The following is a 113,658-nucleotide window of genomic DNA, read 5'->3' as shown; positions in this document are numbered from 1 at the left end:
ACGCGGGAGGCCTCAACGAGCGCCGGCGCCCGCGCCCTGTCTTGAAGCCTCATACGCGCCACCAGAAGACGTACTTGCCGATCGTCTTCAGGACGACGTCGATGAGGAAGCCGCACAGCCCGATGACGAGCATGCCGAACATGATGAGCTGGCTGTTGAAGAGGTTCCGTCCCATCATGATGATGGTGCCGAGGCCGTCGCGCAGCCCGATCATTTCGGCCACGAGCACGGCCATCCACGCCGCGATGAAGTTGATCCGCAGAAGGCCGAACACGCCGGGCAACACCGCTGGAAACACGACGAACACCCAGCGCTTCCAGGTCGGCGCCCCGAGGTTCTCCGCAATGATGTGATACTCCGGCGGCAGCCGCTCGATCTCGGCCAGGGTGGCGATCGTCAGGATGAAGTAGACACCCATGAACACGATGAACATCGCGGTGAAATTGTTGATGCCGAAGACCACGATGGCGATCGGAATCCAGGCGATCGGCGCGATCGGCGCCATGAGCCGGAGAATAGGCGAGACCAGCATCGTGACCGTGCGGGACATCCCCATGCAGACGCCGGTGATGACGGCCGCGATGAAGGAGATCGCCATTCCGCACATGACGCGGAACAGGCTCGACACGACGGCTTGCCAGACTGGCACCGCCTGAGAGCCGAGCCCGATCTTGAACGAGCTTTCCGCCAATGCGGTCAGGAACACCGACGGCGGCGGGGCGACCGCGGCGATCGCGGTGCCCTGCTGGCGGCCGATGTATTCCCAGAACGCCAGGACCGTGCCCACGGACAGCGTTCCGAGGGCGACGGCCCGGAAGCCGTCGCCGCCCCGCTGCGCCGCCGACAGGATACGCGGCGGCCGCTCGCTCACTTAGAGCCCTCGAGCTTCTTGGCGCCCTCGAGCTTCTTGATCATGTCCATCCGGTAGATGTCGGTGGCTTTGATATTGCCCTTCATGTAGCCGAGGGCGGTCAGATCATCGACCACCGACTGGATGGACTGGATGTCGACGGTGAAGGAGATCGGCTCCGGCGCGTTCTGGAAGGCCGACAGCAGGACGTCCGGGCTGACGCGATAGTACTGGGCGTCCTTCTTCGTGACGAGCGACACCGCCTTCTTCGGATCGCTGTTGATGATGGCGGCACCGCACATGGCGCCCTTGAGATAGGCTTCCACGATCTGCGGCCTGTCCGTCAGCGTCTTCTCGAGGACGCTCAGCACTGTGTTGGGCGTGTGGGGCGTCCACACCGCGGCGTTGTCCGTGATCAGCGTCGCGCCCTTGTTGACGATGAAGTCGGTGGTGTAGGGCTTGATGTGGCTGAGGACGTCGGCCTGGCCGCTGCGGAAGGCGTCGACCATGGCGAGCAGGTCGTCGAAATTGACGATCTCGACCTTGTCCGGCGCGATCCCCTGCTCCTTGAAGATGCGTGTCAGGATCAGCTCGAGCGTGTCGCCCTGGAGCGAGGCGAAACGCAGCTTCTTCTGCGGATGGCCCTCGATATAGGCCTTCAGATCGGCGATCGACTTGATGCCGAGCGAGCCGTCGGCGATGACCTGCATGATGCCCCAGCCACCGGCACCTGCGATGGTGCGGATCGGCACACCGGCGTTGGCCGCGAAGAACGGCAGCGTGAACGGGTTGATGCTGAAGTCGATCTCGCCGCCGGCCAGTGCCGCGTTGTTGTCGCCCGGATTGGCGAAGAACACCGTCTCGACGTCGAGGCCCTCCTTCTCGAAGCATCCGGCTTCCTTGCCCACGAAGAGCGGCGCCATATCGAGAGCCACGAGATGGCCGACCTTGATCTTGGTCAGTCCGGCGGCGCCGGCCGGCGCCGTGGCGAGCACGAGCGTCGTGGCGGCGATGAGAGCGTCCCGCGTGAGCTTCCTGAGCGTCGACATGTATGGCTTTTCCCCTGTCTCTGCAGCGCGCAGCGGGCATGGCAGAGATGAATATCCAGGAGAATGAAGCCGATCGATGTAAGTCGTACCAGTCCATATTTCAGACGGAACTTGCATTCCGTGCGGGCAGTCGATTCGTAATGTCGAGATTAGAAACGCTAATTTGCAATCTGAAGGCTCTGCTGGCGACGTGCTACTCTCGGCGAGTGCCTGGGATCCAGGATGCATCGGCCGTCACTGCGCTCGTGATCTGATGCAAATCTGCACGTGGCCGTGCAGAAATAGGTCTTTCCTCCCCGCCCGCCGGGACACGATAGTCGTATATTCTGCGCGCGAACTGCTGGGGGCTCCAATTGCCGCGTCACCGAGATCTTGACGGTCTTGTCTCGGCGGAGCCGCTGCGGCGGTTGATCCTCCCCCGCTGCGCGGAGGAGGATCAACCGCTTGTTCCCGCCGCTCCGCATTGTCATGGCCCGCCCATCAGATCCCTGCCGGGCTCGACAGGGAGGCGCCTCACTCGGCGGCCTCGCTCGGGCGTTCGCCGTAGATGCGGGTCGGCGCAGGGAAGCCGCAGGAGGTGCCGTCGGTGACCTTGACCTGGCCCTCCCACGGCAGCCGGTACTTGCCGGCTACCATGTCATGCATGAAGGTGTAGGGGCAGTCCCGCGCGCCGCCCTTCACGGCCACGTAGGCGCGATGGCCGAGCTGATAGATGTTGTTCTCGACGCCCCAGTTGATCCGCGCCTCGCGGACGAGGTCGGGCCGCACTTCGGCTGTGATGATCTCATCTGGCCGGCCGGTCTCACCGTGGGCGATGACGGTGCCGTCGAAGTTCACGATCATGCCCTCGCCCATGGAATCGAAGGTGCCGTCCGAGCCGCACATGCAGACGTTCGCCGTGACCATCAGGTTCTGGAACGCGTTCGCCTGGTTGGTGAAGCGCCAGCTCTGGCGGATCGGCGCCGTGTAGCCGGCGGTGCGGATCATGATCTCGGCGCCCTTGTAGGCACATTCGCGCGCCATCTCCGGGAACATGCCGTCGTGGCAGACGATGAGCGCGATCTTGGCGCCGCGCGGCCCGTCGATCACCGGAATCCCGAGATCGCCTGGCTCCCAGGGCTCGACCGGAACCCAAGGGTGGAGCTTGCGGTAGTTGAGCCGGATCTCGCCCCGGTCGTCGATGATCAGGCCGGTATTGTAGGGCATGCCGCCTGGATTGAGCTCCATGATCGAGAAGCAGCCCCAGATCCGGTTGTCGATGCAGGCCTGACGGAAGGCGGCGACCTCCGGCCCATCGATCCGGCACATGATCTCCGGATTGGTGTCCATGGACAGGCCGTGCAGGGCGTACTCGGGAAACACCACGAGATCCATAGTGCCGAGATTGCGCCGGGCTTTGCCGACCATCTCGACGATCCGCTTCGTCTGGGCCGCGAGATGGTCACGCGTCACCACTTTGGGAAGCTGGAGCTGAACGAGGCCGATGACCACGCCGTGCTCCGATTTGTTCAAGCCTCCAAGCCCGTTCATGGCGCCCTTCCGATCAGAGTTTGTTCCGCTGCAAGATGGATCAATCTGGTCGATACCTATAGTCTAAATTCTGCTCGGAGCTATGCCCGCAAAAGAAGCTCACGGAACTGATTGCGACATTAGGATATCTAATAAGTCATTTCGTTCCCAGACGTCCACCATTGCTCGGCGCGACGTGAGGCGATTGGCACAGTTGTTGCGGCAGCTGGACACGAGCCCATCCCTTTACGGACCCAGCGATATGGCCGATCCAGACCACCCTTATAAGCTCAGCCGGCGCTGCGCCTGCGGTTGCGGCTCGCTCGACGAGCATCGCGAAGCGCCCGGACACGCGGCGGGCCGCAACGCCGGCGAGGGGGTCGAAAGGCGCATCGATCGGATGGTCGAGACCGCCATGCTCGCCGCAATCGCGCCGGAGCCCATGTTCCGCCGCGCCTTCCTGAAGGCTGTCGGGGCCTCGACGGCGCTTGCCGCGCTCGCAGAGCTCCTGCCGCTTTCGGCCGCCAAGGCGATGGCGCAGGAGGCCGGCAAGCCCGAGAAGGCCAAGCTCAATGTCGGCTACGTGCCGATCACGTGCACGGTTCCGCTGCTGCTCGCCCAGGCGATGGGCGAGTACGGCAGGGAGGGGCTCGAGGTGAGCCTCGCGCGCACGCCCGGCTGGGCGATCGTGCGCGACAAGCTGCTCTCGGCCGAGTTCGATGCCAGCCATCTGGTGCTAGCGATGCCGATGACCATGTCGATGGGCATCGGCGGCCCGGCCCTCAATACGTACGTGTCCACCGTGCAGAACGTGAACGGCAACGCCATCACGCTCAGCGTCAGGCACAAGGACCGGCGCGACCCCAAGGACTGGAAGGGGTTCAAGTTCGGCGTTCCGCACCAGCATTCGATGCACGCCATGCTGCTGCGCTATTATCTCGCCGAGCACGGCCTCGATCCCGACCGTGACGTCGAGCTCAGGGTGTTCCCGCCGCCGGACTCGGTGGCCAACATGGCCGCAGGCAATCTCGACGGCATGCTGTTCGCCGAGCCCTGGGGCCAGCGCGCGGTGTTCGAAGGGGTCGGTTTCCTGCACATGCTGACGCGCGACATCTTCCCCAACCATCCCTGCTGCGTGGTCTCGGTTACCGACAAGCTCATCCGGGACAACCCGAACAGCTACGGGGCGCTGTTCCGCGCCGTCGCCCGCGCGACCGAGTTCGCGGACAAGCAGGACAACCGCAAGCAGGTGGCCGAGCTGCTTGCGCCGGCGGCCTATCTGAACCAGCCCAAGACGGTGCTGGAGCAGGTGCTCGTGGGACGCTACGCGGACGGCCTCGGCAGCGTGGTCAGCGAACCCGACCGAATCGGATTCAAGGCGCTTCCGCACCAGTCGACGGCGATCTGGCTGCTGACGCAGCTGCGGCGCTGGGACATGGTGCCGGCCGACACCGACTACCAGGCGATGGCCAGGCAGGTGTTTCTCTCGACCGACGCCGCCAAGCGCATGCGGGACATCGGCTTCGAGGCGCTGGCGGAGGACACCTTCAAGCCGGTCGTCATGGGCAGGACGTTCGATCCGTCGGCGCCCCAGGCCTACGTCGACAGTTTCACCATCAAGCGCACCTGACGGAGGCACCCCGTGACACGCGGCTACCATGACATCGGCGGGAACGCCGCCGGCGCCATCCCGATCGTCGAGCTGCCCTGGCTGCAATGGGAGAAGCAGGTGGAGGCGATACGCAACCTGTTGGGCGACGGCACGCGGCGCATGATGTCACTCGACGAGCTGCGCCGGGGCTTCGAATCCTTCGGCGAGGACAAGTACAAGAAGCTGTCCTTCTATCGCCGGCGCCTCGAGGCGATGATCGACGTGCTGATCGAGAAGGAGGCCTTTACGCGCGCGGAGCTCGATGCGGCGATCGCCGATGCCCGCGCGCGCTGGGAGCCATCGGTTCCCTGCCAGCCGTGACACCACGTTTCGACGCCGGGGACAGGGTGCTGGTTCTCGATCTCGGCAAGCCCGGGCATGTCCGCACCCCGTTCTACGTACGGCAACGCAGCGGGGTGGTCCTGCATCGCTGCGGCGCCTTCCTGAATCCCGAGGACCTCTCGATCGGCGACGTCGGAGGTCCGGTCGTCCCGCTCTACCGGGTCGGCTTCGCGATGACGGACCTGTGGGAGGACTATCAGGGCTCGCCGGCCGACATGCTCTGCATCGAGCTCTACGACCACTGGCTTGTTCCGGCGGACGCCGCCGCCGGTGCGGGCTGACAGCAGCGCCGGCCGCGGGCCGGCGCGGCGCTTCCGGAGCATGTCCCCGACCGGCTCGCCGGTCCGAGCGGCGGCGAATGCTTCGGGCCTCGATCCCGCCAGCGTCTGCCTCAGCCGGTTGGCACTGGGCGGGGGCGTTGGCGTCGAACCCTCAACCGACACCGTTGGGAGGCTGACATGAGCAACCAAGAGCACACGCACGACCACGCGCATCCCCATGGCCACGCGCATGACGCTCACGAGCCCCTCGTCGTCGAGGACGAGGCGGGCAACATCGAGGGACAGATCCTGGTCGATGCACTGCAGGCGCTGCTCGTCGAGCGGGGCCTGATCTTCCCGGGTGAAGTGCGCCGCGAGATCGAGCGCATCGAATCGCCGGGGGTCCACCTCGGCGCCAAGATCGTGGCACGTGCCTGGGTCGACGACGGCTTTCGCAGACGACTGCTTGCCGACGGCAAATCGGCCGTCGCCGAGCTCGGCATCGGCGTCGGCGAGGCGCAGCTGATCGTGGTCGAGAACGACGCCGACACCCACAATCTCGTCTGCTGCACGCTTTGCTCGTGCTATCCGCGTTCGATCCTCGGGCAGCCGCCAGCCTGGTATATCAGCAAGGCCTACCGCGCGCGCGCCGTCCGCGAGCCGCGGGGGGTGCTCAAGGAGTTCGGCCTGGCTCTGCCGGACGGCGTTCGCGTGCTGGTTCACGACAGCAACGCCGACATGCGTTACCTCGTGCTGCCGCAGCGGCCTGAGGGAAGTGAGGCGCTCGGCGAAGATCAACTGGTCGGGTTGGTCACCCGCGACTGCATGATCGGCGTGTCGGTGGTCGGCCCGCTGGCGTAGCTGCCCTCGCCGTTCCTCAGATGCAGCGGCGTGTAGCGCATCAGCTCGTCGGCCATGCGAATGTTGTCCGCGACCTCGATGAAGGCCTGCACCGCGGGGGGCTGCGGCTCCCGCTCGAGCACCATCATGCCGATCGAATTGGTGATCTCGGGCTCGACGAGGGGGACGGCGCGGGTCTGGCTCCAGTCTCCGACCATCAGGAAGAACGTGTTCGGCACCACGGCGAACCAGTGACCGGGCCGCACATGAGAGCAGAGGGCGAGCGCACAGTTCGTCTCGAGCACCGTGCGCGGCGAAACCCCGACGCCGGCGAAGACACGGTCCAGTATGCGGCGGTTCTGCATGTCGGGTGTGAGCATGCACAGCGGCAGCCGGCCGGCCTCCGTCCAGGTGACGGACGGCCTTCTGGCAATGGCGTGCTCTGCCGGCGCGATCAGGAAGTAGCTTTCGTCGTAGAGGAAATAGGGCCGCAGGCCCGTCGACGCGCCATGGTCGAGGTAGTTGATGCCGACGTCGATGTCGAAGTTCTCAAGTCCTCGCTTGAGGTTCGTAAAGTTGAGCGAGGTCACGGAGACGCTGACGTCGGGATGGAGCTTGTTGAACGCCGTCGTTATGATCGAGATGCCGGGCATCGCGACCGGGATCACGCCGATGCGCACGTGGCCGCTGAGCTCGTCGCCCGCCGACGCGATGTCCTGGACCAGATGCTCGTGATGATCCAGCGTCCGGCGCGCGAAGTCGAGCACCATCGCGCCCTGGGGGGTGAAGCCTCCGAAGCCCTGATTGCGGCGGTCGATGATGGGGACATTGAAGTCGGCCTCGAGCTGCCGCAGGGCCTGCGACAGCGCCGACTGCGTGATGCCGCATTCGGCGGCTGCCCGGCCGAAATGGCTGTGGCGCGCAAGAGCGACGAGATAGCGGAGCTGCTTCAAGTTGAGAGCCATGCTTTGGGACGTCCTCGATGCGGCCGCGGGCGGCCTGAGCGGCTTGTCGCAAGTTGAGAGCGCCCCATGGTTGGATGACGTCGTCCGACTGCACGGACATGCTCTCATGTTCTAGCCTGGAGCGCTTCTCCTTGTGTGGGTGAAGGTCACCCGGCCGGGTAGCGCTCTGACGAGCGATTAAACTTATCACAGGAGCTTAGCGTGAGAAGCCATGGTTCCCTGCGGGCGGCGATCCTGTCGATCGCGATCCTGGCGGGCCTGATCTGTCTCTGGCACGTTGCCACGATACCCGCTCGCGTAACGGCCGGCGACATCGACCCCGAATATGCCGCTCTGGTCTCGGGCGGGGCCACGGAGGGCAAGGGAACCGCGTTCCCGACCCCTGCCGCCGCCGCCTCGACGCTTTGGGGACATCTCAAGGATCCTTTCTACGTCCGCGGTGCCAACGATCAGGGCATTGGAATCCAGATCGCCCATTCGCTCGTGCGGGTGCTGACGGGCTACCTGCTCGCGGTCGGGGTTGCCATCCCGCTCGGCTTTCTGATCGGCATGTCGCCGCTGCTCCACCGCGCGCTCGACCCCTTCATCCAGATCCTCAAGCCGATCTCGCCGTTGGCCTGGATGCCGCTCGCGCTCTACACGATCAAGGATTCGAGCGTCTCGGCCATCTTCGTGATCTTCATCTGCTCGCTCTGGCCGATGCTGATCAATACGGCCTTCGGGGTCGCCAGCGTCCGGAAGGAATGGCTGAACGTCGCCGCGACGCTCGAGGTCGGCGTGCTCCGCAAGGCATTCTTCGTGATCCTGCCGGCGGCCGCTCCCACCATCATGACGGGCATGCGGATCTCCATCGGCATCGCCTGGCTCGTGATCGTTGCGGCCGAGATGCTCGTGGGCGGCACGGGCATCGGCTATTTCGTCTGGAACGAGTGGAACAACCTCTCGATCGCCAACATCATCACCGCCATCCTGCTGATCGGCTTCGTCGGGATGGCGCTCGACGTCGCCCTCGCGCGAGCGGCCCGCGTCGTCGCGTACCGGGAGTAGGTGTCATGAACGGGAAGCCGCTCATTTCGATCGAGGCTCTGGCGCGCCGCTATCCCACGCGCGGCGGCGGCGAGACGACGATTTTCGAAGACCTCTGGCTGCCCATCCGCAAAGGCGAGTTCGTCTGCCTGATCGGCCATTCCGGCTGCGGCAAGACCACCATCCTCAACGTCTTGGCAGGCCTGGAGCAGCCATCGGACGGCGTCGTGATCGTGGATGGACGCGAGATCTCAGGACCGAGCCTCGACCGCGCAGTGATCTTCCAGGGTCATTCGCTGCTGCCCTGGATGACCGTGATGGGCAACATCGCCTTCGCGGTGTCGTCGCGCCATCCGGACTGGCCGAAGGACAAGGTCAGGGCGCACTGCCAGAGATATATCGACACCGTGCATCTCACCGGCTCCGAGCAGAAGCGGCCGGCCGAGCTCTCCGGTGGCATGAAGCAGCGCGTCGGCATCGCGCGCGCGCTCGCGATCGAGCCGAAGATGCTCCTGATGGACGAGCCGTTCTCGGCGCTCGACGCGCTGACGCGCGGCGCCCTGCAGGACGAGGTGCGCCGGATCTGCACGGAGACCGCGCAGACCGTCTTCATGATCACCCACGACATCGACGAGGCGATGCTGCTCGCCGACCGGGTCGTGCTCATGACCAACGGCCCCGAGGCCAAGATCGCCGAGATCGTCGAGAACACGCTGCCGAAGGATCGCAAGCGTGCCGACGTCCATCGCCATGAGGCTTACTATGCGCTCCGCAATCATCTTCTCGAGTTCCTGGTGACGCGCTCGAAGAGCTTCGCGTCCGAGGCCGGCGTGACGCGCTACGATCCGCGCCGCCCGCCGGTCGTTCGACCGGGCGTGGCACCCGGGCGCGGCGTCTCCTTTGCACCGGCGTCTATCCGAGATGCGACGTAGGCAGACGGCGGCGAGGGGGCGAGCGCCGGCTTGCGGAACACGTGCAGGTAGCCGCCGCTCACCACCGCCTCGCTGCACTCCGTCGCCAGCCCGGCCGCGGCGCCCCAGCGCGCCAGTGTCGCCGGGTCGTCGCAGCGCATGCGCGGCGTCACCGGCCCGAACACCCAGCCGCACCGCTTCGACCAGTCCTCGGCCATCGTCAGGATCGCCACGGTGCCGCCGGCCTTGGCGACGCGCGCCATCTCGGCGACGGCCGCCGCCGGCTCGGGAAAGAAGAAGAAGGCGTTCAGGCAGAATACCTTGTCGAAGCCGCCGTCCGGCAGCGGTAGCGCCGCAGCGTCGCCGAGCGTCAGCGTCAGCCGTCCGGCGCGAACGGCGTCGGCATTGACGGCCGCGGCCGTTCGCAGCATGTCGGGGCTGTGATCGATGCCGGCGCCGCGGCCGCCGGCGGCCAGCGCCCGCCTCAGGAACACGCCGCCGCCGCAGCCGACGTCGAGCACGGCGTCCTCGCGGCGGGGCGGCAGGAGCGTCAGCGCTGCATCGAATCCCGGCTTGTGCCCCACCGGGTAGCGGTAGAGCAGCCGCCCGATCCAGCCCGACGGCTTGCGGGCGATGCTGTCGGTCAGCCGCTCGCGCCAGGGGCGTTGCGGGGGCGCCGTCATGTCTTCGCCTTGAGCATGGTCTTGTCCAAAAACCGGTGTCCACTTTTGGGGATCATGCCCCGTCCCCCAGCGTCGCGGCGGGGACCGCGCGGCGCGCCCACACGACGATGAGCCCGACCGCCGCCACGGCCGCCACGGCGCCCAGAAACGCCACCGCATAGCCGAACAGCCCGGCGAGCCAGACGGCGACGCCGGCGATGGTCATCTCGCCGAGCACGCTGGCGCTCTGGAGCGCGGTCACGTCCGTTCCCGCCTGGCCGCCCGCACCGCCGAAGCGCATGGCCAGCGTCGAGGCCGCGACCGAGACCATGCCCGCCCCGGCGCCCAGCAGCACGGTCGCCGGCACGACGACCGGCCACGAGCCGGCGAGCGATCCCGAGGCGATGCCGTACCAGGCAACGAGCGAGACGGCGGCGACGGCGAGGCCGGCGAGCATCGTCCGCCAGAGCCCGGCCCGGCGCATGAGCATGGCGGCGAGCGGCGCGCCCAGCACGATCAGGGCAACGCCGGTGAGCGCGGCGATCCAGCCGATCTCGCCCGTGCCCCAGCCCCGGTCGACGAGCAGCAGTTTCGACAGGCCGATGCCGCCCGCGTTGGCGGTGCCGTAGACCAGCGCCAGCACCACGAGCGGCCAGACGCCGCGGCGGCGGAGCACGGCTGTCAGCCGCGCCGGGCCGGCGATGGGCCGCGCGCGGGCCGCCGGCTCGGTCCACGCCAGCACCGGCAGGAGCGCCAGAACGAGCACCCCGGCCAGCGCCAGCAGGGCGATGCGCTCGCCCCAGAGGTCGACGAGGATGAGCGTGCCGGCGCCCCCGATCATCACGCCGGCCATCATGCCGGCGACCTGGAGCGCGTTGGCGACGCCGAGGGCGGCCCCCCGAAGCTGCTCGGCGGCGAGGCCGTCGGTCGCGGTGTCCTGCGTCGCCGCCGCCAGCGAGCCGACCAGCAGTACGGCGATGAGGGCGAGGGCGCCGCTCGCCTGCGGCGGCACGAAGGCGAGCACGACGAAGCTCAGGGCGAGCACCGCCTGCATCGGCACGATCCAGCTGCGCCGCCGTCCCAGCCGTTCCGACCAGTGGTTGTCCACGACCGGCGCCCAGAGCAGCTTCAGGATCCAGGGCAGGCCGGCCAGCGGCGTCAATGCGATCACCTCGAGGCCGACGCCGACCTGGCGCAGCAGCACGGGCAGCGCCTCGAAAGCGAAGCCGATGGGAATGCCCTGCGACAGGTAGAGGCCGCCGATGCGCGCCAGCGTGCCACGGCTGCCGCGGGTGCTGTCGTCGGCGAGCGCGCCGAGGCCGTCGGCGGGGCGGGAGGTCGCGTCCATGGCGCTCACCACCGGGCCGCGACGGTCACGCCGACGGTGCGGCCCTGCGCGGCCACGCCCATGTCGGTGCCGGCATAGTTGAAGTATTGCCGCAGATAAGTCTCGTCGAGCAGGTTCTTGGCCCAGATCGTGGCGTGCCAGGTTTTTCCCTGGACGCCCAGCCGGGCGTCGACGAGATGCGTGTCGCCCTGCCGGTAGCTGTTGGCCGGCGTGAAGGAATAGCCGGTGCGGAAGGCGTAGTCGGCGGCCGCGACGAGATCCAGGTCCGCCGTCAGCGGGCTGCGCCACCGGAGGCCGCTGGTGATGCTGTGGTTGGGCGCATAGGGCAGCGGATTGCCCGAGTAGTCTTTACCCATCACGGTATCAACGAAGGAATCATATCTGGCGTCGAGGTATCCGTAGCCCGCGGTCAAGGTGAGATGCTCGGTGACGCGGGCGCCGGCTTCCAGCTCGAAGCCCTTGGAGGTGGCGGCGGAGGCGTTGCGGATCACCCGGGTGAACGGCGTCGTGTAGATGGCCGTCTGCTGGTCGCTCCAGTCCACGTAGAACACCGATGCGTTCAGCGTGAGCCGGCCGCCGAGCCAGGTGGTCTTGGCGCCGCCTTCGTAGGAGGTGGTGAGCTCCGGGCGATAGCGGTTGGCCGTGCCGTCCGCCTCGATGTAGGGGCTGATGCCGCCCGACTTGAAGCCCCGGCTCACCTTGGCGAAGACCTGGCTGCCCTCGGCGATGTGGTAGACGGCGGTGAACTCGGGCGAGAGGTTGTTGAAGGAGGCGGTTCCCGCCGCCCGTCCGGGCATGCCGAACATGTATGTGCCGCTCGGGCTCGAGATCTCCGAGACGGTATCCTTGGTCTCGTAAGTATAGCGCAGGCCGCCGATCAGCTCGATGCCGGTAGCGAAGCGGTAGGCGACCTCGCCGAAGGCCGAGTAGGTATCCGTCGACTGGTCGAAGGTATTGCGGCTCCACAGGGCGCGGGGAACCAGGGCGCTGTCGAAGAACTGCGCGGCCTCGAAGCGCTCGTGCATGTAGTACAGGCCGCCGGTCCAGCGGAACGGGCCGCCCGTGGTGGAGGTGAAGCGCAGGTCCTGGCTGAACTGGCGCTGGTTTTCGGTCTGCGCCTGGCCGATGGAGGGCGTGGGGGTGAAATCGCCGTCGAGCACCGCATCCATGGTGTGGCCGCGGAACGCCGTGATCGAGGTCACCCTGAACTGGTCGAAGCTGTGGTCGAGGCGCGCCGAGACGCCGCCGATGTCGAGCCTGTTGGCGGGCGCAAGGTCGTGGGTGGCCTTGTAGCCGAAGGCCAGCGGCAGCGGGGCATACCACAGGCCGCCGTCGTCGCGGTTGCGCGAATAGTCGAACGAAAGCTTCAGGTCGGTGGCGTCGCCGAGCCGTCCGGCGGTGACGAAACGGGTGGCGAGCGCGCCGACGTCGCTCACGTCCCGGCCGGTCGGCAGGTTGGCGATGTACCCGTCCTGCCCCGTCCAGGCCGCGAAGCCGCGGCTGCTGAAGCCGCTGCTGCCCAGCGGCGCATCGAACGCCGCCTGCAGCCGCCCGCCAGGACCCGTGCCGAACGTCCCCTCGGCCTCCAGGCCGGGCTCGGTGCCGGGGCCGCGCATGATCAGGTTGACGGCGCCGCCGATGGTGTTCTTGCCGTAGAGCGTCGCCTGCGAGCCGCGCACGATCTCGACCCGGCTGGTATCGGTGAGGAAGGTCGGATAGCCGAACGGCCGGGCGATGTAGACGTCGTCGAGGAAGACGCCGACCGCCGGCTGCCGGTCGACGCCGCCGTCGATGCCGAGCGAGCCGACGCCGCGGATCGTGAACGGGCCGCCTTGCGAGCTGAACACCGTATTGACGCCGCGGAACGCGGCGTCCTCGAGCGTATCGACCTTGCCCTTGCCGATGTCGTCGCCCGGGACGACGGTGACGGCGACCGGCGCGTCCTGCACCGCTTCCTCGCGCCGGCGCGCCGTCACCGTGATCGGGTCGAGGGCGATCACGGCATTGTCCGCCGGCTGCGCGGCCGCCTGGGCGCGGGCCTCGTCCGGCAAGGCCGCCGCCGCCACCGCGAGCCCGGACATGAGAATGGTCGACGACAGTCTTGAACGCATCGAAATAGCCCCTCACCGTGCCTCGGCACTTAGGGCGGCCTGCGCGCGCCCTTCAACGCCGCAGGTGTTCGGGATCGCGACTCGCTTGTTCGGGATCGCGCGACGGGGGCAATGGCGGGCTATTCGCAAGACGTCCGACGTGCCGGTGAAGTCGATCGTTGCCGAACATGTGCGACGCGACCGGCGATCGACGGTTGGAATCGATCTGGCGCGCAAGCAAGGACACGACCTGGCGGCTTCGATACTGCGGAGCAGTCTGTGCATTCGCCGCGCAACTGCTAGGCATTCGCTCACTGCGCCGGGCGAGCCGGGGTTCCTCTCTCTCTCTCTCCCACGAAGTGCTATCGAATGCACACATCTCGTAGCGGCCGATTTTGCTGTCGTTGAGGCGGCGGGAGCCGACCCCCACCAGTCCCTCCGCTGCGCTCGGTGAGCCTCCCCGGAAGGGGGGAGGCCGTTCGGATAGCCGGCTCGCCAACTCTCCCAAGGTCGCAATCAAGCGCTCCTCCCTCCCCCACGAAGTGGCGGGGAGGGGCAGGGGTGGGGGGCGGTCCAGCTTCTCCAAGATCTAAAATCAAGGGCTGACAAGTAGGATCGAGCCCTCTTACGTATTCGCAAACGAAGCGCTCCAGATTCAAAATGAATGCGCTACGGCAGGCGGGGCCGGGATGGGCGCAGCGCGGTGGGCGGGACGCCGAAGCGGCGGCGGAACTCCGTCGCGAAATGGCGCTGCTGGTAGCCCAGCGCCCGGGCGACGAAGCCGATGGAATGCTCGCCTGCCTCCAGCATGCGCTTGGCCTCCTCCAGCCGCCGGTTCTTCACGTAGGAATAGACGGGCTGGCCGAAGAGGTCGCGGAAGCCGTCGCCGAGCTTGCGCGCGTTCAGGCCGACGCGGCGGGCGAGCTCGGTCACGGTGGGCGGCGTCGCCACCTCCGCATGCAGGATCGAGCGCGCCTCGTAGACGCGCTCGATGTCGCGAATGGACCAGCCATTGGGTCGCGGGGCCATGGCGCGCAGCGGGCAGGAATCCTGCACCTCCTGCAGCGCGTGGGCCACGCATTCCAGCGCCTTCGCCGTCAGGAAGCAGCGGCGCGCGGCGCCCGTGAGCGAGCAGGCGTGCATCTGCCACGCCAGCGCCTTCATGACGCTGGGGCAGGGCCCGAAGTTGGACGCGCTGAGCCGTTCCAGCAGCGCATACCCCTCGTCGCCCAGCACGTCGTTGAAGCTCTCGGACGGGATGCGGATGAAGACGGCCGACAGGCTGCCGTCGTTGAGGGCGGTATGGCGCGTCGCAAGGGATGCGTGGGAATGGAAGACGGCCGTGCTGCCGCCGGTCCATTGGTTGCGGCCGAAGGCCTCCTGCTCGACGGCGACCTCTCCCTCCAGGATGGCGCCGAGCCAGTAGCCCGCGCCCACCGTGCTGTCCCACGTGTGCCCGCGCGCCACCGGGGCGCTGTCGAGAAACACCTCGATGCCGGAGGAGGACACGATCTCCATTGCCATACCCCACGGCCGCCGCAGCGCGGCCAAGTTTAGAACCGTTCGATTTCATCAATTATATCAGCATCTTACGTGAGTACGCAACGCGCCGCGATGGCGACCTCGACGATAGCGTCGGCTCACCGGCCGTTTCGGAGCTGGCTCGGCGTCGTTCCCGTATGCCGGGCGGCGGCGGCGGGCCGCCAATCTCGATCACTTTGCAAAAGGTGGCAACGTTCTGGAGATTGGGACAACTCATCGATCCAGCCGATATTTGAAATGCTCAGCGTCAGGGGAGTTATCGCGGGGAAGAGGCGATAGTCTAACGCTCTCCAGATGGGCCCCCGTGGCTGAGGATGGTCCCATCACGGTGATGCCGGCACCAGATCCGCGAGTACAAATGTGCTGAACCTATCGGATGCGACGGAGCCCTCTCCTGTGCGACTCCAAAATTCGGATCGCATATAATCAGAACGCTTAACTACAGCTAGAATACAACGACGACGATTTGCTGATCGACAATGCCTCGTCGAAGATTGCAAGCATGATTTGCCGAGTTGCAACGTTGCGGCCTGTCGCGTTGCAAACGTCGCCGACCGATTGCCGGGTAATAGAGAAGCACTGGCTGACAGAGTTCAGGGGCGCCCGCTCGCGCCTTCTTTCGTGGCAACGGGCCGGGGCAGCGGGGCCGTAGCGTAGGGTTCTTGTCGAGGTTGAAAGAATGACAATTGAAACAGAATACAAAGTTGCCTGGGAACAGGACGGTGCCGTATTCAAGATAAATCGACCACAAAAATTGAACGCCCTCACGAAGCCAGTTCTCGATGGCTTGGCGGCTTGCCTCGATCGCTTGGAAGATGTCTCCGGCCGGTACTTGATCATCCTAGGCGAAGGTGAGCGTGCTTTTTCCGCAGGGACCGATCTTGGCGAAATAGATTACAAGACGGCTGGGGCTGCGGAGGAGCGCGCCGATTTTGCGCGTCGTCTATTCTATAAGCTTTCTCAAGCCCGGGTCATCAGTGTGGCGGCTCTCAACGGCGCGGCTTACGGCGGTGGTCTTGAGCTCGCCCTGGCGTGCACCTTCCGAATTTCGTCGCCGGACGTCCGGCTCTCTCTCCCCGAGATCAAATTGGGAGCGATGCCGAGCTATGGGGGTACACAGTTCCTGCCCGCGTTGATCGGCGCTGCTCGTGCGCTCGATCTGATGATAACGGGGCGATCTGTCGACGCGCACGAAGCGCTCGGCATGGGCCTGGTTACGAGGATTGCCAGCACCGATGAGCCGCTGCTCGTTCAAGTAAGGTCGTTCCTGGCCGGTGTTCTGTCGTCCAGCCCGGTCGCGGTTCAAGGCATTCGCGCCGCGGTTGCGAGCGCAGGGCACGCTGTGAGTGAGGCTGGGCTCGACGCCGAGGGCCGGGCAGTCGGTCATGTCTCGGCGAGTCGTGAGGCGCGAGAGGGCATTTCGGCATTTCTGGAGAATCGATCCCGCGCGCGTGGCTCCGACTGACAAGGATCACACGCGGCCCGTCGGGCGGGGTCGGCGGGATCACCGACGAGCAATTATTGCCGCGGTCGCCTGGGAACGGCCAGGGCGGACAAAAAAACCAGTGGGAGGGAATGACATGAGACGGTTCGGGGCAATGATGGCAGGCGGCGTGGCGCTGGTGCTCACCGCCGTGAGTGGCGGCTTGGCCTACGCGCAGAGCGCCGCGTCGGGGCCGGTCAAGATCGGCGTCATCAACGACAAAGCCTCGATCTTCGCTGACTTCGGCGGCCAGGGGTCGGTCGTCGCCGCTCAGATGGCGATCGACGATATCGGCGGCTCGCTCCTCGGCCGCCCGATCGAGCTCGTGTCGGCCGACCATCAGAACAAGCCCGACATCGGCCTGGGCATCGCGCGGCGGTGGTTCGACGTGGACGGCGTGGACGCGATCTTCGACGTATTGCACTCGGGCCTGGCTCTGCCCATGCAGATCCTCGCGGAGGAGAAAAACAAGCTGGTCTTCTTCTCGGGCGTCAACAACATCGACATGACCGGAAAACGCTGCTCCGAGCACGGCTTCGTCTGGGGCTACGACAGTTATTCGCTGGCCAATGTCAACGTCACCGGCATCATGCGCAAGCCGGGGACCGAGAGCTGGTATTTCATCACCACCGACTACGCGTCGGGCCACAACCTCGAGCAGGATGCGATGAAGGTCGTCGCCAAGAATGGCGGCAAGGTCGTCGGCAAGATCCGTTATCCGCTCGGCACCAGCGACTTTTCCTCGATCCTGCTGCAGGCGCAGGCGTCCGGCGCGCAGGTGATCGCGCTGGCGGCCGGCGGCGCCGACATGCAGAACATCCTGAAGCAGGCCCGCGAGTTCGGCCTCACGCAGCGGCTGGCGCCGTTGTTCCTCACCACCATCGACATCAAGGGTCTCGGCCTCGATCTGGTGCAGGGAGCCTCCGCCGTGTTCGGCTATTATTGGGATCAGTCGGACGGGACGCGCGCCTTCGCCAAGCGCTTCGAGGCCATCCACAAGCGCAAGCCGACCGACGTCCAGGCCACCGTCTATTCCAGCGTGCTGCACTACCTCAAGGCGGTGCAGAAGGCCGTCAGCAAGGACACCAAAGCCGTCACCGCGGCGCTGAAGGCGCTGCCGGTCAACGACTTCATGACCAAGGACGCCGCCATTCGCGACGACGGCCGGCTGCTCCGCGACATGTATTTCGCCGAGGTGAAGGCCCCGGACCAATCCAGGTACGATTCCGACTATTTCACGATCGTTGCCACCATCCCGGGCAAGGACGGGTTCCGGCCGGCCGCCGAGAGCGAGTGCCCGCGGCTCGCCAAGCGCTGATCCCGTTCGCCTTACCAGCAATCAGGGGCCGACCGCGGCATTCGTCTTATGCGACGACAAATCCCGGTTGCGAGCAGAGGCAGCCCTCAAGAAATTCTTTGAGCGCACGAACCCGAGGTAACCTGAACCTATGGCGCGGCCATACAAGATAGATCTTCCTGGGCTCCATGGATATGTCCTGGGAAATCCGCACAAGCCGCCCCTCGTTCAGGTCGCCGACGATCGTGAACTCCGGCAGGCTGGCGATGCCCAAGCCTGACAGGGCGACCTGGCGGACGGACTCGACGTCGCTGAGGGTCATGCAGGGCTTGATATGAAGGTTCTGCGTAACGCCCCTGTATGCGATCTGCCAGACTGTTTGGGGTGCATAGGTTCTCAGGGCGAGGCACGGGGCAGTCAGCAAATCCGCTGGTTCATTCACGGGGTGCCGGTCAAGGTATTTCGGTGCGGCGCAGACGACGACGTTCATCTCCCCGACCAGCTTCGCATCCAGTCCGGACTCATGAGGCTCGGCAAGCCGAACGGACAGATCGTAGCCCTCGGCCAACAAGTCGGCGTACCGATCAGATAAATCCACGTCGAGGCGAATGAGCGGATGCTGTTCGACAAAGCGCCACAGACCCGGCAGAACCACGACGCGCCCGAGCGCAGAGGGCATCGTCAGCTTCACGTTACCGCTCACGGCGGTCTCCAGGCCATTCAGCTCGGCTTCAGCTTCCATGAGACCGCTGACAAGGACGCGTGCGGCAGCCCTGTAGTGGATCCCGGCCTCAGTCAAAACGACACGCCGCGTCGTACGTTCGAGCAGTCGATGACCAAGCTGACGTTCCAACTCGGAGACGCGCCGGCTGGCTGTCGACTGGGTGACGCCAAGCTCACGCGCGGCAGCCGCAAACCCGCCCACCTCGATCACCTTGAGGAAGGTCGCGACATTCTGAAGATTTGGCTCACTCATCGATCAAACCGATATGTGAAATGCCTGCGCCAGGGGGAGTTCTCGCGCGAGGAGAGGCATAGGTTGCGTCCTCCAGAGTTGGTCCCGCAGGGAGCCTACACGACGATCTCGGGGACGGCATCGGACCGCTTGAACCTCCTGAGGGGTAGCTTCCATCGATGCGCCAGGTGAGAGACGAGCTTGGCCGCCGTTCAACGCGAACGTCGGCCGGCCGTCAAGGAAGATGCGCCCCCTCCGCTCGAGGGGGCGGAAAACGATTATCGATCTAGCCGAACAGCGGACTCAACCGCGCGGGAATAGGGGAGGATGACATGAAGAGTAGCTATCTGCTCGCGGTATTCGCTTGCGCCGTCGCCTGGCCGGGGGCCGCCACGCGCGCCGCGGATGCGACTCCTGGTGTAACGCCTTCCGAGATCAAGGTTGGACAGACAATGCCATACTCCGGCCCCGCCTCGGCCTACGGCGTCGTGGGTCGTGCGGAGCTCGCCTACATTCAGATGATCAATGACGCGGGCGGCGTGAATGGGCGAAAGATCAATCTCATTTCGCTGGACGACGCGTATAGCCCGCCAAAAACTGTCGAACAGACCCGCAAGCTGGTGGAGAATGACGGCGTCGCGCTGATATCGGGAAGCCTCGGCACGCCCACTCAGCTTGCGGTTCGAAAGTATCTCAACACCAAGGGTGTCCCGCAGGTCCTTCTCTCTGCCGGCGCGACGGTCTTTGCAGACCCTGCCAACTATCCGATGACGATGGGCTGGCAGGCGAGCTATCGAGAGGAGGCGATCGCGTATGCGAAACGAATCCTGGAGAAGCAGCCGGGCCAGACGATCGCGCTGATGTACGCAAAGGACGATTCGGGCAAGGACTTTGCCGATGGGTTCAAGGCGGGGTTGGGAGACAAGCTCTCTCTGCTCGTTGCGGAGGCGACATACGAAACTGCCGATCCCACGATCGATTCCCAGGTCCTTCGGTTGAAGGCGAGCGGAGCTACTGCTTTTTTCTTTCACGCTACGCCAAAATTCGGCGCACAGATCATCAAGGCCTCCTACGACTTCAACTGGCGGCCGCAGACCTACGTAGCGAATACCGCGAACAGCATCGCCGGCGTGATCGAACCGGCTGGCTATGAGAAGGCGCAAGGGATGATTTCGGCGGCCTTTCTGAAGGACCCGAACGATCCGCAGTGGGCCGACGACAAGGAGATGATCGCGTGGCGCGAGTGGATGGCCAAGTACTATCCCGGTGGTGACACCAAAGACATCCTCAACGTCTATGGATATTCCCAAGCGGCAACGCTCGTCAAAATACTGGGGCAGTGTGGAGACGATTTGTCCCGGAAGAACATCATGTCAAAGGTCGCCAACATGAATTTCCGCGTATCCATGCTTCTGCCGGGCGTCGACCTGCGCACCTCGCCTGACGACTATCGTGCGATGAAGACTGTCAGGCTGATCGAATTCAAGGGCACCCGTTGGCATTTGTTGCCGCAATAACGGGCCGGGGTCAGAATATAGAGAGAATATTGTGAGGCCAATCACAGCCGTTCGCCCGGCCGGATGGCCTGATCAGCCGGCAACAGGGCGCGGCCAATGGGGAGATAGCGGAGCATGAGTTCTCAGATGAAGGCTTACCAACTGCAGGACGCGTCCGGCATTGACGGCATGGACCTCGTGGATCTGCCCGTGCCGCAGGCGGGGCCCGATCATGTCCTGGTGCGGATCAAGGCCGTCAGCCTCAACTACCGCGACCTCGTTACGGTGCGGGGCGGCTACGGGTCGCGCCAGAAGTTCCCGTTGATTCCGATGTCCGACGCCTGCGGCGTCATCGAGGCCGTGGGCGCCAATGTGCGTCGGTTCGAGGTCGGCGATCGCGTGATCGGAAGCTTCTTCGAAACTTGGCATGGCGGTGAGGCGGAGGAGAGCAAGCTGCGCGGCGCGCTCGGCGGTACGCTCGATGGCGTACTGTGCGAGTACCGGGTGTTTCCCGAGCATGCCGTCGTCAAGGCTCCTGAGCATCTCTCGGATGCCGCCGCGGCCAGCCTGCCGTGCGCCGCGCTGACGGCGTGGAGCGCCGTGGTGAAGTGCGGGCAGGTGAAGCCCGGCGACGTTGTGCTCACGCAGGGCACGGGCGGCGTGTCCCTGTTCGCGCTGCAATTTGCCAAGCTCGCAGGCGCACGGGTGATCTCGACCTCGTCGTCCGACGCCAAAATCGAGAAGCTCAAGGCGCTCGGGGCGGACGACACGATCAACTACAAGACGACGCCTGAATGGGGGAAGCTGGCGCGCGGCCTGAGCGGCCGGGGCGTCGACATCGTCGTCGAGGTTGGCGGCGTGGGCACGCTGAACGAGTCGATTCGGGCGACCCGCATCGGCGGCATGATCGGCTTCATCGGCGTTCTCGCCGGCCAGCCGACGAGCGAGCCGCGCATCTCGCTCATGGTCATGCAGCAGCAACGCCTCCAGGGCGTCACGGTCGGCTCGACCGACGACCTGAAGGCCATGGTGAGCGCCATCGCGCTGCACAAGCTGGAGCCGGTGATCGACCGGGTGTTCCCCTTCGCGCAGGCTAAGGACGCCCTCGCCTACATGTCGACGGGCGCCCACTTCGGCAAGGTTGCGATCTCGATCCCGTAGCGGCGGGCAGCCGCGGCTCGCTGCGCTCCGTCGCCAGTCTTCTGCGAGCATGCAACGCGCCGCGGGGGCAGCGTCGGCCGTCGCGCCGGCTCACTGGTCGCTGCGGAACCGGCTCGGCGTCGTCCCCGTATGCCGGCGGAAGATCCGATTGAGGTGACTCTGGTCGAAGAAGCCGCAGTCGGCTGCCACGGCCTTGATCGGCAGCTTCCCGGCGCGCAGCAGCTTCTTCGCCTTGGCGATCCGCTTGGCGACGACATAGGCATGCGGGGCCGTGCCGAACGCAAACTTGAACTTGCGTGCAAAGTGGTACGGGCTGAGGCCGGCAAGCGCCGCCAGGTCGTCGAGGGAAATGCTTCCCGACAGATTCTCTTCGATGAAGTCGTCGACGCGGCTGCGGAGATGAGCCTCGAGCGGACCGCTCTCGATCGGGCGAAAGCTGATGTTCGCGTAATGGCGCAGGACGTGGATCCCGATCTGAGTGCGGATCGCATCGACATATAGTCGTTCGCCGCAGCCGCCGCCGTCGAGCTCATTCTCGAGCATTCGCAGATAGATCGGCATCATCTGATCTTCGGACCGGACGCTGTCGTCGATATCGAGCTTCGCGAGGTCGCGCTCGAAGACGAGGCCTGCGGTGCTCGCGATCGTCTCATGCTGCAGATAGATGTGCTTGACATCGATCGGCCGATTCCAATGCCACACCGACCGCTCCGCTCGCGTCAGCAGGGAGATCACGCCGGGCTCGACGATACCGCTGTGCCATCGGCCGCCGCTGCGGCGACGCATCGTCGACTTGCTGCCGCCTTGGTAGATGACGAGCATGTAATCCCGCATCGCCGGGATGTTCACTTCCTGCTCGCCGTAGCGATATCCCTTCAGGGTAATGCCGCGCCAGCCAAGATGCGAGCTGTCGGTCGTCTTCCTGCCAGGAATCCAGTTCGGGATCAAGTCCGGCGGCACGAGAGCTGTCATCGTTTCCTCCCTGCGGCTTACCCTTGAATGGGGCTTTTGCGATGTAATTCTGGCTGTTTCTGCCAGCCTGCGGCCTGCTGATGCAGCGTAGGTCAGACCAGCACCGGCTGCAACGCCGGCGCAGGAATGTCCAAGACGTCGCGCAAGCCGATCCAATACCGGCCCCGATGGGTTCGATAGTGTTCACCTGCTGCACAGCTTTCAGGGCGGGCGGCCAAAGGTGGCGTCCACCGAGTGACGACCACGGCGCGCGGGAGGACAGTAATCGTGACCATCAGCAGCCAAGCGAAGGTGTTGCGCGATCTCTACCAGGATTGGACGAACCGGATGGTGGCCGATCCCAATCTGTCGATCGCCAACCTGCGCAGCATGTTCGACGAGTGGGGACAGGCCGCGCTCGAGCCCGAGAACGTGACCTATCGGAGCGACCGGCTCGGCGGCGTCGAAACGCTCTGGGCATTGCCGTTGGGCGCCGACACCTCCCGCGTGATCGTCTACACGCACGGCGGCGGATTCGCCGTGGGCTCGGCCGACAGCCATCGCAAGATGGCGGGGCATCTGGCGCGGGCGCTCGGCGTGACGGCGGCCATCCTGCACTACCGCCGTTCTCCCGAGAACCCTTTCCCCGCCCAGATCGAGGACGCGGTCGCCGCCTACGAGGCTCTGCTCGCCAAGGGCCATCAGCCGGGCAAGATCACGACCGCGGGCGACAGCGCCGGCGGCAACCTCGCCGTCGCAAGCGTGCTGAAGATGCGCGATCTGAAGCTGCCTCTGCCGGGCAGCGTCATCGCCTATTCGCCCTGGCTCGACATGGCGCTCCGCGGCGCCACGCTGGACACGAACGCCGCCACCGACGCGCTGGTCGGCCGGCCCATCCTCGAAGGGATGGTGGGCATGTACCTCGACGGCGGGACGAGCGCGCTCGACCCTCTGGCCAACCCGCTCGAGAACGACTTCAAGGGCTTCCCGCCCCTTTACATCAATGCAGGCGGCGCGGAGACGCTGCTGAGCGACTCCGAACGCCTGTATGCGAAGGCCAAGGAGCAGGGCGTGCAAGTCACCCTGTCCGTCGTGCCGGGCATGCAGCACGTCTTCCCCGCGCTGGCAGGCCGCGCTCCCGAAGCCGACGGGGAGCTCGCGCGGATCGCAGCCTGGCACAAGGCGCTCTGACGCTGGAGCGTGCGATCGCCGGCCGGGCCGGCCAGGACCCGCCTCGCCGCCGTCCCCGATACATGACCGAGCCCAAACAGCCATTTCGCAGGGCGCAGAGACCTGACCGGGAGGACCACACGTGATCATGCATTCGCCTATCACCAGGACAAAGGGCGCCGACGTCGACGCGGTGGTCGTGGGGGCGGGTTTCGGCGGCCTCTATGCGGTGCACAAGCTGCGCAACGGCCTCGGCCTCAATGTGCAGGCCTATGACAGCGCCGACGATGTCGGCGGGACCTGGTACTGGAACCGCTATCCGGGCGCTTTGTCCGACACGGAAAGCTTCTGCTATCGCTTCTCCTTCGACAAGGAACTGCTCCGCGAAGGACGCTGGACGTCGCGCTACCTGACGCAGCCGGAAATCCTCGACTACCTCGGCCGCTTTGCTGACCGCTATGACCTGCGCCGCAGCTACCGGTTCGGCACCAAAGTCGTGGCCGCCCGGTTCGACGAGGAGACCGGCCTCTGGCACGTCACGATCGATACGGGCCGAGTCGTCACGGCGAAATACCTGGTCACCGCTCTCGGATTGCTGTCGGCAACGAACAAGCCGGCGTTCGAAGGCATCGACGGCTTCGCGGGAGAAACCTATCATACCGGCGCATGGCCCGTGGGAGTCGACCTTGCCGGCAAGCGTGTCGGCGTGATCGGAACCGGCTCGACGGGCGTGCAGGTCATTATCGCGCTGGCCCCCGTCGCGCGCCACCTCACGGTGTTCCAGCGCTCCGCGCAATACGTCGTTCCCATCGGCAACCGGCCCGAATCCGAGGCGAGGATCGACACGTACAAGGCCAACTACGATGCCATCTGGAAGCAGGTGAAGGAGTCCGCGGTCGCCTTCGGCTTCGCCGAAAGCACCGTGCCCGCCATGTCGGTCTCCGAGCAGGAACGCGAGCGCGTGTTCGGGCAGGCCTGGAACCACGGCGGCGGCTTCTACTTCATGTTCGGGACATTCTCCGACATCGCCACCAGCATGGAAGCCAATACGGCTGCGGCCGATTTCATCCGGAACAAGATCGCGCGGATCGTCAAGGATCCAGAAGTTGCGCGCAAGCTGATGCCGACCGATCTCTATGCCAAGCGCCCGCTTTGCGGCACCGATTACTACGACGTCTTCAATCGCACCAACGTGACGCTGGCGGATGTCAAGTCCGATCCGATCGCCGCGTTCACGCCGCGCGGCATCCGGCTGGAGAGCGGCGCCGAGCACGAACTGGACGTGGTGGTCTTCGCGACCGGCTTCGACGCCGTCGACGGCAACTACACCAGGATCGATATCCGCGGCCGTGGCGGCGTCACCATGCGTGAGAAGTGGATGGACGGCCCACTGGGCTACCTCGGCATGATGGAGGCGGATTTCCCCAACCTGTTCATGATCCTCGGCCCGAACGGCCCGTTCACCAACCTGCCGCCCAGCATCGAGACGCAGGTCGAATGGATCGCCGACGCGATCGACCATGTGGAGCGCGAGGGAGCGATGACCATGGAGCCCACTCAGGCGGCGGAGGACGAGTGGATCGCCACCTGCCGCACGATTGCGGAGATGACGCTCTTCCCCAAGGCGCAGTCCTGGATCTTCGGCGCCAATATACCCGGCAAGAAGAATGCCGTGATGTTCTACATGGCGGGCCTCGGCCAGTACACCAAAGCCTTGAATGAGGTGCGGGATTGCGGCTACGGGACCATGATCCTCGATCGCCAGCCGGCCGCGGCGGTCTGATCATCGGCAACGAGCCGGTGGTAGGCGCCGCAAGCGGGGGAGATGGGTTGCCGCACCGGGAGCGGGAGACAACGGGGATGCGAGACCGGTGCCCGCCGCATCCTTCGCGCCACCCGCGGGGCGCGGCTTCCGGGGCTTACGCCGCCGTGCGCAGCAGGTCGGTGACGACGCGCTCCAGGTCGCGCAGCGAGGCGCAGGTGATGGCACGGTTGCAGTAGGGGGCGTAGCGCGGCATCTCGCTGTCGCCGGAGCCCCAGCGGGCGCGGTGCTCCGGGTTGAGGAACAGCACGCGCTTGGCCCGGTCCTGGATCTGCTTGAGGATGTCGGCGCGCGGGTCGCCGTAGTTGGAGCGGGCGTCGCCCAGGATGATCACCGTGGTGCGGCGGTCGACGTCGGCCATGGCCAGGCGCTCGAAATCCTGGAGCGCGTGGCCGTAGTCGGTCGAGCCGCCGTAGCGCTGCATGGTGCGGCCCATGGCGACCTCCACGGGCACGGTCTCGAACAGCTCCGTCACCTCGCCCAGGTTGCTGGAGAAGGCGAAGGAGCGCACGTCCGGCAGCACCTCGTGCAGGCTGTGCAGGAACATCAGCAGGAAGCGCGACACCTGGGCGACCGAGCCCGAGACGTCGCAGATCAGCATCACCCGCGGCCGGTCGATCTTGGTCTTCTTCCAGATCGTGTAGAACGGCACGCCCTCGAACTCGATGTTGGCGCGGATGGTGCGGCGGGCATCGAGCTGGCCGCGGCGCGCCTTGACCCGCCGCCGCGAGTGCAGCGAGACGAGGCGCTTGGCCATCTTGCGCACCAGCCCCTGCATGACCTTCATGTCGGAGCGGTCGAGCTGGCCGATGCGCTGGCGGGCGAGCACGTCCTCGCGCAGCCGCCGGCCTTCGTTGCCGGCAAATAATTCCATCTGCTGCTCGACGTAGTCGCGCACCTGCTCGTGCAGCTTGGCCCGGAGGCCGCGCAGCCGGCGGGCCCGGGCGGCGACGGCGGGCTGGGCCGCGCCCTCGCCCTGCTCGACCAGGCGGCCGAGCTCCTCGCTGCCCATCAGCTGCAGGATGCGCCACTGGTACATGCCGCGCTGGGTGAAGAAGCGGATGTCCGACAGTCCCGCCTGCTGGGCCGCCTCGGCCAGCCTGAGCGCGAGCTGGGCGGCGTCGCCGCGCTCCAGCAGCTCGGCCAGCTGCTCGCCCGGCGTCGGCGGCTCGCTCGCCGCGGAGGCCTGGCCCTCGCCGCCGGCCTTGTCGCCGCCCTGGCTGTCGGACTGGCCGGTGGCCTTGCCCTCGCCCTGGCCCGAGCCGCCGGAGGAGGCCATGCCGGAGACGCCCGCCTCCTCGCCGTCATCGTCGGTCTGGCCCTCGGCCGCCTCCTGGCGCTCGGCGTCGTCGGCCGCTTCGCTCGCCGGAGGCGGCGGCTGGTCGAACGGCGCGAAGGCGAAGAACTGGTCGAAGGTCTCCCAGAAGGCGAGCTTGTCCTCGCTCGACTTGGCCAGCGCCTGCGACAGCCCGTTGGCGAGCAGCGCCCGGTCGTCGTAGCCGATCAGCCCGAGCACCGCCTCCGCGTCGATCACCTCGGACGGCGAGATGCGCACGTCCGCTTCGCGCAGCGCCTTGATGAAATCGCCGAGCACCTGGGTCATGACGGGCTCCGGCTCTCTGACCGCACCATAGCTCCATCGTCATGGCCGGGCTTGACCCGGCCATCCATCATCGCATTCACGTCAGCCCGACAGGGCTGACCGAGCGGCGCGTTACCCAGTGGATGGATGGCCGGGTCAAGCCCGGCCATGACGCGGGGGGACATGAGGCTCGCCTCCCTGCTCACCGCGTCGCCGACGTCGCCTTGGCCAAGAGGTCGGTGAGGCCTTCGTTCACGCGCTGCACGTCGTCCTGGAACTTGAGCAGCACGTTGAGCGTGGTCTCCACCAGCGTGCGGTCGAGCTCGCGGGCGTGCAGCAGCACCAGCGTGCGGGCCCAGTCGATGGTCTCGCTGATCGCCGGCACCTTCTTCAGGTCGAGGGTGCGCAGGCTCTGCACGAAGGTGACGAGCTGGATCTGCAGCCGCTCCTCCGCCTCCGGCACGCGTGAGCGGATGATCGCCCGCTCCAGCGCCTGGTCGGGGAAGGGGATGTGCAGGTGCAGGCAGCGGCGCTTCAGGGCGTCGCTCAGGTCACGCGTGTTGTTGGAGGTGAGGAACACGATGGGCTTGACCAGGGCCTTCACCGTGCCGAGCTCGGGGATCGAGATCTGGTAGTCCGAGAGCAGCTCGAGCAGGAAGGCCTCGAACTCGTCGTCGGACTTGTCGATCTCGTCGATGAGCAGCACCGCGCCGCCCGGCTGCCACAGCGCCTTGAGCAGCGGCCGCGGCTCCAGGAATTCTTCGCTGAAGAAGGTGTCGTCGAACTCGTGCAGGCGCGCCAGCGAGGCCTTGAGGCCCTCGGCGCCGTCCAGCACGTCGGCGAGCTTGTCCTTCAGCACCTGGGTGTAGAGCAGCTGCTTGGAGTACTTCCACTCGTAGAGCGCCTTGGCCTCGTCCAGGCCCTCGTAGCATTGCAGGCGGATCAGCGGCTTGCCGGTCATCGCCGCCGTCGCCTTGGCCAGCTCGGTCTTGCCGACGCCGGGCGGGCCTTCCACCAGCATCGGCTTCTCGAGGCTCTGGGAGACGAACAGCGCCGTGGCGATGGCCTCGGAGGAGATGTAGCCCTGCGCCCGGAGCTGATCGTGGATGACGGCGACCTCCTCGGCCGGCCGCCGCGGTGCGGGCTTGTCGGCGGCCGGGGCGGCCGCTGCCACGCGAAGGGTTTCAAGCGTCATATCGGGTGTCTGTGCCTCGTATGCGGGCGATCCGGCAAGTCGGATCTTCATGCGGATCGACGCTAGAGCATCATCATCCAATTGCGGAGACATGCTCCAACTCGTTCAATCTGGAGCGCTCTAGGCGTGGCGCCGCTCGACGAGCGCCGTCGCCAGCCTCTCCTGATAGGCGAGGCGGGCGCGGCGCGCTACGTTTTCCATAGCCTCGACCTCGGCCAGCAGCTTGGCGGCGGTGGCTGCGTCGGCGCCGCCGCCGGGTAGCGCCTTGATGCGGGCCACCACGTCGGCGGCGAGCACGCGCACGCCGACCAGGGCGGCGGTGTCGTGGCCGGTGCCCGTGTCCAGGGCGGCGGCCGCCGCCTCGGCGCCGCGGTCGAGCAGGGAGGACAGGCCGGCAAGCGCGCCGAGCTCGCCGAAAGCCTCGGCCGGCACAGCCGGCGCCACCTCCTCCAGCACATAGCGCAGCGCCGCCGCCTGCACGCTCGCCGCGATCGAATCCTCCAGGGTGCGGAACGGCAGCGCCAGCTTGGCATAGGCGTCGCCGCCGGTGTCGAGCAGGGCCGTGTCGGGCACGACGCAGCCTTCCAGCGCCACCGGGCAGTGGGCGCCATGCTTGCCCGCGTCGGCGCCGGCCTTGATCACCAGGCCCGGCGTGTCGCGCGGCACCAGGAAGGCGCCGTAGCGCTTGCGGCCGTTCTCCTCGGCGACGATGGCGACGACGACGATCAGCTGGGCCACCGGCGCATTGGTGACCCAGGCTTTCTCGCCGGTCAGGCGCCAGCCGCCGTCCACGCGCTCGGCCCGCGTGGTGAGCAGCTTGGGATGGGCGCCGGCGCCGGCTTCCGAGATGGCGATCGAGGTGGGCAGGTCGCCGGCGGCGAGGCGCGGCAGCCACGCCGCCTGCTGCGCCGCGGTGCCGTTCTCGGCGATGAAGAAGCGGCCGACCAACTGGCGCACCGCGAACGCCATGGCGACGCCGGGGCGGCCGCTCGCGGCCATCAGTTCGCGGGCCGTCGCCGCGATGGCCCGGTAGCCGCCGTCGCTGCCGTAGGGCGCCGGCAGGCCGACGCGGAACAGGCCGCGTGCCTTGGCGTCAGCCAGCCACTCGGCGGTCGAGCGGAGCGCGGGCGGCGCTGCTGTCGGTGCCTGCATGACATTTCCTCGTGTGGGCGTCGTTTCAGATGAGGGACGGCCGGGTCAGATATCTAGTCCGGAGCGATACATGACAGGTCATGATCTCTGGTCATGACCTGTCATGATGTCGGGTCATGATCTCAAGTCTTGGAGCGGCTTCGGCCGGCCGGCAAGCGCCGAACCCGCCGGACGCCCGCAAACGGCCTACGCCGCCCGCTTGCCGACGAGCCGTGCCGGCACCGGGATCGCCAGGTCGAGCAATTGCTGGGCCTTGCCCTTGGCCAGGGGGTCGAGCCGGAGGCTGGCGAACTGGCCGCCGCCGAGCGCATCGAGGCAGTGGAAGTTGAGCGCGTGCAGGCCCGGCAGCTCGTAGCGCTTCACCGCCGGGTGGCGGCCGCCCTCGAACTCGTGGGCGTAGAAGTCGAGCAGCTTCGCCTCGGTGAGCGCGGCGCGGATATAGGGCAGGACCGCCGGCTCGCGGGCAATGACGCCGACGTTGAAGGCGTCGCCCTTGTCGCCGGAGCGGGCCCAGGCCACCTCGACGAGCGGCACCTCGATCAGCTCGCCGTCCGCCGCACCGTCCGCCGATCCCACCGTGTCGACGACGGGCCGCACCAGGCGTGCCGGATCGAAGGGCAGCGACGAGGGTCCCTCGCGAACCTCGATGGTGGCGTCGCCGATCGATACCGTGGGCGTCACCTCGGCGCGATCGATCAGGAACGAGAACACCCGCGCCACCGGCGAGACGGCCGGGCGGCCGCCGAACCAGCCGGTGGTGCCGACCGACATGGAGGTGGTCGGCGAGTCGAACTCGCGCAGGAACAGGTCCATGGCCTTGCGGTCGTCGTGCTCGACGCCGACCCGCGTCACCACCTCGCGCGTGTCGCGGGTGCGGGCGTGGGCGCCGTAGCTCGATTCGGCCCCCAGCACCTCGATGCGGGTGGCGCGGAACGGCCCGAGGTTGCGGGCCCGCAGCATCTCGTCGACGCGGGTCAGCACCGCCTGCGCCTGCCGCTCGGCCTTGCGCACCGCATCGCGCCCGACCACCGGCATGGCGGCGATGCAGCGCCAGCCATCGGTGTGGGTCACCGACACCTTGTAGCGGCCGGACGGCGGATAGCCGCGGGTGCCGTCCACACGGACGCGGTCCTTGCCGAGCGCGGTGACGGTAACGCCGGTGAAGTCGCAGACCACGTCCGGCAGGGCATACGCCTGGGGGTCGCCGATCTCGTAGAGGATCTGCTCGGCCACCACGGCCGGCGTCACCAGCCCGCCGGTGCCGGCCGGCTTGGTGACGACGAAGCTGCCGTCGGCGGCGCACTCGATGATGGGATAGCCGATGTGGGCCCAGTCCGGCACGTCCTCCCAGTCGGTGAACAGGCCGCCGGTGGCCTGGGCGCCGCACTCGATGACGTGGCCGGCGAGCGAGCCGGCGGCCAGCCGGTCGACGTCGTCGCGGCTCCAGCCGAACTCGTGGATCAGCGGGCCGAGGGTCAGCGCCGAATCCACCACGCGGCCGGTGATGACCACGTCGGCGCCTTCGGCCAATGCCCGGGCGATGGGAAAGCCGCCGAGGTAGGCGTTGGCGCTCAGCACCGTCTTGGGCGCGGGGAAGGCGGTGCCGGTGAACATCTCGGCTTCGGAGCGGGCGGCGAAGTCGGGCACGCGGGCGAGGAGGTCGTCGCCCTCGACGATGGCGATCTTGAAGGACAGGCCGGCTTCGGCTGCGAGCGCCTCCATGCGCGCCCGGCAGGCGCGCGCGTTGACGCCGCCGGCGTTGGTGACGATCTTGACGCCCTTGGCCTTGATCGCCGCCAGATTGTCCTTCCACACCCAGTCGGTGAAATCGTGGGCGTAGCCGAGGTCCGGCCGCTTGGCGCGGACGCGGCCCAGGATCGACATGGTGGCTTCGGCGAGATAGTCGAGGATCAGGTAGTCGAGGTTGCCGCCGGCGATGAGCTGCGGCGCGGCGACCGAGGAATCGCCGAGGAAGCCACCCGCTCCGCCGATCCTGACCGTTCCGTCCTGACGCATGTGCTCCGCCCTTTGACCAATCGCTTGATTGGCCGGGACGTTACAGCCGTTGCGCCGGGCGGGCAACGCGCCAATCGCGCATGGGCGGTGTGCGACCGCGTCGCGTTGCGGCGGGCGCCAAGCGGCTGCGGCTTAGGCAGGCGTTCTGAAAGGGTAGAGCGGCCGAACCGCCCCTTAACTCTTGAAGCAGGAGCGCCGCCCCCTCCACCGCCTTCGGCGTTCCCCCTCCCCCGCTGCGCGGGTGAGGAACAGGTCGCGCCGCATGATCCTCACCCGCGAAGCGGGGGAGGGGGACCATGCGCAGCATGGTGGAGGGGGCGCAGCATGGGGGCTGCCGTCTACTCCGCCGCCAGCCGCGCGCCGATAATGGGCGTCTCGCTCAGGGCGTCCGACGCCAGCCAGTAGTCCAGGAAGGCGGACAGCCACAGGGCGACGGCGCCGTCGTACATGAAGCGGCCCTGGTGGTGCAGCGCCGCGGCCTGGGCGCCGGGCAGGTCCATGCGGGCGGCGCCCCGCGTCGTCCAGCGGTAGACCATGGCGTGGGTCACCTCCGGGTGGAACTGGAAGCCGAAGGCGTTGGGGCCTGAGCGGATGGCCTGCACCGGAAAATCGTCGCCCTCCGCCAGGGCGACGGCGCCGCACGGCGTGTCGAAGCCCTCGCGGTGCCAGTGGTAGACATGCGATGGCCACGGCGCGCCCGATTCGCCGGCGAAGGCATGGCCCGCGGCCGTCGGCCGGATCGGGTAGTAGCCCACCTCGGCGCGCCCGTCCGGGTGCGTGCCGACGCGGCCGCCCAGGTGACGCACCAGCATCTGCGCCCCCAGGCACAGGCCGAGGAAAGGCTTGCGCTCGGCGAGCGCCACGCCGATCCAGCCGGTCTCGCGCCGCAGCCAGTCGTCGTTGTCGTTGGCGCTCATCGGGCCGCCGAAGATCACGACGCCGCCATGCAATGCCAGCGTTTCCGGCAGCTTGTCGCCGTAGCGCGGGCGGCGGATGTCGAGCGGGTGGCCGCGGTCGACGAGCATGCGGCCGACGCGGCCGGGGGTGGAGGCTTCCTGGTGAAGGACGATCAGGATCGGACGCTTGTCGCCGCTCGGCGGCTGTCTCATGTCACGCTACCTGCGGTTCCGCCCGGATCCGGGGCGAGCCAATCTCCATGGACGAATCGACACGGGCCGACTCGGCTGAGCCGAGCATGTTCCATGCCACAGCCCATGCTTCGTGGAAGATTATGCTCTAAATGAGGGCAGCAGGAGAATGGCGACCGCCGCCGACCGGCCATGCCGGCAGCGGAGTCAAAGAGCTGCAGCCGGTCCCGATCGGGCAGCGCCGCGCCCTGGCTGGCCCCGCGGTCACTCACCATGACTGGGCTTGGCCCGCCACGATCCATCTCCCTCGCTGTCAAGCCCGGGCTTGACGCGGAGGAGACGCGTGGGATCCGCGGCGCTGAAGCGTGCGGCTGCACCGTTGGCGGCCAAGAGAACCCGTCGAGATCACCGGGCAGCGCTCCAGTTTCAAAAGATTCTGAGCATTTCTTCGCCATTGGATGGGTCCATCCAATGGCGAAATGCTCTAGGCGGCCGCGGGCCGCAGCAGGCTGCCCAGGCGGCGCAGGGCGCTGCGGTCGCCGGCCAGCGGCCGCTCCACCAGGTGGTAGACGACGAAGCCGGTGAGGACCGCGGCCGCGACGGCGAGCGGCAGCAGGCCGAGGCGGATGGCGTCGCCCCATTGCAGGCGGTTGGCGACGGCGATGACGATGCCGACCAGGTAGTAGTGCGCCAGGTAGATCGAATAGCTGGCGTCGCCGCCGCGCCGCATGGCGTCGCTGCCGATCGCCACGCCCGCCCGCTCCAGGCCCACCGCCCCGGCCACGATCAGTCCGGAGGCCAGGCCGAAGCTCAGGAAGGTGTCGGTGGTGGGCGACGTCGGGCCGCTGCCGATGGGGACGACCGCGGTGCCGAGGACGAGCCAGGCGAGGCCGGCGGCCAGGCAGGCCCACCAGCGTCCCGGATGCGACGGCTGCCGCGCCGACGGCATCCAGGTGGCGATCAGCATGCCCAGGGCAAAGTCGAGCATGATCGGCCTGGTGTAGAAGAACACCACGGCGCCGGCGTCGGCGATGCGCGTGAGGCCCGTGCCGGCGACAGCGAGGACGACGAGCGCGGCGACCAGGACCGGCACGCTGGCGCGCTTGGGCAGCGCCAGCGACGCCGCGTAGGCGGCGTAGAAGAACATCTCGAAGTTCAGCGTCCAGCCGAGGTAATAGACCGGATACAGGCGGTCGGGCGTCTTCTCGAACGGGATGAACGCCAGCGACTTGAGGAGCTGGCCGACATCCACCGCCGTGCTCTTCAGCAGGCTGGGCCAGGCCAGGGCGACGGCGAAGGTGAGCAGCGTGAAGACGTAGTAGAGCGGCACGATCCGCCGGATCCGTCGCTTCAGGAAGTCGAGCGGCCGGATGTCCTTGCCCTGCGTGGTGCGGACCATGATGAAGCCGCTGATCACGAAGAACAGATCCACGCCGCTGTGGCCCAGCTGCCGCGTCCATGCCGGCAGCGTGTCGCCGCCGACCAGTTCCTGCGCGTGCACCCACACCACCAGGGTCGCCGCGACGAAGCGCAGCACTTGAACGTTGACGAGCATGCCGATCCCGGGCCGATGGCTGATGGACGCGCCCCCGCCCGGGCGCCCGGCGGGGCCGCCGGACAGCAAGCGTCGCATCCCAGCTTGGACGCTAGCATCGCCGCGCCCCCCGCAGGCCGCGCGCAATCGAGCTAGGTGGTGTCGTGGCACCGCCCAAGATCGGCGGAGGGGCACCGCTTTTGGCGGAGGGGGGCCCCGAAAGGGCGTAGCCGGCCATGCTGCCGCGGCCGCCGCATGGGAGCCGGGCGATCAGGGCGCTGCATGTTCGGCGCGCCCATGGTATCTGCGGCCGCGGAGCGCTTCCCGTGCGAGGGGGCTGCCTCGACGGCAAAGAGGCGCTTCCGACCCGGGACATGGGAGCATGTCCCGATCAGCCGATCCCATCTGGCGGGGCAGGCTCCAGAGGTGGCAGATGTCCGATTTCATACTGACGCGTTTCGGCTTCAGCGACGTCAGCAACTGGACGCTGCTGCTCGTCGGCATGGCCGGCGCCGGCGTGGCGCTGATCGTCCTGTTCGGGCTCGCGCGCTACGTCAGCCGGCGCTACGGCGACGCCGCGGACGAATAGCCGGCGGGCGCGGCGCGGCGGGCCCGTCAGATTACCGTCGCCTGCCGCTCGATCGGCTGAAAGCTCTTGCCGAGGCTCTCGACCGCGAATTCCACGTCCTCGGCCGGGCCGAGATCGAGGATGACCACGTGGTCGGCGCCGCGATCGATGAGCGATTCCAGGGCCGAGGCCATCTCGGCGCGGCGGCCGCCGTCGAGGCGGCAGTGGAAGATCGAGAGCTGCAGCCAGCGGCCATAGCCCTTCATCACCTTGAACACGCGCCGCCAGCGCTTCGGATCGGAGATGTCGTAGGCGACGACGTAGGCATGCTCGGCGTTGGAGCGGCGCGCCATGGCTTCCCTCAGCGCGGCATGTAGTGCGGGTAGCGCGGGATCTCGCCCGCGACGAAGCGGGCGAACAGGCGGGCCTGCACCTGGATCAGCCGGCGCATGGAGATCTGGTAGCCGAACACCGGATGCGTGGTCTCCTGGTCGAGCCGGCGCTCGTAGGCGGAGACCAGGACGCGCCGGGCCTTCGGCTTCAGGTTGCAGCCGCCGGCGGCGAAGATGAAATCGTCGGGGCCGAGCTCGCCGTTGTTGAGGGCCATCAGCATGGCGGAATCGGCCAGCAGCGGCCGGAACGGCTCGATGAGGTCGAGCGCCAGCGCCGGGCGTCCCGGGCGCTCGGTGTGGTAGACACCCTTCCACGGGTCGAGGCCCACGATGGCGGCGGCCGAGGCGAAGGTGCGGGTGAGCAGCGCATAGGCGAGCGACAGGCAGGCATTCACCGGGTCCGCCGGTGGCCGGCGGTTGCGCCGCTCGAAGGCGAAGGCGGGAAACGCCGCGACCGCCTCGGTGAACAGGTGCGGCAGCGCTCGAAAATAGATCGCCGCCGCCTCGCCCTCGAGGCCGAGCAGGGTGGCCGTGGTCTCGGCGTCGGGCGTGCGATCGGCCAGGAGGGCGAGGCGCGCCAGCGCCGGGCCGCGCTCGGCCTCGTCGCCGCGCCAGTTGCGGCGCAGCAGGGTGCGCGAATTGCGGATCTTGGCCGCCACCAGCTCGCGGGCGAAGGCGAGCCGGCGGCCGTCGTCGCCGGCGAAGGCATATTGCGCCGTGCGCACGGCAGCACTTCTGGGCCCTTGGCCGCCGGTCGAGCCGAGGAACCAGAAGCCGGAGGACATCCAGGCCACCGATACGTCCCGGCGCAGCAGCTCGTGGATGGCCGGCGTGGTGAGCGAGACCGGCCCGGCGATCACCACCTCGGACACCTCGTCGAAGGGGACGGCGCGATCCGCTTCGCCCTCCACCTGGACGACGAGGGTGAAGTCCTTCTTGGTGATGCGGGCGCCGGGCACCTGCACGTAGAGCGGCAGGGCCGGCGAGGCGGCCGGCGGCGGCGTGCGCGGGATGGCGCCGCGGCGGAACCAGTTGACCTCGTCGGGCAGGCAGATCGGCAGCAGCGAGCAGCGCACGCACTTGGGCGAATGATCGAGCGGCGGCGGCAGGCGGCCGCTGGCCACCGTGAGGCGCAGCTCGGAGGCGGCGCGCAAGGTGGTGGCGATCAGCTCCTCGGTGAGCTCCACGCGCACGCGCTCGCGGCTGTCGGCGAACCACAGCGCGCCCTCCTCGCAGGCGTAGCCGGCCTCGCGCAGCAGCAGCGCCTGCACGCACACCTGCACGCGCTCGGGCAGGTAGGCGCCCTCGGCCACGTGCGGGCGCTTGCCGGTCTTGATGTCGACGGGCACGACGCGGCCGTCCTCGGCCTCGATGACATCGAGCTCGGCGGTGAGGCCGAGCCGTTCGGAGGCGAGCAGCAGCCGGCGCGTCTTGAGGGCCTTGTCGGCGAGGGCCGCGGGCGCGGGCAGGGCGGGCGCCGGGCCGCGCTCCGTCGCCGCGTGGGCGCGCCGGCCGGCGGCGGTGTCGGCGTTGCCGGCCCATTCGCCGCGGCTCCACTCCAGCACCGCCAGGCGTGGGCAGTACACCCATTCGTTGACCATGCGCGCCGGCGCCAGGATCTCGTCCTCGCCGGCCGGCGGCGCGAACAGGCCGAGCTCGCCCTGGCGCGGGCCGGCGCGCTCGGCGCGGCCGGTGTCGGCCGTATCGGAGGCCGTCATGGCCTAGCCCCGGCGCGACGAGGCGTGAGTGGTGGTCCGGCAGTCCCGGCCCGGCGGCTGGCGACCTTGCGCGCGTCGGCCATGCTGTCCCCCTTCGCCCCAGCGTGAGCTGAACATGGCGCATGAGGGTATGCTACCGCAAGTGGTAATATTGTGGTCGGCTAACCGATGCGCGAGGGGGCGGCCAGCGCCACGAGGCCGGCGCCATCGCCGGGGGGCCGACACACCGCGATGAGCGGGATCGTGTGGGCGAGATTGCTTCAATGAGGCTCCGGCGGTTCAGCCGGAGATGAGCGCGCGAACCCGCGAAGCCGTCGGAGCGCCCGATGCCAAGCGGCTTCAATGAGGCTCCAGCCGATCGGCTGGAGATGAGCGAGGACCACCCGCCCGTGGTGCTTTTCGATCCCCCGCTTCAATGAGGCTCCAGCCGATCAGCTGGAGAAGAGCCCCGCCGGCCGCCGCGCCCTCGACCAGGGAGGCGGTGCTTCAATGAGGCTCCAGCCGATCAGCTGGAGAAGAGTCGGCCACGGTGATCCCGCGCCGATCGGCGTGGGGCTGGCTTCAATGAGGCTCCAGCCGATCAGCTGGAGAAGAGCAAGCTCGGCCGCGATCTGCTGACCGTGCCGATTCCCGCTTCAATGAGGCTCCAGCCGATCAGCTGGAGAAGAGGACCGTAGGTGTTCTCCACCTGCTCAACGGTCATGCCGAGGCTTCAATGAGGCTCCAGCCGATCAGCTGGAGAAGAGGGAAACGATCCAGATGGCCCGGTCGAACCAGCGGGCGCTTCAATGAGGCTCCAGCCGATCAGCTGGAGAAGAGCACCAGAGTCCATATGCAGGTAATCGTCGACTGGCTGCTTCAATGAGGCTCCAGCCGATCAGCTGGAGAAGAGAGACCAAGCCGATCGGCGACGAGCCCGGTCGTCCCGGCGCCGCCGCTTCAATGAGGCTCCAGCCGATCAGCTGGAGAAGAGCGGCGCCCATGATAATCCTTCGGGTTCTTCGTGCGCAGCTCGTGCTTCAATGAGGCTCCAGCCGATCAGCTGGAGAAGAGAAGACGGTGAGGGCGGGCATGCTCATCAGGTCAGGCCCCGCTTCAATGAGGCTCCAGCCGATCAGCTGGAGAAGAGCGGGCTCGGACGACCGCGGCGTATTCGAGCGCGATGCTTCAATGAGGCTCCAGCCGATCAGCTGGAGAAGAGACGAAGTGCCCGATGGCATGGGCGGTCAGCCGACGGCGCTTCAATGAGGCTCCAGCCGATCAGCTGGAGAAGAGCGGAGATCAGCGCCGGCGCATCCGTCAGCGCGGCCAGCACGGCGCTTCAATGAGGCTCCAGCCGATCAGCTGGAGAAGAGCAGCCGATCCACGAGTATGGGACCGCCGCGTACTTCAAGCTTCAATGAGGCTCCAGCCGATCAGCTGGAGAAGAGTCGAGCGCTCACGATAGTCGTATGGTCACGGTGTCCGAGGCTTCAATGAGGCTCCAGCCGATCAGCTGGAGAAGAGGTCCGCGTTGAAGTTCCAGTAGCTGCCGTTGTACTCGCTTCAATGAGGCTCCAGCCGATCAGCTGGAGAAGAGACGACGCGGACTTCGATCGTCATTACCTCGACGTGGCCAGCTTCAATGAGGCTCCAGCCGATCAGCTGGAGAAGAGGTGGTGGACCAGCGGGTGAGCCGGCTGGTGACCCTGTGGCTTCAATGAGGCTCCAGCCGATCAGCTGGAGAAGAGAGCCTGCCGAAATTTGTCAACGCCGACAAGCGCTTTCGCGGCCTCTTGCGAGGGGTCCTCTGCACCACCCGCCGGATCGTGGCCGAGCGGCGCATCAGTAGGATTCAGGATATCAAACAGCCAATAAGAATCAACGACTTATCGTTCCGCGAGAGGTGCCGCACGAATCGGTCGCGCCGCACCGCTCGCGCGTCATCCGGCGGATGCCGGCTACGTTGGCCTGATGGCAGCCCGCAAGGGCCGGCTTGCCGCGCGCCAGGGACTAGTGTGGTGGATCTGAAGTTCCTGCTCCCCACATGGCATCCACGTTCAGGACCTTCAGATCCATTAAACCACACTAGAATCATAGAGTTGCTAGTGTGGCTTAGGAATCCGAAATTCGCTCCGAACGATGCCCCGAGGTGGTGCGAATTTCGGATTCGCCACACTAGAGCGCTTTGCGATTGGGTGGAATCACCCAATCGCAGAAAAGCGCTCCAGATTCAGAAAGTTATGAGCATTTCTCTGCAATTGGATGATCTCATCCAATTGCGAAATGCTCTAGCGCACTAGCGCACGTCCGCGGCGAGCTGCTCGAGCACGGCGTGCGCGGCCGTGATGCGCGCCGGGATGGGGATATTCTTGTTGGCCAGCATGACGATGCCGATCTTCTTCTCGGGCACGAACGCAACGTAGGCGCCGAAGCCCTTCGTCGAGCCGGTCTTGTTGAACAACGTCGGCCCCGCGGGCGCCTGCGGCGGCGCCAGCCGCGTGGCGGCGTTGGGCTCTCTGATCATCGAGGTGGAGTTGCCGGCGAGCAGCCGCTCCAGCGTGACGGGATAGGGGTATTGCTCCCAGCCCAGGCCCTGCACCATCCCGTCGATCCGGAAGTATCCGACGTGGGTGGCTTCGACCGCTGTCCGCATCGGTGCCTCCAGCGTCTCGGGCCGGATGTTGGCCTCGACGAAGCGGATGAGATCGGCGGCCGAGGTTTTGACGCCGTAGGTTTCCGCGGCGAAGACGCCCGGCGGCACCCGTACCGGCTTGCCCGCGCCGTCGTAGCCCCAGGCATAGCGGCTCATCTCCGCGGCGGGCACCCGGATGTAGCTGCGGCTCAGGCCGAGCTTGGGGAACAGCTCGCCCTCGACCAGGTCGGCGAAGGTGCCGTTCATCGCCAGCGCGGTGACGTGGCCGAACAGGCCGAGGCTGGGGTTGGAGTAGCGCCGCTGCGCGCCCGGTGCGGCGGCGGGCTTCCACTGCTGCAGATAGGCGATCATCTTGGCGTTGCTGGTGACGGCGCCGGGAAACTGCAGCGGCAGCCCGCCGGCCGTATAGGTGCCGAGATTGAGCAGGCTCGCCGCATCGATGGCGCTCCCGCGCAGCTGCGGCATGTATCGGCCGGGGTGATCATCCAGCGAAAGCTTGCCGCGGACTTGCGCATAGCTGGCCAGGGTCGCGGTGAACGCCTTGCTGACGGAGCCGATCTCGAACAGCGTCTCGTTCGTCACCGGCGTGTTGCTCTCGGTCGCGGCGACGCCGTAGTTGAAGACCTGGCGCCGGCCGTCGACCGTCACGGCCACGGCCATCCCGGGCACGCCGTAGGTCGCCATGAGCGGGCGGACCGCACGCTCCACGGCGCCGGCGATCCGGTCCGAGCTGTCGGCGGCGCGGACCGCGGCCGGCAGCAGGCCGCACGGGATGACGGCCAGGGCGAGCAGCCCGGCCGCGCGTGTGATGAGGGTCAATGGATGTCCTCTGTGGTTGGGAAGGGGAGGTGACGTTAAGCGAAGTATTCGAGAGGGCGCGACCGATGCGGTTGCTGAGGCGTTTCGATGAGATTCGGGCTGATTAGCCGGAGATGACTTCTCAAGGCTGCGCTCGCCTTCCTCATGTGGGGCGGACTTCAATGAGGCTCCGGCTGATCAGCCGAAGATGACCGTGAACTCAGGCATCGGCGCCTCCCACCTGCGCGTAGCTTCAATGAGGCTCCGGCTGATCAGCCGAAGATGACCTGCACGAGATCCTGCTCATCGCCGTGCGCGACGAGGCTTCAATGAGGCTCCGGCTGATCAGCCGAAGATGAGCCCTGACCCGTCGAACCGAGCTGAGACAATCTTGCGGGCTTCAATGAGGCTCCGGCTGATCAGCCGAAGATGACGCCCCTGGCGATTCGACAGATCCGACAGGCGGTTGCCAGGCGCATCGCGAGCGGTCCTCGGCAGTGCCGGCCCGATGGCCTTTGCAGAGCTCATCTCCGGTCTTCACGATATCAAACAGCATATAAAAATCAATGCGTTGGCGCGCTGCGAGCGCTCCCGGGCGAATCGCGCGCACCGCAGCGCTCGCGGCCGCCCGGCGCAGTTTATGCGCTTCCCGCTGCTTTGCCAGAGGTCGTAGCGCATCACGGCCCATCGCCGCCTTGCCGGCGGACGCGCTGCTGTCGAGCGGGTAGGTGCCCTCGGTTCACGCCAGCGGGTGCAGGCGCGTGTCCAGCGCAAAGGCCTCCTGCAATTCGAGCGCATAGGCGCCGGCCGCCCGGCTGGCGAGGAAGATCAGGTTCCAGCTATGGGACGAGACGGCGCTCGGTATGACCACGAAGCGATGGCGGCGCAGGAGATCGTCGCCGAATGCCTGCTGACCGGCGCTCGGAATGCCCGGCCGCAGCCAGTTGGGGTTGGGAACGTCGGCCGGCGTGACGACGCGGACATCGGAGACGTCGGTCACCATTGCGGCCGTCATCACGTGCGAAATCGTATCGAGCGCCTTGAAGCCCTTGTGGACGGCCACCTCGATGATCGCGGTCGAGGGGTCGAGCGAGCAATAGACGGCGCGTACGCCTCTGCCGTTCCATCGCCCGCCGACCCGATAAGCCCCTTCCCCGCTGTCCCAGGTGGGCGCGAAGGCTGCCTGATCGAGACGCCAGGCGAGGAGCTCGCCGCCGCCGAGCGCCGCCGGCAGCGGCGTCATGCATAGACGCCGTATTCGAGCCGTTCGAGGTAGTCTTCAACCAGCTCGACCCCGGCGGGCGTCGACAGAAGATCGATCGGCCTGCGCTGGTCGAGCCCGATCGCCGGGCGCTCCAGCCACTGCTCGGCCTCCTCCTGAGAGCCGAGCACATCGGTCGCCCTGGCAAGAATCTCGGCGAACTTCCAGGCCCGCCCGCTCTGCTCCCGGCTGAGGGGCGCCGACGGGGCGTCCTTGCGGCGCTGATACGTCCGTAGGCTCATGCCGACGGCCTTCTCGAGCGAGTCGGTCTTGCTCAGGACGAGCAACCGGCCGACCAGATGGTCCAGCGCCGACGCCGGCAGCCCCCGCTGCAGCAGCTCGTGGGCGTCGAGCGCGCTGGTGACGCGATGCGACAGCACGCGCACCCCACCGAGCAGCTCGGTGACCTTCAGCAGGTCGCGCGGGCCTGCATCCGGGACGGCTTTTTGAACTGCGGCCGCCATGGGAGCCTCCATACGTCACCTGTCGCTTCTGCATATGACAGGTGACGCGAGGCCTTTCAAGGCAGGCTGCCGCTTCAATGAGGCTCCGGCTGAACGGCCGGAGATGAGGCGCTCGGTCACGAACTGGTCGGGCCGGTAGACCTGGCTTCAATGAGGCTCCGGCCGTTCAGCCGGAGATGAGATAGCTCGTGCAACACGGGCAAACTGGACGGCATGCTGCTTCAATGAAGCTCCGGCCGTTCAGCCGGAGATGAGCTCAATTTCCCCTGAAGCATTGGAGCATGCAGCGATGAGGCTTCAATGAGGCTCCGGCCGTTCGGCCGGAGATGAGGCAGACGGAGGAGCAGCGCCGGGCCGCCCTGGTGGCGCTTCAATGAGGCTCCCGCCGTTCAGCCGGAGATGAGGACAGAAACCGCCGCGGCTGCGACCGGCCAAACGACGCTTCAATGAGGCTCCGGCCGTTCAGCCGGAGATGAGCTCCAGAAGGCCGAGACGGACCTTGAGAATTTCGGCCCGCTTCAATGAGGCTCCGGCCGTTCAGCCGGAGATGAGTGCCGCCGACCTGGATCTTGAACGCGCCGATGATGGCGCTTCAATGAGGCTCCGGCCGTTCAGCCGGAGATGAGCTCGCTCGCGTAGAGGCCTCTACCGGCCCGCTGGAGCTTCAATGAGGCTCCGGCCGTTCAGCCGGAGATGAGGATGTGGCGGTAGGCGAGCTTCGACGTCTCCGACGCGCTTCAATGAGGCTCCGGCCGTTCAGCCGGAGATGAGGCAGCAGGCCTATGACAGCGCTGCATCGAAGCAGGCGCTTCAATGAGGCTCCGGCCGTTCAGCCGGAGATGAGGGTTCGACGGGCTCGGCCGGCATCACGCTGTTGGGGCTTCAATGAGGCTCCGGCCGTTCAGCCGGAGATGAGTGGACGAGAAGGTCTTGCGGCAGCACGTCAAGGCGGGGCTTCAATGAGGCTCCGGCCGTTCAGCCGGAGATGAGAGCACCATGGCCGGGATCTCGATCCCGTTCTCATGGTCGCTTCAATGAGGCTCCGGCCGTTCAGCCGGAGATGAGTCGTGGGGCCGGGAGGCGCCGTCTACTTCCTCGAGGTGGCTTCAATGAGGCTCCGGCCGTTCAGCCGGAGATGAGCTGGTGCGGAGGAACCTGGGTGCAGCATTGAGGGCCGCTTCAATGAGGCTCCGGCCGTTCAGCCGGAGATGAGACCGTCCTTCGCCTCGCCGTACTTCACGCGGACCTACAAGCTTCAATGAGGCTCCGGCCGTTCAGCCGGAGATGAGCCATCATGTAGGTGGCGAGGGCAGGGCACCATTCGTCGCTTCAATGAGGCTCCGGCCGTTCAGCCGGAGATGAGGGGCTCCTGCAATTCGCAAAACCCTGCAAGCGCTTGCGCGCTGCTTTGCGAGGGGTCCCCAGCGGAGCTCGTGCGATGCCTCCCGCACTGGCAACCGGCACCATTCACGATATCAAACAGCAAAGAAAAATCAACGTTTTAGCGGCCTGCGAGCGGTGCCGCACGAATCGCTCGCGCCACAGCGCTCGCAGCCGGCCGGCGCAGTCTATCCGGTTCGCCTCGGTTCGCCAGGGGATGACGCCTTGCCGCCGCATCGGCGGTGTTGCCGCTGTCCAAGGCAGGCAGCTCGGCATCGGATGCGGATCAGGCCTCCACCGGCCGCCCGCGCGTGAAGTTCATGAACTTGCCGACCGAGATGCGCCTGGCGACGAGCACGTGGTCGACGCCGAGATGGGCGAGGCCGCCGGGCTCGCGCAGGTCGGGGTGGGCCAGCAGGGCGCGGATGGCTGCGAGGCTCGCGGGCTCGCGCCAGATCGGCCAGGCGAGCGAAAAGCCGCCGCGTCCGGATTGGCCGCCGATAACCGCCGGCCGCACTCGCCCGGCCCGCGTCTGCGGCGCCAGCGTGAGGGCGGCGAGCCCCACCGCCGCCAGCCGGTTGGCGCCGTGCTGGGTGCCGCTCTTGTAGGCGGCGTCGGTCGGATCGCCGGCCATCAGGGCGTAGCGCACGTCCTCGTCGGGATCGAAGCGGAACGAGAAGGTGGGGTCCACGCGGCGCCAGGGCGCGAACAGGGCCTCGGCCAAGCAGTCCGCCGCCGAGAGGGTGACTGCCTGCTTGCCGCGGCCGCGTTGTGGTGGCGCTGCGAGCGACGGCACGGCCGCGAGCCGGTCGAGGAAGTGCTGGTGCCCTTGGCCGAAGAGCAGGCACAGCGGCGTGGGGTCGATGGCCTCCGTCTTCTCGTCCTTGATGGCCGCATCGCTCATCAGCGCGCTCAGCAGATCGGCCCGGCCGCGCGTGCCGGCCTTGGCCGTCTCGGCGGCCTCGGCCAACATCCGCGCGGCGTCCTGGCGGTTGAAGTCGAGGTCGAGCCTGCCGTCGAAGGCGTGGTCTCGTGCCAGGATCTCAAGGCCGGCGGCCGCCGCTTCGGCGGTCTCAGCCGCCGTCAGGGCTCGCTTCAGCACCAGCACCGGCCGCAGCGGCGGCCTGTCGATGTCCCAGCAGGCGCGCGGGCGCAGCTTCTCGTCATCCGGCCGTGCGGCGTCCTCTGCTTCGAGCGCCCGTAGCAGGCCGAGGAGGGCGAGGAACGCCAGGAGGTTGTCGGGCTCGAGCCCGTCCAGGCGCCGGCGCGCCGCGGCGTCGTCAGGCGGCTTGGTCATCGGCCGTGCTCTCCTGTCGTGACGCCTGCTCCGCGGCAACTTGCGAAGCACGATGATCGGCGAGGCGCAGGATGGCCTCGAAATGCGCCAGCTCCCACACGCCGTAGCGGGCCTTGAGCCGTTCGAAGAGGCTGGTCCAGTCGAGCCCGCCGTAGTCGAAGGCCAACGATTGCGGCCCCGGCCCCGGCGGGAGATCGACGAGCTCCGTGCCGGTTCCGTCCAGCAGCGGCAGGCCGAGGCGCGGCATGGCGTCGTCAGGATCGCCGTGCGGAAAGAGGGGCCGTCCGTAGCCGTGATGGCTGCCGATCAGCCAGAGCACCAGCTCGGAATCCTCTGCCTCGCGGAAGCGCGTGTGGAGTGGTGCCAGCCGCACCGAGAGCGCTTCGTGGCGCCAGCGCGGCGGCAGGCCGACCCGCGCGCCATGGCCCCGCGGCGCCCGCCGCGCCGACTTGGCGAGCAGGGCGCTCGAATCCCTCGTGAACGATCCGCGGCGCCCGAGGGGATCGCCAAAGGCGAGCAGGGCCTGGAAGCGCGGGTCCGCCTTGCCGAGGTCGTGCAGGCCGGCGGCGAGCTTGATGTCGGCAATGCGCGCGGCGGAGAGGCCGGCCAGACGCGCGAACGTCTCGGCCTTTGCTTCCACCTGAGCGTTGTGCGTGCCGAGCGGCAGCGCATAGCCGGGCATGGAGCCGGCTACGTCATCGTCGGTCGTGCCGGGCTCGCCCGTCTCAGGCGGCGCGGCGGCACCTTTCGGCGACGTGCCCAACGGCGCGACGATCACGACGCCGCGCGGGCGGCCTGCGGTGTCGACCCCGTAGATGTCCGTGTAGATCTGGATGCGGTTCCTGCGCGTGCGTGGGGCGCCATCCAGCTTGAGCAGCGCATCGGCGAGGTGCGGCGGCAGGTCGATGCTCGCGAGCGCGTCGCGGATGTCGGCCCAGCGCTGCGAGCCGGCTGCCGCCAGGGCGTTGGCCAGGGCTTCCCGCCGCGCCTCCTCGTCGGCGGGGTCGGCGGGCGCCACCTCGCCAGCGTCCGGCGCCTCGTCCCCATCGGCGGGGCCGAGCAGCCCGGGCGCGATCCGCACCGCATAGCGGCGCGCCTCGAACGGCCGTGCCGCCTGCAGCGCCACGTCGACGACGGGGGCGCTCCTTCGCGGGTTCCAACCGTGCTTGTCGGCGCCGCCGTAGCTCGCCGGCACGACGAGCGTGTCGCCGGGTCGGATCGCTTTCGGATTGTCGGGTCCTGTTGCGTCGGGAAAGACCCAGTCCGAGCGCTCGTCGTCGTCTCCAGTCCAGCGAAAGACCGGCCGAGCCGACTGTTGGCGCGCATCCCGGTCATCCTCGTCCGGCGCCAGCTCGGCGATATCGGCGAGCCGCGCGAAGGCGCTGCCGCGCCGCTCCAGCCAGTTGCGCACGGCCCACAGCGGCAGCTCGATCGTCTCGGCGGCGCGCGGCGGCACCAGCTGCAGCAGCCGCCGGATCTCCTCCGGTTCGACGGCGCTCGGCCAGAAGATGTCGCCGCGCCAGACGACGGTGACCGAGGCCGGCTGGCGCCCCGCCCCGTGGAGGAAGAGCCCGACCTCCGGGCCCTGTGCAGGCACTGGCGAGGTCCAGCTCAGCTCGTCGAGGTGGGCGGGCATCAGCTTCGGGGCATTGGGCTTGGCCGAGAAAGCCTCGGGCGGGACCCGATCAGACGCCGTCAACGCTGCGAAGGCGGCCAAGCCGAAGTCGAGCATGAGCGCGGCACCCCTGGCTGCGGGCGGGGCGGCATGCGCGGTCAGATAGGCCCAGGCCGCCTGGATCGCCTTGCCGTAGACGGGATCCTCCCGCCGCGGCGCGAGATCGGCCTTGGCGGCCACCACCGCCGCATCGGTCGGCGTGCCGCGCCCGGCGCGGCCGAGCCGGCCGAAGCGCTGGCGCAGGGCGTCGATCGGCGCCACCTCGGTGACCAGCCCGTCCAAGTCGATGTCGACGCCCGCCTCCAGGCACTGGGTGGCGACGACGATGAGCGGCTTGGCGAGCGCGCGCGAGCCGCCGGTGCGGATCGGCGCCAGCTCGCGCTCCGCGGTCTCGTCGCGGTCCACCGGCCGGGCCGGCCCGATCAGCAGCGTGCAGCTCGCCTCCGGCAGCTCCCGCCCGAGCCGCTCGAACACCTGCCGGGCGCGGGCGACCCGGTTGACCACGACGCCGATGGCCGGTGCGTCGAGGCCGCGCTGGCGCAGCGTATCGAGCGTCCGGCGCACTTCACCGACGATGGCCGCGATGCGCGGCCCCAGGTCGGCTTCGTCGGCATCCTCGGTCGCAGCTGCCTCCTCCTCGCCTGCCGTGTCGCTACCGGTCTTCACCTTCGAGGGCCCGACGAGGCGGGCCGGCTTCGATGCGCTCCAGCGGCGCGCCAGCTCCTTGTCGGCATAGTCGGCCGCGACGAGGCCAAACGGGTCGGCAGCACCTTCGCCGGGCGTGGCCGAATCTTCGCCGGGCGTGGCCGAGAGCCGCACGAAGCGCCAGGGGCTCACGGCCTCCGGACTTTGGCGCCACGCCTCGCTCCGGTAGCGTTCGACGGCCATGAGCGTCTGCCGGAACGGCTCGGCTAGATGCGCCTCGTCCAGCAGGATCAGGCAGTCGGCGCCGATGAGCCCGGCCTGGATCGGCTTGGCCCGGTCCGGGAGGCCGTAGCCGCGGAACAGCAGCCGCGAGCCGACCTGGTCGACGGTGGAGCAGAGCACGGTGGGCTGGGCCGGTGTGCGCGCCCAGTCGTCCTCGCGCGGCAGGCCGCCGCGCAGGCGGCGGGCCAGGAGCGGCAGGCTGCCGCCGGCGAGATGGCGCAGCCGAGCGGCCACGCGGGCGGTGATGGGGCCCGCTTGGTCGGAAGCCAGCGCCTCGGCCAGCCGTTTGGCGCGGCCGTGGGCGTCGTCCACCACCAGACGCCGGTCGACCACGAAGGCGATGCGCACGGGTGCCCGGCGCGCCGGCCCGCCGGCAGCCTCCAGCGCCAGGTGGAAGACGGCGATGTCGATCGCCGCGGTCTTGCCCGAGCCGGTGGGCAGGTCCAGCAGGTCCGGCCAGGTGCCGTCATCCCGCGCCAGCCGCTCGAGCAGCCGTGTCTGCCACGGAAATGGGCTTACGTCGTCGCCGTGCACCTCCCTGAAGAAGGCGGCGAAGTCGTCCAGCGCCAGGGCCGGCAGTCGGGCTTCATGCGCCGTCATGAGCCGTCCCCGCCGTCAATCGCCCGGCAGAGGCCGAGGCCGACGAAACGGCCGGCGCCGAGGATCACCGGCCCGCGCACGGGCTCGGCGAACCGGATGACGGCGTGGATGAGCGGCCGGCTCGCCAGCGACGGCGGCAAGCGCCAGCGCATCCAGCCGGGTGCGTTGCCCGAGGGAGTGGCAGACGGGGCGCCCGCGATCGCCGAATGCTTGTCAGGGACGACGGCCGGGCAGGGGGGCCCGTCCGCGGCAGCGATCGTTTCCGGTTCCGGCAGGCCGATGCGGCCGCAGGCGGCGACGATCTGGGCGATCATCTCGTCTATCCGCGCCCCGCCCGTCTGTCTCACGTGGCGGTCGAGCACGATCGGCGTCACCGTCGCAAAGGTGCGAGCGGCAGCCGTATAGGGCGACGGATCGAGCGAGCGCCGCTCGGCCGCGAAGGTCGGCGTGAGCGCGATGCGGAAGCGCGGGCCGGGCGCTCCCGCCTTCGGCGCGAGCCTCAGGACCCTGCGCTCGTCCGTCTCGTCGAAGGGAGCGACCTGCCGCATGGCGTTCAGGAAATCCGGATCGTCGAGGAGCCCGCTGCCGCGTGGCGGTACCAGGCCGAAGCCGAGGACGCGGCCGTCGGCGTGGGGGAAGCCGGCGAAGGCGAGCGGCACGACGGCGAGATGCGGCTCGCGCGTCGGGCTGCCGTCCGGCGCGTGGCCGCTGACCACGGCCGGAATGCGCTCGCCGTGCAGGCCGGCGCGGCCATAGCCGTCGAGCAGCGTGTCCCGGATCGTCTTGGCCACGATGGCGGCGGCGCGGATGTCGGGCATGGTGTCGTGGCGACCGTCGCCGTCGTGCTCCAGCAGCAGCCAGCGCGTCTCGAACACGCTCTGGGGCGTGTCGTCGGCGGAATGAGCCATCGGCCTTAGGAGACTCCCGGGGGCAGGGCGGTGGCCGGCGTCGAAGGCGGCACGGAGCTCAGCGAAGCGACCAGGATAGATGCCCCGCCTAGCGTTCCGCGGTTGTATAGCTGCGGTGATCTCGTCACTACGACTGAAGCAACAGCGCGTCAGGCTCGCCGAATGTCCGATGTAGGCTGTGTCGCGCGCCAACCAATTCAATGCTTCGAGCGCTCCCTCCTCGGGTTCTACATCAATCCAGAGCAGTTTCATGACTCGATCATGAGGCCGCGTGGCCGGAAAGTTTCTATCTTTGAGGCCGGATCGCTTCCTTTGATCGGGCATAACGCTCCATGCCTGCAGCCAAGGCTTTTGCTCCTGCTTAGGAGGCCGGATCCCCTTTGATAGGAAATCTCGATGCCATTTCAGTTTGCCCAGATCGCCCTTTGGTGTTTCGTGGTCATTTGGCGGCACAAAGACTTGTGGTGCAGTACGAGGCTTGGCGTCGGATGCAAATATGCGTGGCGGCCGCAAAGTCTCAAGCCACTCAAGCGCCTTCGCTTCCCGGTCATTCTGTCCCCGCGCAGCCCAAGCGGCGACAAGTGCGGAAAAAATGCGATCTGGCTGTGGCGGCCAGTCGGCGACCGGGTCGTCGGGCCCGATCGCCGCGAAGTAAAGGCCGGAAAGATACTCAATTTCCAGAGCTAGAGTCATTGCCGTCCGCCCCTTCCTCTTCGCCACCCGCGCCAGCAAGGGCAAGCTCCTGACTCCTACGGACGATCTCAACGAGTTTGTCCTGGGGCGTGAGGCGAAGCGGGTCAGCAGATAAGGCGAAGCCCGCGGCTCGCGCGGATTCGAACGCCTGCCCGTAAAGAGCACGGGCATCCCTGCGTTCAAGCGGTATCATTTTCGTTGTGCCATCCATGTGCACGAGCTCCAATGGAGCTCTTCCTTCACAGACGAGATCGCAGCGCGAGCGTAGCGCATAGCCCCGCGCATCCTGCTCGGCGAGGGCGACAAGCCCGAGGGCGGCCAGCATGCTCCGGCCAGCGATATCCTTCTCCGCCGAACCGAACCGCAGCCGGCGCAGAGCCGCGAAGCTCAGCACGAAGCTGTGCTCAGCGTGATCGCAGGTAACGCCAAGGGGGGTTACGGAGGGAGTGATATTGCCGTGGTTAATGAGCGATGCTCGCCCTGCTTTGCCACTTCTACCACTATAGAGCACGGGCTCCTTGTTTGCGCCTTTGGTCGCGGCCAAGCCCTCCTTCGGCGTCCAATCGTTGGGATTGTCTTTTGCTTGATAAATCCTGACCTTGTTTAGAACACCCAAGGGATCGATCCGACTTCCGGTGCGCCGGCCGGATGTCTGGATGTCGGTTTCGCCGGTGCGTTGGCTTATTAGCGTATCTTCCACGGGGACATTGACTGCCACGATCTCGGATATGAGGCAGCGGGCGAACTTGGCGCCGAGGCCGCCGCCCTCGCCGGTCGAATGCCATGCGCCGAACAACAGGGCCGTTGGCGAGATCTCTAAAACAGCTGCTGCGTCTTCCGCCTTGGACTTCGCTAGACGTCGCCCGACGTCACTCGCCATAAATGGCTGGCCGTCAAGAAGGCTATCACGCAGGATGGCGTCATACACGCGATGCGGGGCCTCCAGCGAGGTGATTCTAGTGACTCCGTCGAGGCGCGCCTTGCTGAAATCCACGACCACATGCGGGATGGAAACGCCGTCGCTGATCGCGGCAAGCAGGGCTTCCTCGAGCCGGTTAGCCTGCGATTGCACGCTATCAAGCAGTACGCACCAAGCATCTTGGCCGTTCAGCCGACGGCGCTCGTAGACGTGGCGAGGAGGAGCATTGCGATTGGCTCGCTTCGCTTCGTCTGAGGCGGGATAAGTGGGCGGGAAAATTTTCCCTCCCTGGCCGTCCAAAGGTTGGAGCGCCTGCCTCCGTCTCAATGCGGCGTCTTCGCTCACCATTTGATTGAGTGTGTGAATATCCATCGCGCCCCCCATAATTGCAAAAAGCTACGCCGATGCGTGCCTTAGAGTCAATGGAGAGCAAACCCCCTTTCATTCCCCTCTCTCTAAGAAAGCGAATTGCGCCGCCGCGCTGCGACGCATATAGTTCTACTCGCCGGGTCGGAGGCCGAACGCCATCGGGGGCGCACTTAGATATTCCGTCAATGCCAAGTGACGGGGATCCGAAGCACGTGTGCTTCGGCCTCATTGAAGTGAGAGCGGGGATTTCAATCTCGCTTTAGCTGTATCCTTTGGGCCTCCGATCCAGCTACTCAAACATTATCGAGTAGGTGTCTACAGAATTGTCAACAATCCGCTTGCAAGTTTGACTGGAGCTATTGTCTTTATTTCGTCCGGCGAGGCCCGGAGTTGATCCTGCTGTTGTGCGCAGCGGCAGCCGGGCTCAGCCGGCGGACATCGACAAAGCCAAGCGCATATCCAAGGAGATCGAGGTGGAAACGACTCGTTTCGATATCCAGGACCATCTCAAAACGCTGGACGATCAGGCTCTATACCTTGTAGCAGTCCTCGATGACGGTGATCCGACGCTCCTCGCGGCGGCGCTGGGCGACATCGCCAAGGCACGCGGCGTGACGGCCTTTGCGAAGGAGACCGGGTTGAGCCGGGAGACCATCTACAAGGCTTTCCGCCCGGGCGGGAACCCGACGCTCGAGACGTTGAGCAAGGCCCTCAAGGCCCTTGGCTTGCGGCTGACTGCTGTTGCGGCGTAGCGTCGACGACGCTGGCTTCTTGGCCAGGGCGCGCGGCCGGCGGCAAAAGGTGGCCACCCCATCACCGGGATAGCGCTACGCCGTGCCGTCTGTGGATGAGCCAATCGGATTTGGCACCGCTCACCCCGGCCGCTTCACCATGAACACCCGCCGGGATGACCGGCGCAGCCCCGCTCACTCCAGCCTCCTGCGGAACAGCCAGGCCGCGGCGCTCAGCGCGGTCGCGGCGATGAGCGCCAGAGGCACGGTGTTGCGAAAGACCTCGGCCGCCGGCAGGTCCTTCAGGAACACGCCCTTCACGATGGTCAGGAAATAGCGCAGCGGGTTCACCGCGGTCAGCGGCTGCAGCCAGTCGGGCATGTTCTCGATCGGCGTGGCGAAGCCGGAGAGCAGCATGGCCGGCACCAGGAACAGGAAGGCGCCGAGGATGGCCTGCTGCTGCGTCGCCGCCAGGGCCGAGATGAACAGGCCGATGCCGACCACGGCGAGCAGGTAGACCACGGCGCTGCCGTAGAGCAGGGCGAGCGAGCCGCGCAGCGGCACGCCGAACACGAACACCGCCGCCACGATGTAGACGGTGATGTGGAAGGCGCCGATCAGCATGGGCGGGATCACCTTGCCGATGAGGATCTCGTGGGTCCGGAGCGGCGACACCATCAGCTGGTCGAAGGTGCCGAGCTCGCGCTCGCGGGCGATGGACAGCGCGGTGACGACGAGGCCGATCAGCAGCGCGATGGCCGCCACCAGGTTCGGCACCATGAACCACTGGAACTCCAGGTTGGGGTTGAACCAGTTGCGCGCCACCACGGCGATCGGGGCGGCGCGCGCCGGCGCGCCCGCGGCGATGTCGACGGCGAGGCCGGCGACGATCTGGTTCAGGTAGCCGGCAACGATCTGCGAGGCGTTGGAGCGGCGGCCGTCGAGGATGATCTGCAAATCGGCGGGCCGGCCCGCGGCGATGTCGCGCGAGAAGGTGGGGCCGATGTGGACCGCCGCGATCGCCCGCTGCCGGTCGATCGCCTCGCGCAGCTCGGCCGGGCTCGCGGCGCGGATGATGCGGCGGACGGTGGGCGTGCCGCCGATGCGCTGCACCAGCTCCTGGCCCCAGGCGCCGGCGTCGCGGTTGAGCACGAGCACGTCGACGTTCTTCACCTCCAGCGTCGCGGCGTAGGAGAAGACGAGGAGCTGGACGATGGGCGGGCCGACCAGGATCAGGCGGCTCCTGGGGTCGCGCAGCACCGCCAGCAGCTCCTTGACGATGAGGGCGGCGAGCCGGGTCCACATGTCAGCCGATCCGCTTGCGCGTGCTGCGCGCGGCGAGCACGAACATCACCGCGCCCATGGCCAGCATCACGGCGATGGCGGTGAGGAACATCGGCCAGATGTCGCCGGCCAGGAACACGCTCTGCAGGCTGGGGATGAGGTAGCGGGCGGGCACGATCCAGGTCACCAGCTGGATCGCCCGCGGCATGGAGTCGATCTCGAACAGGAAGCCGGAGAGCAGGAAGGCCGGCAGGAAGGCCGAGAGCAGGGCGAGCTGCGAGGCGAGGAACTGGTTCTTGGTCGCCGCCGAGATCAACAGGCCCTGGCCCAGCGCCGGCATCAGGAAGCTCGCCGCGAGCGCGTAGAGCGCGACGACGGAGCCGCGGAACGGCACGCCGAAGACGAAGACGGCGACGCCCACGCAGAGCGTCATGGAGGCGAGGCCCAGGGCGAAGTAGGGCAGGATCTTGCCGGCGAGCAGCTCGGCCGCGGTCACCGGCGTCGCCATCAGCGCCTCCATGGTGCCGCGCTCCCATTCCCGCGCCACGACGAGGGAGGTGAGCAGGGTGCCGACCAGGGTCATGACGATGGCGATGGAGCCGGGCACCAGGAAGTTGCGGCTGGCGAGCTCGGGGTTGAACCAGAAGCGCTGCTCCACCCGGATTGCCGCCGCCTTGGCCATGGTGTCGGCGCCGCGCTGCGCCACCCAGGTCGCCACCACCCCTTGCGCGTAGTTCTGCACGAAGCTCGCCGTGTTGGGCTCGGAGCCGTCGACGATCACCTGGATCTGCGGCGCCGCCCCGCGGCCGGCCTGGTCGCCGGCGAAGGCAGCGGGGATGACGACGATGCCGCGCACGCGGCCGAGCACCAGGTCCTGCTCGAAGGCGCGGCGGTCGCGGCCGAGCACCACGTCGAAGTAGCGCGAGGCCTGGAAGCTGGCGGCGAGATCCTGGGTGACGGGCGTCGCCGCCTCCACCACCAGGCCGACGCGGGTGCGGGTGGCGTCGAGCGAGACGCCGTAGCCGAAGATGAACAGCAGGATCAGCGGCAGCACCACGGCGATGAGGATGCTGCTGGGGTCGCGGACGATCTGGAGGCTCTCCTTGCGCACCAGCGCCGCAAACCGCCGCGCCCGGCCGGAGACCGGCGCTGCGGGCGATGGGCGGTCGGCGGCGCTCATAGGGGGGCGCCTTGCTGGGGGCGTTGAGGCGGTGGCGGCCTTCCCCCGCCAGGCCCTCGGCGGCTGGTTCGGCTGGCGTCGAGGCAACACCCCCGCCAGTCCCTTCCGCTTCGCACGGGACAGCCTCCCCGCAAGGGGGAGGCTGTTTGATTAGCCGGTTCACTAAATCTCCAGCGGCTGCAAGCAAGGACGCCTCCCTCGCCCCGCGGCGAAGCCGTGGCGGGGAGGGGTAGGGGTGGGGGGCGGTCCAGCTGCTTTGACCTATCAGGACAAGGCGTTGCGGCTGCAGCGTCATGGCCGGGCTTGACCCGGCCATCCATCCGCCGAGGAAGCCGACATACGGCCAGCCCTGGCGGGCTGACGTCGCTTGAGTCGATGGATGGCCGGGTCAAGCCCGGCCATGACGCGCCGCGTGTGGGGCGGCGGCGCGCCTCTGACCATGACGGCCGGTGCCATGCGGTGCTCATGCGGCCTCCGCCAGGTCGGACCGGCGCACCAGGGCGATGAAGGCGTCCTCCATGGTCGGGTCGGGGTTGTCGGCGTTGGCCACGCTGGCCTTCAGCTCGTCGGGGGAGCCCAGCGCGATGGAGCGGCCGCGGTAGATCAGCGAGATGCGGTCGCAGTATTCGGCCTCGTCCATGAAGTGGGTGGTGACGAGCACGGTGACGCCCTTCTCCACCAGCCCGTTGATGTGGATCCAGAACTCGCGCCGGGTGATGGGGTCGACGCCCGAGGTGGGCTCGTCAAGGAAGAGGGCCTCGGGCTCGTGCATGACGGCGCAGGCCAGCGCCAGCCGCTGTTTCAGGCCGAGCGGCAGGTCCTTGGCCGAGTGGCCGAGCTGGGCGGCAAAGCCGAAGATGTCGGTCATCAGCGCGACGCGGTCAGCCTTGCGCCGGCCCGCCAGGCCGTAGACGCCGGCGAAGAAGGCGAGGTTCTGGGCCACGCTCAGGTCGCCGTAGAGCGAGAATTTTTGGGCCATGTAGCCCAGCCGGCCGCGCGCCGCCGCCGTGTCGCGGCGCAGGTCGAAGCCCGCCACCCGGCCCTCGCCGCCGCTCGGCTTCAGCAGGCCGCACAGCATCTTGAAGGTGGTGGACTTGCCGGCGCCGTTGGGGCCGAGCAGCCCAAAGATCTGGCCGCGGGGGATGGCGAAGGTGATGTCGGCGGCGGCGGTGAAGTCGCCGAAGCGCTTGGTGAGGCCGCGCGCCTCGATCACCGGATGGTCCGCCTCCGCGGCGAGCGGCGTGGCTGCCTCGGCGAGCCGCGAGCGGCCGCCCGGGCCGCCGCCGAGCAGGTCGACGAAGGCGTCCTCGAAGCGCGGCGGCGCCGGCTCGATACGCGCGCCGGGGCCGGCGACGTCGACGGGCCCGGCGTCCGGCGTGCCGGCGGCCAGCACCAGGCGGATGGCCTCGCCCTGGATGACGCCGTCGACCACGCCCGGCTGCCCCAGCGCCCGCGCCAGCAGCGGCCGGCGGCGCCCGGCGATGCCGGTGAGCCTGACCACGCGGCCGTCGACCCGGCCGGTGAGCTCCGCCGGCGGGCCGGCGAACAAGAGCTTGCCGCGGTCGAGCAGCAGCACCCGGTCGCAGGCCTCGGCCTCGTCGAGATAGGCCGTCGACCAGACGACGCCGACGCCCTCCCGCGTCAGGTCCTGCACCATGGCCCACAGGTCGCGGCGCGAGATCGGGTCGACACCGACGCCGGGCTCGTCGAGCAGCAGCAGGCGCGGCTTGCGCAGCAGGGCGCAGGCCAGGCCGAGCTTCTGCTTCATGCCGCCGGACAGCTGGCCGGCGAGGCGGCCGGTGAAGCGCTTCAGGTCGGTGAAAGCGAGCAGCTCGTCGAAGACGCCGGCGCGCTCGGGGACGGGCAGGCCGCGCAGGTCGGCATAGAGGTCGAGGTTCTCCCGCACGGAGAGGTCCTCGTAGAGGCCGAAGCGCTGCGGCATGTAGCCGATCTCGGCCTGGATGCGGGCGGGCTCGCGCTGCGTATCGAAGCCGAGCACGGCGAGCGCGCCGCCGTCGGGCCGCATCAGCCCGGTCATCAGCCGGATCAGCGTCGTCTTGCCGGCGCCGTCCGGCCCGACCAGGCCGGTGATCTCGCCGCCCCCGATCGCGCCGTTGACCGCGTCGAGCGCGGGCGGTGCGCTGCCGAAGCGCTTGGTGACGTCCGTCATACGGACGAATTCGGGCCCGTCAGCCATCGGGCACCCTCGCGTCGGGGACGCGCACGGTCACCGGCATGCCCTGGCGCAGGGCCTCGTCGGGCTCTTCGATGACGATGCGCAGGCGGTAGACGAGATCGGTGCGCAGCTCCGGCGTCTCCACCGTCTTGGGCGTGAACTCGGCGACGGGCGAAATGAAGCCGATGCGGCCGCGATAGGGCCGGTCCGGCGCGGTATCCGTCACCACCTCCACCTCCAGGCCGGGGTGGATGCGGCCGAGGTCGGGCTCGGCGACGTAGGTCCGCACCCAGACCGGCTCGGTCAGCGAGACGACGTAGACCGTGTCGCTGGGGGCGACGATGGCACCGGGCTCGCGCACCCGCGACAGCACCACGCCGGCGGCGGGCGCGTGCAGCGCCGCATCGGCGAGCGAGGTCCCGGCCGACGCCAGGTTGGCCTGCGCCGCCTGCAGGCTGGCGCGGGCGGCGGCGATGTCCTCGGCGCGGGAGCCCTGCTCCAGCAGGCGCAGCGCCTCGCGGGCCGAGGCCACCCGCGCCGCCGCCATGTCCTTGGTGGCCTGGCTCTGGTCGACGCCGGCCTGGGAGATGGCGCCGCCCGGGCGCAGCCGCAGCGCGCGGTCGAGCGACTGGTCGGCATTCGCCAGGTCCGCAGTGCGCTCGGCCAGTTGCGCCCGGGCCTGGGCGATCTCGGCCGGGCGCGGCCCGGCCACCAGCTTGTCCAGGGTCGCCGCCTGGTTGGCCACCTGCGCCTCGGCGGCGTGCACCGCATCGGCGTAGGGCTGGGCATCGAGCCGGGCCAGCACCTGTCCGCTCGCCACCCGGTCGCCCTCGTCCACCGCCATGGCGGCGATGCGGCCGCTGACGCGGAAGCCCAACTGCACCTGCCGGATGTCGACGTTGCCGTAGAGCGTCAGCCCCCGGCCGGACGGGCGGGCGACGCCGAGGCGCGCGGGCAGGTCGAACCACCACGCCGCGGCGGCGGCGGCCAGCAGGGCGACGAGAACGGCGGCCGCGCGTCTCATGGGTCGCCCTCCGCGCGCGGCACGAGGGCGGCGACGAGGTCTGCGGCCAGGCCCCTCAGCACCTCGATCTCGCGCTGGCCGACGCTCGTCCACGCCAGCTGCCGCAGCGCCGCGGCGTGCGCCATGCGGAACACCATGACGCTGCCGAGCAGCGAGAGCGTCCGCAGGCGCACGGGCTCGGACGCCGGCTCCTCGTCGAGCAGCGTGCCTACCAGCCGTCCGAGGAGGCGCAGCATCGGCTCCATCAGGCCGCCGTAGACGCGCGCGAACGCCTCCGTCGGCGCCATCTGCTCGCGGATGAGGAAGCGGGCCCAGGCTTCCGACTGCGGACTGACGAACAGCGCCGCCATGGTCTGGAGGATGTCGGTCAGCAGGCCCCGCGCCTCGTGCCTGCCGAGGGGCCGCCCGTCGCCGTCGGCCGCAGCGATGCGCTCGCGGGCGCGGCCGCGCGCCTCACCGACGTGGGCGGCGATCTGCGCCGCGATGTGCTCGGCGGCGGCGATGTAGAGGCCTTCCTTGCCGCCGAAATGGTAGGGGATCGCCTGCAGGTTGACCCCGGCAGCATCGGCCAGCGCCCGGGTGGTGGCCCCGTCGAAGCCGACGCGGCCGAACACGTCGGTGGCGGCGAGCAGCAGCTTCTGCCGGGTGGCCTCGCCGCGCTCGGCGGCCTCGGGCGATTCGGGAGGAGGGGACTTGGGCGCCATCACCAACAATAGCGCACCCAACGAAATAATTCAATCGAATGAATTATTGCGAAGCTTGCGTCTGAGCGGGGCGAAGATGGGCGCTCGGCGCGCTTCTCTGCCGGCGTCGAGGCGGTTGAAGCCGACCCCCACCAGTCCCTCCCTTTCGGGACAGCCCCCGCAAGGGGGAGGCCGTTCGGCTGGCCGCCCCACGTCATTCTCGACGCTTGCAAAGTGAGGCTCCTCCCTCTCCCCACGAAGTGGCGGGGAGGGGTAGGGGTGGGGGTCGCACACAGCTTGCGTTGTGGCTTCAAATGCGGGCTCGCGGCCGCAGCCCGCGCCGCTTGCGCCCCGGAGGCCCGAGGTGACACCGTCGGACGACCCGCCTCTACACTGGCGGGCGGCGGCCGTGCACCTCGCTTGCCGCTTCGACGATGGCGCCGAGGCGCAGGATCGTCGCTTCGTCGAGCCAGCGGCCCACCAGCTGTACGCCGATCGGCAGCCCATCGGCGCTGAAGCGGACCGGCACGGCGAGCGCCGGCAGGCCGGTGAGGTTGAACGGCGCCGTCGCCCGCATCACGTGCTGGGCCGGCACCGTGACGCCTGCCACCAGATGCTCGGTGCGGCCTGGCGGCGGGGCCGGGATCGGCACCACCGGGCAGAGCAGCGCGTCGTAGCGCTCGAAGAAGCCGGCGAAGGCGCTCTTCAGCTCCTCCACCCGCGCCTCGGCTGCCACGTAGTCCGCCAGCGGCGGAGGCGGCCGGCGGATCGAGGCCGCCATCACCGGGCCGAGCTCGGCCTCGCGGCCCGCCGCCAGCTCGCGCAGCCACGGCATCAGCCGCCCGGTGTAGAACGGCAGCATCACCTCGTAATAGCTGCGGGCCTCCAGCAGCGGCAGGCGTGTCTCCTCCACCGTGCAGCCGGCCTCGCGCAGCGCCCCGGCGGCGTCGGCCACCGCCGCCGCCACCTCCGGGTCGATGGGCCCGAAGCCCGGCGCGACGATCAGGCCGATGCGCCGTGGCCCCGGCGGCGCCGCAAGGTCGATCGGGCCGGGCGCGGCATGGATGGCGTAGCCGTCCTGCCCGTCGCGCCCGGCGAGGATGGCGAGGGCGAGCGCGATGTCGCGCACGCTGCGGGCCATCGGCCCGACGTGCCAGAGGTGCCCGAACACCTCCGGGAAATGGCCGGTGTAGGGGATACGCCCGTGCGTGGCCTTGAGCGCCGCGATGCCGGTGAAATGGGCCGGGCCGCGCACGGAGATGGCGACGTCGCTGCCGAGCCCGATGGGCGACAGCCCGGCCGCGATGGCGGCGGACTCGCCGCCGCTCGAGCCGCCGGGCGTGCGCTCCAGGTTCCAGGGGTTGAGGGTGCGCCCGGTGAGCGCATTGTCCGTCTCCCACCAGAGCGAGAACTCCGGCAGGTTGGTCTTGGCGAGCGCGATGCCGCCGACCGCCTTGAAGCGGGCGACGCTGGTCGCATCCGCAGCCGGCAGGTGCCCGGCGAACAGGCGCGAGCCGCGCTGGGTCGGCACGTCGGCGGTGTCGAGCGAATCCTTGATGGTGAAGGGCACGCCATGGAGCGGCCCGAGCGTCGCGCCGCTCATCACCGCCGTTTCAGCAGCGGCCGCGGCCGCCAGCGCGGCGTCGGCCATCACGGTGACCATGGCGTTGATCTTCGGGTTGACCGTCTCGATGCGCGCCAGATGCGCCGCCACCACCTCGCGCGGCGACAGCTGCCTGTCCCGGATCAGGGCGGCGAGCTCGCTCGCGTCCGAAAAGCAGATATCGTCCCGGTTCATGTCCGCCTCGCCCTATGCCGTCGACGGCGGATGGTCTTAGGGGCGCGAGCGGCGGCGCACGATTGAGTTTGCGGCGCGCATCCTTGCAGAACCTGCAAGACGGAGCGCTTACGCCGCCGGTCGCGCCGCCTCCGCGAGCAGCCAGGCGCGAAAGGCGCGGGCCGGCCGGCTCGGCCGCCCGAGCCGGCGCGACAGCAGGCGGAAGCTGCGCGACGATCGCACGGATGCCTCGAAGGGGCGCACCAGCCGGCCGCTGGCGAGGTAGGGCTCGACCATGGGATCGAGCGCCATCGCGACGCCCATGCCGTTGGCGGCGGCCTCGTAGAGCAGCAGCCCGTCGATCAGGCGGATCGGCGCCATCGCGGTGAGGTCGAGCCCGTGAGCGCAGGCCCACTCGGGCCAGAACTCCGGCCGGTGGCCGGGGCCGAGCAGGGGCTGGCCGGCGAGGTCCGCCGGCGCGCGCAGGGCAGCGGCCAGCGCCGGGGCGCAGACGGGATAGATGTCCACGGCGAGTAGCGGCTCGGACGGCACGTCGGCAGGGGCCCGCTCGCCGAGCCGGATGGCGAAGTCGAAGTCCTCGGCGTCGAGGTCGACATAGTCCTGCGACGGCTCGAGGTCGACCTCGATCGACGGGTGCGCGGCGCGGAAGCCGATGAGGCGCGGCATCAGCCAGCTCGTCGCCAGCGAGGGAATGAGGCTCACGCGCACGAGCGGGCGCTCGGGCCGAATGCGCAAGGCGTCGGTCGCGGCCCGCAGCCGGTCGACGGCCTCGCCCGCTTCGGCGAGATACGCCGCCCCGCTCGGCGTGAGCGCCACGCCCCGCGGCAGCCGCCGCAGCAGCGGCCGGCCGAGGTCCTGCTCCAGCGCCTGGATGCGCCGGCTCAGCGCCGGCACGGACAGGCCGAGCTCGGCCGCCGCGGCGGTGAGGCTGCCGGCCCGCGCGGCGGCCACGAACGCCTCGATGGAACGGAAGGGCGGCAGGGGTTTCACCGGCGCAGCATAGGCGGCGCCGGCGGCGCGAGTCCACGGCCGGACCGCGCGGGGCGGACCGTGCTACCCGAGCTCAGATTGTCCGGCTCCGCGCCAGCAGCCAGAGCAGATAGACGCCGCCCAGCAGGCCGGTCGTCTGCCCGATCGATACGCCCACATGGAGCGGCGCGTGCTGGCTGACCAGATCGGCGGCGAGGAGCAGGACCGCGCCCATCAGCGCGCCCGATACCAGCGGCACGTCGGGGGACGACGTCAGGCGCCGGGCGAGCTGCGGCCCGGCGAGCGCGACGAAGGCGATCGGGCCGGTGGCGGCCGTGGCGATGGCGGTCAGGCCGACCGCGGCGATCACCATGACCAGCCGCGTGCGCTCCACGGCGACCCCGAGCTGGCGGGCCGCGTCGTCGCCCATCTCAATGAGACCGATGCGCCGGGTGTGATGGACGGCGACCGGCACGATCGCGGCGAAGCCGAGCGCGGTCGGCACCACATGAGACCAGGTCCGCGCATCCAGGGAGCCGGCGAGCCAGAGCTGGGCGGAGACGGCCTGGTCGAGATCGCCCATCACCAGCAGCACGGTGTTGATGCCCGACAGCACGGCGCCGACGCCGATGCCCACCAGCACCAGCCGGGAGCCGCCGGTCGATCCCCCTTTCATCGACAGCAGGAAGACGATCACCGCCGTGGCGATGCCCGAGACCACCGCGGCGAGCGAGGTCTCGAGCGGGCCGGCGTTGAACAGGATGATCTGGACGATCGCTCCCGTGGCCGCGCCGGTCGTGAAGCCGATGATGTCGGGCGAGCCGAGGGCATTGCGCGAGATCGACTGGAACACCGAGCCGGCCATGCCCAGCGACGCGCCGACGAAGATCGCCGTGAGCACGCGTGGCAGCCGGATGCGGAGGATGACGCGGTCCGCCATCGGGTTGTCGCCGATGCCGAGCAGGCTCCCTGCCACCTCCGCCGGCGTGAACGGCAGGGTTCCCGTGCCCAGCAGCAGGATCGCCAGGGCCGCGCCGGCGAGCGCCAGCGCACCGCACACGAGGACGACCCGCGGCCGCCACAGGAGTGAGAAGGGGCCGAGCCGGAGAACGGCCCGCGCGCTGGCGGTCATAGCTTCAGCAACCGGAACCGGCGCACCACGGCGATGAAGAACGGGCCGCCGATCAGTGCGGCGACGATGCCGGCGGCGACCTCCGAGGGCGCGGCGATGACCCGGCCGAGGATGTCGGCGCCGAGCAGCAGGAGCGCGGCCAGCAGCGCCGAGGCGGGCAGGATCCAGCGGTAGTCCGGACCGACCAGCAGCCGGGCGACATGGGGAGCGACCAGGCCGACGAAACCGATCGGGCCCGCCGCCGCGGTGGCCGCGCCCGCCAGCACCATGACCGATAGGCAGGCGAGCAGCCAGGACAGGCGGACGTTGACGCCGAGCGCCTGCCCGAGGTCCGCGCCCAGCGCCATGGCATTGAGGTTGCCGGCGATCGGCAAGGCCATCGCCAGCCCGGCCCCGACGGACACGGCGAGCACGGCGGCGACGTCCATCCCGCGCCCCTCGACGGAGCCCGCCGCCCAGTGGCGGAAGGCGTCGAAGACCGCCGGCGGCGCGTTGAGGACCACGATGCTCGTGATCGACGCGAGCATCACCGATACGCCGGCTCCCGCCAGCACGAGGCGCACGGGATTGACGCCCGTCTCGTGGGCCTGACCGAGGACGAAGACCGCCATGCCCGCGAGCCCCGCGCCCAGGACCGCGAACCAGACGTACTGCGCCATGGAGGCGGTGCCGATGGCGACGATCCCGACGACCACGGCGGCCGCCGCCCCGGCGTTGATGCCGAGCAGGCCCGGCTCGGCGAGCGGGTTGCGCGTCACCGCCTGCATGACGGCGCCCGCGACCCCGAGCGCCAGCCCCGCCAGGACGGCGACGACGGTGCGGGGCACCCGCAACTGGCGGATGATCAGATGGCGGTCGTCGTGGGCGTCGTAGGCGCTGAGGGCATCGATCGTCGTCGCCAGCGGAATGGGCCGGGAGCCGACGGCGAGGCTGACGAGGGCGGCGAGGCCGAGCGCCACGGCGCCGGCGATCAGCCCCCAGACGCGCCGCCGCCGCCGCGACCGCCCGGACGGTTCGGGCACTGCGCCCGGGGCATGCTCGGTCATGGCTTGCGGAAGGCTCTGGCCACGGTCTCGATCAGCTGGCGCCCGGAGTAATAGTCGATGCGGAACGAGGTCGGGCCCAGCGGGTACACCCTCCGGTTCACCACGGCCGGAAGATTGGCCAGGACCGGCTCGGCCAGAAACGCCTGCACGTCGGCGTCCGTGCCGCGCAGCAGGAAGACAGTTTCGCCCGCGATGGCGGCCGAAAGGTTTTCACGCGAGATGAACTCGAAATCCGAGGCGCGCGTCACGTCCGGGCGCAGGGCCGTCGGCAGCCCCGCCACCTTGAAGCCGAGGGCGGTGAGCAGCTGGCCCTGCGGGCTTCCCGGCCGGCCGACCGAATAGGTGCCGCCGATATCGTAGCCGACGATGCTGACCGGGCCGGCGGGTGGCGTGATGGCTGCGGCCGCCTCGGCCGCATAGGCATCGAAGCGCCCGATCGCGGCGGCGGCGCCGTCCTCCAGGCCCGTGGCCTTGCCGAGCACCGTGGCGATGTCCTGCCAGCTCTGGTTGGAATAGTTGACGACGATGGTCGCGATGCCCTGCGCCGTCAGCTCGGCGTAGTGCGGAAGGGCGCTGTCCGCACCGGTGGCGGAGACGACCACGAGGTCCGGACCGACGCCGATCACCGCCTCCAGGTCGAACTTGAGATTGCGGTAGAGAACCTTGACGCCGCGCTGGTCGGCGACGTCAGCCCATTGGGTGAAGAACCCTTTCCGGTCCGTCAGCACGGTGGGGGTGGCCGCAGCGCTCGCCGTGACCGGCGCGCCGATGGCCAGCAGGATGCCGGTGAGGCTGGGGCTGGTCGAGACGACGCGCCGGGGTTTCGATGCCAGCGTCAGCTCGCCGGCCGCATGGCGGATCGTGCGGGGCCAGCCGGCGTCCCCGGCAATGGCGATCCGGGCATCCAGCACGAGTGTCGCAACCGCGGCCGCCAGAGCCAGGGCGCATCCGGCGAGGCGGCGGCGCCGCTCCGAGTTCCGCGGGTGGTCAGACGGGCCCATCGGACTCCTCGAACCGTCCCAGCCCGCCGCCCTGCGCACGCACGTCCTCGTAGCGCCGCAGACGCGCGCGATCGATCTCCGAGCTGCTGACGCCTCGCCGCCAGTAGCCGAAGACACGCACGTCCTCCTTGTCGAGGCCGTGCTCCTCGAAGCAGGCCCGGATGGCGCGGACCTCGCGCCGCTCTCCGGCCGCCCACACGGTCCAGGTGCCGGGGGCGGGGAGCGACTGCGCCGCCGCCAGCAGCCGCCCCGTGGTGCCCGGCGCCTCGTCGGGCCCGCGCAGCCACAGGCGGTGCTCGACGCCGGCAACCCGCGGCAGCTCCGCACATGCGGCGGCGTCGGCGGTTTCGACATGGACGACGCCCGGCGTCCCCGCCTGCCACCGGCGGAGGATGGCGTAGACCGCGGGGATCGCCGTCTCGTCGGCGAACACCGCCACCGGCCGGCCCGCGGCATAGTGGGGCACGAAATGCGCCCGGGGGCCGGTCAGCCACGTGGCGGCCCCGACGCGCGTGCCGCGGAGCCAGCGCATGGCGGGGCTGTCGTCGGGATGCATGACGAAGTCGATGTCGATCAGGCTGCGGCCCTCGTCGAACGACCGCACGGTATAGACCCGCGACACCGGACGCTCGCCCGCGGGGCTCTCGACTTCGAGCCGGACCGCGAGGTTGGGGCGCCGCCACGCGGCCGGGTCGGAGGGCGCGATCCGGCCGGTGACGCGGGTCACCGACGGGAACGGGTGCGCCATCGCCTCCACCACCATTTCGATGCGCTCCATGCCGCGCATGTGGTCGTGCTGACGGAGCAGGTCCCGCGGGTCGTCGACGCTCTCGCTGCCCGTGAGCGGCATGGGTTCGTCTCCTGGAATCGGCCTGCCGTCAGGGGTCGACGGCAGCGGCATGCGCGCCGCGCGGGGCGTCGGCGAGGCGCGGGGATCGCCCGGCGAACCGAAGCGTTTCGTTCCACCTTACGGATTGCATCCCGCAATGCAATATGCATGAGGTGGCGCGCGGGAACTCCGAGGGCCCCCCGCGGCGAGTCCGGCAAGCCGCGCGGCGCCCGGCAGCAATGCGGACGATCCTACACGATCGCGCTGCCGTGGCATGTATTATAAGGCATTAATTGTGGAAATCGACCTTGCATACTGTAGAATTGGAACAGATCAAAAGTAGTCATGTCGATATGTGGATCGATCACAGCGACAATCGGTCTCAATTCGTCCCGTGCGACTCGATCTACGTCTGCTGTTCTGCTATCGCCGCCGTCGGTTGCCGCGAGCCGGCGCCCGGCGGATGGGGGCGGCCCGGCTGGACCGGCTGTCCGTCGCCGGGCATTCCGGATCTCGCCGCATCCGAAGGTCCATCGCATCCACGCGTTCGGTCCGGAGCCGGTCCCGCTGGTCCGGCCGGCGCCGCAGCCGTCGAGACGCGGGAGGGCCGCAGATGACGCATCGCCTGCATGCCGATGCCGTGACGCTCCGCTACGACGAGCGGACGATCTCGGCGAACCTGTCGGTGGCGATCGCCGACGGTTCGTTCACCGTCATCGTCGGCCCCAATGCCTGCGGCAAGTCCACGCTGCTGCGCGCCCTGTCGCGGCTGCTGGCGCCGGCCGCGGGACAGGTCGTCCTCGACGGCCGCAGCATCGGCGAGCGCCCGGCCCGGGAGGTCGCGCGCCGGCTCGGCCTGCTGCCCCAGAGCGCCACCGCGCCCGAGGGCATCACCGTGGCCGATCTGGTCGCCCGGGGCCGCTATCCGCACCAGTCCTTCTTTCGGCAATGGTCTCCGGCGGACGAGACGGCCGTCGCCGCCGCGATGGCCGACACCCGCGTGGCGGAGCTCGCCGACCGGCCGGTGGATGCGCTGTCCGGCGGCCAGCGCCAGCGGGTCTGGATCGCCATGGTGCTGGCGCAGGACACGCCGATCCTGCTGCTCGACGAGCCGACGACCTTCCTCGACATCGCCCACCAGATCGACCTGCTCGAGCTTCTCGCCGATCTCAACCGGCAGGGCCGCACCGTCGTCGCGGTGCTGCACGACCTCAACCATGCGTGCCGCTACGCCTCCCACCTGATCGCCATGCGGGACGGCGCCATCGTCGCCGAGGGCCGGCCGGAGGCGGTCGTCACCACCCATCTGGTCGAGGCGGTCTTCGGCCTGCCGTCCGTCATCATTGCCGACCCTGTCACCGGCGCGCCGCTGATCGTGCCCAGGGGCCGGCAGGCCGTGCCGTCGCCGTTATCGCCTTCGCCCGGCCGGCGGCCGGACGGGTCCGATGCCGTCGCTCGGCCGCACCGCGAGAGGCACGCGACATGACCTCCGGCCGGCAGCTCCACATCGGCTTGTGCCTCACGGAGACATGGCTGCTCGGGCGCGAGCCGGAGCCCGGCGAGGTGCGGGCGCAGACGCAGGATCCGGCGGGCTTCTATGCGGAGCTGGCCAAGGCGGCGGAGGCGGCGAAGCTCGATTTCGTCTTCAAGCCGGACATCCTCGTGATGCGCCGCGGCAGGGGCGCCACGTCCACCGCCTACGTCGGCCTCGACCTGACGGTCATGCTCGCCGCGATCGCGCGCGAGACGGAGCGGATCGGCCTCGTCACCACCGCCTCCACCACCTTCAACCCGCCCTATGTGGTGGCGCGCCAGATCCAGTCCCTGCACTGGGTCAGCCAGGGGCGGGCCGGCTGGAACATCGTCACCTCGATCGAGGGCGCCGAGAACTTTGGCGATGCGCCGATGCCGCCGCCGGATGTCCGCTACCGCAGGGCCGCCGAGTTCACCGACGTCGTGCGCCGGCTCTGGCGCAGCTATCCCCATGCGGCGCTGACCGGCGCGGCGGGCGGCGTCCCGATCGACCACGTCGGCGAGTTCCTCAGCATCCGGGGCCCGCTCAACGTGCCGGAGCACGCGGCCGGGCCGCCGCCGCTGTTCCAGGCGGGCGCCTCCGACATCGGGCGCGAGTTCGCCGCATCGGTGGCGGACGCCACCTTCGCCTCGACGCCGGACATGGCCGCCGGCATCGAGCTGCGCGCCGACCTGAGACGCCGCGCCGAACGGCACGGGCGCCCGGCGGACGCGGTGCGCGTTCTGCCGGGGCTCTATTTCTTCCTGGCGAAGACGCGCGCCGAGGCGTGGGCCATGCACAGGCGGGCCCATGCCCACCTGACGCGGGAGCACCGTTGCGAGGCGGTGAAGGACATCCTCGGGCTGGACATCGGCCATCTGCCGGCCGGCAGCCCGGTAACGCCCGATCTGCTGCCGGTGCGCGACCGGCCGGTCCGCAGCCGCACCCACGCCGACCTGCTGCGCCGCTTCATCGAGAACCACAGTCCGACCGTGGAGGAGCTGCTGGCGCGGCCGGAGGTCGTCGGCTCCGCGCACTGGGTGTCCGTCGGCACCGTCGAGGACGTCCTCGGCGACATCGTCACGTGGTTCGAGGCGGGCGCCATGGACGGCTTCATCGCGCTGCCCGGCGGCTCGTTGGAGTCGCTGCGCCTGTTCCTCGACGAGCTGGTGCCGGCGCTGGCCGACCGGGGCCTGTTCCGCAGGGCCTACGAGGGCTCCACCCTGCGCGCGCACCTGCGTATCCGGTGAGGCGGGATGACGGGCTCGCCCTCAGGTGCCTCCCGATTCCAGGGTGGCCTGCTTCGCCGCCTCGAACAGGGCGGCGCGGTGGCCCTCGGCCTCCGCCGTCTCGATGAAGGAGACGGTGGTCACGACGCAGGCGATCTCGTTCTGGACGTTGAAGACGGGTGCTGCCTTGCCGGTGAGCAGGGAAAACAGATGCTCGTTCAGCTCTGCCCCGGAGGCCTGCCGGACGGCCTCCAGCGTCTCGGCGGCCGGGGCGGCGCCACGGAAGGACGGCGGCTGCAGCTTGCGTGCGGCGGCGATGCTCTCGCGCGGCAGATGGGCCTGGAAGACCAGCCCGCAGGCGGTGTTGTTGAGGGGCAGGACGTCGCCGAGCGCCACCGTGCTGATCGAGAAATCGGTGCTGCGGTACCAGCGGACGATGGTGGGGCCGCGCTCGGTCCAGATCGCGACGCCGCAGCTCGCCGCGATGCGCGAGGCGAGCGACTTCATCAGCCGCGCGGCGACCTCCACGGGATCGATCCGCCGCAGGGCGCGGATGCCGATGCTCAGCGCCGCCGGCCCGAGGTCATAGCGCCCGGTCATGGGGTCCTGCACCACGAGCCGCTCCCGCACCAGGCTCTGCATGTAGCGATGGGCGGTCGACGTGCCGGTGCGGCCGCGCCGGGCGATCTCGCCCAGCACCATCGGGCCTTCCGCCCCGGCCAGAACCTCGAGGAAGCGGGCGGCGATCGAGACCGACTGGATCGTCGCGGAGCGCTTGCTCGTGCCGTCGCCGTCGTCACCAGGCTTGTCTGGCTTCACTGTCGCAGTCCTGGGTCCATCGGCGAGGGAGCTGAAGAGGCGGAAGGGATCACCGTGGCAGCCTTGCCGCGGTTGAGGCGGGAGAGGTGTCGGTACCTGCCGGGCGTGCCGCCGTCGAGGGCCGCCGGCGACGTTACGGCGGTGAGAGGCCGAGATCAATCGAGCTCGAAAGGCCATGGCCGCCGCATGTCCCGCGGGTCGGCCGGGCCGCCTCAACCGGCAGCGAGCTGGGGGCGGCCGCAGATTTCGACCGGTTCCAAGTTGAGGCATGTCATGTTGACATGCAGAATGCGCTATGCATTGTGGGACAACTCATCACCTCGCAAGCCATGGCCAGCCCTAGCCAGCGATCCTTCGTGGACAATGGGGGGCTCATGCCTTTGAAACTTGTCGCGTCGCTGCTGCGCGGTGTCAGCACGCTGTCGATCCTGTCGGTGTTCGCGGCGGCGCCGGCCTTCGGGCAGGACGCACCGGCCCGCCCGGACGAGGGCAGCACCGTTACCCTCGACACGATCTCGGTCACCGGCGAGAAGGTCGAACGCGATCTGATGCACACGGCGTCGTCCGTCTCGGTCATCACGGGCCAGGAGATCACGCGGGAGAAGACCGGCGACTCCACGGTCTCGCAGGTGATCGCCGGCACGCCGAACGTGGTCTTCACGGATACGGTCGGCATGCCCGTCATCCGTGGCCAGGACGCGCAGGGGCCCAATACGGGGGCGACGGCGTTCTTCGCCGGCACGGTGCCGCGCGCCACCATCAACGTCGACGGTCATTACCTGAATTACAACGAGTTCTACTTCGGCGGAACCTCGGCCTGGGACGTCAAGAGCATCGAGGTCTTTCGCGGGCCGCAGACGACCTCGCAGGGCGCCAACGCCATTGCCGGCGCGATCATCGTCAACACCAAGGACCCGACCTTCACGCCTGAGGGCGCCTACCAGACGGAATTCGGCAGCTACAACACGCGGCGCGCCTCGTTCGCGCTCTCGGGCCCGCTCATCCAGGATGAGCTGGCGGCGCGGGTCGCCCTGGACTATTCGGGCCGCGACACCTTCATCGACTACGTCAACCCCAACTTCCAGCACGGGGATACCGACCAGAAGTTCCGCCTGTTCAACGGCCGCGCCAAGCTGCTGTGGCGGCCGGCCGCGCTTCCCGGCTTCGAGGCGAAGCTCACCTATGCGCACAACGGCAGCAACCGCCCGTCCCAGGAGGCGGCGTCCCGGCCGTTCCACCGGCTCAAGCACATCACCACGACGATGCCGACCTGGAACCAGACCACCGATACCGGCATCCTCGATCTCAGCTACGATTTCGGCAACGGCATCAAGGCCTTCAACCAGACGCAGTACTCCGCCTCGAATGTCCAGCGCATCACCGGCCTCGTCAACAACGGCGATGCGGACATCGAGCAGAAGAACATCTCCAACGAATCACGGGTCACCTTCGGCAACCCGAACGACGTCTTGAGCGGCTTTGCCGGCCTCTATTACGCGCATACCAAGACCAACGAGAAGCTGTACCTCAGCGGCCTCTCCGCCTTCGACGACACCAAGCGCAGTCTCGGCGTCTTCGGCGAGGTGAGCTGGAAGCCGACCGAGCGATGGACGCTGACCGGCGGGCTGCGCTACCAGCAGGACCAGATCGAGCGGCTGGGCACGTCGGTCTACACCCGCCAGCCCGTGGATTTCGACAAGACCTTCTCCGAGCCGCTGCCGAAGGTCTCGCTCGCCTATGCGGTGACGCCGGACTGGACCGTGGGTGCCATGGTCAGCCGCGGCTACAACCCGGGCGGCGTCTCGCTCAACATCACCGCCGGCCGCTGGGTCCCGTTCAAGAAGGAGACGCTCTGGGACTACGAGTTGTTCACGCGCCTGAACCTGATCGACAACCGGTTGTCGCTGAACGGCAACGTGTTCGTCATGGATTTCACGGACCCGCAATACTACATACCCGTGGTGCTCTCCACGGGCGTCGTCCAGTCCTATACGATCAATGCCGAAAAGGCCCACTCCTATGGGCTCGAGCTCGGGCTCGACTATCGGATCCTCGACAATCTGGCGCTGAAGGCCGGCCTCGGTGTGCTGCGGACCGAGATCGACAAGATCACCAGCAACGTGAACTATGACGGCAACGAGTTCGCCAAGTCGCCGGGCTACATGTTCAACGTCGGGGCGAGCTGGGACGTCACCGACAGGCTCAACGTGTCCGGCGAGGTTCGTTATCTGGACGGATACTATTCGGACATCGCGAACACCCCATCCTACAAGGTCAAGCCCTGGACGATCGCCGATGCGCGGGTGAACTACAAGATCAATGACGGGGTGCAGCTGTACGGCTACGTCAAGAACATCTTCGACGAGCGGGCGGCGACCTACATGCAGCAGAACCGCGGCATCGGCGGCATCGAGGCGAGCATGACCGAGCCGCGGATGTTCGGCGTCGGCGTGCGCGGCACGTTCTGACGCCGCGGGCCTCGGCCGCCCGCGTGGTCCCGGCAGAAGGGCTTCGACCAGCCCGCCGCTGTCTTTGCCGCCGTCATCGGCTCCAGCCCATCGCTGCTCACAGCGCCTCGCTGCAGGTCCGACGCGTCGAGAAGCAACGAGGATCGACTTTTCGCGGTGCGACGCAAGGCTGATCGCCGGCCTTGGCGTCGTCTCGCCCGCCGACCATCAATGTGGCAAATGCGCAACGCGTGGGAAAGAACCGTGTGAGCCGCGATCGATCTCGAAGCAGCGTAGCGCGCCCCGGACCGCTGAAAATAAGGTGCTGAACCTCTTCCGCACAACGGCTCCAGCTTGGCATCCGCACGATTTAGAAATGATCTAAAATATTGAGATTGAATGCGTTTTGCCCTCGATCTACGACTAGCCCGTGGGTGGAGCAGGGCTGCGTCGCTCGCAGCGATCCGGGAACGATGACTGCCAGGGCCGAAAAAATCGAGCGCCTCTATGCCGTCGAGCGCTCGCGGCTCGAGCGCCAGCTTCGCCGCAACGTGAAGTGCTCGGCGACGGCTTGCGATCTCGTCCAGGACATCTTTCTGCGGCTCTGGGAAAAGGCGATCGATCGTGGGATCGATGATCCGGCCTATCTGACCCGCTCGGCCCGCAACGCGGCGATCGACCACGCGCGGGCGGAACGGCGGCGGAAAGGCTTCTTTGGCAATCTTTTACCCGAGCAATACGCTCCGCCTCCGCCGACGCCGTTCGACATCGTCGCCGCTCGGGACGATATTCGGTCCGTCGACGACATCATCGCGGGCCTGCCTAAGCGGACCCGCCACATCTTCCTCCTCAATCGCATTCACGGTAGAAGCTTCGTCGAGATTGCGGCGGTCCTTGGAATCTCGGAGCGAGCGGTCGCAAAGCATATGGCTCGCGCCATGGCTGCTTGCGAGACTGCCTTGGACGAATCGGTCTAGAAGGCTTCCCCTGTTTGTCATCGGTCCGACAGGAGCGCCGTGCCGCCCCTTGGGTGAGATGAACAGCCGTTTGCGAACCCATGACCGACGCGGATCCCCCTAAACGCTCAGAAGCCGACATTCGCGAGGAAGCGAGGGACTGGTTCGTTCGACGGCTGCAAAAACTCACGCCATCGGAAGCGGCGGAGTTCGAGACGTGGCGCCAGGCCGATCCCGCGCACGATCGCGCTTTCAGCCATGTCGAAGCGGTCTGGGACACGCTCGAGACGCCAGGACGCCGCATCGCCGCACGTGAGGCAGATGAGCTCGCCGTCTATCTCGATGCGATGGACCGGGCCAAGACCCAGCGCCGCACCTCGCGACGGCTTATGGTTGCCGGCGCCATCCTCCTCGTCGTGCTGGGCGGCGCCACATGGTTGCAGCGCCCCAGCCTCCTACAGAATCTGATGGCGGACTACGCGACCGAACGCGGCGAGCGCCGAACGATCACCTTGTCCGACGGCTCGACCGTACTGCTCAACGCCGACAGCGCCCTCGACGAACGCTTCAGCCGGACGGAGCGCCGCGTCACTCTGCTGCGCGGCACGGCGTTCTTCGATGTTGCCCGCGGCGGCAAACCATTCATCGTCAGCGCGGCCAACGGTGAAATCCGCGACATCGGCACACGATTCGATGTCGGTCTCGCCGCCGACGGTGCAGCCGTCGTCCTGGAAAGCGGCAAGGTTGCCGTCACGATCGACGGGGGCACGCAGCCGATCGTATTGGAGCCGGGCGAGCGCGTGCGGTTCGGCCGACGCGGCGCGGGACCGATCGAGAGGGTCGATCTCGACGACGCCTTGGCCTGGCACAGGGGACGCTACAGCTTCTATCGAGCGCGCTTGTCCGACGTCGTGGCGGAGATCGCTCGCTACCGTCGTGGACGTATTGTGATCGCGAGCGCCACGCTCGGCGACCAGCTCGTTACCGGCAGCTTTCTGCTCGCCGACACCGATGCGGCGCTGTCCTCGCTCCAGGCCAGCGTCGGCTTCCGCATGACCTCGTTGACGAGCGCCCTCACGGTCATCGGCCCCTGAAGCGCTCCGGCTTCAAAAAATTATCGGCATTTCTCTGCGGGTAAAAATTCATTTCATTTCCAAGCGCTGCCGTCTGCTCGGAAAAATTCGACGCGGGAGGTTCAGTGAAGCGCCCTTTCAAACGTGAAGGTCATTGAAGGCTCGGGCACCTACAGCAACTGCGCTGCCTGCGCCGGACATGATTGGACGAGCGAGAAGGGCTGGCATCGATGAGCTGGAAGGGGACGCCGCGCGCGACCGGTTATGCATTGGCGGCGACGCTGCTCGCTGCGACGAACGGCATATCGATCGCACCGGCGCAGGCGCAACAAGCGGCGGCACGCCAGTTCACGTTCAACATTTCAGCCAAGCCCGTTCCCCAGGCCGTCAACGACATTGGCCGCGTCACCGGCCTTTCGGTGGTCTTTCCCGAGAGCAGACCGATTTCGGCAAGGGGCAAACCCGTTCGCGGTTCCATGACGGTTTCCCAGGCCCTGTCGGCACTACTGGCCGGAACCGGTCTCAGCTATCGCTTCAGCAATGCCACAACAGTGATGATCATCGATCCGAGCGCGCCGGCAGCTGTGCTGCCCCGCGGTCTAACTGCGCCCGGCGCCATTTCGCTCGATACGATCGAAGTTCGCGGCCGCAGCCCGGCCACCACCGAGGGCTCGAACTCATATGGAAGCGACTACGCGACCATCACCAAGGACGGAGCCTCGATCAAGGAGACGCCGCAGTCCGTTTCTGTCGTGACGCGCAAGCGCATCGAGGATCAAAACCTGACGACGTTGGACAAGGCCGTGGCCAACTCCACGGGAGTCGTCGTGCAGCAGGGCGATTCCGACCGGCCGTACTATTACGCGCGTGGATTTCCGATCAACACCTTCCAGCTCGACGGGGTGCCGACAAGCATCGCCATCAGCGCGGCGGCCCAGGATCTCGCGATGTACGACCGGGTCGAAGTGCTGCGCGGCCCCGCTGGCCTCCTGAACGGCCTCGGCTCCCCCGGCGGCACGTTCAATCTCGTCCGCAAGCTGCCGATGTCCGAGCTCCACGTCGCCAACACGCTCTCGGCCGGCTCCTACGGCTATATCAGGAATGAATTCGACATCACCGGCCCGCTCAACGCATCGAGGACGGTGCGGGGTCGCTTCGTCGGAACGGTGCAATCCCAGGACTTCGTCGAAGACAGCACCTATCGTCGCATTGGCCAGCTCTACGGGGTCGTCGAGGCCGATCTGTCCGACAGCACGACGGCTCGCATGGGCGCTTACTACCAGCGCAGTCCCGCGCGGCAACCCTGGTCCGGCGTGCCCGCCACAACCAACTACCAGTTTGTCGACGCGCCACGATCGGCTTTCTTCGGCGCGCCGTGGAACAGGAATATCTACACTCAGAGCGGCGCTTTCGGGGAAGTGCAGCACAACTTCGACAGTGGCTGGACCACCAAGGCTAGCCTCAACTACGTCCGTTACCAGAGCGACGTCACGTCGACGAACTTCCTGGGCCAGATCAATCCGACCACGCTGACGGGAACGCTTGCCTCCACGCGTTGGAAGCAGGACGACCAGCAGCTCGGTTTCGACTGGTACACGAATGGGCTTGTTTCGCTGTTCGGGCGGGACCACAAGCTGATGTTCGGCATCGACGCGTCGCATGAGGACCTGGGGCAGCAAAATTTCTACGGACCCCTTGCGAACAGGTTCTATCTGCAGACGCGCAACATCTTCGATCTCAACATCCCGAAGCCGGCATTCGATGGCCCGGTGTTCGGCAGGCACACGCTGACCGACCAGATCAGTGCTTACGGAAACGCCCGCATCAGTTTGGCCGACCCCCTGACATTGGTGCTGGGCGGCCGTGTCCTGTGGTGGAACAGCAAGTTCAGGCCCAATCCGGGTGAGAACTTCCTGAACCAGGCGACCACGCGCGACAATCTCGACGCCAAGCCGATCCCATTCGCCGGCGTGGTCTACGATATCAACAGCACCTACGCCCTGTATGCCAGCTATTCCCAGATCTTCCAGCCGCAAGTGCAGCGCGACAAATCGGGAAACCTGCTCAAGCCGGTCGAGGGCGAGCAATACGAAGCGGGCATAAAGAGCTCATACTTCGGCGATCGCCTGATCGCCACGCTGGCGCTCTATAGCCTGACCCAGCAGAACCGCGCCATGCTCGACCCGAGCGATCCGTCGAACACGACCTATTTTGCCCAGGGCAAGGCCCGCGCTCAAGGCGTTGAATTCGAGATCGCCGGCCGCGCCACCGAGCAATGGAACATCTTCGCCGGATATACGTACACGGTCACGAAGAACTACGACAAAAGCACAGCCATCGGCGGAGTGGCGTTTTCGACGATCGCTCCGAAGCACCTCTTCAAGCTCTGGACGACCTATGACCTGTCCGGCGCGCTCGACGGATGGACCGTCGGGGGCGGCGTCTATGCCTCGAGCGAGTTCTACACCCAGGATGCCGGCGGGCGGCTGGTCGCCCCGGCCTATGCCACGGCATCGGCGTCCGTCGCCTACAAGTTCAACGACAGTGTCACGGCGTCGGTCAGCGTGGATAACGTCTTCAACGCGAAATACGTCCGCTCCCTGACGGGGACGACCAACGGGTTCTATGGCGATCCCAGAACCGTTCTCGTGAAGCTTCAAGCGAGATGGTAGCATCCGCCCGGAGCGATAGGGGCGGGCCGTCCATCTCCCGCAGGGCACTGTGCCGGGCCGCTCTCGCGCTCCCCCTCGCTTCGGGAGCGAGCCGTGTTGCCCGCGCAGCGCCGGCGCATCCGCCGCGGGTCGTCGCGCTGGATCTCGCGGCCACGGACATCGCGAGCTTTGCGGGCGCGCGGCTTGTCGCGGCAGCGGCGGCCTCTCGCTATCGCGCCGGTCAGGCGGATATGACGTTGGGTTCCGAGGTCGTCGATGTCGGCACCGTCGCCGAGCCCAACCTCGAACTGTTGCAGGCGCTCGCGCCGGACCTTCTGGTGTCCGCATGGCCGGCGCTGCCGACCCCGGCGCTGCTGAAGATCGCTCCCGTCGCTACATTGGGCCTCTTTACGGATGGGCCGGACCGCTACGCCACCTGCATGCAGTGCGTGCGAGCGGTGGCCCGTCGCGTCGGCACCGAGGACCTGGCGCGCCAGGCGGTCCAGGACGCGGCCGCCGCGCTTGAAGCCGCGGCCCGGCGGCTCGGCGAGCGCCGCGGCCAGGCGATCTGCCTCGTCAATTCGAATATCGATGGGCGTAACCTGCGGGTCTTCGGCCGCAGGAGCCTGCTGGGTGCTGTCCTGCCCAGGCTTGGTGTCGCCAACGCCTGGGCCGGCGGCGAAGGCATCTGGGGCTGGGAACTGATCGGTCCCGAGAGGCTGTCGGCGATCCCCGACGCAGTGATCGTCGACATCACGCAGTACTGGGACGGAGCCGCGCTTGCCCGACGGCGGCTGACCGAAAGCCCGATCTGGACGCGCCTGCCGCAGGTGCGGGGGGGCCGCGTCCTGACGCTGCCGCCGGTCGCCGTCCTTGGCGGGCCGTCGAGCGCGCTACGCTTCGCCGGGCTCCTGGCAGATGCTCTCGCGGAAGCTCCAGGTTGACCGCGGAGCGATCGTGCGCCTCGGTGTCCGTTGAAAGGCGCAGGAGTTCCGCAGGACGGATCGGAGCTTTGACGTTCGTGGCCGCGGCCGGCTGCGCCTTGTGGGGCATCTGGAGCCGGCTGCCGCCCGATCGCTGGATCGATGCGCTCGTCGACCCGCAGGACGCGAGCGAGTTGATCGTTCGCTACTGCTTGCTGCCGCGGACCGCCGTCGCGCTTCTCGCGGGTGCCGCGCTGGGCTTGTCCGGCGCCCTGTTCCAGCAGGCGCTCCGCAACCCGCTGGCCGAGCCTACGACGCTCGGAGCCTCGGCGGGCGCCCAGCTGGCACTCACCGCTGCGACCCTCTTCGCCCCGGCGCTCCTGGTCGTTGCGCAAACGTGGATCGCACTTGGCGGTGCCGCCGCGGCCACGACGATCGTCCTGCTTCTGGCGGCGCAAAATGCATGGCGTCCGCTGTCCTTGGTCGTCGCCGGCCTGGTCGTCAGCATGTTGTGCGGGTCGCTGAGCGGCGCCCTCAGCCTGCTGCACTGGCAATATCTGGGAAACGTCTTCGTCTGGAGCTCCGGCTCGCTCGTCCAGAACAACTGGGACGTCGCGAGGTATCTTCTCCTGAGCCTCCTGCCGCCCGCGGTCGCGGCCGCCGTTCTGGCTCGTCCCTTGTCGGTCATGGCTCTCGACGATGAGACGGCGCGCGGCGTGGGCTTATCGCCCCTCTCGGTTCGCTCGCTTGCGCTCGCCGTCGCAGTATCGCTCGCGGCCTTCGTGGTGAGCGCGGTCGGCGTGATCGGCTTCATTGGACTTGCCGCGCCGACGCTGGCCCGCGTGTCGGGCGCGCGACTTTTCCGGGCGCGGCTCATTTGGTCGTCCGTGTTGGGAGGGTCGATCCTGCTTCTCGCCGACCAAGTGGTGCAAGTGCTGGGCTCATTCTCGGCCGAGCCGCCGGCGGGGATCATGACGGCGTTGCTGGGCGCCCCGCTGCTGCTCTGGGTCCTGCGAACCACCAGGGTCGACGGCGCCGAGGTCCGTCCATCACCTGCTCCGGCGGACAACCATGGGCGGCCGCTTCTGCTCATGGCCTCGGCAGCCGGTGGCTTGTCGGTCGTTCTCGCCTTGGCGCTCACTTTGGGCCAAGGCGCTCACGGATGGTCGTTCAGCGGTTGGACGGACGCGGCCATGCTGGCGTGGCGCTGGCCTCGGATCGTCGCGGCCTCCTGCGCCGGCGCGACGCTTGCGCTCGCCGGCGCCATGATGCAGCGCATGACCCGCAATGCGCTGGCCGCTCCGGACATCCTTGGTGTCTCGCCGGGGGCGTGCCTCGGCGTCATTGCCGTTTTCCTTGCCTACCCCTCCGCTGGCAAAGCGACGCAATTGGCTGCGGCGACGGCAGGAGCGGCCCTGACGCTCGCCGCATTGACCGTTCTCAGCGCCCGCGGTCGATTCTCGCCCGAGCGGATGCTCCTCGTCGGCGTCGCCATCGGAACCATCTTCAGCGCCGTCGTGGCCTTCTTGCTGGTCGATCCCGATCCCCGCATGGGAACGCTGTTGTCCTGGATGGCCGGATCAACTTATCGCGTCGAAGCCGCCGACGCCCTCATGGCATCGGCGGTCGCGTCCGCTGCGCTGCTCGTCGTGCCGCTGACGTCCCGCTGGCTCGCAGTGCTCCCGCTCGGCGACGCCGTAGCGACGGCGGTGGGCGTCAATCCTGGTGCCCCCCGTCGGCTGCTTCTGCTGATGACGGCCGCCCTTACCGCGTCGGCGATCTTGATCGTCGGGCCCTTGAGCTTCGTCGGCCTGATGGCGCCACATATGGCCCGCATGCTCGGGATGCGGCGTCCAATCGACCATCTTGTCGCGTCCGCCATGCTCGGCGCGTTGATCATGGTTGTTGCCGATTGGCTTGGCCGCAACGCCATGTTTCCGTACGAGGTCCCCGCCGGTCTGATCGCGACGCTGGTCGGCGCCCCCTATTTCCTGTTGGAAATGCGCAAGCGTTCCGCGTGAGCGGCAGCGAAGGCTCACCTTGCGCCCGGTCCTCCGCACGAAAGCCTGCGGCGCTCGGCTTCGTGTGACTTCTGCGTGTGATGACCGTGCCGAAGGGATGCCGGCGTTCGTCGGTAAGCGCCCGTCGGCGGTAGGTGTCGCGCAGCCGCTGCCACTCGGCGAGGCCGAGGCCGATCAGAGGCAGCACCTCTTCGAGTTTGCGGCCGGTCGCCAGGAACAGGTTGGCTGCCTCGAAGGCATCGTAGGGGATGACGGGCACGATGCCGTCACCCACCCGAAGATCGGATCGCTCGGTCATCCCAGTTCTCTTGCCGAGCGCCCCGCCTGGATCAATCGAAACCGCGGGCGCCGGACACTGAGGCCGCCCCGATCAACCTGGCTCGCGCCAGCGCTTGGTGAGGTCGAGATGGATGCCGAACAGATCCATCGCCCTCGCCACCGTCTGAGTCACCGCTTCGTCCAGGGTCTGGAGGCCATGGTAGAAGGCGGGAACGGGCGGCATGATGATCGCGCCGTTCTGCGTCGCCTGCGCCATGAGCTGGATATGGCCGGCGTGCAACGGCGTTTCACGAACGAGCAGCACGACGCGTCGCCGCTCCTTGAGGCAGACGTCAGCGGCCCGGACAACCAGCTCGTCATTGTAGCAATGCGCTATGCCGCTCAGCGTCTTGATGGAACAGGGCGCCACCAGCATGCCGGAGGTCAGGAAGGATCCGGACGAGATGGCGGCACCGATGTCCTTGTGGCTGTAGACTTCATCTGCCAGCTGGCGGACGCCGTCCAGATCGTGGCGTGTTTCCTCGGCAATCGTGCGCGCGCCGGAGGGCGTCACGATGAGATGGGTCTCCACGTCGCTCACGTTTCGCAACAATTCGAGCGCGCGGATGCCGTAGATGACGCCAGAGGCCCCGGTGATCGCAATGATGACGCGCCTCATGGCTCCCCGCCCGTTGCCGAATGCGCGATGCGGAGCAAAGCTTGTCTTTCGTCGTCGCGCACTGCACGACCACTGTAGAAGGATAGGATCGCCAGCCCGTTCTGCACGGCCGTCTCGGTAGCCGTGCTGTGGCCGTCGGCGACACCGATGTCGATCGCCGCCGCCTCCAGCGCGTCGAGCTCGATCATCTCGGCATCGAGCTCGAGCTTCTGGATGCCCGCTCGAAGATGCTTCACCCGGTCTGACAGGGCAGGGAGCTCATAGTGCTTGAGCTGTTTTCGCATGGAGCGCAGGGGCCGGACGACTTGCTCGTTCCAGTCCGCTACGTGCGCATGCACGTCCCGGATGTGTGCGTCCTCCAGTCGCCGCCCTCTCTGTGCCGCCGTCCAGATGGCCATCAGCAGCACATCCACATCGACACCGGCGCTCTCCTGCAAGAGCAGGCAGGCGTCTGCGACGCCCGTCCGCCCATACAGGTCGACGGCAAAGCGTGCCAGACCGACACCCTCGGACATGGTCCCCCTCGTGAGCTCCTGCGGCACCGGTTCCGGCCGGTGCTGTGCAAAGATCTGTTCCTTTGAATGATGGATGGTCGGGTCGAGCCCGGCCATGGCGTTGAGTATAAAGGCTTTCCGTCTCCACTCGTCATAGTCGGGCTTGACCCGACTATCCATCGACTTGAAAACTCGGGCGTCGGGCACTTTCATTTCAGATGAGCTGAAACGCCCCACTAGCGCGATCCGATCTCGGGCAGATCGAACTCGCGCCAGCCCGGAACCTCCGAGACCTCGGGAAAGTCGCCTCCGAACGGGCGCGTTGCGTCGATGCCGACGGCCGACGACAGACCCCCGTCGGTGTAGGGGTCGAGCGGGGCCGCCGCCGTGCCGTCCACGACGAACACATCCATTCGCGGCTTCACGCGGAATGACATCGCCCATTCGACCTCGGCCGAATTCCTGATGTCGATATCCGGCTCAACCACGATGACCCATTTCGGATGGAGGTTGCAGGCCATCGTCGCCAGGATCGCCTGCCTCGCCTCGCCTTCGTAACGAGGGGTCATGGCCAGGACGACGTAGACCTGCACCCCGCCGGAGCTGTTGATCGAGATGTCGCTGATCGTCGGGAACTGAGCTTGAAGTTGCTGCAGGACGGAGGTCTCGAATGGAATCTGCTTCAGGACATGGTTCTCGGTGATGGGTTTTCCGGTCAACAGTCCCTGGAAGAGCGCGTCCTTGCGGTGGGTAATGGCCGTGACCGTTGCCGTCGGCTTGGGCGCGGCCGGCGTATAGTATCCGGTATACTCTCCGAGCGGACCTTCCACCGCGAGCTTGTCCGTGTTGACCGTGAATTCGATAACGAACTCCGCCAGGGCGGGAACCTTCAAGTCGCTGCTGACGGCCTTCGCGAGCTCGACGGGTGCGGCGCGAAGACCGCCTGCAACGTACCAGTCGTTGGTCGTATCGCTGGATTGAACCTGGCACGAGAACATCGTCATCGGGTCGACACCGATGACGGCCGCGCCGTGCAGCGTCACCCCCAGCTCCTTGGCTTTCGCGATGTTCTTCCCGAAGCGATGATTGCTGGCCGAGAAAACCCCCATCTGCCTGGGCCCCTGCACCTGAAGGCGATAGTTGCCGATATCCGGCACACCGGTCTCAGGATTTTCTGAGACGATGATGGCGGCGGTGATATAGGGGCCTCCGTCCTTGGGACTGTAGATCGGGACCGGCAGCTTGGTGAGATCGATGTCGTCGCCTTGAAGCATGACGTCCTGACAGGGCGCGCGCCCCTGAAAATCGATCGGCGCGACGGGCGCATGGATGGCGTCGAGGACGCGCTTGTGGATCGTGGCTTCCGTGGCCTCGAAGGCAATCAATGCCCGCTTGCGGCTTCCATAGAGGCCCGCCACGAGCGGGAACGCCGTGCCCGTTTGCCGGAACAGGAGGGCCGGTCCGCCAAGCGAACTCGACTTTGCAAGCGCCTTGGCAATATCGTACTTCAAGGCAATGGGCCGCTCGATCTCGACGAGTTCCCCCGACTCTTTCAGTGCTGCCAAGAAAGCGCGCAGGTCCTGATATGGCATGGCGGATGATTCCCTTCGCGAGTTCAGTGATGCGTCGCTTGATCCCAAGTCCGCGAAGCCATGACATTCGGGCCGCTGTTCGCGTGGGGCTTTCCGTCGGACTTCCTCTGCTGACGGTCTACGCTCTCGGCAGGCTCGACCTTGCGGTTTTTGCAGCCTTCGGCGCGCTCGCGTCGCTCTATGGTCACGGCGAACCATCCGGCCGCCGGATCGAGACCCAGCTGGCCGTGGCCATCGCCTTCACCGTCACGATGGCGGTCGCCACGCTCTTCGCTGCCGCGCATGGACCGACATGGCTGCTGGGCGTGCTGCTCGTTGCGCTCGTGCTCTGCGCCGGCGCATTGGGCGCCGCCATGAGATGGGTGCCGCGGGGTGAGATCTTCTTCGTTCTCATCCTCCTGGTGCTCGCCGATCTTCCCACGACCTGGACGAAGGTCCTGGCTGGGACGGCTGTCGGCTTCGCAGCGGCGATCTTCTCGGTGGCGCTGACCGCTCTCGAGCGAGTCCTCGCGCACGAAACCGACGCGCGGGGTCGTTTGCGCGACCGGATTGCAGCGGGGCTCACCACCATAGACCGCCGGCAGCACGCGGCCTCGATCGCGACCGCTGCCGTCGGGGTTCTTGCCGCCTGGTTGGCGGCGCTGGCGCTCGGGATCGGCCATCCCTTCTGGGCACCCGTGGTGGTCGCGGCGATGATGCCCGCCCTGTTGTCGTCCCGGGTTCATCTCAGGATCGTCGCTCTCATCGCCGGCACTCTCGGCGGCGTTGCGTTGGCCAGCGTCATCTTCGCGTTCGAGCCGGGCGTGCTTGCGCTGATCGTGATGATCGTGGTGTGCCAGGCGATCGCCGAGTTGTTCATTGCCAAGCAATATGGCGTGGCCCTTCTGTTCCTGTCGCCGCTCGCGATCGGGATGAGCAATCTCGGCCGCGGCCTGCCGTGGGGCCCCTTGCTGGCGGAGCGTGCCTTCGAGGCGGTCTTGGGCTCGCTCATCGGCCTGGCGGCGATCGTCGCGGCGCGCGCGCTTGTCGGGATCCGTCTGGAGGAGCAAGGCCAAGCCGCGGCGCGGTGAGACGGATCTCACCGGCCGCGCTTGCGGCGCCCGACCAGCCCCCGCACCGACCAGAGCGTTTCGCCATCGGATGATCTCATCCGATGGCGAAACGCTCATAACTCTTTGAGTCTTGGGCGCTTCTCTTGCGATTGGGTGATTCCACCCAATCGCAGAGCGCTCTCGCACCCCTTGCGTTGACAGGACCAAGCCCAAACTGGCCCTCCTCGACAGCTGGGGGCGTGAGATCCGGAGCCCCTCGCGTTGCTTGACGGATTATCCGGAGGTCTTGATATGCCGCGGATCGGAGTGGAGGAGCGACTGAGGCGCAGCCTCCCAGGTGAAGGGCTTGTCCGACAGCGTGTAGCGGTACCAGGGCGGATCGTTCGTGCGGCCGAGCTCGTGACGAAGATTGCCGAACGCGCGGTAGAGGATCGGGTACGGCTGCCCGTGATAGTGCTTCAGGATCTCGTACCACGCGCGGGGCTCCGCAGCGATGAAGGCCCGCATGTCGCGCGTCAGCTCCTCTTCGCCCATGACCCTGACGTCCGGCGGCGGGTCCCCCAGATCGGTCAACGTGCTGCGCACGAATTCATTGGGATTCCAGCTGGAACCTAACGGTACCGTGCAATCCATCCCGATCTTGGAGGCAATGCCCAATTCGCTGCTCTTGGGGTCCACGGTCATCGTGTTCAGCCCGTCGAGCCGCACCGTGTCCCGATCGGGCATATAGCGATAGGCCATGGCTGCCAGGACGGCCTGGTCGTCCCAGATATCGACGTCGGTGTCGAAGACCATCGCCACCTTGGGAAGGCCCTGCTTCGAGCAGGTGAGCATCACGCCGAGCGCCTGCTTGGCGTCGCCGGCGCCGAGCGGGTGGATCTTGGCATAGGCGATGTTCGACAGGCCGCCGGCGGGGCAGCGGACCTCGTGAACCTCGATGCCCGCGTTCTTGAGGCCGTTGAAGAGATCGGCCTCGATCGCCGGCAGCTGCAGCATGTTGTCCGTATACCAGGGGTGCAGGCCCCCGATCGTGCAATGCTGGTAGATGCCGCCCTTGCGGTACGTCATCGCCTTTACTTTCAGGCGATAGTTATGCTTGATGCCGCCGCCGTACATGCCGGTGAACTCACCGTACGGCCCCTCGTCGAAGACGAGGCCTTCCAGCGCCATCAACTCGCATTCGAGCACGATCTCGGCATTGGCGGGCACGACGACGTCGATGGTCTCGCAGCGGACCATCTTCGCGGGCGCGCCGTAGAATGCGCCCAGCACCTCGAAGTCATCCGTGTCGGCGGTGACGCCGACGAGCGCGGAGATCTTGTCCAGCGTAGGGCCGCCCAGCACGATGGCGACCTCGAGGTTCTGGCCCTTGGCCGCCGCGGCCATCGCGTGGATGCGCTGCCGGTGGGACGTGCAGGTCATGTCGACGGACTTTTCGTCCTTCGAGCGGAACATCGAGCGATAGATGCCCCAGTCGTAGACCCCGGTATCCGGATGCTTGCTGATGAACAGGTTGTCGTTGGTATAGGCGTGCCCGTCGCGGTCGTGATGCAGGAAGAGCGGCAATCGCGTGAGGTCGACATCGTCGCCCTTCAGGATCACCTCCTTGCACGGCGCGGTGGTGACTTGCTCCCACGGGACGCGGCCCTTGGACCGCTCCACCATCTTCAGGCCCGTCTTGGTCTTGTCGCAGCCCATGGCCCAGGCGAACATGTCCTGGTTGGAATAGGCGTTCGCGAGGACCGAGAATTCGCTGTCCTTGATCTTTTCAATGAGGACAGCTTTTGTCGGATTCGCCTCGAGGACCTGCGGGATCTGGTCGACGCGGACCTCGCCGGAAATCCGCACGAGGAACCCCGCCTCGTCCATCGAGGCCACGAAGTCGGCTAGCGATTGCTGCATGGTGCGGCCCTTGCGGAGGAAGCGCCTTCAGGAGTGAAGCGGGCGTTCAGGCGTGAGCGGGAGCGACGGTGCCTTTCTCCGCATAGGCGCGAAGGTGGTGGAGCATGGCGCCCCACAGGCTGTTGCACTTGGCGAAATTGCCCCCGTCATGCGGCCAGCCGGCGTGATCGAACGTGATCTGCACGCGACCGCGCGGCTCCGCTCCCAGGTGGAAGGTCGCCGTCGTGCCGACGGAGTCGCCCGGCCCTTCAGTGCATTTCCAAGCCACGGTGTCCGCGTCGTGCGCGATGATTTCCCAATGGAACGTGGGGCCGCTGCCGTATTGCAGAATCCACGTCGAGCCGACATCCCCTCCGCCGGAGACCTTGGCCATCGTCCATCCTTCCAGCCCATCGGGCGTGGTGAGGGCACGACGAACCTTGGCGTGGTCTGCATCGATATTGACCACGTGACGTAGCGAATGACCTGACATGCAACCCCCCTCGACGAGCAGCCAATCACGCCCCCCTGCAGCTCGACCGCCGCACTATACCTGCGACATAACTAAAGGCCAGTGACAAACCAATCGTTCGCTCGACCTCATCTGGAGCAAGCGCCAGAGCTACATGTTCGACCTTCGTTTAGATCAAGTCGTTACCCAGCCAAGGGAGGCGAGGCTTCGCGACTCGGCCTCTGCCGTCGGCACGGCTGCGCCAAGCTGCGAAATGGGCGGGTGCTCACGCGCTTGTGAAAGGGCCCACAGAGGAGCCGCAAGCCGATACTGCATGGGCCCGCGGCCGGCGGAATTCTCAATCCTTGCAGAACGAGCTATCCGCGCGGCGCCATGACAGCTCGATGCCGAGCGCCCCCTGCCTTCGCTGCGCGACATAGGAGTTGAAGGAGGGGGCGGCTCAGTCGCTGCCCTGCGCCTCGGCCCGGGCTCCTCCGCCCCCGGCCGGGCCAGCCCCGCCGCTCCAGAGGCTGCTATGCGGCCAGACAGGAAGCGGCATCGTCGGCCGTAACCACCTCGGCGAATGTGAGCGTCACGTTGTTGAGCGAATTATTGTGCTCGACGTCGGCGTGAATTGCAGTTGCCTAAGTTACAAAAAAACTTTGTAATTCAGCGTCATCGCAGCCCGGACGAGCGACTCGCAACAAATATTGGTAACGCACCCCGTTATGATGATGGTCTCGATGCCGAGGCCGCACAGGCGTTCATCCTGCGATGAGCCTTCGACAATGGTGCCGGACCGGAACTTGTTGATGCGGGTCGAACTCGTCCCGGTTCGCCGTCAGCACCGGCAGGCCAGCCTTCGCCGCTGCGAGCGACGGTCGACTTGTCTAGTCTCAATAGCGTCTTCACAAAAATCAAACAAATACGAGGTCCGTTGACGCTTCGTCCGGTGTATTCGACGATCGTGTTCATGTATTCGCCGACGGTCACACCGCTTTGCTGTCGCAATCCTGGCTCGAGCGCTCCAAACTGAGTGATGCATCACGCCCGACGCTTTCCTCTCGGCATTTTTGGGCGCTCGATCAAAGACGGCCCCATATGGACGTCCTCTGCCTCCTCGCGCTGTTTCCAACGTCGTTGATCGGGAGGAAATGGTTGTTGAAGGGCGCCAGCTAGCTTGTCGGTTGTCGTTTGCTGGCGCGGATCCAAGGCTTGGCTTAACAAGGCTTGGCTCAACAAGCTCTTCGCTTCATCGCGCAGCCGCCGCGCCTCGGCCAGCCCGAAGCTGAGCACCGGTTGCCGTTGTAGCGGCCGCCCGCCAGGGCCGGCCGCCAGCGGGGCACGGGGCACGACTAATTGGGGCCCACCTCCGTCCGAGAGCTGACGCGGCTTCTCCGTTGGCTTGAGGGCCCTTATGGCTACGTCGGTTAGGGACGTCTGTTGGCATCGCGTTGGCGTTGGCAGCGGTCGTGCCAACACATTCGCTGGATGCCGACAGCCTTCCGTGAACCGTGCCGGACCACTGCCAACCCGAAAATCGAGACGCTGTCTCGATCTTCAGGCCAGTTCGGGCATCGCTGGACTGAGGAGTGGTGCCGCGGAAGGGATTCGAACCCCCGACCTACGCATTACGAATGCGCCGCTCTACCAACTGAGCTACCGCGGCAAGCGGCGCTTGTTTGCCCCAAACGCGCGGCTTTTGCAAGGTTTGCGGGATAGCTCTCTTCGTCGGATCGGTGGCCGGCCCGATGCGTCCTGCCGAAGCGCGTCCTGATCGGGTGGAACCACCCGATCAGGGAGAAGCGCTCCAGGCGTGGGCAATTGGATGATGGTCGTCCAACGGCGGAGTGCTCTAGCTGTGCAGACGGGTCCGCGCCGGCTCGTCCGCCTCGGGGCCCGGGTCGTCGGGCGGATGCGGCACCGGGAAGATTACCGGAGTGATGGCGCCGGGCCGCGGCGCGGCGGCAACGGCCGCCAAGCCTTCTCGCGTCGGCCGGGCCGGGGCGCCCCCGGGGCTGGCCGACCCCGCGGCCGGCTCCGCCTCGGGCGGGGCGGCGGATTTGACCGTCGGCGTCGGCTCGCCGGCGGGCGCATCGCTCGGCGGCCGGTCCGGCCCGTTGCCGACGGGCGCGGCGGCTCCAGGCGCCGGTGCCGCCGCGGTCGCGGCGGCCCCGGCCCGGTCCGCCGGCAGCGCCGTGGGGGCGCCGGAGGGCGGGGCCACGGCGGCCGGTGCGGCGTCGATCGGCCGCGCCGGCGCGGGCGGCTCGGGCTCCGCGGCCGGCATCGGCAGCGGCCGGTAGGTCCGCGCCGTCTCCTCGTGGCCGTCTGCCAGCACGTGGTCCGGGTGATCGGCGTCGACCGTATGGGCGATCAGCTCGGTCGGCGTGGTCCAGACGTAGGCGTCGAGCCGGCCGGTCACCGGCGACACCGGCGACCAATGGTCGGAGATGACGCCGTCGGCGATCCAGGCCGGATCCCGCGGCGCCCGCGAGGCGCGCGCCAGCCATTCACGCACGGCGCCGTCGGCGGCATGCTCGGCCTCCTCGAGCTCGGCCATCAGCAGGCAGACGCGCACGGTCGGCCGGTCGTAGAGCAGCGGGCTCAGCACCTGCCGGGCCTTGCCGAACTCGCGTGCGTCGAGCGCCGTGCGGGCGAAGGCGATGCGCCCCTCCGCGTGGCCGGGGGTGAGCCGCAGCAGGGTCTGCGCCCGCTCCAGCCGGTCGAGGGCTGAATCGCCGGCGCGCAGATCGATGTAGGCGGCGGCGAGGTCCGGGTGCGGCGTCGACTTCCAGCCCGCTTCCAGCAGCTTGGCGGCCTTGCGCAGCGCGCCTTGGCGCGACAGCAGGCGGCCGGCCAGCGCTGCCGCCGGCACCAGATCGGGGGCGAGCTTCACCGCCTGCTGGGCCGCTTCGAGCGCCCCCTCCGGGTCCTTGTCGGCACGATCGAGGGCGTCGGCGGCGAGCAGCACGGCGCGCTGGCGGCGCGCTTCCTCCTTGTCCACCAGCCTGAGCGAGGCGCGGCGCTCCAGGGTGCTCAGCGCGCCCTGCCAGTTGCGCTCGGCGCTGAGGTATTCGAGCACCGCCTCGTTGGCCCAGCCGACACTGGGGGCGAGCTGGGCAGCCTTGGCCGCGTGGGCGCGGGCGGCAGTATCGTCGCCCTTGCGCTTGGCCTCCACGTAGAGGCCGCGCAGGCCCAGCACCCGCGTCTCGGGCGAGCCGAGCATGGTGTTGAAGGCGGCCTCGGCGCCGGCCCGGTCGCCGCCGATCTGCGCCGCCTGGGCCTTGAGCAGCAGGGTCAGCGGCTCGTGGCCGAGCAGCCGCTCGGCGTCGGCGGCATAGCGCTTGGCCGAGGCGGGATCGCCGGCGCCGACGGCGACCATGCCACGCGACAGGGCGGCGAAGCCCTTGCTGCGGCGACGGCTGCGCGAGGCCAGCGTCATGATGTCCGGCACCCGGAAGACGAACCGCGCCAGCGTCCACAGCAGCATCAGCACCACGGCGATCAGCAGGACGGCGACGAAGGCGACGGCGACCGACGTCTCGATGCGATAGCCCTGCCAGACGACGGCGACGTCGCCCGGCCGGTCGGCGAGCCAGGCGGCGCCGGTGGCGAGAACCGCGAGCGCGACGAGGAAGAGGAGGACGCGGATCATTGGGAGCGGCCCTCCGTCGTGGCACCGGGCTTGCCGCCAGGCGTGCCGGCGAGCGCGGCGATCGACGAGGCGAGCAGGGCGCGCGCCGCCTGCTCGGCGCCGACGCGGGCGGCGAGGCGCTCGCCGAAGGCGGCCGAAAGCTGGCGAGCCGCCTCGGGCAGTGCCTGCCAGGCCGCCAGCGCCGCCGCCGTATCACCGCGCGTCAGCGCCGCTTCGACCCGCGCCACCGAGCCGGCGGGAGCCTCGGCCGGGTTGCCCTGGCTGTCCACCGGCTGGATGCGGATGATGCGCGAGGCGCTGGTGGCGAGCCGTTCCATGAGGCCGTCGCCCCTCGCCGCTGCGGCGGCGAGCTTGTCGGCGAGCGTGTCGAAGCTGCGCTTGAGCTCCGCCGTGGTGGCGACCCCCGTCGCCGCCGCGGCCTGCAGGGCGGCCATGTTGACCGCCGGGTCGGCAGGGCCTGCCGGGCCCAGCGCGGCAAGCTCCGCGGCATACGGCCGCCCCCGCTCGATGGCGCCGATCAGGTCGCGGGCCACTGTGGCGCGCGCCAGCGCCGGCAGGCGCGGATCGGCGGGCCGGCTCTCGACCGAGGCGATGCGCCGGCCCAGCGCATCGACCTGGGCCATCGCTTCGCTCGCGGTCTTGCCGGCGCCGGCGTTGAGCGTCGTGACGGTCGACTGCAATTGCTGCACCTCTGCGCCCAGGCTCGGGACCGTCGCCGTGCGCTGGTCGAGCGCATCGAGACGCCCACGCAGATCCGCGAGCGCCGCGGGGTCGATCGCCGGCGCCGGCGCGGGACCGGGGGCCGCCGCCGCCAGGCGCTTGTCGAGCGCGTCGAGACGCTCGCGCAATTCGGCGATCACCTGGGGATCGGCGGCTGGTGCGGGAGCCGCGCCCGGCTCGGCGGTGGACGCGGCCGCGCCGCCGTCTGCCGCGGGGGCCTGGCCGAGCGCCTGCACGCGCTCCTGTGCGGCCTTGACGTCCTTGCCCAGGCCCGAGACCGTGCCGTTGAGGTCGGCGAGGGTGCCGCCGAGGCCGGTGACCTGCTGGCGCAGCTGATCGACGTCGCTCTTGGCCGCCGTCGCCGCGAGCCGCTGGTTCACCTTGTCGTCGAGCGCCGCCAGGCGCGCCGCAACGTCCTGGGGCGACGACAGGGCGAAGACCACCGCCAGCGCGCCGGCGACCCCGGCCAGTCCGCCGGCGATGGCGGCGAGCGCCAGGCCGATGACACCGAGATGGCTCGGCCGGCGTTCCGGCGCAGGCGCTTCGGTGCTGCGCGGCGGGGCGCCGACCGTGGCGCCGGCCGCCGTAGCGGTCGCTTTCGGCGGCTCCGGCTTGGCCGCAGCTTTGGTGTCCGCAACCTTGGCATCCGCGGCCTTGGCATCCGTCGGTTTGCTGTCGGCAGCGGATGCCGCCGCCTTCGCGTCGGCGCCGGCGCCGCCCGCCTTGGCCTCGGCGCTCTTCGGCGGGGTGGCCGGCTGCTTGGTGTCGGCTGGCTTGGTGTCGGCTGGCTTGGCGTCCGCCGCTTTGGCGTCGGTCGGCTTGGCTTCGCCTGGCTTGCCTTGGGCAGGGACGGGCTTGGTGTCCGCCGGGGCGGCCTTGGCCGTGTCAGGGGCGCCGTGGGTGGCGACCGGCGCGCTTTCCTCGACGATTTCGGTCGGCGTCAGGTCGATCGTCGGCGGCTCGCGATAGGGGTTCCCGGGGCGCGGCGTCGGCCCGCCGCCTTTGGTCGTGTCGGCCATTCACCAGTCCTCGCTGAGCGCTTGCGCGCGCCAATCGACGCATCGGAACGATCGGAATGCGCTCCGGAGCGCGCCATCCTGAGCACAGTCCCATCGCACATGGAGGCCCCACTTTCGTGGGACCCGTGACCTGAGCATTCCCCGATCGGGTAGGGCGCCCGATCGGGGAATGCTCCCGGGCGGTGTAGCCCGTCAATCGTGAAGAGGGCGTTTGGTTCGCGCTGGGCCGGCCGGCGTCCGGTTTCACGCTTCGCCCCGACGATCCTCCCGTCTAGCCGCAGATCACGACACTAGAGCGGCGGAGGCTCCGATGGAATCGGAGCGTCCGCCGCTCCAGCGCTTTGTCTCAGCATCGGATTGTCCCAAAACCGGCATCCACTTTTGGGTCCGATGCTCCAGAGCGGCGGAGGCTCCGATGGAATCGGAGCGCTCGCCGCTCCAGCGCTTTGCCTCGGCATCGGATTGTCCCAAAACCGGCGCCCCCTTTTGGGTCCGATGCTCACGAGCGGCGGAGCAAGGCGAGCATGGCCTCCTCGTTGGGGAGGTCCGCCACCAGGATGGAGCCGGCGCCGCAGGCCCGCACCGGTTCCGCCGCATCCTCCGAAATGCAGACGTGGCCTAGGCTGGACAGCACCTGATCCAGGCCCTCCTCGCGCGCCAGCGCCACGCAGATGGCGGCGCTGCGCCGGGAATAGTGCAGCACATGGTCGGCGGTCCGCTCCGCGATCGCCTGACGCGCCGCCTCCGGCAGATGCGTCTCGGCCTCGGCCACGTAGGCCGTCCAGACGTGGGCCTCGTGGCCGGCCTCGTGCAGCAGCCTGTCGAGGTCGTTCTTGCGGTCGCGCCCGGCCGCCACCAGCAGGCGCTGGTGCGGCGGCAGCGTCTCGCGGGCGAGCAGGGCCAGCGCCTCCCGGTCGCCGGCGGCGGAGCGCACGTCCTGGAAGCCGGCCTCCTCGGCCGCCTCGGCCGTGCGGTCGCCGACGGCGAACACGGGCACCCGCGTCGGCGGCTCGGGGAAGGCGATGAGCGCGCTGGCGCTGGTCAGCACGATGGCATCCCATTCCCCCCGCGGCATCGGCTCGCCGCTCGGCACGATGCTCAGCAGCGGCGCGACGATGGGCTGATGCCCCCGGGCGGCCAGCAGGCGCCCGGTGCGGTCGGCAAACGGCTGCGGACGAGTGACGAGAACACGCATCGGGACCGCTCCCACTCTCATGCTCACCAGTATCAATCCGCGTCCGGCACCGCGTGCCTGGGCTCGGATGCCGCGCCGGCTTGACGAGTGACGACGCTCAGACGCTGCGCGGGCTTGGTGTCAGTCCGGCACCATCCATCTGGACAACTCGCCGGCGCGGCTTCTGATCTCACGCGCCGCATCTTCGCCAAGCCGGACGGCGTCGGCAACCACGCCGTCGCGCGCCACCTCGAGCCCGGCGCTGCCGTCCGCCGCCACCAGCAGGCCGCGGAAGCGGAGCCGGCCCGAGACGGCGTCGACCGTCGCCAGGCCGGCGATCGGCGTCCGGCACGAGCCGTCGAGGCCGTCGAGGAAGGCGCGCTCGGCGGCGAGCGCCGTCCCGGTGGGCGCGTGCGCGACGGCGGCGACGGCGGCGGCGACGGCGGCGTCGCCGGCCCGCGCGGTGATGGCGATGGCGCCCTGGCCGACCGCCGGCAGCATGATGTCGGTGTCGAGGATGGCGCTCGCCAGATCGGCGAGGCCGAGCCGCTTCAGCCCGGCAAGGGCGAGCAGGGTGGCGTCGAACTTGCCGTCCTTGACGCGGGCGAGGCGGGTCTCGACGTTGCCCCGCAGCAGGCCGATCTCGAGATCGGGGCGCAGCCGCTTCACCTGCGCCGACCGGCGCAACGAGGCGGTGCCGACCAGCGCGCCCGGCGGCAGGTCGGCAAGGCTCGCGACGCCGCGGCTGATCAGGACGTCGCGCACGTCCTCGCGCTCGAGGTAGCCGGCGATGACGAGCTCGTCCGGCAGGCGGGTCGGCAGGTCCTTGGCCGAATGCACGGCGAGATCGATGCGGCCGGCGATGAGCGCCGCATCGAGCTCCTTGGTGAACAACCCCTTGCCGCCCGCCTTGGCCAGGGACCGGTCCTGAATCATGTCGCCGGTGGTCTTGATGATCTCCAGGCGCACCGCCGCGGCCTCGACCGCGTGGGCGGCGGCGAGCGTGCGGCGCAGCAGATCGGCCTGGGCGAGGGCGAGCGGGCTGCCGCGCGTACCGACGACGAGGCGGGACATGGTCATGGGCGTGATCCGAAAGACATGACAGGCCTCTAATCGGTTCGGCGCCGGATGCAAACCGCAGGAGCCCGTCCCGATCGGATGGAGGCGTCGGATCGGGACAGGCTCAACCTTACTTGAATCCGGAGCGCTGTTCTCCGATCGGGCGAGTCGACCGGATCGGCGAACGGCGCTCCTGGGGGCGCCGGCCCGCTCGACCGTTGCTTCGGCGCGCGCGGTATGCTCACCCTGCGCCATGATGCAACGGCCTTTGGACATATAATGCGCGTTCTCGGCATCGAGACGACCTGCGACGAGACGGCGGCGGCGGTGGTGGAGACCGACGAGACCGGGCGGCCCGTCATTCGCTCCAACGAGGTCCTCAGCCAGATCGCCGCGCACGCCGCCTATGGCGGCGTCGTGCCGGAGATCGCCGCGCGCGCCCACGTGGAGGTCGTCGACCGTCTCGTGGCGCGGGCGCTGGAGCAGGCCGGCCTCAAGCTCGCCGACATGGACGGCATCGCCGCGGCGGCCGGGCCCGGCCTCATCGGCGGCGTAATGATCGGCCTCACCACCGCCAAGGCCCTGGCGCTGGTGGCCGGCAAGGCGCTGATCGCCGTCAACCACCTGGAGGGGCACGCGCTGACGCCGCGGCTGATCGAGCAGGTCAACTTCCCCTACCTGCTGCTGCTCGCCTCCGGCGGCCACACCCAGCTCATCGCCGTGCGCGGAGTCGGCGACTACGTGCGCCTCGGCACCACCGTCGACGACGCCATCGGCGAGGCCTTCGACAAGGTCGCCAAGATGCTCGGCCTCGGCTATCCCGGCGGCCCCAAGGTCGAGGCCGAGGCGGCGAACGGCGATGCCGAGCGCTTCGCGCTGCCGCGGCCGATGCTCGGGCGGCCGGTCGCCGATTTCTCGCTCTCCGGCCTCAAGACGGCGGTGCGGCTGGAGGCGGAGCGCATCGTGCCGCTCAGGCCGCGCGACGTGGCCGACCTCTGCGCCTCGTTCCAGGCCGCCGTCGTCGACGTGGTGGTCGACCGCACGCGGGTGGCGCTGCGCGGCTTCCACGACAAGGCGGGCTACCCGACCGCGCTGGTGGTGGCCGGCGGGGTCGCCGCCAACCAGGCGATCCGCCGCGGGCTCACCCGGCTCGCCGCCGAATCGGGCCTGCGCCTGGTCGCGCCGCCGCTGCCGCTCTGTACCGACAACGGCGCCATCATTGCCTGGGCGGGCCTGGAGCGGCTGCGCCTCGGCCTCGTCGACGACCTCACCGTCGCCGCCCGGCCGCGCTGGCCCCTCGACCAGAGCCGGGACACGGTGGCCGGCGCCAAGGCATGACCACCGGCGGACCGATCGCCGTGGTCGGCGCGGGCGCCTGGGGCACGGCGCTCGCCAATGCGGCGGCGCGGGCCGGTGCCGGCCGCGTGCTGCTGTGGGGGCGCGATGCCGCCGCCATGGCGGCGCTCGCCGCGACGCGCACCAACGAGCGTGTCCTGCCCGGCGTGGCCCTGGCGCCCGAGATCGAGCCGACGGCCGACCCGCAGCAGCTGGCGTCGGCCGCCGTCGTCCTGCTGGTCGTGCCGGCGCAGGCGGTCCGCGGCGCGCTCACGGCCCTGGGCCCGGCGCTCGCGGCCCCCGGCTTGCCGATCGTTGTATGCGCCAAGGGCATCGAGCGCGGCAGCGGCGATTTCCTCAGCGACGTGGTGGCGGAGGTGCAGCCCCAGGCGGTGCCGGCGGTGCTCTCGGGCCCGAGCTTTGCCGCCGACGTCGCCCGCGGCCTGCCGACGGCGGTGGTGCTGGCGGCGGCCGAGGCGGGCCTCGCCAGGGGGATCGCGGCGCTGCTGTCCGGCCCCACCTTGCGCGTCTACCACGGCACCGACGTGCGCGGCGTCGAGATCGGCGGGGCGGCCAAGAACGTGCTCGCCATTGCCTGCGGCATCGTCGCCGGTCGCGGCCTGGGCGAGAGCGCCCGCGCCGCTCTGGTGGCGCGCGGCTTCGCCGAGCTGACGCGCTTCGCCCGCGCCCACGGCGCCCGGGCGGAGACGCTGATGGGCCTGTCGGGCCTGGGCGACCTGGTGCTCACCTGCGGCTCGACGCAGTCGCGCAACTTCGCCTTCGGCGCGGCGCTCGGCGGCGGCGCGACGCTGGCGGAGGCCGGCGGCGGCAAGCTGGTGGAAGGGGCCTTCACCGCCCCGGTGCTGGTCGACAAGGCGGCGCGCGCCGGCGTCGACATGCCGATCGCCCAGGCGGTGGCGGCGATCCTCGACGGCGCCCTCACCGTCGACGAGGCGGTCGACATGCTGATGATGCGCCCGCTCAAGGCGGAGGTGTGAGGGTGCGCGGCGGGTCGAACAACGCCAAGCCTTCAACCGGCGACGCTTCGTCAGAAGCTGCTTTCACTACGCTCCACGCGTGTCGTATCTCTCGCCGCAATCGAGCCCAGAGGAGCGGATGACATGGCGCACTGGCTGTTCAAATCGGAGCCGTCCACCTGGTCGTGGGAGCAGCAGGTGGCGGAGGGTGACAAGGGCACGTTCTGGAACGGCGTGCGCAACCACCAGGCCAAGGCCAACATGAAGGCGATGCAGGTGGGCGATCGCGGCTTCTTCTATCATTCCGGCGAGGGCAAGGAGGTCGTCGGCGTCGTCGAGGTGATCAAGCCCTATTATCCCGACCCGAGCGATGCCTCCGGCGTCTTCGGCATGGTCGACATCAAGGCGGTCGAAGCGCTGCCCAAGCCGGTGACGCTGGTGGCGGTCAAGGCCGAGCCGCGGCTCAAGGACATGGTGCTGGCGAACAATTCGCGCCTCTCGGTGCAGCCGGTGAGCGACGCGGAATGGGCGGTGGTCCGCGAGATGGGCGGGCTCAAGGGGTGAAGCTCGGCCTCCTCGCCGCCGGGCTCCTCGTTGTCGCCCTCGGAGGGCTCGGCGCGTTCTACTGGCAATATGAGCTCTACGGCCTCAACGTGCTGTGGCGCCGGGCCGGCACCTATTTCGTCACGGTGACGCCGGCGGACCCGCGCCTGTCGCCGTCGATGCGGACTGCGCTACAGCAGCCCCCGCCGCGGGCGACGGCAGGGACGATGGAGTGGCGTGAGCCCGCGCCGGGGCTGGAGGTTGCCGAGCTTCCGGTGCTCGCCGCCGGTGCCGAAGTCGACCGCATCCTGTTGACGCGCCTCGATCCCGGACGCTTTCGCTTCCAGGTCCTGACCCGGCCGGCGGGGGATCTCGACCTCGACGGCTGGATGGCGCGGGAGCGTCCCGTGGTCGTGATCAACGGAAGCTATTTCGACCAGCGCGGCCGGCCGGCGACACCGATCAAGAGCGGCAACGCCCCGGCGGGGCCGGACCCGTACCAGGCACAGCACGGCATCATGATGGTGAGCGGGCAGGCGCTGGCCATCCACGACCTGAAAGGGATCGACTGGCGGCCGCTGCGCGATCAGGCGAGCGAGGCCATGGTCTCCTATCCGCTGCTGCTGGCACCGGACGGCACGATCCGCGTCAAGTCCGATCCGCGCTGGCTCGCCAATCGCAGCTTCATCGGCCAGGACAGCACCGGCCGTGTGATCCTTGGCACGACGAAGGAGGCCTTCTTCTCGCTCGACCGCCTCGCCCGGTTTCTGCGTGAAGCGCCGCTCGATCTGGACATTGCCCTCAACCTCGACGGCGGGCCGCTCGCCTGCCAGGCCGTCAGTACATCCGCCTACCGGCGTGACCTCTGCGGCACCTGGGAGACGCAAACCAGGGACGGCGAGATCGCGCTGCTGCGGCCGGTGCTCGGGGCGCGGCGCTGGGCGCTGCCGATCGTGCTCGCCGCTTTCCCGATCTCCCCCTGACTGCGGCGCGGCGCCGCCGACTTAAGTCGCGCTGCCAAAGTTTAGGCGCCCCCGCCTTGCCTCCGCCGGCTCCGGCTCGATAAGTTGCCGGCGACATCGCCGACCGCAGGCCGGTTGCCGGCGCGGTGCGTGCGCGGGAGGACCAGGACATGGATGGGAAAGTCTACGAGGTGCCGAGCGACTGGGCCTCGCGGGCCTACGTCGACGCCGCGGGCTACGAACGGCTCTACCAGGCGTCCGTGGCCGACCCGGCCGCCTTCTGGGCCGAGCACGGCCGGCGCATCCACTGGTTCACCCCCTACGCCAAGGTGAAGAACACCTCGTTCGCCCCCGGCGCGGTGTCGATCCGCTGGTACGAGGACGGCACCACCAACGTCGCCTACAACTGCATCGACCGCCACCTGCACACGCGCGGCGACCAGGTCGCCATCATCTGGGAGGGCGACGACCCGTCCGAATCCAGGCACATCACCTACCGTGAGCTGCACGACGAGGTTTGCCGGCTCGCCAACGTGCTGCGCAACCGCGGCGTCGCCAAGGGCGACCGCGTCACCATCTACATGCCGATGATTCCGGAGGCCGCCTACGCCATGCTGGCGTGCGCGCGGCTCGGCGCCATCCATTCGGTGGTGTTCGGCGGCTTCTCGCCCGATTCGCTGGCCGGCCGCATCGAGGACTGCGGCTCCCGCATGATCATCACCGCCGACGAGGGCCTGCGCGGCGGCCGCAAGGTGCCGCTCAAGGCCAACGTGGACGCGGCGATCGAGCGGCTGGGCGGCGGCGGGGTCGAGCACGTCGTCGTGGTGCGCCGTACCGGCGCCGACGTCGCCATGGATCCGGTGCGCGACGTCTACTACCACGACGCCCGCGAGATGGTGACGGCCGAGTGCCCGTGCGAGGAGATGGACGCGGAGGACCCGCTGTTCATCCTCTACACGTCAGGTTCCACCGGCAAGCCCAAGGGCGTGCTGCACACCACCGGCGGCTACCTCGTCTACACGGCGATGACGCACCAGTACGTCTTCGACTACCACGAAGGCGACGTCTACTGGTGCACCGCCGACGTCGGCTGGGTCACCGGCCACAGCTACATCCTCTACGGGCCGCTCGCCAACGGCGCCACCACGCTGATGTTCGAGGGCGTGCCCAACTACCCCACCAACTCCCGCTTCTGGGAGGTGATCGACAAGCACAAGGTCAACACCTTCTACACCGCGCCCACGGCGATCCGGGCGCTGATGCAGGCGGGCGAGGGGCCGGTGAAGGCGACGTCGCGCGCCTCGCTGCGGCTGCTGGGCTCGGTCGGCGAGCCGATCAATCCGGAGGCCTGGGAATGGTACCACCGGGTGGTCGGCGACGGCCGCTGCCCGATCGTCGACACCTGGTGGCAGACGGAGACCGGCGGCATCCTGATCACGCCGCTGCCTGGCGCCATCGCGCTCAAGCCCGGCTCGGCGACGCTGCCGTTCTTCGGCGTCAAGCCCGAGGTGGTCGATGCGGAGGGCAACGTGCTCACCGGCGCCGCCGAGGGCAACCTGGTGATCGCCGACAGCTGGCCGGGCCAGATGCGCACGGTCTACGGCGACCACCAGCGCTTCATGGACACCTACTTTTCCGCCTATCCCAACAAGTACTTCACCGGCGACGGCTGCCGCCGGGACGCGGACGGCTACTACTGGATCACCGGCCGTGTCGACGACGTCATCAACGTCTCCGGCCACCGCATGGGCACCGCCGAGGTCGAATCGGCCCTGGTCGCCCATCCCAAGGTCTCGGAGGCGGCGGTCGTCGGCTACCCCCACGACATCAAGGGCCAGGGCATCTATGCCTACGTCACGCTGATGGCCGGCGAGCAGCCGTCGGAGGAGCTGCACAAAGAGCTCGCCGCCTGGGTGCGCCGCGAGATCGGCCCCATCGCCCAGCCGGACCTGATCCAGTTCGCGCCGAGCCTGCCCAAGACGCGCTCCGGCAAGATCATGCGCCGCATCCTGCGCAAGATCGCCGAGGACGAGTTCGGCAACCTCGGCGACACCTCGACCCTGGCCGACCCGGGCGTCGTCCACGACCTCATCGACAACCGCCAGAACAAGCAGAAGGGGTAAGCGTCGCGGCTGTTCTGGCGGCGTCGAGGCAACACCCCCGCCAGTCCCTTCCGCTTCGCACGGGACAGCCTCCCCACAAGGGGGAGGCCGTTCGGTTGGCCGCCCCGCCCAAACTTCCCCAAGCCCAAAAAGTGAGGCTCCTCCCTCCCCCCACGAAGTGGCGGGGAGGGGTAGGGGTGGGGGGGCGGCCCAGCCTGCGCTATGCTTTCAGAACAGGAACTTATCCTTACTCCAGCCCGGCGATGGCGCGGGCGAAGTCGGCCGCCTTGAAGGGCTCCAGGTCGTCGACGCCTTCGCCGACGCCGATGAAGTGGACGGGCAGGCCGCTCTTGGCGGCGATGGCGACGAGGATGCCGCCGCGGGCGGTGCCGTCGAGCTTGGTCATGACGAGGCCGGTGACGCCCGCCGTCTGACCAAAGATCTCCACCTGGTTCATGGCGTTCTGGCCGGTGGTGGCGTCGAGCACCAGCAGCACCGCATGCGGGGCGGTATCGTCGAGCTTCTTCAGCACGCGCACGATCTTATCGAGCTCGGCCATCAGGCCCGCCTTGTTCTGCAGGCGGCCGGCGGTGTCGACGAGCAGGACGTCGGTTGCGGCCTCCTGCGCCGCCTTCAGCGCGTCGAAGGCGAGCCCCGCGGCGTCGGACCCTTGCGCACGGGCGACGACGGCGGAGCCGGTGCGCTCGCCCCAGACCTTGAGCTGCTCGATCGCGGCGGCCCGGAAGGTGTCGCCCGCCGCCAGCATGACCGAGCGGCCCTCCTGCCGGAATTTCTGGGCGAGCTTGCCGATCGTGGTGGTCTTGCCGGAGCCGTTGACGCCGACCATGAGCACGACGAACGGCTTCTTGGCCGGGTCGACGGCGAGCGGCACGGCGACCGGCGTCAGCGTGGCTTCCACCTCGCGCGCCAGTACCGCCTTCACCTCGTCCGGAGCGATCTCCTTGTCGTAGCGGCCGGTGCCGACGGCCTTGACGATGCGGGCGGCGGTGTCGAGGCCGAGGTCGGCCTGGATCAGGATGTCCTCCAGATCCTCGAGCGCGGCTGCATCCAGCTTGCGCTTGGTGAACAGGTCGCCGATCCCCGTGCCGAGCGACGAGGAGGTGCGCGACAGTCCGCTCTTGAGCCGCTGCCACCAGCTGGCGCGGGCCGGCGCCTGCTGCGGGGCGGGCGTCGGTGGGGCCGAAGCAGGCGGCGGCTCGGGGGGCGCCTCGATGGGGGTGGACGGCTCCGCCACGGCATCCGGTCCGATTACGGCATCCGATTGCGCAACCGCATTGGTCTCCGCGACGACGGCCGGCGCCGGAGCAGGCACCTCCGCCTCGACGGCCCCGACCGGCGACGCTGCCGGCACAGTCTGAGCGGCGCCGTCCGCTGCCGCCTCGCGATCCGTCACGTCCTGCGGCCGCGGCTTGGCCTCGCCGCCGAAGAGGCGCGAGAAGAAGCCCTTCTTGTCGCTCGTGCTCATGTCGTCCCCGGGGCAACCGAAACGGTCCCTTGCGCCGATACCTAAGCCCGGCTAGCTGCAAACGCCATGACCGAGGACGAATTGCGCACCGCGTTGCCGCAGCGGCTGCTGTATCGCGACGGACTGATGCTCATCGTCGACAAGCCGGCGGGCATCCCCGTGCACCGCGGGCCCAAGGCGGCGGATTGGCAGAACGGGCCGGCGCTCGAGGCGGCCTTCGATGCCTTGCAATTCGGCCTGCCGCGGCCTCCGGCGCTGGCCCACCGGCTCGATCGCGACACCTCCGGCTGCCTCGTGCTCGGGCGCCATCGCAAGGCGCTGGAGCGCTTGTTCCACCTGTTCAAGGAGGGCCGCGTCGACAAGACCTACTGGGCCGTCGTCGACGGCGGGCCGGACGACGACGAGGGCCTGATCGATCTGCCGCTCGGGCGGCGCGACGCCAGCCGTGGCTGGTGGATGAAGGTCGACGAGGCCGGGCAGCCGGCGCAGACGCGCTGGCGCCTGCGCGGCCGCTCGACGGGCGACGGGCCGCGGCTCGCCTGGCTGGAGCTCATGCCGCTCACCGGCCGCACCCACCAGCTCAGGGTCCACTGCGCAGCCATGGGCTGGCCGATCGTCGGCGATGCCGTGTACGGGACAGCGCCCCGCTTCGGCGGGCCCGGCCTGCACCTGCATGCCCGTGCCGTCGCCGTGCCGCTCTATCCCGGCAAGCCGCCGATCGCCGCCGAGGCGCCGGTCCCCGGCCATATGGCCGGGCGGTTCGGGGCCTGTGGCTGGGGCGAGCCGGGACAAGCCGACTGACGTGCAGACGATTCTGCTCGCACGGCGTGTGCAGACGGCCTGTGTCACCGCAAGGATTGCGTCGCCGCCCGACAAATCTTCGGCCGAAGCGCCGCGACCCGGACAATGCGGCGTCGCACGCCCTTGTGGCAGGCGGCCGGCGCAGGTAGAGGAGGCGGCATTCCTTGCAGCCTTCATCTTTGCAGCAGGTCGGACCGATGCGCGCCCTTCTCGACGTCCTGATGCTGGTTCTCAACCTCTACGTCTACGTGCTGATCGCGTCGGCCATTCTGAGCTGGCTGATCGCTTTCGACGTCATCAACATCCGCAACGACATCGTCCGCGGCATCTGGAATTTCCTGGTGCAGATCACCGAGCCGCTGCTGAGGCCGATCCGCAACATCCTGCCGAACCTGGGCGGCGTCGACGTCTCGCCGGTGATCCTGCTGCTGATCATCTTCTTCATCCAGCAGGTGATCAACCGCTACATCTATCCCGCAGTCTGGTGAGGCCGTCCCGCTGACCGGCGATCCTTGGGCCCTCGAGCAGGGGCGACTGCGGCTGCTGGTGCGGCTGACCCCGAAAAGCGCCCGCGACGACCTTGTCGGCATCGAGCAACTGGCGGACGGGCGCGCCGTCGTGAAGGCGCGGGTGCGCGCCGTGCCGGAGGACGGCGCGGCCAACGCGGCGCTGGTCAAGGTCGTGGCCAAGGCCGCAGGGGTGGCGCCGTCGCAGGTGACGATCGCGTCCGGGCACACCGCCCGCCTGAAGACGTTGCTCATCGCGGGCGATCCGCCCGCGTTACGGACGGCCCTGTCGGCCGCAGTCGGAGGTAAGAGACCATGACCGCCACCATCATCGACGGCAAAGCTTTTGCTGCGGGCCTGCGCCAGCGCATCGCGACCGCGGTGACCGGTATGGGCGGTCGCGGTATCGTGCCGGGCCTTGCCGTCGTCCTCGTCGGCAACGATCCGGCGAGCGAGGTCTACGTCGGCAGCAAGGCCAAGATGACGGTGGAAGTCGGCATGCGCTCGTTCAAGCACGTGCTGCCCGCCGACGTGCCGCAGGCGGACCTCATCGCGCTGGTCGCACGGCTCAATGCCGATCCGGAGGTGGACGGCATCCTGGTGCAGCTGCCGCTGCCGGCCGGCCTCGATGCCGAGCCGGTGATCGCCGCGATCGATCCGGACAAGGACGTGGACGGCCTCACCAACACCAATGCCGGCCGTCTCGCCAACGGCCGTCCCGGCCTGGTGCCGTGTACGCCGCTCGGCTCGATGATGCTGATCCGCTCGGCGGTGCCGGACCTGGCCGGCGCCGAAGCCGTCGTGGTGGGGCGCTCCAACCTGGTCGGCAAGCCGATCGCGCAATTGCTGCTGGCGGCCAACGCCACCGTCACCGTCGCCCATTCGCGCACGCGCGATCTCGCCGCCGTGTGCCGGCGCGCGGACATCCTCGTCGCCGCCGTCGGCCGGCCGGAGATGATTCGCGGCGACTTCATCAAGCCCGGCGCCGTGGTCATCGACGTCGGCATCAACCGCATCCCGGCGCCGGAGCGCGGCGAGGGCAAGACGCGGCTGGTCGGCGACGTGGCCTTCGACGAGGCCGCGGCCGTCGCCTCCGCCGTCACGCCCGTGCCGGGCGGCGTCGGGCCGATGACGATCGGCTGCCTGCTCGCCAACACGGTCACCGCTGCCCACCTGCGCCGCGGCCTGGAGCCGCCGGTGCTGTAGGGGGCGCAGTGGGCGTCGAGGTCGCCCCCTCGCCCCCGCTTGCGGGGAGAGGGAGGGCGGCTTCCCGCGCGGCGTGACGGGTCCCTTGGATTGACGGCCCGCCCCTGATGCCCTCTGATGAACAGTCGCGGTCAGCGGATGCGGCTGCGCGGGAAATTCGTGTCGCCATGCAGATGTTCGCTTTCGATTTCGCGTCGGCCTTCTTCCTCGCCTGAGCGGGCTGCTCGCCGCCCGGGCGAGCGCAAGCGGGGTGGGACGACGTCCCCTCCAGGGCCGACCGCTATCGAACGAGATCATCCATGCACAAGGACACCAGCGCCCGCGCGTTGACCGACGCGCACGTCGGCCAGTTCATTCAAGACGGCTTCGTCAGGATCGACTGCGCCTTTCCACGCGAGGTCGCAGACGCGGCACGGGCCATCCTGTGGAAGGACACGGGCTGCGACCCAGACGACCCGACGACCTGGACCAAGCCGGTCATCCGGCTGTGGGAATATGCGCAGGAGCCGTTCAGGCAGGCGGCCAACACGCCGGCTCTGCTGGCGGCCTTCGACCAGCTCGTCGGGCCCGGGCGATGGATTCCGCGTCGCAGCCTCGGCTCGTTTCCGATCCGCTTTCCCTTGCCCGACGATCCAGGCGACACCGGCTGGCACATCGACGTGAGTTTTGGGCACGACACGCCCGATTTCATGGACTGGCGCGCCAACATCACCTCGAAGGGGCGGGCGCTCCTCATGCTGTTCCTGTTCTCGGACGTGGGCGAGCGCGACGCCCCCACGCGCATCCGCGCTGGCTCCCACCTCGATATGGCGCGCCGGCTGGCACCCGCCGGCGAGGCCGGCTGCTCCTTGCGCGAGCTCGCGGCGACGGGCTTCGCCGAGTCCGCTCACCGACCGGAGGTGCGAGCGGTCGGGGAAGCGGGCACCGTGTATCTGTGCCATCCCTTCCTCGTCCACGCCGCTCAGCCGCACCGGGGAGCGACGCCGCGCTTCCTGGCACAGCCTCCGCTGCATCCTTGCGAGCCGCTGAAGCTCGACCGGGAGGACGGGGCCTACTCTCCCGTCGAGGCGGCCATCAGGCGGGCGCTGGGTAGCTCGACCTGAGCGCGGCAACTCGTAAAGTGGCCAATAATCACCACATGTCGTAGGATAGCACTTTGACGCGGCCGTTTCCGGCCGCGCTTTGCTTTGGACCACCATGACCTTGTCGCTCGATCAGGCTCGGCCGTCGCTGGCTGCTGGCGGCCTTCAGGCCCCACCTCGACCGGCTGTGACCGGCGCCACGGCCGCGCGGCCGTCGCTCGCCGGCATGACGCGCGAGGAGATGCGCGCGGCGCTCCACGCCATCGGCGTGCCCGAACGCGAGCTGCGCATGCGGGTGGCCCAGCTGTGGCATTGGGTCTACCTGCGCGGCGCGACCGATTTCGCCGCCATGACGACGATCGGCAAGGGCCTGCGTGCCGAGCTCGCGGCGGCCTTCACGCTCGAGCGGCCGCAGGTGGTGTCCGAGCAGATCTCCAGCGACGGCACCCGCAAATGGCTGCTGCGCATGCCGCCGCAGGGCGCCCACGACCGCGGCGCCGAGATCGAGTGCGTCTACATTCCCGAGCCCGACCGCGGCACCCTGTGCGTATCGAGCCAGGTCGGCTGCACGCTCACCTGCTCGTTCTGCCACACCGGCACGCAGAAGCTGGTCCGCAACCTCTCCACGGCCGAGATCGTCGGCCAGGTGATGGTGGCCCGCGACCGGCTGGGCGACTGGTCGGCGGCGGGGCCGAACAAGGCGGCGGCCCGGCCCGGCGCGGCGGGCGACGACGATGACGCTCCCGCCGGCCGGCTCGTCACCAACATCGTGCTCATGGGCATGGGCGAGCCGCTCTACAATTTCGACAACGTCAGGGCCGCCGTCGACGTCGTCGCCGACGGCGAAGGCATCTCGCTGGGCAAGCGCCGCATCACGCTGTCGACGGCCGGCGTGGCGCCGCGAATCCCCGAGGCCGGCGCCGATATCGGCACCATGCTGGCGATCTCGCTGCACGCCACCCGCGACGAGGTGCGCGACGTGCTGGTGCCGCTCAATAAGAAGTATCCGATCGCCGAGCTGCTGGCCGCCTGCCGCGCCTATCCAGGCCTCTCCAACGCCAGGCGCATCACCTTCGAATACGTGATGCTGAAGGGCGTCAACGACAGCCCGGCGGAGGCGCGCGAGCTGGTGCGGCTGCTCAAGGGCATCCCGGCCAAGATCAACCTGATCCCGTTCAATCCCTGGCCGGGCACCCGCTACGACTGCTCGGACTGGGACACCATCGAGGCCTTTTCGGAGATCGTGTTCAAGGCCGGCTACGCCAGCCCGGTGCGGACGCCGCGCGGCCGCGACATCCTGGCCGCCTGCGGCCAGCTGAAGAGCGAGACCGAGAAGCTCAGGGCGCGGGCCCGGCTCATGCTGGAGGCGGGCGAGCCCGCGGCGGATCGGACGGACACCGCCGATCGAGACATGCCCTAGCCCATGCGGGTGATCGGCCGCGCCTTCGTCATCCTCATCGGGCTCTGCGTCGCCCTCGCGGTCGGCGCGATCGTCTTCGTCGCGGCCGTGGTGCTGGAGCCCTCGTTCGCCCGCATCATCGCTTATGTGGCCCAGACCGGCATCGCCGCGGCCTTCGATGCGCTGTTCCAGGCGGAGACGCCGGACGAAATCATCGGCGTGCTGTTCACGCTCTGGAGCATGATGGCGATCCTGCTCGGCGGACCGCCGACCCTGATCGCCTTGATCGGCGAGGTGGCGCGGATCGGCTCCTTCGTCTGGTACGCCGGCGCGACGGGGCTGGCGACGGCGGCCTTGCCGTGGGTGCTGCGCGGCGGCGTCGGCATGGCATCGCCGGCGGAGATCCGGGTGACGCTGGGCCTGTTCCTGGTGGGGGCCGCCTCGGGCCTCGCCTATTGGCTCGTCGCCGGCCGCTCGGCCGACGACCGGCCCACTGCGATCAGCGGCCCTGCATCGCCAGCACCTTGATGGCGAAGGCGCCGAACAGGCTGGCGAAGAGGTAGTCCAGGGCGCGCACGATCAGCGGGCGGCGTCGGAGAGCGCCGACCACGCGGTGGGCCGCGGCGATCAGGGCAATGCCCAGCGGCAGCGTCAGCCCGACGAAATAGACGCCGAGGAAGGCCAGCTTGGTGGCGGCATGTGGGTCGTCGGCGCTGACGAACTGCGGCAGGAAGGTCACGAAGAACAGCACGATCTTCGGGTTGGTGAGATTGATGCCGAGGCCCGTCAGGTAGGATTGCCACAGCGTCGACCGCCGGCCCGGGGCGTCGCGGACCGTGAGCGCCGAGCCATGCCGGATGGCGCTGACGGCGAGCCACAGCAGATAGATGGCGCCGACGACCTTCAGGATGGTGAAGGCGATCGGCGAGGCGGCCAGCAGCGCCGAGACGCCGACCGCGGCGAGCAGCGTGTGCAGCAGGCAGCCGGTCGAGGTGCCGAGGCAGGCGGCGACGGCGGCGCGGCGGCCCTCGGCGAGGGTCTTGGCCAGGAACAGGCTCATGTCCGGCCCCGGCGTGATGAACAGCACCAGGCAGGCGAGGGTGTAGGAGGCCAAAACGGCGATGTCGGGCACGGCATGCATGGCCACTGATCTCCCATCCGGAGTCGATGATGGCGAGGGACATCCCATGAGCCCAGCGCATACGAGGACATCCACCCGTGCATCGCAGGTCATCCCGGCCCGCCCCGAGGAGGTCTACGGCGCGTTTCTCGATCCCGTGGCCCTTGCCGCGTGGCTGCCGCCTGGGGACATGACGGGCCGGATCCACGCCTTCGACGGGCGCGTCGGCGGTGGCTACCGCATGTCGCTGTTCTACCCGCAGACTGAACGCGTCTTTCGCGGCAAGACGGCGGAGCGGGAGGATATGGTCACGGTGCGGTTCGTGGAGCTGGTGGCGCCACGCCGGATCGTCGAAGCTGTCCGCTTCCATACCGCCGATCCGGCTTTGCTCGGCGAGATGACGTTGGCGGCGACGTTCGAGGCGGTGGCCGGCGGCACCGACGTCACGATCGCGTGCACCGATCTGCCACCGGGCCTCGCCGCGGCGGACAACGAGGCCGGTTCGCGCCTGTCGCTGGAGCAGCTTGCGCGCCGCTTCGCATGACGGCGCCGGGCGCCGGGATTGCCGGCCCGCGCCCGGTCTGCCGCCTGCTGCTGTCGCTGCTGCTCAAAAATCTGTCAGCCCAGCCTAGGTTTCGCGGCCTATTTGCTCTATGTCGAAACCGTCTGTCCGCTGGGCGGCCAGAGGCCATTGTTGGCTGACGTCGTTATGATCGATCGATAATAGCCGCAGGAGGTGTGCCGTGCTCAAGCTGCCCCGTCTCCAGGTGGTCTTTGCCGCCTTGATGCTGTCGCTGCCGCTTGCCGGCTGCGGTGCGATCAACGCCGTGCCCACCATGGAGCAACAGGCCAAAGCGGCGTGGAGTGAGGTGCAGAACCAGTATCAGCGCCGCGCTGACCTCATCCCCAATCTGGTCGAGACCGTGAAGGGTTACGCCCAGCAGGAGAAGGACACGCTGACCCAGGTGATCGAGGCGCGCGCCAAGGCCACCCAGGTGCAGGTCGATGCCTCCACCGTGACCGACCCGGCGAAGTTCAAGCAGTTCCAGGATGCGCAGAACAACCTCACCGGCGCGCTCGGCCGCCTGCTGGTCTCGGTGGAGCGCTACCCCGACCTGAAGTCGAACCAGAACTTCCTGGCGCTGCAATCGCAGCTCGAGGGCACCGAGAACCGCATCGCCGTCGCCAGGCGCGACTACATCGAGGCGGTCCGCGCCTACAACACCGAGATCACTACCATCCCCGGGCCTGGATCGCCAGGATCCTGTATCCCTCGTCCAAGCCGATGGAGACGTTCGCGGCCACCGCCGGCTCGGATCGGCCGCCGGCGGTCAAGTTCTAGAGCGCTTTGCGATTGGGTGGACTCACCCAATCGCGAGAAAGCGCTTCAGATTCAAAAGACGATGAGCATTTCTCGGCCATTGGATGGGTCCATCCAATGGCGAAATGCTCTAGGGCGCTTTCCCGGTCAGCGAGGTCGTCTGATCGGCTGGAAGTGGTCCAATGCCTTGAACTGGAGCGCGTCACGATCCGGTGAGCCTCGATCGCGACGCGCTCCAAGCATCGCTTCGACGTTCACGTTCGAGGAGCAGGCTGATGCTCGACCAGGAAGCCGGAGCGGCCGTTCTGACTGCGTCAGAACGCGGGCCGCTCTGATCTTGCGCGGGCCTCCGGTGCGCGGTGTTGCGCGTCGCGGCGAGCTGCGGCGGCCCGGCCCCGGGCTCCTGGCGGCTGTCCGTGGCCTCGTCATTGCCCGGGCGCTGCTGGCCTGGGCGCTGCTGGCCTGGGCGGTGCTGCTGCTCGCTGCCGCGGTGCAGCCGGCGGCGGCGGCCGATCCGGCGTTTCCGGCGCTCACCGGCCGCGTCGTCGATGCGGCCAACATCCTCGATCCGGCCGCGCGCCAGAAGATCTCCGACAAGCTCGCCGCCTACGAAGGCAAGACCACCGACCAGGTGGTGGTGGCCACCGTCCCGTCGCTCGGCGACCTGACGATCGAGGATTACGCCAATCGCCTCTACCGCCATTGGGCGCTCGGCACCAAGGACAAGGACAACGGCGTGCTGTTCGTCGTGGCCCCGAACGAGCGCAAGGTGCGCATCGAGGTGGGCTACGGCCTGGAAGGCGCGCTGACGGACGCCTTGTCCAAGGTGATCATCACCACGGCCGTCGCGCCGCGCTTCAAGCAGGGCGACTACGCCGGCGGCGTCGAAGCGGGCGTCGATGCGATCGTCAACATCCTCTCCGGCGACGCCGAGGAATGGCAGCGCCGGGCGCCGCCGCCGCGCGAGCCGGCCGAGGACAACGAGCAGCTCGTCCACATCTTCATCTACATCATCGTCATGATGGTGATCATCTGGATCGTCTCGCGCCGCGGCGGCGGCGGTGGCCGCGGCGGGCCGGGCATGCACCGGCGCACCAACGGCAACTGGGGCCCGGTCATCCTGCCGCCCATGGGCGGCGGCTGGGGTGGTGGCGGTGGTGGCGGTGGCTGGGGCGGTGGCGGAGGTTTCGGAGGCGGCGGTGGGTTCTCGGGCGGCGGCGGCTCCTCCGGTGGCGGCGGCGCCTCCGGCGATTGGTGAGGGCGAAGCATGCTGAGCCAGGAGGAACGGGATCGCATCGCCACCGCCGTCGCGGCGGCGGAGCGGACGACCTCGGGCGAGATCGTCTGCGTGGTCACCCGCCGCGCCAGCTCCTACCGCAGCTTCGCCGTGGCGGTGACGGCGGCCATCGGCTTCGCCGTGCCGATCCCGCTGCTGCTGCTCACCAACATGAGCGCGGAGCGCATCTACCTCATCCAGCTCGCCGTGACCGTGCTGGTCGGTCTCGCCCTCATGTGGATGCCGCTCCGCCTCGCCCTGGTGCCACGGCCGCTCGGCCGGCTGCGGGCGCGGGAGGCTGCCCACCGCCAGTTCGCGGCGCGTGGGCTGGCGGAGACGGAGGACCGCACGGGCGCGCTGATCTTCATCGCCGTCGCCGAGCACTACGCCGAGCTCATCGCCGATGAAGGCATCGCCTCGCGCGTGGAAGCCGAGGTCTGGCGGGAGACGCTGACCGAACTGGTGGAGGACATCCGCGCCGGCCGCATCGGGGACGGCATGGTGGCGGCGGTGGCGCGGGTCGGGACGATCCTGGCGCAGCATCATCCGCCCCGTCCCGACGACAAGAACGAGCTGCCGAACCACGTCATCGTGCTGTGAGCTGAGCGCGCCCCCGGGTGCCGCCTTTTGCCGCTTGGCGCGGGCGCCCGCACCTGTGAAACTGCACGGATGCAGCTCGTCAAGCGCACGGTCGCCGCCGTCACGGTCGCCCTCGCCATGTCGTCCGCCGCGCTGGCGCTGGATGCCGGTCGCGCCCCCGAGGCCGGCCGAAGCGCGGTGCAAGCCCCGGCGGCGCAACCGTTTCAAGCGATCCTCTCGCAGCGGCCCCGCTTTCTGCCGGCGGTGGCCAGCCATGGCATGGTGGCGAGCCAGGAGAGCAAGGCGACGCGAATCGGCGTCGACATCCTGCGCCGCGGCGGCAACGCCGTCGATGCGGCCGTCGCGGTGGGCTTCGCGCTCGCGGTCACCCTGCCGCATGCCGGCAATCTGGGTGGCGGCGGCTTCATGCTGGTCCACCTGGCCAAGGGCGGACCCGACGGCCGGGGCGAGAGCATCGCCATCGACTACCGCGAGACGGCGCCGGCCGCCGCCACCCCCACCATGTTCCTGGATGACAGGGGGGAGCCCGTACCGGAGCGCTCGCGCTTCGGCGGCCTGTCGGTCGGCGTGCCCGGCACCGTGGCCGGCCTCGATCTGGCGCTGGCGCGCTACGGCTCGGGCAAGTTCGGCCGGGCCGAACTGATCGCGCCGGCCATCGCGCTCGCCCGGGACGGTATCGTCGTCGACGAGGATCTCGCCGATACCCTGCCGCGCGCCTCCGCCCGGCTCGGGCGCGATCCGGCGGCGGCGGCGATCTTCCTCAAGGATGGCAGGCCGTTCGTCCGCGGCGAGCGCCTGGTGCAGAGCGATCTGGCGGCGACCCTTGCCGCGATCGCGTCGGGCGGCCCCGAGGCCTTCTACAAGGGCGAGATCGCCGAGAAGATCGCGGCCGGGGTGCAGGGCGCCGGCGGCGTCATGACCGCCGCCGATCTCGTGGGCTACCGGCCCGTCATGCGCGAGCCGGTGCACGGCAGCTATCGCGGCTACGACGTCGTCTCGATGCCGCCGCCGAGCTCCGGCGGTGTGCACCTGATCCAGATCCTCAACCTGCTGGAGACGTTCGAGCTCGGCCCGGCGGATGCGGGCTCGGCCGCGGCGCTGCACCTGATGGCCGAGGCCATGAAGCCGGCGTATGCGGACCGCGCCGCCTGGCTCGGCGATCCGGACCGGGTCAAGGTGCCGGTCGCCGGGCTCATCTCCAAGGCCTATGCGCGGCGCCAGCGGGCCCATATCGATCCCGCTCGGGCCCGCCCGGCCGAGGAGATCAGCGCCGGCGATCCGTTGCCGCACGAGCACGACGAGACTACGCATTTTTCGGTGGTCGACGGCGACGGCAACGCCGTCTCCAATACCTACACGCTCAACCTGTCCTACGGCGCCGCCTTCGTCGCGCCCGGCACCGGCGTGCTGATGAACGACGAAATGGACGACTTCGCCGCCCGGCCCGGCGCCCGCAACATCTACGGGCTGGTCGGTGGCGTGCAGAACACGGTTGCGCCCGGTGCCCGGCCGCTGTCTTCCATGACGCCGACGATGTTGTTCAAGGACGGCCGGCTGGTGCTGGTGACCGGCAGCCCCGGCGGCAGCCGCATCATCACCACGGTGCTGCAGGTGGTCGTCAACGTCATCGACTTCGGCATGAACATCGCCGAGGCCGTGGCGGCGCCCCGCATCCACCACCAATGGCAGCCGGACGCACTCTTCGCCGAAACGGGGCTGTCGCCCGATACGCTGCGGCTGCTCGCCGAGCGCGGCCACAAGGTGGTGGTGGGCGCCACCTCAGGCTCGGCCAACTCGATCCATGTCGCGGACGGCCTGCTCTATGGCGCAGCCGATCCACGCCAGCGCGGAACGCTCGCCGAAGGCTTCTGATTCGGGGGTGTGCCAGGAAGCGGCTGCGAAGCTCGACTCGCCAGCCTTGGGCCAAGCCTAGGATGGGTCCATCCCACGGCGCAATGCTCTAGGCGGCGGTCTGAGCGAGCCCTGTCGCCCACTCGGCCGCCGTCGAAGATCGGGGCCGGGTCTTACTTGCGGCGCGCCTTGCGGGCGGCGTAGCGCGCATCGCGCGCGGCCTTGCGCTCGGCCTCCAGCGCTGCCTCGCGCTCCATGCGCTCCTGGTAGGCGCGCTCTTCCTCCTCCTTGCGGCGGACTTCCTCCTCGGCCGCCCGCGCGGCGCGCTCGGCCGCTTCCGCCGCCTCGCGCGCTTCGCGCTCGGCCTGGCGCGCGGCGCGCGCCTCCAGGATGGCCTGCCGCTCGGCCTGGCGCGCCAGCACGGCGGGATCATCCGCCGTCGGCCGCGCCCTGAAGCGCTCGAGCATCGCCTGCTTGGCGCGCTGGGAGTCGTCCCGCCTGTCGGTGTGCTTGTTCTTGAAGCTGTTCATGGGTCCCATTGAAATTGCCACGCGTGTCGACCGACGCTCGCGCCCCGCGGCACAGGCCTCAAGGTGTCAGAGCCAGACGCTGCGGTGGCTTGGACTTGGGCCCGATGTCGAGACGAGATGCCGCCCTGTCGGACGGCTCAATCCTGGTGGAGCTGAGCGGAATCGAACCGCTGACCTCTGCAGTGCGATTGCAGCGCTCTCCCATCTGAGCTACAGCCCCTGCCAGGGAAGGCGCCTTTTAATGCGTGCCCCGCGCCCGTGTCAATTGCGTTTCGCGCCTTTGCACCCGCCCTTTTCAGGCTGCGATGAGCTGGTGGCCGTCGTGGCCGACGATGGTCACGTCGACGATGCGGCCGTAGGGCTCCGGTCGTGCCAGGCGCACCGGCGTGAACGCCTCGGTGCGGGCCAGCTTGCCCTCGACCAGCACCGCGCGGCGCTGACCCACCTCCCGGTCCAGGTGTCGCCCGAGCGCCACAGCACCGGCCTGGCGCAGACGCTGCGCGCGCTCCCGGATCGCTGCGGGGGGGACCTGCGGCATCCGCGCCGCCGGCGTGCCCGGCCGTGGCGAGAACGGGAAGACGTGCAGGTGCGTGAGCCCGCATTCCTCGACCAGGTCGAGCGAACGGCGGAACATCGCCTCGGTCTCCGTTGGAAAGCCGGCTATGACATCGGCGCCGATGACGACGTCGGGCCGCAGCGCGCGCACCTGGCCGCAGAGGCGGATGGCGTCGGCCCGCCCATGGCGCCGCTTCATCCGCTTGAGGACGAGGTCGTCGCCCGCCTGCAAAGACAGGTGCACGTGGGGCATCAGCCGCGGCTCCTCGGCGAAGGCTTCGAGGAGATCGTCGTCGACCTCGACGGCGTCGATCGACGACAGCCGCAGCCGCGGCAGCTCGAGCACGTGCTTGAGCACCTGGCGGACCAGCGTGCCGAGCCGCGGCCGGCCCGGCAGGTCGTCGCCGTAGCTGGTGATGTCGACGCCGCTGAGCACGACCTCGCCCGCGCCGGCCGCCACCAGCCGGCGGACGTCGTCGACCACGGCGCCCATGGGCACCGAGCGCGAGGGGCCCCGGCCGAAGGGGATGATGCAGAAGGTGCAGCGATGATCGCAGCCGTTCTGCACCTGGACGAAGGCGCGGGCCTTGACCGCATAGCCCGCCGCCAGATGGCTCGCCGTCTCGCGCACCGCCATGATGTCGCCGACGATGGTGCGGCGGAGTTCCGGCCCGTCCGTCTGGGCGAGCGCCCGCCACGTCTCGGGCGCAAGCTTTTCGGCGTTGCCGATGACGCGGGCGACCTGTGGCATGGCGGCGAAGGCGTGGGGCTCGATCTGGGCTGCGCAACCGGTCACGACGATGGTCGCCGCCGGCCGCTCGCGCGCCAGGCGGCGAATCGTCTGCCGCGCCTGGCGCGTCGCCTCGCCGGTCACCGCGCAGGTGTTGACGATCAGCAGCTCGCCGCCGCGGTCGGCGGCGGCGGCCGCCGCGTGACCGCGGATCGCCTCCGATTCCGCTGCGTTGAGACGGCAACCGAAGGTGATGACATCGACGGTCATTCCCCCACGCTTTCGGGCTCACGCAGGAGCACCTCCGGCAGCCGCCCTTCCCATTCCAGCTCGACCGGGCCGGTCATCAGCACGTGCCCGTCGCTCTCGCGCCAGAAGATGTCGAGGTCGCCGCCCGGGAGAGTGATGGTCACCTCGCGTTCGGTCAGCCCGCGCCGGGCGGCGGCCACGGCGGTGGCGCACGCGGCGGTGCCGCAGGCCTTGGTGGGCCCGGCGCCGCGCTCCCACACGCGCAGATCGACGTGGGTGGGCGACATCACCTCCGCGAACGAGACGTTGGCGCGCTCGGGAAACAGCGGGTGGCGCTCCAGCAGTGGCCCGAGGGTGCCCAGGTCATAGCTCATCGGGTCGCGGATGAAGAAGATCAGGTGGGGATTGCCCATGCTGACGGCCGCCGCCGGCCCCAGGGCCGGCCAGCCGGGCACCGGCAGATCGAAGCGGCCGGTGTCGCCGACGTCGTGGGCCAAGGGGATCTGCCGCCAATCGAAGCGCGGCTCCCCCATATCGACGGTGAAGCGCTCGGGCGCGACGCGGCTCGACGTCAGCGTGCCGGACGCCGTCTCGAGCACGAGCTCGTCGGCCCCGCCGTCGCGGGCCAGCGCCCAGGCGACACAGCGCGTACCATTGCCGCAGGCCGCCGAATCGGAGCCGTCGGTGTTGTAGATGCGCATGAATGCGGCCGCCCCCGGCGTGACCGGATCGTGCAGAACCATGAGCTGATCGAAGCGGGAGCCCGGATCGGCGGCAATGGCGCGCGCCTCCTGCGGGGTAACCACATGGGTGGCGCCACGCAGATCCAGCACGACGATCTCGTTGCCGAGGCCGTTCATCTTGAGGAAAGCGTGGTCGTCGAGAGGGCCCATCGATCCGACATGCGGCTGTCTTGCGAATTACGGCAATTATATATGTTCGCAATCGCAAAAAAAG

94 protein-coding genes, 2 tRNA genes, 1 pseudogene and 2 CRISPR repeat arrays (1 of these 99 running past the window's edge) are annotated in these 113,658 nt (G+C 68.6%); of the genes and pseudogenes, 41 read left to right on the top strand and 56 right to left on the bottom strand.

Translation table 11 applies throughout. The annotated features are described in order from the left end of the window. The 4 genes from ACZ5PO_RS06945 to ACZ5PO_RS06930 form a co-directional block, all read right to left on the bottom strand. On the bottom strand, positions 1-53 hold the 5' end (the start) of the coding sequence (locus ACZ5PO_RS06945; RefSeq protein ID WP_464191640.1) for an ABC transporter ATP-binding protein. It extends 784 nt beyond the left edge of the window; 53 of the gene's 837 nt are visible here — the first part of the coding sequence; its start codon is at positions 51-53; its stop codon lies off the left edge, out of view. Beyond that, positions 50-871, bottom strand: a complete 822-nt coding sequence (locus tag ACZ5PO_RS06940) for an ABC transporter permease (protein ID WP_464191638.1) — start codon at positions 869-871, stop codon at positions 50-52. Before ACZ5PO_RS06940 ends, ACZ5PO_RS06945 begins: the two co-directional genes overlap by 4 nt. Next, entirely contained in the window at positions 868-1,899 is a 1,032-nt protein-coding gene (locus tag ACZ5PO_RS06935; protein WP_464191636.1) for an ABC transporter substrate-binding protein, read from the bottom strand. The genes ACZ5PO_RS06940 and ACZ5PO_RS06935 overlap by 4 nt, the downstream gene beginning before the upstream one ends. A 513-nt stretch (positions 1,900-2,412) precedes the next feature. Further along, positions 2,413-3,429, bottom strand: coding sequence for a formamidase (locus tag ACZ5PO_RS06930; protein ID WP_464191634.1), 1,017 nt, complete (start codon positions 3,427-3,429; stop codon positions 2,413-2,415). A gap of 241 nt (positions 3,430-3,670) precedes the next feature. Between ACZ5PO_RS06930 and ACZ5PO_RS06925 the strand changes: the two genes are divergently transcribed. The 4 genes from ACZ5PO_RS06925 to ACZ5PO_RS06910 all read left to right on the top strand — a co-directional run bounded on the left by ACZ5PO_RS06925 (position 3,671) and on the right by ACZ5PO_RS06910 (position 6,522). Beyond that, positions 3,671-5,038, top strand: a complete 1,368-nt coding sequence (locus ACZ5PO_RS06925; RefSeq protein ID WP_464191631.1) for a CmpA/NrtA family ABC transporter substrate-binding protein — start codon at positions 3,671-3,673, stop codon at positions 5,036-5,038. 12 nt (positions 5,039-5,050) lie between these two features. Further along, positions 5,051-5,380, top strand: a complete 330-nt coding sequence (locus ACZ5PO_RS06920; RefSeq protein WP_464191629.1) for a nitrile hydratase — start codon at positions 5,051-5,053, stop codon at positions 5,378-5,380. A 26-nt stretch (positions 5,381-5,406) separates the two neighbouring features. Then, entirely contained in the window at positions 5,407-5,682 is a 276-nt protein-coding gene (locus ACZ5PO_RS06915) for an SH3-like domain-containing protein (protein WP_464191627.1), read from the top strand. Positions 5,683-5,859: 177 nt separating this feature from the next. Then, a complete protein-coding gene (locus ACZ5PO_RS06910; RefSeq protein WP_464191625.1) occupies positions 5,860-6,522 on the top strand; it encodes a nitrile hydratase subunit alpha in 663 nt (220 codons plus the stop codon). On the opposite strand, the gene ACZ5PO_RS06905 is transcribed toward ACZ5PO_RS06910, so the two are convergent. Next, the gene (locus tag ACZ5PO_RS06905) at positions 6,456-7,466 is read right to left on the bottom strand and encodes a LysR family transcriptional regulator (RefSeq protein WP_464191623.1); all 1,011 of its coding nucleotides are present in this window, start codon (positions 7,464-7,466) and stop codon (positions 6,456-6,458) included. The two genes, ACZ5PO_RS06910 and ACZ5PO_RS06905, sit on opposite strands and share 67 nt — an antisense overlap. A 201-nt stretch (positions 7,467-7,667) precedes the next feature. Here ACZ5PO_RS06905 and ntrB point away from each other — a divergent pair, with 201 nt between their 5' ends. Together ntrB and ACZ5PO_RS06895 are read left to right on the top strand one after the other, a co-directional pair. Further along, positions 7,668-8,513, top strand: coding sequence for a nitrate ABC transporter permease (gene ntrB / locus ACZ5PO_RS06900; RefSeq protein WP_464191620.1), 846 nt, complete (start codon positions 7,668-7,670; stop codon positions 8,511-8,513). 5 nt (positions 8,514-8,518) lie between these two features. Further along, positions 8,519-9,424: an ABC transporter ATP-binding protein gene (locus tag ACZ5PO_RS06895; protein ID WP_464191618.1), complete on the top strand. Its 906-nt coding sequence runs from the start codon at positions 8,519-8,521 to the stop codon at positions 9,422-9,424. Here ACZ5PO_RS06895 and ACZ5PO_RS06890 read toward each other — a convergent pair. The 4 genes from ACZ5PO_RS06890 to ACZ5PO_RS06875 form a co-directional block, all read right to left on the bottom strand. Continuing rightward, positions 9,331-10,086, bottom strand: a complete 756-nt coding sequence (locus ACZ5PO_RS06890) for a class I SAM-dependent methyltransferase (protein WP_464191616.1) — start codon at positions 10,084-10,086, stop codon at positions 9,331-9,333. The two genes, ACZ5PO_RS06895 and ACZ5PO_RS06890, sit on opposite strands and share 94 nt — an antisense overlap. Positions 10,087-10,138: 52 nt before the next feature. Then, on the bottom strand, positions 10,139-11,413 hold the full coding sequence (locus tag ACZ5PO_RS06885; protein WP_464191614.1) for an MFS transporter: 1,275 nt from the start codon (positions 11,411-11,413) through the stop codon (positions 10,139-10,141). A 5-nt stretch (positions 11,414-11,418) separates the two neighbouring features. Beyond that, positions 11,419-13,524 carry a TonB-dependent receptor gene (locus ACZ5PO_RS06880; RefSeq protein WP_464191612.1) on the bottom strand — a complete coding sequence of 702 codons (2,106 nt, stop codon included), beginning with the start codon at positions 13,522-13,524 and terminating at the stop codon, positions 11,419-11,421. Between the two features lie 648 nt (positions 13,525-14,172). After that, positions 14,173-15,021 (bottom strand): helix-turn-helix transcriptional regulator, encoded by an 849-nt coding sequence (locus ACZ5PO_RS06875; protein WP_464191610.1) that lies wholly within the window; start codon positions 15,019-15,021, stop codon positions 14,173-14,175. Here ACZ5PO_RS06875 and ACZ5PO_RS06870 point away from each other — a divergent pair. From ACZ5PO_RS06870 to ACZ5PO_RS06860, 3 genes are all read left to right on the top strand, one after another. Continuing rightward, complete coding sequence (locus ACZ5PO_RS06870; protein ID WP_464191608.1) at positions 15,021-15,281, top strand: hypothetical protein; 261 nt, start codon at positions 15,021-15,023, stop codon at positions 15,279-15,281. The genes ACZ5PO_RS06875 and ACZ5PO_RS06870 overlap by 1 nt on opposite strands. A gap of 443 nt (positions 15,282-15,724) precedes the next feature. After that, positions 15,725-16,510, top strand: a complete 786-nt coding sequence (locus ACZ5PO_RS06865) for an enoyl-CoA hydratase/isomerase family protein (RefSeq protein ID WP_464191606.1) — start codon at positions 15,725-15,727, stop codon at positions 16,508-16,510. 115 nt (positions 16,511-16,625) lie between these two features. After that, positions 16,626-17,846 (top strand): ABC transporter substrate-binding protein, encoded by a 1,221-nt coding sequence (locus tag ACZ5PO_RS06860; RefSeq protein ID WP_464191604.1) that lies wholly within the window; start codon positions 16,626-16,628, stop codon positions 17,844-17,846. A gap of 46 nt (positions 17,847-17,892) precedes the next feature. Here the strand turns inward: ACZ5PO_RS06860 and ACZ5PO_RS06855 are convergent, their stop codons facing one another. Beyond that, positions 17,893-18,801, bottom strand: a complete 909-nt coding sequence (locus tag ACZ5PO_RS06855) for a LysR family transcriptional regulator (protein ID WP_464191602.1) — start codon at positions 18,799-18,801, stop codon at positions 17,893-17,895. Between the two features lie 311 nt (positions 18,802-19,112). Between ACZ5PO_RS06855 and ACZ5PO_RS06850 the strand changes: the two genes are divergently transcribed. Together ACZ5PO_RS06850 and ACZ5PO_RS06845 are read left to right on the top strand one after the other, a co-directional pair. Then, on the top strand, positions 19,113-20,297 hold the full coding sequence (locus tag ACZ5PO_RS06850; protein WP_464191599.1) for an ABC transporter substrate-binding protein: 1,185 nt from the start codon (positions 19,113-19,115) through the stop codon (positions 20,295-20,297). Positions 20,298-20,423: 126 nt separating this feature from the next. Continuing rightward, positions 20,424-21,437: a zinc-dependent alcohol dehydrogenase family protein gene (locus tag ACZ5PO_RS06845; RefSeq protein WP_464196724.1), complete on the top strand. Its 1,014-nt coding sequence runs from the start codon at positions 20,424-20,426 to the stop codon at positions 21,435-21,437. Positions 21,438-21,527: 90 nt separating this feature from the next. Here the strand turns inward: ACZ5PO_RS06845 and ACZ5PO_RS06840 are convergent, their stop codons facing one another. Further along, complete coding sequence (locus ACZ5PO_RS06840) at positions 21,528-22,397, bottom strand: helix-turn-helix domain-containing protein (protein ID WP_464191597.1); 870 nt, start codon at positions 22,395-22,397, stop codon at positions 21,528-21,530. A gap of 279 nt (positions 22,398-22,676) precedes the next feature. Here ACZ5PO_RS06840 and ACZ5PO_RS06835 point away from each other — a divergent pair, with 279 nt between their 5' ends. Both ACZ5PO_RS06835 and ACZ5PO_RS06830 read left to right on the top strand, forming a co-directional pair. After that, a complete protein-coding gene (locus ACZ5PO_RS06835; protein WP_464191594.1) occupies positions 22,677-23,579 on the top strand; it encodes an alpha/beta hydrolase in 903 nt (300 codons plus the stop codon). Between the two features lie 127 nt (positions 23,580-23,706). Continuing rightward, complete coding sequence (locus ACZ5PO_RS06830) at positions 23,707-25,341, top strand: flavin-containing monooxygenase (RefSeq protein ID WP_464196722.1); 1,635 nt, start codon at positions 23,707-23,709, stop codon at positions 25,339-25,341. Positions 25,342-25,477: 136 nt separating this feature from the next. Here ACZ5PO_RS06830 and ACZ5PO_RS06825 read toward each other — a convergent pair whose 3' ends face one another. From ACZ5PO_RS06825 to ACZ5PO_RS06800, 6 genes are all read right to left on the bottom strand, one after another. Beyond that, positions 25,478-26,983: a VWA domain-containing protein gene (locus ACZ5PO_RS06825; RefSeq protein WP_464191592.1), complete on the bottom strand. Its 1,506-nt coding sequence runs from the start codon at positions 26,981-26,983 to the stop codon at positions 25,478-25,480. 181 nt (positions 26,984-27,164) lie between these two features. Next, positions 27,165-28,157, bottom strand: a complete 993-nt coding sequence (locus ACZ5PO_RS06820) for an AAA family ATPase (RefSeq protein WP_464191590.1) — start codon at positions 28,155-28,157, stop codon at positions 27,165-27,167. Positions 28,158-28,277: 120 nt separating this feature from the next. Then, the gene (locus ACZ5PO_RS06815) at positions 28,278-29,309 is read right to left on the bottom strand and encodes an acyl-CoA dehydrogenase family protein (protein ID WP_464191588.1); all 1,032 of its coding nucleotides are present in this window, start codon (positions 29,307-29,309) and stop codon (positions 28,278-28,280) included. Between the two features lie 186 nt (positions 29,310-29,495). Beyond that, the gene (locus tag ACZ5PO_RS06810) at positions 29,496-31,325 is read right to left on the bottom strand and encodes an acyclic terpene utilization AtuA family protein (protein ID WP_464191586.1); all 1,830 of its coding nucleotides are present in this window, start codon (positions 31,323-31,325) and stop codon (positions 29,496-29,498) included. Between the two features lie 338 nt (positions 31,326-31,663). Further along, positions 31,664-32,434 carry a glutamine amidotransferase gene (locus ACZ5PO_RS06805; protein WP_464191584.1) on the bottom strand — a complete coding sequence of 257 codons (771 nt, stop codon included), beginning with the start codon at positions 32,432-32,434 and terminating at the stop codon, positions 31,664-31,666. Between the two features lie 463 nt (positions 32,435-32,897). Continuing rightward, entirely contained in the window at positions 32,898-33,968 is a 1,071-nt protein-coding gene (locus ACZ5PO_RS06800) for an acyltransferase family protein (protein ID WP_464191581.1), read from the bottom strand. A gap of 412 nt (positions 33,969-34,380) precedes the next feature. Between ACZ5PO_RS06800 and ACZ5PO_RS06795 the strand changes: the two genes are divergently transcribed. Further along, positions 34,381-34,536, top strand: coding sequence for a hypothetical protein (locus ACZ5PO_RS06795; RefSeq protein ID WP_464191579.1), 156 nt, complete (start codon positions 34,381-34,383; stop codon positions 34,534-34,536). Positions 34,537-34,562: 26 nt separating this feature from the next. Here the strand turns inward: ACZ5PO_RS06795 and cas2 are convergent, their stop codons facing one another. From cas2 to cas7g, 9 genes are all read right to left on the bottom strand, one after another. Then, entirely contained in the window at positions 34,563-34,868 is a 306-nt protein-coding gene (gene cas2, locus ACZ5PO_RS06790) for a CRISPR-associated endonuclease Cas2 (RefSeq protein ID WP_464191577.1), read from the bottom strand. 8 nt (positions 34,869-34,876) lie between these two features. After that, positions 34,877-36,625, bottom strand: a complete 1,749-nt coding sequence (gene cas4g/cas1g / locus ACZ5PO_RS06785) for a CRISPR-associated endonuclease Cas4g/Cas1g (protein ID WP_464191575.1) — start codon at positions 36,623-36,625, stop codon at positions 34,877-34,879. Between the two features lie 257 nt (positions 36,626-36,882). After that, positions 36,883-38,355: direct repeats of the CRISPR family, unit length 37 nt; unit sequence GCTTCAATGAGGCTCCAGCCGATCAGCTGGAGAAGAG. Positions 38,356-38,903: 548 nt separating this feature from the next. Then, the gene (gene ampC, locus ACZ5PO_RS06780; protein ID WP_464196720.1) at positions 38,904-40,070 is read right to left on the bottom strand and encodes a class C beta-lactamase; all 1,167 of its coding nucleotides are present in this window, start codon (positions 40,068-40,070) and stop codon (positions 38,904-38,906) included. A gap of 727 nt (positions 40,071-40,797) precedes the next feature. After that, positions 40,798-41,301, bottom strand: coding sequence for an RES family NAD+ phosphorylase (locus tag ACZ5PO_RS06775; protein ID WP_464191573.1), 504 nt, complete (start codon positions 41,299-41,301; stop codon positions 40,798-40,800). Beyond that, positions 41,298-41,783, bottom strand: a complete 486-nt coding sequence (gene parS / locus ACZ5PO_RS06770; protein WP_464191571.1) for a type II RES/Xre toxin-antitoxin system antitoxin — start codon at positions 41,781-41,783, stop codon at positions 41,298-41,300. Before parS ends, ACZ5PO_RS06775 begins: the two co-directional genes overlap by 4 nt. 71 nt (positions 41,784-41,854) lie before the next feature. Further along, a CRISPR array of direct repeats spans positions 41,855-43,146; the repeat unit is 37 nt; unit sequence GCTTCAATGAGGCTCCGGCCGTTCAGCCGGAGATGAG. Between the two features lie 303 nt (positions 43,147-43,449). Continuing rightward, positions 43,450-44,460 carry a type I-G CRISPR-associated protein, Cas3-extension family gene (locus tag ACZ5PO_RS06765; RefSeq protein WP_464191568.1) on the bottom strand — a complete coding sequence of 337 codons (1,011 nt, stop codon included), beginning with the start codon at positions 44,458-44,460 and terminating at the stop codon, positions 43,450-43,452. After that, positions 44,444-47,662, bottom strand: a complete 3,219-nt coding sequence (gene cas3g / locus ACZ5PO_RS06760) for a type I-G CRISPR-associated helicase/endonuclease Cas3g (RefSeq protein ID WP_464191566.1) — start codon at positions 47,660-47,662, stop codon at positions 44,444-44,446. Before cas3g ends, ACZ5PO_RS06765 begins: the two co-directional genes overlap by 17 nt. After that, complete coding sequence (gene csb2 / locus ACZ5PO_RS06755; RefSeq protein WP_464196718.1) at positions 47,659-49,263, bottom strand: type I-G CRISPR-associated protein Csb2; 1,605 nt, start codon at positions 49,261-49,263, stop codon at positions 47,659-47,661. The genes cas3g and csb2 overlap by 4 nt, the downstream gene beginning before the upstream one ends. Continuing rightward, on the bottom strand, positions 49,241-50,554 hold the full coding sequence (gene cas7g, locus ACZ5PO_RS06750) for a type I-G CRISPR-associated RAMP protein Csb1/Cas7g (RefSeq protein WP_464191564.1): 1,314 nt from the start codon (positions 50,552-50,554) through the stop codon (positions 49,241-49,243). The genes csb2 and cas7g overlap by 23 nt, the downstream gene beginning before the upstream one ends. A 401-nt stretch (positions 50,555-50,955) precedes the next feature. Here cas7g and ACZ5PO_RS06745 point away from each other — a divergent pair, with 401 nt between their 5' ends. After that, positions 50,956-51,303 (top strand): addiction module antidote protein, encoded by a 348-nt coding sequence (locus tag ACZ5PO_RS06745; RefSeq protein WP_464191561.1) that lies wholly within the window; start codon positions 50,956-50,958, stop codon positions 51,301-51,303. A gap of 174 nt (positions 51,304-51,477) precedes the next feature. On the opposite strand, the gene ACZ5PO_RS06740 is transcribed toward ACZ5PO_RS06745, so the two are convergent. From ACZ5PO_RS06740 to ACZ5PO_RS06690, 11 genes are all read right to left on the bottom strand, one after another. Beyond that, positions 51,478-52,587: an ABC transporter permease gene (locus ACZ5PO_RS06740; RefSeq protein WP_464191559.1), complete on the bottom strand. Its 1,110-nt coding sequence runs from the start codon at positions 52,585-52,587 to the stop codon at positions 51,478-51,480. A gap of 1 nt (position 52,588) precedes the next feature. Then, positions 52,589-53,746 (bottom strand): ABC transporter permease, encoded by a 1,158-nt coding sequence (locus tag ACZ5PO_RS06735; protein ID WP_464191557.1) that lies wholly within the window; start codon positions 53,744-53,746, stop codon positions 52,589-52,591. A 463-nt stretch (positions 53,747-54,209) separates the two neighbouring features. Continuing rightward, entirely contained in the window at positions 54,210-55,943 is a 1,734-nt protein-coding gene (locus ACZ5PO_RS06730) for an ATP-binding cassette domain-containing protein (protein ID WP_464191555.1), read from the bottom strand. Continuing rightward, positions 55,936-56,946 carry a secretion protein HlyD gene (gene hlyD, locus ACZ5PO_RS06725; protein WP_464191553.1) on the bottom strand — a complete coding sequence of 337 codons (1,011 nt, stop codon included), beginning with the start codon at positions 56,944-56,946 and terminating at the stop codon, positions 55,936-55,938. The genes ACZ5PO_RS06730 and hlyD overlap by 8 nt, the downstream gene beginning before the upstream one ends. Continuing rightward, positions 56,943-57,650: a CerR family C-terminal domain-containing protein gene (locus ACZ5PO_RS06720; RefSeq protein ID WP_464191551.1), complete on the bottom strand. Its 708-nt coding sequence runs from the start codon at positions 57,648-57,650 to the stop codon at positions 56,943-56,945. Before ACZ5PO_RS06720 ends, hlyD begins: the two co-directional genes overlap by 4 nt. 367 nt (positions 57,651-58,017) lie before the next feature. Further along, entirely contained in the window at positions 58,018-59,427 is a 1,410-nt protein-coding gene (locus ACZ5PO_RS06715) for an amidase (RefSeq protein ID WP_464191549.1), read from the bottom strand. Between the two features lie 108 nt (positions 59,428-59,535). Then, positions 59,536-60,417: a LysR substrate-binding domain-containing protein gene (locus ACZ5PO_RS06710; RefSeq protein WP_464191547.1), complete on the bottom strand. Its 882-nt coding sequence runs from the start codon at positions 60,415-60,417 to the stop codon at positions 59,536-59,538. Positions 60,418-60,490: 73 nt separating this feature from the next. Further along, a complete protein-coding gene (locus ACZ5PO_RS06705) occupies positions 60,491-61,528 on the bottom strand; it encodes a FecCD family ABC transporter permease (protein ID WP_464191545.1) in 1,038 nt (345 codons plus the stop codon). Next, on the bottom strand, positions 61,525-62,574 hold the full coding sequence (locus ACZ5PO_RS06700) for a FecCD family ABC transporter permease (protein WP_464191543.1): 1,050 nt from the start codon (positions 62,572-62,574) through the stop codon (positions 61,525-61,527). Before ACZ5PO_RS06700 ends, ACZ5PO_RS06705 begins: the two co-directional genes overlap by 4 nt. Then, entirely contained in the window at positions 62,571-63,575 is a 1,005-nt protein-coding gene (gene fepB, locus ACZ5PO_RS06695) for a Fe2+-enterobactin ABC transporter substrate-binding protein (protein ID WP_464191541.1), read from the bottom strand. Before fepB ends, ACZ5PO_RS06700 begins: the two co-directional genes overlap by 4 nt. After that, positions 63,562-64,425 carry a siderophore-interacting protein gene (locus tag ACZ5PO_RS06690; RefSeq protein WP_464191539.1) on the bottom strand — a complete coding sequence of 288 codons (864 nt, stop codon included), beginning with the start codon at positions 64,423-64,425 and terminating at the stop codon, positions 63,562-63,564. Before ACZ5PO_RS06690 ends, fepB begins: the two co-directional genes overlap by 14 nt. Before the next feature lie 592 nt (positions 64,426-65,017). Between ACZ5PO_RS06690 and ACZ5PO_RS06685 the strand changes: the two genes are divergently transcribed. Beyond that, positions 65,018-65,890: an ABC transporter ATP-binding protein gene (locus ACZ5PO_RS06685; protein ID WP_464191537.1), complete on the top strand. Its 873-nt coding sequence runs from the start codon at positions 65,018-65,020 to the stop codon at positions 65,888-65,890. Next, entirely contained in the window at positions 65,887-67,167 is a 1,281-nt protein-coding gene (locus ACZ5PO_RS06680; RefSeq protein ID WP_464191535.1) for an NtaA/DmoA family FMN-dependent monooxygenase, read from the top strand. Before ACZ5PO_RS06685 ends, ACZ5PO_RS06680 begins: the two co-directional genes overlap by 4 nt. Positions 67,168-67,188: 21 nt before the next feature. Here ACZ5PO_RS06680 and ACZ5PO_RS06675 read toward each other — a convergent pair whose 3' ends face one another. After that, positions 67,189-67,965, bottom strand: a complete 777-nt coding sequence (locus ACZ5PO_RS06675) for an IclR family transcriptional regulator (RefSeq protein WP_464191533.1) — start codon at positions 67,963-67,965, stop codon at positions 67,189-67,191. A 374-nt stretch (positions 67,966-68,339) separates the two neighbouring features. On the opposite strand from ACZ5PO_RS06675, the gene ACZ5PO_RS06670 reads away from it, so the two are divergent. The 6 genes from ACZ5PO_RS06670 (at position 68,340) to fhuB (ending at position 78,036) form a co-directional block, all read left to right on the top strand. Then, the gene (locus ACZ5PO_RS06670; RefSeq protein ID WP_464191531.1) at positions 68,340-70,433 is read left to right on the top strand and encodes a TonB-dependent receptor; all 2,094 of its coding nucleotides are present in this window, start codon (positions 68,340-68,342) and stop codon (positions 70,431-70,433) included. Positions 70,434-70,846: 413 nt separating this feature from the next. Further along, positions 70,847-71,389, top strand: coding sequence for an RNA polymerase sigma factor (locus ACZ5PO_RS06665; RefSeq protein WP_464191529.1), 543 nt, complete (start codon positions 70,847-70,849; stop codon positions 71,387-71,389). An 80-nt stretch (positions 71,390-71,469) separates the two neighbouring features. Next, the gene (locus tag ACZ5PO_RS06660) at positions 71,470-72,462 is read left to right on the top strand and encodes a FecR family protein (protein ID WP_464191527.1); all 993 of its coding nucleotides are present in this window, start codon (positions 71,470-71,472) and stop codon (positions 72,460-72,462) included. Between the two features lie 209 nt (positions 72,463-72,671). Next, positions 72,672-75,113, top strand: coding sequence for a TonB-dependent siderophore receptor (locus ACZ5PO_RS06655; protein ID WP_464191525.1), 2,442 nt, complete (start codon positions 72,672-72,674; stop codon positions 75,111-75,113). After that, the gene (locus ACZ5PO_RS06650) at positions 75,107-76,036 is read left to right on the top strand and encodes an ABC transporter substrate-binding protein (protein ID WP_464191523.1); all 930 of its coding nucleotides are present in this window, start codon (positions 75,107-75,109) and stop codon (positions 76,034-76,036) included. The genes ACZ5PO_RS06655 and ACZ5PO_RS06650 overlap by 7 nt, the downstream gene beginning before the upstream one ends. A 23-nt stretch (positions 76,037-76,059) precedes the next feature. Continuing rightward, positions 76,060-78,036 (top strand): Fe(3+)-hydroxamate ABC transporter permease FhuB, encoded by a 1,977-nt coding sequence (gene fhuB, locus ACZ5PO_RS06645; RefSeq protein WP_464191521.1) that lies wholly within the window; start codon positions 76,060-76,062, stop codon positions 78,034-78,036. 370 nt (positions 78,037-78,406) lie between these two features. Here fhuB and ACZ5PO_RS06640 read toward each other — a convergent pair whose 3' ends face one another. The 3 genes from ACZ5PO_RS06640 to ACZ5PO_RS06630 are packed head-to-tail and all read right to left on the bottom strand — an operon-like array spanning position 78,407 to position 81,059. Beyond that, complete coding sequence (locus ACZ5PO_RS06640; RefSeq protein WP_464191519.1) at positions 78,407-78,973, bottom strand: UbiX family flavin prenyltransferase; 567 nt, start codon at positions 78,971-78,973, stop codon at positions 78,407-78,409. Continuing rightward, positions 78,970-79,704, bottom strand: a complete 735-nt coding sequence (locus tag ACZ5PO_RS06635; protein ID WP_464191517.1) for a TIGR02444 family protein — start codon at positions 79,702-79,704, stop codon at positions 78,970-78,972. The genes ACZ5PO_RS06640 and ACZ5PO_RS06635 overlap by 4 nt, the downstream gene beginning before the upstream one ends. Beyond that, positions 79,704-81,059 carry a UbiD family decarboxylase gene (locus tag ACZ5PO_RS06630; RefSeq protein ID WP_464191515.1) on the bottom strand — a complete coding sequence of 452 codons (1,356 nt, stop codon included), beginning with the start codon at positions 81,057-81,059 and terminating at the stop codon, positions 79,704-79,706. The genes ACZ5PO_RS06635 and ACZ5PO_RS06630 overlap by 1 nt, the downstream gene beginning before the upstream one ends. A 29-nt stretch (positions 81,060-81,088) precedes the next feature. Here ACZ5PO_RS06630 and ACZ5PO_RS06625 point away from each other — a divergent pair, with 29 nt between their 5' ends. Then, positions 81,089-82,129, top strand: a complete 1,041-nt coding sequence (locus ACZ5PO_RS06625) for an FUSC family protein (RefSeq protein WP_464191513.1) — start codon at positions 81,089-81,091, stop codon at positions 82,127-82,129. Between the two features lie 255 nt (positions 82,130-82,384). Here the strand turns inward: ACZ5PO_RS06625 and ACZ5PO_RS06620 are convergent, their stop codons facing one another. From ACZ5PO_RS06620 to hemC, 9 genes are all read right to left on the bottom strand, one after another. Next, the gene (locus ACZ5PO_RS06620; protein WP_464191511.1) at positions 82,385-84,013 is read right to left on the bottom strand and encodes a UbiD family decarboxylase domain-containing protein; all 1,629 of its coding nucleotides are present in this window, start codon (positions 84,011-84,013) and stop codon (positions 82,385-82,387) included. 46 nt (positions 84,014-84,059) lie between these two features. Then, positions 84,060-84,485 (bottom strand): SRPBCC family protein, encoded by a 426-nt coding sequence (locus ACZ5PO_RS06615; RefSeq protein WP_464191509.1) that lies wholly within the window; start codon positions 84,483-84,485, stop codon positions 84,060-84,062. A gap of 607 nt (positions 84,486-85,092) precedes the next feature. Further along, positions 85,093-85,233 carry an isochorismatase family protein gene (locus tag ACZ5PO_RS06610; RefSeq protein ID WP_464196716.1) on the bottom strand — a complete coding sequence of 47 codons (141 nt, stop codon included), beginning with the start codon at positions 85,231-85,233 and terminating at the stop codon, positions 85,093-85,095. A gap of 254 nt (positions 85,234-85,487) precedes the next feature. After that, positions 85,488-85,739 carry a hypothetical protein gene (locus ACZ5PO_RS06605; RefSeq protein ID WP_464191506.1) on the bottom strand — a complete coding sequence of 84 codons (252 nt, stop codon included), beginning with the start codon at positions 85,737-85,739 and terminating at the stop codon, positions 85,488-85,490. 297 nt (positions 85,740-86,036) lie between these two features. After that, a tRNA-Thr gene (locus ACZ5PO_RS06600) sits at positions 86,037-86,112 on the bottom strand. Positions 86,113-86,298: 186 nt separating this feature from the next. Beyond that, positions 86,299-88,098, bottom strand: coding sequence for a heme biosynthesis HemY N-terminal domain-containing protein (locus ACZ5PO_RS06595; RefSeq protein WP_464191504.1), 1,800 nt, complete (start codon positions 88,096-88,098; stop codon positions 86,299-86,301). Next, on the bottom strand, positions 88,095-89,837 hold the full coding sequence (locus ACZ5PO_RS06590; protein ID WP_464191502.1) for a COG4223 family protein: 1,743 nt from the start codon (positions 89,835-89,837) through the stop codon (positions 88,095-88,097). The genes ACZ5PO_RS06595 and ACZ5PO_RS06590 overlap by 4 nt, the downstream gene beginning before the upstream one ends. Positions 89,838-90,336: 499 nt before the next feature. Next, positions 90,337-91,032, bottom strand: a complete 696-nt coding sequence (locus ACZ5PO_RS06585) for a uroporphyrinogen-III synthase (RefSeq protein WP_464191499.1) — start codon at positions 91,030-91,032, stop codon at positions 90,337-90,339. Between the two features lie 120 nt (positions 91,033-91,152). Continuing rightward, positions 91,153-92,091: a hydroxymethylbilane synthase gene (gene hemC, locus ACZ5PO_RS06580; RefSeq protein ID WP_464191497.1), complete on the bottom strand. Its 939-nt coding sequence runs from the start codon at positions 92,089-92,091 to the stop codon at positions 91,153-91,155. A gap of 258 nt (positions 92,092-92,349) precedes the next feature. On the opposite strand from hemC, the gene tsaD reads away from it, so the two are divergent. From tsaD to acs, 5 genes are all read left to right on the top strand, one after another. Further along, a complete protein-coding gene (tsaD, locus tag ACZ5PO_RS06575) occupies positions 92,350-93,408 on the top strand; it encodes a tRNA (adenosine(37)-N6)-threonylcarbamoyltransferase complex transferase subunit TsaD (RefSeq protein WP_464191495.1) in 1,059 nt (352 codons plus the stop codon). After that, positions 93,405-94,403: an NAD(P)H-dependent glycerol-3-phosphate dehydrogenase gene (locus ACZ5PO_RS06570; protein WP_464191493.1), complete on the top strand. Its 999-nt coding sequence runs from the start codon at positions 93,405-93,407 to the stop codon at positions 94,401-94,403. Before tsaD ends, ACZ5PO_RS06570 begins: the two co-directional genes overlap by 4 nt. 123 nt (positions 94,404-94,526) lie before the next feature. Continuing rightward, complete coding sequence (locus ACZ5PO_RS06565) at positions 94,527-94,946, top strand: EVE domain-containing protein (protein ID WP_464191491.1); 420 nt, start codon at positions 94,527-94,529, stop codon at positions 94,944-94,946. After that, a complete protein-coding gene (locus tag ACZ5PO_RS06560; RefSeq protein ID WP_464191489.1) occupies positions 94,943-95,908 on the top strand; it encodes a phosphodiester glycosidase family protein in 966 nt (321 codons plus the stop codon). The genes ACZ5PO_RS06565 and ACZ5PO_RS06560 overlap by 4 nt, the downstream gene beginning before the upstream one ends. A gap of 149 nt (positions 95,909-96,057) precedes the next feature. Then, a complete protein-coding gene (gene acs, locus ACZ5PO_RS06555) occupies positions 96,058-98,010 on the top strand; it encodes an acetate--CoA ligase (RefSeq protein WP_464191486.1) in 1,953 nt (650 codons plus the stop codon). A gap of 226 nt (positions 98,011-98,236) precedes the next feature. Here acs and ftsY read toward each other — a convergent pair whose 3' ends face one another. Further along, a complete protein-coding gene (gene ftsY, locus ACZ5PO_RS06550) occupies positions 98,237-99,475 on the bottom strand; it encodes a signal recognition particle-docking protein FtsY (protein ID WP_464191485.1) in 1,239 nt (412 codons plus the stop codon). A 66-nt stretch (positions 99,476-99,541) separates the two neighbouring features. Between ftsY and ACZ5PO_RS06545 the strand changes: the two genes are divergently transcribed. From ACZ5PO_RS06545 to ACZ5PO_RS06515, 7 genes are all read left to right on the top strand, one after another. After that, entirely contained in the window at positions 99,542-100,276 is a 735-nt protein-coding gene (locus tag ACZ5PO_RS06545) for an RluA family pseudouridine synthase (protein ID WP_464191483.1), read from the top strand. 197 nt (positions 100,277-100,473) lie between these two features. Continuing rightward, positions 100,474-100,764, top strand: coding sequence for a YggT family protein (locus ACZ5PO_RS06540; RefSeq protein ID WP_464196714.1), 291 nt, complete (start codon positions 100,474-100,476; stop codon positions 100,762-100,764). A gap of 10 nt (positions 100,765-100,774) precedes the next feature. Further along, a complete protein-coding gene (locus tag ACZ5PO_RS06535) occupies positions 100,775-101,101 on the top strand; it encodes a DUF167 family protein (RefSeq protein ID WP_464196712.1) in 327 nt (108 codons plus the stop codon). Next, positions 101,098-101,988 carry a bifunctional methylenetetrahydrofolate dehydrogenase/methenyltetrahydrofolate cyclohydrolase FolD gene (folD, locus tag ACZ5PO_RS06530; RefSeq protein ID WP_464191481.1) on the top strand — a complete coding sequence of 297 codons (891 nt, stop codon included), beginning with the start codon at positions 101,098-101,100 and terminating at the stop codon, positions 101,986-101,988. Before ACZ5PO_RS06535 ends, folD begins: the two co-directional genes overlap by 4 nt. 299 nt (positions 101,989-102,287) lie before the next feature. Then, entirely contained in the window at positions 102,288-103,091 is an 804-nt protein-coding gene (locus tag ACZ5PO_RS06525) for a phytanoyl-CoA dioxygenase family protein (protein WP_464191478.1), read from the top strand. A gap of 94 nt (positions 103,092-103,185) precedes the next feature. Continuing rightward, positions 103,186-104,490, top strand: a complete 1,305-nt coding sequence (rlmN, locus tag ACZ5PO_RS06520; RefSeq protein ID WP_464191476.1) for a dual-specificity RNA methyltransferase RlmN — start codon at positions 103,186-103,188, stop codon at positions 104,488-104,490. Between the two features lie 3 nt (positions 104,491-104,493). Further along, on the top strand, positions 104,494-104,997 hold the full coding sequence (locus tag ACZ5PO_RS06515) for a hypothetical protein (RefSeq protein WP_464191474.1): 504 nt from the start codon (positions 104,494-104,496) through the stop codon (positions 104,995-104,997). On the opposite strand, the gene ACZ5PO_RS06510 is transcribed toward ACZ5PO_RS06515, so the two are convergent. Beyond that, positions 104,969-105,610: a LysE family translocator gene (locus tag ACZ5PO_RS06510; protein ID WP_464191472.1), complete on the bottom strand. Its 642-nt coding sequence runs from the start codon at positions 105,608-105,610 to the stop codon at positions 104,969-104,971. The genes ACZ5PO_RS06515 and ACZ5PO_RS06510 overlap by 29 nt on opposite strands. Before the next feature lie 46 nt (positions 105,611-105,656). Here ACZ5PO_RS06510 and ACZ5PO_RS06505 point away from each other — a divergent pair, with 46 nt between their 5' ends. From ACZ5PO_RS06505 to ggt, 5 genes and pseudogenes are all read left to right on the top strand, one after another. After that, positions 105,657-106,133: an SRPBCC domain-containing protein gene (locus tag ACZ5PO_RS06505; RefSeq protein WP_464191470.1), complete on the top strand. Its 477-nt coding sequence runs from the start codon at positions 105,657-105,659 to the stop codon at positions 106,131-106,133. Between the two features lie 241 nt (positions 106,134-106,374). Next, positions 106,375-106,931 (top strand): annotated as a pseudogene (locus ACZ5PO_RS06500) (LemA family protein). 418 nt (positions 106,932-107,349) lie between these two features. Then, a complete protein-coding gene (locus ACZ5PO_RS06495; protein ID WP_464196710.1) occupies positions 107,350-108,168 on the top strand; it encodes a TPM domain-containing protein in 819 nt (272 codons plus the stop codon). 9 nt (positions 108,169-108,177) lie between these two features. Then, positions 108,178-108,786 (top strand): TPM domain-containing protein, encoded by a 609-nt coding sequence (locus tag ACZ5PO_RS06490; RefSeq protein ID WP_464191468.1) that lies wholly within the window; start codon positions 108,178-108,180, stop codon positions 108,784-108,786. A gap of 69 nt (positions 108,787-108,855) precedes the next feature. Continuing rightward, on the top strand, positions 108,856-110,658 hold the full coding sequence (gene ggt, locus ACZ5PO_RS06485; RefSeq protein WP_464191466.1) for a gamma-glutamyltransferase: 1,803 nt from the start codon (positions 108,856-108,858) through the stop codon (positions 110,656-110,658). A 152-nt stretch (positions 110,659-110,810) separates the two neighbouring features. Here the strand turns inward: ggt and ACZ5PO_RS06480 are convergent, their stop codons facing one another. The 4 genes from ACZ5PO_RS06480 to dapF all read right to left on the bottom strand — a co-directional run bounded on the left by ACZ5PO_RS06480 (position 110,811) and on the right by dapF (position 113,594). Beyond that, positions 110,811-111,167 carry a DUF6481 family protein gene (locus tag ACZ5PO_RS06480; protein WP_464191464.1) on the bottom strand — a complete coding sequence of 119 codons (357 nt, stop codon included), beginning with the start codon at positions 111,165-111,167 and terminating at the stop codon, positions 110,811-110,813. 144 nt (positions 111,168-111,311) lie between these two features. Beyond that, positions 111,312-111,387 (bottom strand) — tRNA-Ala (locus tag ACZ5PO_RS06475). A gap of 75 nt (positions 111,388-111,462) precedes the next feature. After that, complete coding sequence (mtaB, locus tag ACZ5PO_RS06470; RefSeq protein WP_464191462.1) at positions 111,463-112,722, bottom strand: tRNA (N(6)-L-threonylcarbamoyladenosine(37)-C(2))-methylthiotransferase MtaB; 1,260 nt, start codon at positions 112,720-112,722, stop codon at positions 111,463-111,465. Continuing rightward, positions 112,719-113,594, bottom strand: a complete 876-nt coding sequence (gene dapF, locus ACZ5PO_RS06465; RefSeq protein WP_464191460.1) for a diaminopimelate epimerase — start codon at positions 113,592-113,594, stop codon at positions 112,719-112,721. The genes mtaB and dapF overlap by 4 nt, the downstream gene beginning before the upstream one ends. Positions 113,595-113,658: the final 64 nt, after the last annotated feature.

The sequence above is a fragment of the Chelatococcus sp. KU-N122 genome (assembly GCF_055391085.1).
Note: the sequence above shows the minus strand (reverse complement) of the source record. Positions and strands in the feature narration are given on the sequence as shown.

Excerpts from the sequence above, each read along its gene's own strand:
- ACZ5PO_RS06805 (WP_464191584.1), bottom strand. The coding sequence starts at position 32,434 with ATGAGACAGCCGCCGAGCGGCGACAAGCGTCCGATCCTGATCGTCCTT.
- ACZ5PO_RS06625 (WP_464191513.1), top strand. The coding sequence starts at position 81,089 with ATGCGTCGCTTGATCCCAAGTCCGCGAAGCCATGACATTCGGGCCGCT.
- ACZ5PO_RS06855 (WP_464191602.1), bottom strand. The coding sequence starts at position 18,801 with ATGAGTGAGCCAAATCTTCAGAATGTCGCGACCTTCCTCAAGGTGATC.
- cas3g (WP_464191566.1), bottom strand. The coding sequence starts at position 47,662 with ATGACGGCGCATGAAGCCCGACTGCCGGCCCTGGCGCTGGACGACTTC.
- ACZ5PO_RS06925 (WP_464191631.1), top strand. The coding sequence starts at position 3,671 with ATGGCCGATCCAGACCACCCTTATAAGCTCAGCCGGCGCTGCGCCTGC.
- ACZ5PO_RS06890 (WP_464191616.1), bottom strand. The coding sequence starts at position 10,086 with ATGACGGCGCCCCCGCAACGCCCCTGGCGCGAGCGGCTGACCGACAGC.
- ACZ5PO_RS06735 (WP_464191557.1), bottom strand. The coding sequence starts at position 53,746 with ATGAGCGCCGCCGACCGCCCATCGCCCGCAGCGCCGGTCTCCGGCCGG.
- ACZ5PO_RS06585 (WP_464191499.1), bottom strand. The coding sequence starts at position 91,032 with ATGCGTGTTCTCGTCACTCGTCCGCAGCCGTTTGCCGACCGCACCGGG.
- ACZ5PO_RS06810 (WP_464191586.1), bottom strand. The coding sequence starts at position 31,325 with ATGCGTCAGGACGGAACGGTCAGGATCGGCGGAGCGGGTGGCTTCCTC.
- ACZ5PO_RS06910 (WP_464191625.1), top strand. The coding sequence starts at position 5,860 with ATGAGCAACCAAGAGCACACGCACGACCACGCGCATCCCCATGGCCAC.
- ACZ5PO_RS06545 (WP_464191483.1), top strand. The coding sequence starts at position 99,542 with ATGACCGAGGACGAATTGCGCACCGCGTTGCCGCAGCGGCTGCTGTAT.
- cas7g (WP_464191564.1), bottom strand. The coding sequence starts at position 50,554 with ATGGATATTCACACACTCAATCAAATGGTGAGCGAAGACGCCGCATTG.
- ACZ5PO_RS06775 (WP_464191573.1), bottom strand. The coding sequence starts at position 41,301 with ATGACGCCGCTGCCGGCGGCGCTCGGCGGCGGCGAGCTCCTCGCCTGG.
- cas4g/cas1g (WP_464191575.1), bottom strand. The coding sequence starts at position 36,625 with ATGACGGCCTCCGATACGGCCGACACCGGCCGCGCCGAGCGCGCCGGC.
- ACZ5PO_RS06630 (WP_464191515.1), bottom strand. The coding sequence starts at position 81,059 with ATGCCATATCAGGACCTGCGCGCTTTCTTGGCAGCACTGAAAGAGTCG.
- ACZ5PO_RS06865 (WP_464191606.1), top strand. The coding sequence starts at position 15,725 with ATGACAATTGAAACAGAATACAAAGTTGCCTGGGAACAGGACGGTGCC.
- ACZ5PO_RS06700 (WP_464191543.1), bottom strand. The coding sequence starts at position 62,574 with ATGACCGAGCATGCCCCGGGCGCAGTGCCCGAACCGTCCGGGCGGTCG.
- ACZ5PO_RS06690 (WP_464191539.1), bottom strand. The coding sequence starts at position 64,425 with ATGCCGCTCACGGGCAGCGAGAGCGTCGACGACCCGCGGGACCTGCTC.
- ACZ5PO_RS06670 (WP_464191531.1), top strand. The coding sequence starts at position 68,340 with ATGCCTTTGAAACTTGTCGCGTCGCTGCTGCGCGGTGTCAGCACGCTG.
- ACZ5PO_RS06935 (WP_464191636.1), bottom strand. The coding sequence starts at position 1,899 with ATGTCGACGCTCAGGAAGCTCACGCGGGACGCTCTCATCGCCGCCACG.
- ACZ5PO_RS06820 (WP_464191590.1), bottom strand. The coding sequence starts at position 28,157 with ATGACGCTTGAAACCCTTCGCGTGGCAGCGGCCGCCCCGGCCGCCGAC.
- cas2 (WP_464191577.1), bottom strand. The coding sequence starts at position 34,868 with ATGGCGCGCCGCTCCAACGCCGAGCATGCCTACGTCGTCGCCTACGAC.
- ACZ5PO_RS06815 (WP_464191588.1), bottom strand. The coding sequence starts at position 29,309 with ATGCAGGCACCGACAGCAGCGCCGCCCGCGCTCCGCTCGACCGCCGAG.
- ACZ5PO_RS06930 (WP_464191634.1), bottom strand. The coding sequence starts at position 3,429 with ATGAACGGGCTTGGAGGCTTGAACAAATCGGAGCACGGCGTGGTCATC.
- mtaB (WP_464191462.1), bottom strand. The coding sequence starts at position 112,722 with ATGACCGTCGATGTCATCACCTTCGGTTGCCGTCTCAACGCAGCGGAA.
- ACZ5PO_RS06660 (WP_464191527.1), top strand. The coding sequence starts at position 71,470 with ATGACCGACGCGGATCCCCCTAAACGCTCAGAAGCCGACATTCGCGAG.
- ACZ5PO_RS06480 (WP_464191464.1), bottom strand. The coding sequence starts at position 111,167 with ATGAACAGCTTCAAGAACAAGCACACCGACAGGCGGGACGACTCCCAG.
- ACZ5PO_RS06850 (WP_464191599.1), top strand. The coding sequence starts at position 19,113 with ATGAAGAGTAGCTATCTGCTCGCGGTATTCGCTTGCGCCGTCGCCTGG.
- ACZ5PO_RS06730 (WP_464191555.1), bottom strand. The coding sequence starts at position 55,943 with ATGGCTGACGGGCCCGAATTCGTCCGTATGACGGACGTCACCAAGCGC.
- csb2 (WP_464196718.1), bottom strand. The coding sequence starts at position 49,263 with ATGACTCTAGCTCTGGAAATTGAGTATCTTTCCGGCCTTTACTTCGCG.
- ACZ5PO_RS06825 (WP_464191592.1), bottom strand. The coding sequence starts at position 26,983 with ATGACCCAGGTGCTCGGCGATTTCATCAAGGCGCTGCGCGAAGCGGAC.
- ACZ5PO_RS06715 (WP_464191549.1), bottom strand. The coding sequence starts at position 59,427 with ATGAACCGGGACGATATCTGCTTTTCGGACGCGAGCGAGCTCGCCGCC.
- ACZ5PO_RS06525 (WP_464191478.1), top strand. The coding sequence starts at position 102,288 with ATGCACAAGGACACCAGCGCCCGCGCGTTGACCGACGCGCACGTCGGC.
- ACZ5PO_RS06905 (WP_464191623.1), bottom strand. The coding sequence starts at position 7,466 with ATGGCTCTCAACTTGAAGCAGCTCCGCTATCTCGTCGCTCTTGCGCGC.
- ACZ5PO_RS06590 (WP_464191502.1), bottom strand. The coding sequence starts at position 89,837 with ATGGCCGACACGACCAAAGGCGGCGGGCCGACGCCGCGCCCCGGGAAC.
- ftsY (WP_464191485.1), bottom strand. The coding sequence starts at position 99,475 with ATGAGCACGAGCGACAAGAAGGGCTTCTTCTCGCGCCTCTTCGGCGGC.
- hemC (WP_464191497.1), bottom strand. The coding sequence starts at position 92,091 with ATGACCATGTCCCGCCTCGTCGTCGGTACGCGCGGCAGCCCGCTCGCC.
- ACZ5PO_RS06655 (WP_464191525.1), top strand. The coding sequence starts at position 72,672 with ATGAGCTGGAAGGGGACGCCGCGCGCGACCGGTTATGCATTGGCGGCG.
- ACZ5PO_RS06540 (WP_464196714.1), top strand. The coding sequence starts at position 100,474 with ATGCGCGCCCTTCTCGACGTCCTGATGCTGGTTCTCAACCTCTACGTC.
- ACZ5PO_RS06570 (WP_464191493.1), top strand. The coding sequence starts at position 93,405 with ATGACCACCGGCGGACCGATCGCCGTGGTCGGCGCGGGCGCCTGGGGC.
- acs (WP_464191486.1), top strand. The coding sequence starts at position 96,058 with ATGGATGGGAAAGTCTACGAGGTGCCGAGCGACTGGGCCTCGCGGGCC.
- folD (WP_464191481.1), top strand. The coding sequence starts at position 101,098 with ATGACCGCCACCATCATCGACGGCAAAGCTTTTGCTGCGGGCCTGCGC.
- ACZ5PO_RS06595 (WP_464191504.1), bottom strand. The coding sequence starts at position 88,098 with ATGATCCGCGTCCTCCTCTTCCTCGTCGCGCTCGCGGTTCTCGCCACC.
- parS (WP_464191571.1), bottom strand. The coding sequence starts at position 41,783 with ATGGCGGCCGCAGTTCAAAAAGCCGTCCCGGATGCAGGCCCGCGCGAC.
- ACZ5PO_RS06510 (WP_464191472.1), bottom strand. The coding sequence starts at position 105,610 with ATGCATGCCGTGCCCGACATCGCCGTTTTGGCCTCCTACACCCTCGCC.
- ACZ5PO_RS06740 (WP_464191559.1), bottom strand. The coding sequence starts at position 52,587 with ATGTGGACCCGGCTCGCCGCCCTCATCGTCAAGGAGCTGCTGGCGGTG.
- ACZ5PO_RS06505 (WP_464191470.1), top strand. The coding sequence starts at position 105,657 with ATGAGCCCAGCGCATACGAGGACATCCACCCGTGCATCGCAGGTCATC.
- ACZ5PO_RS06885 (WP_464191614.1), bottom strand. The coding sequence starts at position 11,413 with ATGGACGCGACCTCCCGCCCCGCCGACGGCCTCGGCGCGCTCGCCGAC.
- ACZ5PO_RS06680 (WP_464191535.1), top strand. The coding sequence starts at position 65,887 with ATGACCTCCGGCCGGCAGCTCCACATCGGCTTGTGCCTCACGGAGACA.
- ACZ5PO_RS06685 (WP_464191537.1), top strand. The coding sequence starts at position 65,018 with ATGACGCATCGCCTGCATGCCGATGCCGTGACGCTCCGCTACGACGAG.
- ACZ5PO_RS06765 (WP_464191568.1), bottom strand. The coding sequence starts at position 44,460 with ATGACCAAGCCGCCTGACGACGCCGCGGCGCGCCGGCGCCTGGACGGG.
- ACZ5PO_RS06880 (WP_464191612.1), bottom strand. The coding sequence starts at position 13,524 with ATGCGTTCAAGACTGTCGTCGACCATTCTCATGTCCGGGCTCGCGGTG.
- ACZ5PO_RS06795 (WP_464191579.1), top strand. The coding sequence starts at position 34,381 with ATGTCCGATTTCATACTGACGCGTTTCGGCTTCAGCGACGTCAGCAAC.
- ggt (WP_464191466.1), top strand. The coding sequence starts at position 108,856 with ATGCAGCTCGTCAAGCGCACGGTCGCCGCCGTCACGGTCGCCCTCGCC.
- rlmN (WP_464191476.1), top strand. The coding sequence starts at position 103,186 with ATGACCTTGTCGCTCGATCAGGCTCGGCCGTCGCTGGCTGCTGGCGGC.
- ACZ5PO_RS06800 (WP_464191581.1), bottom strand. The coding sequence starts at position 33,968 with ATGCTCGTCAACGTTCAAGTGCTGCGCTTCGTCGCGGCGACCCTGGTG.
- ACZ5PO_RS06720 (WP_464191551.1), bottom strand. The coding sequence starts at position 57,650 with ATGGCGCCCAAGTCCCCTCCTCCCGAATCGCCCGAGGCCGCCGAGCGC.
- ACZ5PO_RS06615 (WP_464191509.1), bottom strand. The coding sequence starts at position 84,485 with ATGTCAGGTCATTCGCTACGTCACGTGGTCAATATCGATGCAGACCAC.
- ACZ5PO_RS06515 (WP_464191474.1), top strand. The coding sequence starts at position 104,494 with ATGCGGGTGATCGGCCGCGCCTTCGTCATCCTCATCGGGCTCTGCGTC.
- ACZ5PO_RS06640 (WP_464191519.1), bottom strand. The coding sequence starts at position 78,973 with ATGAGGCGCGTCATCATTGCGATCACCGGGGCCTCTGGCGTCATCTAC.
- ACZ5PO_RS06490 (WP_464191468.1), top strand. The coding sequence starts at position 108,178 with ATGCTGAGCCAGGAGGAACGGGATCGCATCGCCACCGCCGTCGCGGCG.
- tsaD (WP_464191495.1), top strand. The coding sequence starts at position 92,350 with ATGCGCGTTCTCGGCATCGAGACGACCTGCGACGAGACGGCGGCGGCG.
- ACZ5PO_RS06620 (WP_464191511.1), bottom strand. The coding sequence starts at position 84,013 with ATGCAGCAATCGCTAGCCGACTTCGTGGCCTCGATGGACGAGGCGGGG.
- ACZ5PO_RS06705 (WP_464191545.1), bottom strand. The coding sequence starts at position 61,528 with ATGACCGCCAGCGCGCGGGCCGTTCTCCGGCTCGGCCCCTTCTCACTC.
- ACZ5PO_RS06895 (WP_464191618.1), top strand. The coding sequence starts at position 8,519 with ATGAACGGGAAGCCGCTCATTTCGATCGAGGCTCTGGCGCGCCGCTAT.
- hlyD (WP_464191553.1), bottom strand. The coding sequence starts at position 56,946 with ATGAGACGCGCGGCCGCCGTTCTCGTCGCCCTGCTGGCCGCCGCCGCC.
- fepB (WP_464191541.1), bottom strand. The coding sequence starts at position 63,575 with ATGGGCCCGTCTGACCACCCGCGGAACTCGGAGCGGCGCCGCCGCCTC.
- ACZ5PO_RS06860 (WP_464191604.1), top strand. The coding sequence starts at position 16,626 with ATGAGACGGTTCGGGGCAATGATGGCAGGCGGCGTGGCGCTGGTGCTC.
- ACZ5PO_RS06845 (WP_464196724.1), top strand. The coding sequence starts at position 20,424 with ATGAAGGCTTACCAACTGCAGGACGCGTCCGGCATTGACGGCATGGAC.
- ACZ5PO_RS06875 (WP_464191610.1), bottom strand. The coding sequence starts at position 15,021 with ATGGAGATCGTGTCCTCCTCCGGCATCGAGGTGTTTCTCGACAGCGCC.
- ACZ5PO_RS06830 (WP_464196722.1), top strand. The coding sequence starts at position 23,707 with ATGCATTCGCCTATCACCAGGACAAAGGGCGCCGACGTCGACGCGGTG.
- ACZ5PO_RS06565 (WP_464191491.1), top strand. The coding sequence starts at position 94,527 with ATGGCGCACTGGCTGTTCAAATCGGAGCCGTCCACCTGGTCGTGGGAG.
- dapF (WP_464191460.1), bottom strand. The coding sequence starts at position 113,594 with ATGGGCCCTCTCGACGACCACGCTTTCCTCAAGATGAACGGCCTCGGC.
- ACZ5PO_RS06650 (WP_464191523.1), top strand. The coding sequence starts at position 75,107 with ATGGTAGCATCCGCCCGGAGCGATAGGGGCGGGCCGTCCATCTCCCGC.